The following is a 114,966-nucleotide window of genomic DNA, read 5'->3' as shown; positions in this document are numbered from 1 at the left end:
CCGTCGTCGTCCACGGCGGCGGCCCGCAGATCTCGAAGATGCTCGACCGGCTCTCGATCGAGAGTGAGTTCAAGGGCGGCTACCGGGTCACCAGCACCGAGGCGATCGACGTCGTCCGGATGGTGCTGACCGGGCAGATCAACCCGCAGCTCGTCGCCCGCATCAACGCGTACGGCCCGTTCGCCACCGGCCTGTCGGGCGAGGATGCCGGTCTGTTCGGCGGTCGCCGGCGCGGCGTCGTGATCGACGGCACCGAGCACGACCTCGGGCACGTCGGCGATGTCGTGGAGGTCGACCCGCAGCCGGTGCACGATCAGCTCGACGCCGGACGCATCCCGGTGATCTCCTCGATCGCACCCGATCTCGACAACCCCGGTCATTCGCTCAACGTGAATGCGGATGCCGCAGCCGCGGCACTCGCGACGGCCCTCGGCGCCACGAAGCTCGTCGTCCTCACCGACGTGCCCGGCCTCTACGCCGACTGGCCCAACCGCGACTCGCTCGTCTCGCATCTGACGTCGACCGACCTGCGCGCGATGCTGCCGAAGCTCGAGTCGGGGATGATCCCGAAGATGCAGGCATGCCTCGACGCGGTCGACGGGGGAGTGGACACGGCGGCCATCATCGACGGACGCCAGCCCCACTCGGTGCTGGTCGAAGTCTTCACAGCACAGGGAATCGGTACGGAGGTGGTGGCGGGATGACGAACCCGACGATCCAGCAGACAGCGCCCACATGGGCGGATGACGTCGATCGCGACCTCGTCCGCAGCGCCGGCGCACGCCTGGCGCTGCTCGAGCGCGGCGAGGGCGCGTACGTCTGGGATGTCGACGGCAAGCGCTACCTCGACTTCCTGGCCGGCATCGCCGTCAACTCGCTCGGACATGCTCACCCCGTGTTCGTCGAGGCGGTCTCGCGTCAGGCAGCCACGTTGTCGCACGTCTCGAACTACTTCGCCACGCCGCCGCAGCTCGAGCTCGCGGCGAAGCTCAAGCGGCTCGCGGGCACCGGCGACGCCGGTCGCGTCTACTTCGGCAACTCCGGCGCCGAGGCGAACGAGGCGGCGTTCAAGCTCGCGCGTCTGCACGGCGGAGCCGAGCGCCCCCGCATCCTCGCGCTGAAGGATGCGTTCCACGGTCGCACGATGGGCACCCTCGCCCTCACCGGCAAGCCGCAGATGCAGCAGCCGTTCGAGCCGATGGTTCCCGGCGTCGAGAGCATCGACTCCACGATCGAGGCTCTCGAGGCCGCGATCGACGACCGCGTCGCGGCGCTGTTCGTCGAGCCCATCAAGGGCGAGGCCGGGGTCATTCCGCTGCCCGAGGGCTACCTCGCGGCGGCGCGTGAGATCACGAAGCGCCACGGCGCGCTGCTGATCATCGACGAGATCCAGACCGGTGCCGGGCGCACCGGCGCGTGGTTCGCCTTCCAGCACGCCGGTATCGAGCCAGACGCGATCACGGTCGCCAAGGGCATCGGCGGCGGCTTCCCGATCGGCGCACTGATCACCTTCGCGAGCGCGAGCGACCTCTTCTACCCGGGCACGCACGGCTCGACGTTCGGCGGCAACCCGCTGGGCACCGCGGTGGCGTCGGCGGTGCTCGGCGAGATCGAGAATGGCGGGCTCGTCGAGGCCGCCGCAGCTCACGGCGCCCGCCTGCGGCAGGTGCTCGAGACGATCGATTCGGCACTGGTCGAGGGCGTGCGCGGACAGGGTCTGCTGCTGGGCGTCGGGCTGCGGCATCCGGTCGCCGGCGCCGTCGTCGCGGCGGCGCAGGAGCACGGCCTGATCGTCAACGCCGCCAACGACCGCACCGTGCGGATCGCTCCGCCGCTCACCATCGGCGACGTCGAGATCGACGAGTTCGCCGAGCTTTTCACCGCCGCGCTGCGCACCGTCGAGTCGGCCCTGCTTCTCGAGAACACGACCACGGAGGAATCCGCATGACCCGCCACCTGCTCCGCGACGACGACCTGAGCCCGGCCGAGCAGGCCGAGGTCCTCGACCTCGCGCTCTCGCTGAAGAAGGACCGCTGGAAGCTGAAGCCCCTCGAGGGTCCGCAGACCGTCGCGGTCATCTTCGACAAGTCGTCGACCCGCACGCGCGTCTCGTTCGCGGTCGGCATCGCCGACCTCGGTGGCTCGCCGCTGATCATCTCGACGGCCAACAGCCAGCTCGGCGGCAAGGAGACCCCGTCTGACACCGCGCGCGTGCTCGAGCGCCAGGTCGCCGCGATCGTGTGGCGCACGTACGCGCAGGCAGGCCTCGAGGAGATGGCGCGCGGTACCCGGGTGCCGGTCGTCAACGCGCTGAGCGACGACTTCCACCCCTGCCAGCTGCTCGCCGACCTGCTGACCATCCGGGAGCACAAGGGCGACCTCGCCGGGCTCACGCTGTCGTTCTTCGGCGACGGGCAGTCGAACATGGGTCACTCGTACGTGCTCGCGGGCGTGACCGCGGGCATGCACGTTCGAGTCGCATCTCCCGAGGGGTACGGCCCGCGTGAGGATGTCGTCGCCGACGCGCAGCGCATCGCGGCACAGACGGGCGGATCGGTCACGATCCTCGTCGACCCGCTCGAAGCGGCATCCGGCGCCGACGTCATCGTGACCGACACGTGGGTGTCGATGGGCAAGGAGGAGGAGAAGATCGCACGCATCCGCGATCTGGGTGCGTACAAGGTGACGCAGCAGACGATGGATGCCGCCGCCGACGGGGCGATCTTCATGCACTGCCTGCCCGCCGACCGGGGCTACGAGGTCGACGCCGACGTCATCGACGGCTCGCACAGCGTCGTCTGGGACGAGGCCGAGAACCGTCTGCACGCGCAGAAGGCGCTGCTGGTCTGGCTGCTGCGTCAGCAGTGACCGCGGAGCGGTGAGGAGCGGCCGGTGCCGGGGATGAGCGAGATGCTGCGGCGCCGCCCGCTGTTCGCGCCCGCGCGCATCGACGGCATCGACCTCGCTCGCGGCCTCGCCGTGATCGGGATGCTCGCGGCGCACCTGCTCGCGATCCCCGACTTCGATTGGACGATCCCCTCCTCGTACGAGGGGATCGTCCACGGGCGCTCGTCGATCCTGTTCGCAACGCTCGCGGGTGTCTCGATCGGGCTCATCAGCGGCGGACCGGTTCCGCTGCGCGGGCCACGACTCGAGACGGCCCGTCTGCGCCTGCTCGTGCGGGCCGGAGCGATCTGGGTGATCGGCGTGCTGCTTCTCTTCCTCGCGGTGCCGGTGTACGTCATCCTTCCCGCCTACGCGCTGCTGTTCGTGATCGCCGCGGCGGTGCTGCCGCTGCGAGCACGCACGCTGCTCATCGCGGCCGCGGTCGTCGGGCTCGTGGCGCCGTTCCCGCAGGCGGCGATCGACGGCCTGTCGTTCTGGTCGACACCCGAGGGGGTCGACGTCTCGAACGCTGTCGGATGGCACTACCCGTTCCTGACCTGGATGGCGTTCGTCCTCGCGGGCATGGGGGCGGCGCGCCTCGACCTGCGCTCGCGCGCGACGCCGTGGCTCCTCGCGCTCGCGGGGCTCGCCCTGACCGCTGTCGGCGCCGCGCTCGACATCGTGTGGGGACGCTCCGAGGTCTTCGGTGAGACACCGTGGACCGGGGAGGCGCATTCGTCCGGACTGTTCGAGGTGATCGGATCCGGCGGGTTCGCCCTCCTCGTCATCGGCGTGTGCGTGCTCGTGTGCCGGACGCCCCTCACGTGGGTCGCGCTGCCGCTGCGCGCCGTGGGCTCGATGCCGCTGACCGCGTACTCGGCGCAGATCGTCGTATGGGCACTCACCCGGCCCGCCGCCGAGCCGGGCGTCTTCGAGCTCGACTCCTACCGAGCCCTCGATCCGTTCTGGCCGATGACCCTCGGCATCATCGTCGGATGCACGGCCTGGGCGCTCGCCGTCGGGCGCGGTCCCCTCGAAGCCGGCATCGACGCACTCGCCCGACTGACGGTGCGCGGGCGCGTGGAGGCGCCGGGCACAGCGATGCCGCCCCGATAGGCTGGAGCGATGAGCGCAGACACGTCAGGCGGCACGAACTCCGGGGCTCTCTGGGGAGCCCGCTTCGCCTCGGGCCCCGCGCCCGAGCTGGCCCGCCTGAGCCGATCGACGCACTTCGACTGGGCGCTCGCCGGATACGACATCGCCGGATCTCACGCTCACGCGAAGGCGCTCGCCGCCGCCGGGTACCTCACGCCCGACGAGGAGAGCCGCATGCACGCGGGGCTCGACTCGGTGCTCGCCGCCGTCCGCGACGGATCGCTGCAGCCCGCCCCCGGCGACGAAGACGTGCACGGCGCGCTCGAGGCCGCCCTCATCGCGACCGTCGGGCCGGAGCTCGGCGGCAAGCTGCGCGCCGGACGCAGCCGCAACGACCAGATCGCCACGCTCGTGCGCCTGTACCTGCTCGATCACGCCGAGGTCATCGCCCGTGACATCCTGCGGGTCATCGACGCCATCGTCGGTCAGGCCGAGAACCACTCCCGCGCGATCATGCCCGGCCGCACCCACCTGCAGCACGCGCAGCCGGTGCTGCTCGCCCACCACCTGCAGGCCCACGCCTGGCCGCTGCTGCGCGACCTGGAGCGCCTGCGCGACTGGTCGGCGCGCGCGCGGGTCTCGCCCTACGGTGGGGGAGCGCTCGCCGGTGCGACCCTCGGTCTCGACCCGCAGCTCGTGGCCACGGAGCTCGGCCTCGAGCGTCCAGCCGACAACTCGATCGACGGCACCTCCTCGCGGGATGTCGTGGCCGAGTTCGCTTTCATCGCCGCGATGATCGGCGTCGACATCTCGCGGTTCGCCGAAGACATCATCATCTGGAACACCCGCGAGTTCGGCTTCGTCACGCTCGATGACGGCTACTCGACCGGGTCGAGCATCATGCCGCAGAAGAAGAACCCCGACATCGCCGAGCTCGCTCGCGGCAAGGCCGGTCGTGTGATCGGCAACCTCTCGGGCCTGCTCGCGACCCTCAAGGCGCTGCCGCTCGCGTACAACCGCGACCTGCAGGAAGACAAGGAGCCGGTCTTCGACTCGATCGAGACGCTCGAGGTGGTCTTGCCCGCGTTCGCCGGCATGGTCGCGACGCTCCGCTTCGACGTCGACCGGATGGCCGAGCTCGCGCCGCAGGGGTTCTCGCTCGCGACCGATGTCGCCGAGTGGCTCGTCAAGCGCGGTGTGCCGTTCCGCGAGGCGCACGAGATCTCGGGCTCGCTCGTGCGGCTCTGCGAGGAGCGGGGCATCGAGCTGCATGAGGCATCCGATGACGACCTCGTCTCGGTCTCGGAGCACCTGGCTCCCGAGGTCCGCGAGGTTCTGTCGCCCGAGGGATCGGTCGCCAGCCGCGACGGCATCGGCGGAACCGCGCCGGTGCGGGTCGACGAGCAACGTGCGGCACTGATCGCTCAGGCTCAGCAGGCCGTGCGGGTGTGGCAGCTCTGACATAAGCGATCGGCTGATACCTGGCGTTCATCAGCTGATGACTGATATCCGCGGGATATAAGTGCTAGCCTGATCTGCATGACCGTTGCTGTCATCGCCGACATCGTCGGCTCTCGCCTGCTCGACGATCGCAGCCGCACCCAGGCGCAGATCGAAGCAGCGATGGCCGAGGTCGATCGCGCCTTTCCCGTCGCCGTGACCCCGATGCGTGCCACGTTCGCCGACGAGTTCCAGGCGGTCTTCGACGAGCTGGATGACGCGCTGGCCTGGCTTCTGCTCCTGCAGCTGTCGCTGCCCGACGAGGCGTCGCTGCGCTTCGGGGTCGGTGTCGGCGACGTCGGCTCGGTCGTTTCCGAGAGCTCGGACATCTCCGACGGCCCGGGGTGGTGGCGGGCGCGCGAGGCGATCGAGCAGGTGCACGCGATGCAGGACCGCGCGGTCCCGCGCGCCCGCATCCGCATTGTCGGAGGGGACGACGAGGATGTCGCCATGGCCGATCGCATCCGCTTCGCCAACGCCTATGCGCTCGCCCGCGACGAACTCGTCGGGGCGATGTCGTCGCGTGCGCGGCGCCTGACCTACGGCCGCTGCCTCGGTCGCACCCAGGGCGCTCTCGCGAAGGAGGAGGGCATCACCCAGTCGGCCGTCTCGCAGCTGCTGGCGTCATCCGGAGCTCCCGCGATCGTCGCCGGGTACGCGGCCCTAACGGAGCGCTCGTCGTGATCGGCGCGGGACTCATCCTTCTCGCCGTCGGAGGGCTCGATCTCGCCCGCAAGCGGCTGTCGGGCGCGAAGCTCGGGATCGTGCTGGTGGTCCTCGGCGCGGCGCTGCTGCCGCTCGCAGCCTGGGCGGGCGCCGCGGCCTGGTGGTTCGCGGCGATCGCCGTCGCGGCCGGGTGGGCGGCGGTCACCTCGACGCGCGAGCCCACTCGATGGGGACTGTGGCCCGCGGCGATCCTGGCGGTCGTCGTGGCCGTGGCGGTCGCCCTCATCGGGGTGCGCGACGGCCAGGGGCCGCTGGAACGGATCTGGCCGATCGACTCACCCCTCGGCGTCGTGAGCCTCGACCTCGCCATCGCGCTCGCGGGTGGGCTGGTGTTCCTCGTCGAGTCCGGCAACGTCATCGTGCGCGCGTCGCTGCGGGGCGGTGTCGTGGCAGCCGAGGCGACGAACGCGCTGAAAGGCGGGCGCATCATCGGCCCCCTCGAGCGCGTGCTGGTCTTCGCGCTCACCCTCACCGGAGCGTTCACGCTGCTGGCCGCCGTGCTCGCGGCGAAGGGCATCGTCCGCTTCCCGGAGATCTCGCGCGACCACGACGGCGGAGACCGCGCCGAGTACTTCCTCGTCGGAAGCCTCGTCAGCTGGGTCGTCGCCCTCGGCGCGGCCTTTCTCATCTGGTGGGGCACCGCCTGAGCGTCATCGAGGCGGGTCGGCGGGTGCGCCGCTGATAACCTGAAGCGCGTGTCTGATGAAGCCCTGACGACCGCCCCCGTGGCGCTCGATCCCGCGTTCGAGAACGTGTGGGACGAGCTGGTGTGGCGCGGTCTCGTGCATGTGTCCACCGACCAGGAAGCGCTGCGAGAGGCGCTCGGCGGAGACCCCATCACGTGTTACTGCGGCTTCGACCCGACGGCGGCATCCCTGCACCTCGGTCACCTCGTGCAGCTGCTGACGCTTCGCCGTCTGCAGCTCGCCGGACACAAGCCCCTCGGGCTCGTCGGCGGCTCGACCGGCCTGATCGGCGACCCCCGCCCGACCGCCGAGCGCACGCTCAACTCGCGCGAAACGGTCGCCGAGTGGGTCGACCGCCTGCGCGGCCAGATCGAGAAGTACCTCAGCTTCGAGGGCGAGAACGCCGCCCGCATGGTGAACAACCTCGACTGGACGGCGCCGCTGTCGGCGATCGACTTCCTGCGCGAGATCGGCAAGCACTACCGCGTCGGCACGATGCTGAAGAAGGATGCCGTCGCCGCGCGCCTGAACTCGGATGCCGGCATCAGCTACACCGAGTTCAGCTACCAGATTCTGCAGGGACTCGACTTCCTCGAGCTCTACCGTCAGTACGGCTGCACGCTGCAGACCGGTGGATCGGACCAGTGGGGCAACCTCACCAGTGGCACCGACCTCATCCACCGTGTCGAGGGCACCTCGGTGCACGCGTTCGGCACGCCGCTGATCACCAACAGCGACGGCACGAAGTTCGGCAAGAGCGAGGGCAACGCCATCTGGATCGACGCCGAGCTCACGAGTCCGTACGCGTTCTACCAGTTCTGGCTCTCGACCGCGGATGCCGATGTCGTCGAGCGCCTGAAGGTGTTCACCTTCCTCAGCAGCGCAGAGATCGCCGACTACGAGCGCCTCGTCGCCGACGAGCCGTTCCGCCGCGCCGCGCAGAAGCGTCTGGCGTTCGAGGTCACCGCGACGGTGCACGGTGTGGATGCGACGGCGAAGGTCATCGCGGCATCCGACGCTCTGTTCGGCCAGGGCGACCTGACCGCGCTCGACGCCGCCACGCTGCGCTCGGCTCTGCAGGAACTTCCGCACGCCACGGCGTCGGCCGGCGCCTCGGTCGTGCAGCTTCTCGTCGACACCGGGCTCGTGGGCAGCCTGTCGGAGGCCCGTCGGGCCATCGCGCAGGGCGGCGTCTCGGTCAACGGTGCGAAGGTCGACGACGAGTCGGCCGTCGTCGTCGGCGATCTGCCGGGTGGCGTGGCCGTGCTGCGGCGGGGCAAGAAGACGCTCGCGGGCGTTTTCATCGAGGACTGACCCGACCGGATGCCGTTCACTCCGAGCCACGCCGTCGTCGCGCTGGCGGTTGTTCGCACACCGCTCGTGCCGGCGGCGGTGGCTGTCGGGGCGATGGCTCCGGACCTGCCGTTGTTCGCCCGGGGAATCGGCATCAGCTATGCGCAGACCCACGCGTACCCGTGGCTGACGGTCGCGATCGCGGGAGTGCTGCTGCTCGCGTGGTGGCTGCTGCTGCGCCCCGCGGTGCGTGAGCTCGCGCCGGACTGGCTGGCGGCAAGGCTGCCGCCGGCGTGGGATGCCGCGGCAGGCGACGCGCTGCGAACCGTACGTCCCGGATCGGGGCGGAGCCGGTCGGTGGCGCTCACGGTGTTGTTGGTCGTGGTGTCGCTGGCGCTGGGCGTGCTGAGTCACATCGCCTGGGATGCCTTCACCCACGAGGGGCGCTGGGGCGTCGAGCTCATCCCCGCGCTGGCCGAACGCTGGGGTCCGTTCCACGGGTACCGCTGGTTCCAGTACGCCTCGAGCGCGCTGGGTCTGCTCGGGCTCGCGGTGGCGGGGGCGTTCTGGCTGCGGAAGCGGCCGCTGTCATCCGTGCGGCGGGTGCTGCCCGGTGCGGTGCGGGTCGTCTGGTGGGCATCGCTGCCGGTGGCGCTCGTCGCGGCGTGGCTGATCGGCCTCGCAGCCTACGGCCCGCTCACGGCGGAGTGGACCGCTCAGCACCTTGCGTACCGCGTGCTGCCGCCGGCATGCGCCATCTGGGGAATGGTGACGCTCGTGCTGTGCGTCGTCGTACGGGTGGCGCGTCGCCGCGTCGTGCGCTGAGTATCGGGGCTTCTGGTCTTCAGCGGCCCGTGGTCGTGTGGCCGAGGTGATGGATCAATCGACTCCGCGCAGTCGGTCGATCTCGCGACGTTCGCGTTTCGTCGGTCGGCCGGCGCCACGGTCACGGACGGCGAGCATCGCCATCGGCTCGCGCGGGGGAGTGCGGTCTTCCAGGGCGGTCGCTGCGACGGGCGCGCCGACGCGCTTGGTGAGCGTCTGCCGGACGACGAGGATGCGGTCGAAGCCCGCGATCCGCACGCGCAGCTCGTCGCCGGGCTTCACTGACTGCGACGCTTTGACCTTTTCGCCGTTGACCCGGACGTGACCGGCGCGGCAGGCCGTGGTCGCCGCTGAGCGGGTCTTGTAGATGCGGACCGCCCACAGCCACGAGTCCACACGGACGGGGGCATCGGATGCGGTCATGCGTTCCATTCTCGTCGAAGCGTCAGGGGTGCTCGCCGGTGCTGGTCTCGTTCGCGCCGGCCAGGTCGAGCGAGACGACGGCGACGTGCGGCTTCGGGCGGGCGACCTCGCGGAAGCCGGCGCTGAGGAACGTGGACAGGGCCCCGTGGTACAGCTCGTTCGAGGTGACCTTGCGCCCCGCATCCGGGTCGACCGGGTACGCCTCGACCACGCGAGCGCCGTTCTCGCGGGCGAAGGTGACGGCAGCATCGAGGAGGGCCGCGTTGAGGCCCGAGCCGCGATGCTCCTTGCGGACGGCGAAACAGCTGACGGCCCAGACATCCGCGTCATCCCAGGGCTCTTCGGTCGCGCCCGCATAGGCGCGGGTTTTGCTCAGTCGGATCTGGCGAGTACGCGGACCGACGCGGACCCAGCCGGCGGCATCGCCATCGACGTAGGCGACGAGGCCGGGGGAGGGCGCGGCATCCACTTCGCTGCGGAAGGCCGCGGCACGGCCTTCGACGTCGGTGCGCTGGAAGTCGGCGTTGGTCATCGTCCACCATTGACACTGACACTCATGTCCGTCGCCGCCGCCGCTCATCGCGTGCTGGGCATCGCTGAAGCTGCCGGGCGTCACCGGCACGATCGTCGTCTCGCTCATGGCCAGACCGTAGCGCCAGCCTCGGACACCGGGCAACGATCGGGGCCAGCGAGGCCGCGCAACGCGCCCGGGTGCGCCGGTTCGCGAGCGCGCTCAGGACCGGTTAGGATAGGGGAGTTGTCCGCGTGCGGACAGCGGACCGGGATGTGGCGCAGCTTGGTAGCGCACTTGACTGGGGGTCAAGGGGTCGCAGGTTCAAATCCTGTCATCCCGACGGTTGAAAGGCCCGGAATCTCGCAAGAGATTCCGGGCCTTTGCATGTCCCGGAATCGGCACCCACTCGTTGTGCCTGGAACGGCTTCAGGGCGCCTTCGCAGCGCGCGCACGTTGAACGTGCTCCGCTGCCAAGGCCGTGAGGGCCCCCTCGTTCAAACGATCTCGATCTTGTCCTGCATCATGTCCCAGACGCGCTCGCGTTCGGCTGTGATGTCGACCGCGCGCCCCGCGGTGGTCTCGGCGACGAGGTTGAGTGGCCAGTCGATCAACGAGCCGTAGCGCGCCGAGTAGATGGCGAGGCGTTGAATGCCGTAGACGTCGGAGTTGTCCAGGAGGGCGTAACCGAGCAGCTGATGGATGTGTTCGGGCTTCAGCACGTCGGGACGGGCGCCGGCCTTGGTCTTGGGCGCGAGGTTTGACTTGACATCGATAAGCATGCCGCCGGAGATCATGTCAGCCTCGGCGGCGATGCGCTGCCCTTCGCCCGGCCGAGACAGGTCGAAGCGCGGTCCGAAGACGGTGGGCGGCTCCAGGCGCGGCATCAGGCGAGACTCGAGCAACTCCCGAAGGGCGCTCAACTCGGCGACCGCCTCGGGCGGTGCCTCCGTCATCATCCGCGACGCTGCGAACTCGTGCGCCTGCACAAGCTCCGGAATCCGTGGAGCAATGCCTGCGCCCGCGCGGAATGCCGACACGCACAGGGCGAGGCCCCACACTGCCCGAGCTTGCGTTTCACGGTCGGGGTTGTTCGCGAGCGCGACCAGACTTCCCAACTCCTCGTGATAATCGCTGTTGAATGGGAAGAGCTGCGCGGCCGAGTCGGGCAACTCCTCCGGCTCCGCGATGAGCCGTGGGACCAGGTCGATCGCCGTGCCGATCATCGTCGGGCTGGCGCCCTGACTATCCACGGTGAGCGCATCGGCGCGCGCTTTGTAATCCGCCTGAATGGGTTTCAAATTCGGGAACGTCAGTCGCAGGTGTGCCCCGAGCGTCGTGTTGGCGTCCTTGAGGTCCTGGCTAAACGTGCCACGCGTCCTATACATGCCTCAGAGGGTATCGGAAATGAAAGCATCGAGCCCTGCCAACGATCGCCGTACCCTGGAAAGCACACCGAGCCGTCGACTTCCCGTACGGACTGCTCATGATCAGCCGTCCACTCCTCGCCGGGCCGAGACGGAGATGGTCCGAGCTAAGGTTTGTCCGCTGCTTTCCATGAGGAGGGCTAACCCATGAGTGAAGCTCACGGTGTCCGCGCGGCGAACTGTCCGCACACAGCTTCGCGGTCCGGGTCGTAGCAGATACTGAGCCAGAGAGGCCGCCAAAGATGAACGCGGCCACGCCGTCAGCCACGCCGACGCGAGCCGCGGTTTCGCGCCGCGACCACCGCCATCGCGATGCAGCCGACGGTGAGCACCGCCGGCGCCACGGTAAAGGCGAGGGACCCGCTCATGATGCCCCACATGACGAGCGCCATGCCAACAACGCTCAGCACGACCCACATGATTGCCGCTGGTCGTTCCATATCCTGGCCCTTCGTCACCATGCACAGTCCCCGACAGGCCCCTAAGCCTATATGGATGCCGTTCGCGCAGCCTCATGCAAGGATGCGTCCGGCCTAATAGATGTGATGTGCATAAGCGTGGCTCAAAAGCGCGCACCCTCGCCGTTTCGACACACCTGGACGTTCTCAAGAGGCGCTGCTACGTTCAAGGAGACGACGGAGTCACGCTCTTTGACCCGAACGCCGAGCCGCCCCGAGCGTCGTTCAAGAATCCGTGAATACTTGCGCCTTCCGGGCTCAAGTAGGAACAGAGAGGTGAGGGACGATGAGAAAGTCCACCAAGATTGCCACTATTGGCGTATTAGCAGCCGCACTCATGCTTCCGGCAGCGAATGCAGTTGCAGGGACGTCATACGCGGGGTTCAGCACAACGCTGCCAGCGCTGCAGCAGGGCGTCCTCGCGGTGAACCAGATCAAGTCGAATGCCTCCGCCGCTGGTGACATCCGGAGCATCAGCGTCGGCTCCGACTACAACCTGAATGCGCGACAGTGCCGCCTGGATCGCGCGGCAGGTCCCGGGTCGACGCCCGCCCAGGTGACGTGCGGCACAGAGCGGTTCAACCTCGGTGATGGAGCCTCGGCTACGCTCCCGAGCGGATCGCACGTCGCGGCCGGCAACCGTGCGTACCTGCAGCTCCACAACTCGACGTGGGCGGTCGTGCGCGTATCGGCGAGCGGAAGCTGGCGATCCAACTGAGCAACCCGAAGAAGGGCATGCTTGCAGCCGTTGATGTCTCTGGGGGTCTCGGTCGCGCCGGGACCCCCAGGGGCCGCGGCGACCTCATCGTCCCGATCGTCGCCGTTCTGGTGGTGCTGGTCCCGATCGTTGTCGGTGTGAACGCGGCATCCGGCGGCTCGTTCCGCGACAGGTCAGACGTCTTCGCCATCATGATGTTGGCACCCGTAAGCCTCATTCTGCCGCTGGTCGTCACCCTGCTGACCTGCCTGCGGCTATACGCGCAACTTACGGAGCGATTCGTCGCGAACACTCGCAGCCGCATGAGTGCTCGCGAGTTCGTTCTTCGTCACATGGCGCGGGCCGCGGGGGGATCGGCGCTCATCTTCTTCCTGTACGTCTTCGCCGCATTTGTGGTCGCCTTCTACGTGTGGCCGCTGGCCGGCGATCCGGGCATTGACCCAGCGGGATACAACATGACCGTGGAACAGGCCGCGGCGCAAAGCCTCGAGCGGTCGAGTTACAGCTTCCTGCTCGAATACGGAGAACTCGCGTTCGGTTTCGGGTATGCCGCGTGGGTCTCGCTGAGCTCAGCCGCATTCGCCGTTCTGTGCTGCTGCTTCCTGGTCACGCTGCCGAATCGCATTCTCGCGCTCGGCCTGCCGTTCCTGATCTATCTGGGCTCGACGGTCGGCGCAGCGCTCATCGGGTTGCCCCGTTTCGGCCTGTTGTACTCGCTCTTCCCCTTCGGACTCGAAGCCTCGGCGCCGCTCATCGCTGCGGCCCCGATGCTCGTCCTCGCAGCAGTCACGCTCGTCTTCGCCGCTCTCGTGCTGTATCGCGCGCCGACGAACGGTCAGCTTGCGTGAATCGCTGGGGGATCGCCCTGTGGGCAGCTGTCGCCGCTGCCGCGTTCGGGTACTGCGTTCTCGAGCGGCCAGCGAGCTCGGCGGGGCTTCACGAAGAACTGGCACTCGGGGTCCTGAGCACGCTGACGAGCCCCACCTTCCTCGCCTTCGTCGTGACCCCGCTGTGGCTGGCCTACGGCGTCCTCGACTCACGGCGCACAGCCACACTCCTTCGCCTCATCCGTGCCGGCAGCTATTCGAGCCACCTGCGGCGCATCTGTTGGCGGGCGCTCCGAGCGATACTGCCGCCCCTCCTGGCCGTCATCACCGGAGCGGCGGCTGCGGTCGTCGTCGACTTGGGCGGACAGCTCGACCGGGATTCCACCCTCATCGCACGCGTCGACGACGTCGGGATGCCGCTCGCGGCGGCGATCGGCGCGCAGGTCGCGCTGCTCGGGGTGTTCCTCATGTTGACGAGGATGGTCCTCGAGATGCTGGCGCTGTTGAGCCTGCACGCCGTGGCTGTCGCCCTCAGCATCGCCGCGTGGTTGTGGGCGGCAGCATCCGCGACCGGGGTCCTGCTGCTGGGCGGTCTTGCGGACTTCCGCGCATACACGCTCGTCCCGGCCCTGGCCGCGCAGCCGAGGATGATGGGCGACGTCGTGCTCGCTTACTCGGTCGCCATCATTGGTCTCACTGTCGCGGCGGCTTTCCTCGACCGGAGCGCGCGCCAGAACGGTATCAGCCCTCCCGACTGGCTCCTGCCGAGCGCGGCCGGAGCCCTCGTGGCGCTCTTGGCCGCGGGGGCCTTCGGCGCGCGCGACACCGACCTTGTGGGGTTTCTCACCGGCCTGTACTTCGGTGCCACCGGAACCATGCTGCAGATGCTCGTCGCGGTGATTCTCGTCGTGGGCTATGCCTTCGCCGCGCAGTTCCGGATGGCCCAGCTCGCGGGGCCCTGGGGGCTGGTGACGGGCTTGCGGTACGGCAGTCGACGTCGTCAGCTCGTCACGATCATCTCGCGAGAGTTCGGCCACGCACTGACGTACTCGGCAGTGGTCCTCGTCGCGGCCGTTGCGGCATACTTCGTCGCCGGCGGGCGGACGATCGTGGGCGAGCCGGGCCTGATGCTGCTGCTCTTCCAGACCACGGTGATGCAGGCGATCCAGATCACGTTCTACATCGCGTGTGTGGCGTGCGCCGTGCTCATCTCGAACAAGCAGGTCAGCGGTCTCGTCGTCATCGGCGTTGTGACCGCACTCGCAGCCGTGCCGATTCCCGCCTCGGTGGTGTGGGTGACGCAACGCGCGAGCACAGCGGTCCTCTTCGACGGCGGGTGGGCGGCGACCATCGCGAACGCCCTGCTCCTCACCGCGGCGACGTGCGCCGTCGTCCTCGTTGCCACTCGTCGCGGACCGAAGACGGTTCCGCTTCTGTCCTCGTCGCCCAGGAAGGTTCTCAGCCGATGAACAACGTCGTAGAGGTGCGCGATGTCAGCGTGACCCTCGGAGGTATCGACCTCTACCGGGGTGCGACCCTCAACCTGCGTCGCGGAGCCACGGTGGCGCTCACCGGGCCCAATGGGTCGGGCAAGTCGGTGCTGCTCAAGGTGATCTGCGGATTCGTCACGCCAGATTCCGGCAGCGTCTGGATCGATCCGTCACTGCTCTCTTCGCGCCGCACATTCCCGGAGCGATTCGGCATCGCGATCGACGGCCCCGCCTACATCCCGGGTCGCACGGGCCTGCAGAATCTCCTCGAACTCGCTCGTATCCGCCGTCAGATCACCGTGGAGGACGTCAGAGCCGCGATGATGCGTGTCGGACTCGATCCCGATGCGAAGCAGAAGGTGCGCAACTACTCGCTCGGGATGAAGCAGAAGCTGTCACTCGCTCAGGCCCTGATGGAGAAACCGGAGGTTCTTCTGTTGGATGAGCCTTTCAACGCGCTGGACAAGAGCAGCGTCGAGCGTGTCACCGAGATCCTCCGCGCGGAGCGGGAGCGCGGGACGACGATCCTGTTCACGAGCCACAGCGAACGCGACGTTCACACCCTGGCCGACGAGGTCTTCCGTGTGGAGGAGCAGCGCCTGGTCGCGCACTAGCCCAGGGGAAGCCCGCGATCCGACGGGCCTAACGAATGCTCTGCATCGCGCTCGCGAGGTACGGCGCCGTCCGGCTCTCCGCCACCTGAGCCACATCCTCGGGCGTCCCGGCCGCGACCACGCGGCCACCCGCGTTGCCGCCGGCCGGACCGAGGTCGATGACCCAGTCGGCGGAGGCTACGACAGCCATGTCGTGCTCGACGACGACCACCGTGTTGCCGGCGTCGACCAGCGCGTGCAGCTGCGTGAGCAGCAGGCGCACGTCGGCGGGATGCAGTCCGGTGGTGGGCTCGTCGAGCAGGTAGAGGGTGTGGCCGCGGCGAGCCCGCTGCAGCTCGGTCGCGAGCTTGATGCGCTGCGCCTCGCCGCCCGACAGCTCGGTAGCCGGCTGCCCGAGCCGCAGGTAGCCCAGGCCGACGTCGCGTAGCGTGCGCAGGCTGCGGGATGCCGCGGGCACCGGCTCGAGGAACCCGACGGCCTCGTCGACGGTGAGGCTGAGCACCTCAGCGATGTTCTTGCCGCGGTAGGCGACCTCGAGCGTCTCGGCGTTGTACCGCGCGCCGTGACACGTCGGACACTTCCCGTAGCTGCCCGGCAGGAACAGCAGCTCGACCGAGACGTAACCTTCGCCGAGGCACGTCTCGCAGCGGCCTCCCGCGACGTTAAATGAGAAGCGTCCGGCGGTGTACCCGCGCTCGCGGGCGAGGTCGGTGCCGGCGAACACGGCGCGCACCGCATCGAACAGGCCCGTGTACGTCGCCAGGTTCGAGCGCGGCGTACGTCCGATCGGCTTCTGGTCGACGCGCACGAGCCGGTCGATGTGCTCGAGGCCGTCGACGGTCCGCACCGTCGGGATATCGGCTCGCCCGTCGGGGAGTGTCGCCTCCGTCAAGCCGGTCTCGGCCGGCGCCGCGGCATCCGTTGTCTCGTCGTCTGGCTGGTCGGCTGCGTCATCCCCGCGCAGGTAGCCGCGCACCACGTCGCGGAGCACGCCTCCCACGAGCGACGACTTGCCCGACCCCGATACGCCCGTGACGGCCACGAACGTCCCGAGCGGGAACGACGCGTCGACGTCCACGAGGTTGTGCAGTGAGGCGCCCTCCAGCGTCAGCCAGCCGGTGGGGGTGCGCAGGTCGCGAGGCTTCACCGCAGCCCCGTCGGCGTCGGGGAACAGGAAGGGCCGCGTCACCGATTCGGCCACCTGGGCAAGTCCGTCGACGGCTCCGCTGTAGAGCACGTCGCCGCCGCCCTCGCCCGCTCCGGGGCCGACGTCGACGATCCAGTCCGCACCCCGGACGACATCCATGTTGTGCTCGACGACGAACACCGAGTTCCCCGCGGCGGTGAGCTGCTCCAAGACGTCGAGCAGCGGCTCGGCGTCGGCGGGATGCAGGCCTGCTGACGGCTCGTCGAGCACGTACACCACGCCGAACAGGCCCGAGCGCAGCTGCGTGGCCAGACGCAGACGCTGCATCTCGCCGGGGGAGAGGGTCGTGGTCACCCGGCCGAGGCCGAGGTAGCCCAGCCCGAGGTCGATCAGCACCTCGATGCGGGCGACGAGGTCGGTGGTGATCGCGACAGCGACATCCGTCCGCTCGCCGGACGATGACGTCGGCAGCGCGGGCGCGGCATCCGTCAGCATCGTGGTCGGACGCAGGATGTCGGCGAGCTCGCTCATCGGCAGGGCGTTCAGCTCGGCGATCGTGCGGCCGGCGAAGGTGACAGCCAGCGCCTCGCGCCGGAGGCCCGAGCCGCCGCACAGCGGGCAGACGCCGGTGCGCACGAACTGGAGCACCCGCTCGCGCATCTTCGCGCTGTTCGAGTCGGCGAGGGTGTGGAAGACGTACTTCTTCGCGCTCCAGAACATGCCTTTGTACGGCTTCGCGACTCGGTCGCGCTGCGGAGTGATCTCCATCACGGGCTGTTCGTCGGTGAAGAGCAGCCATTCCCGGTCGGCGGGGTCGAGCTCGCGCCAGGGGCGGTCGACGTCGTAGCCGAGGGCGATCGTGATGTCGCGGAGGTTCTTCGCTTGCCACGCGCCCGGCCACGCGGCGATCGCGCCGTCGCGGATGCTGAGGGAGGGGTCGGGGACGAGCGTCTCTTCGGTGACCGTGTGCGCGACGCCGATGCCGTGGCACTCCGGGCACGCGCCGGCGGCGGTGTTGGGGGAGAAGGCGTCGGAGTCGAGCCGGTCGGTGAACCCGTCAGGGAAGGTGCCGGCGCGCGAGAACAGCATCCGCAGCGAGTTCGACAGCGTCGTCACGGTGCCGACGCTCGAGCGAGAGCTGGGCGCACCGCGACGCTGCTGCAGAGCGACGGCCGGCGGGAGCCCCGTGATCGACTCGACGTGCGGATTGTGGCCCTGCTGGATCAGGCGCCGGGCGTAGGGGGCCACGGACTCGAGGTACCGGCGCTGCGCCTCGGTGAAGATCGTCCCGAACGCGAGCGACGACTTACCCGAGCCCGACACCCCGGTGAACGCGACGATCGCGTCGCGCGGAACATCGACGTCGACATTCCGGAGATTGTTCTCGCGCGCTCCGCGCACGCGCACGAAGGCATCGGGGCTGACACGCGAGTTTCCGGACATCGGGCAAGCCTACGTGTCGGAGGTGCGCCCTAGGCTCATGCGGTGGGTATCGCAGAGTGGGTCGCGCCGCAGCGTCTGGGTCGTGACTTCCGGTGGCTGTTCGCTTCGTCGCTGACGAGCAACATCGGCGACGGCATCGCCCTCGCAGCCGCACCGCTCCTGATCGCCTCGATGACCGATTCGCCGATCCTGGTGGCTTCCGGAGCGGTCCTGCAGTTCCTGCCGTGGCTGCTGTTCGGGCTTCACGCCGGCGCCATCGCCGACCGGGTCGACCGACGGGTCCTGATCGTGGTGGCCAACGGCATCCGGGCTCTCGTGCTGGTCGGTCTGTGCGTCTTCCTCGTCACCGGTCTCGCCAGCATCTGGATGGTGCTGATCGTGGCGTTCCTCTACGGCACCGCCGAGGTGTTCGTCGACACGACGAGCAGCACTCTGCTGCCGATGATGGTGCGCAAAAGCGACCTCGGCACCGGCAATGCGCGCCTTCAGGCCGGGTTCCTCGTGGCGAACCAGCTCGGCGGTCCGCCGCTGGGTGCCTTCCTGTTCGCCGTGGGATCGTTCTGGCCGTTCGCCGTCCAGGGGCTGTGCGTCGCGCTCGCTATCGTCCTCATCTCGCGGATCACCGCGACGAAGCGCGTCGAACCGGCGGGCGGACCGCGTGAGCGTACTCCGGTGCACACCGATATCCTCAGCGGCATCCGCTGGCTGTGGCGCAACCCGCCGGTGCGGACGCTCGTGATCATCATCCTCACCTTCAACGTGACCTGGGCCGCGCCCTGGGGTGTGCTCGTCCTCTACGCGACCGACTACCTGCGGATGGGGCCGGTCGGGTACGGCGCGCTGACGACGGCTTCCGCGATCGGCGGACTGGCGGCGACTCTGCTGTTCGGAAGGCTGGAACGACGCTTCTCGTTCGCCGCGCTCATGCGCGTGTGTCTCACCGCCGAGGTGCTCATGCACCTCGCGTTCGCCCTGACGACCTCGGGGGCAGTCGCCTTCGTGATCATGATCGCGTTCGGTGCCTACGCCTTCGTCTGGGCCACGATCTCGACCACCGTCCGCCAGCGCCTCGTTCCTCACGAGCTGCAGGGCCGCATCGCCTCGGTCAACATGGTCGGGGTCTTCGGCGGACTCGTGATCGGGCAGGCGCTCGGCGGGGTCATCGCCCAGGTCTGGGGACCGACCGGCCCCTGGTGGTTCGCCTTCGTCGGCGCGGCGGTGACCCTGCTGCTGGTCTGGCGTCCGATCACGCACATCGCGGCGGCTCCGCCAGCCGTCGACGACGACGAGACGGAGGCTGTCGCGGCCGGGTGACCGGCCTACCGCTCGTCGAGCTGCGCCATCGCATCGGCCAGTACGCGCGCGACGGGCCAGGCTCCGTCTGCCGTGTTGCTCATCACAGTCGCGGTGGTCGCGGTCGGCGGGTGATGAACGGACCGGAACGACGAGCCGACGTCGCACCCTTCGAGGACGACACCTGGTCCGGTCTCGTCGAGCCAGAACCCGAGACCGTACCGCATCTCCTCGTCTTCGACGAGGGAACGCGGGGCGGTCATCAGCGCCACGGTGTCGGGTGAGACGATGCGTCCGGCGAAGAACGAGCGCCAGAACCGGTGAACGTCGGCGGCCGTCGTAGAAGCGCCGCCGTCGCCATTGGCGCGGACGGGCAGGTGCAGCGTGTTGACGCGCAGTCCGTCGTCGAAGACGTAACCGCGGGCATGATTCCCGTCGAGCTCGTCGGTGCGGGGGAAGCCGGTGTCGATCAGGCCGGCCGGGACGAGGACGAGATCGTGCACCACCTCGTGGAAGACGCGGCCCGTGACCCGTTCGAGGACGATCGCGAGCACGACGTAGCCGCTGTTGCAGTAGGCGAACGTCTCGCCGGGAGCGGCCTTCGGCGGGATGCCGTCGAGCAGGGGCAGGAACGCCTCCGCGGTCGTGAGCGTGTGCACGGGCACTCCGAGGAAGAACTCCGATACATCGAGGTCGTCGTCCTCGTCGATGTAGTCGCCGATTCCCGAGGTGTGGCCGAGGAGGTGCTCGACGGTCACCGCGTCGTCGATGAGCGGCAGATCGTCACCGAGCACCCCTCGAACGGCGGTGTCGAGCGCGAGCCGGCCGTCTTGGACGAGTCGCATGATGGCGAGTGCCGTGAAAGCCTTGCTCCCTGACGCGATCGCGAAGCGCGTGCTCTCGGAGACGGGCCTCTCGCTCGCCCGGTCGGCCATCCCGTGCGCACTGCGCCACACGGACAGATCGCCCGAGTCGACGCGGACGATCCCCGAGAACGGTTCCTCATCGAACGCGGCCTGAAGCGCTCGCTCGTCGATGATGATGCTCTCCGTCGTGCTCATACCCCTACTGTGCCAGTGGCGCGGAGGTCGGCGCGATTCCCCCTCCACCTTTCGATGGAGGTGGCGGATTGCCGCCGTTCGAACGTCGAGCCGAACGCGGCCTCCTTCCTACAGTCGACGACGACCCCGTTCCTCGGGGTCCGACGACGACCGGAAGGAAACCCTCATGGCCACCATTCACGTCGGCTCCACCTCCGAGAGGAGCGTCACCGGCATCATCCGCCGACGGCCCCTCGTATCGTTCTTCGTGCTCGCGCTGGGTCTCAGCTGGGTGGCCTGGACCCCGTGGATTCTCTCGAACGACGGTCTCGGCGTCTGGGATTACGCGTTCCCGCAGATCTTCGGCACCTCGCAGTTCACCGGGATGCTCTTCGGTGCATACCTCGGGCCACTCGGTGCGGCGTTCGTCGTGACCGCGGTGACGGGCGGACGCGCGGGACTGCGTGTCTGGGTCGGGCGGCTGCTGCGGTGGCGAGTCGCGCCGCGGTGGTACGCCGTCGCGCTGCTCGCGGTGCCGCTGGCCGTGCTGTCGTTCGGATTCCTCGCATCCGGCGGGCAGGCGCAGGCGCCCAGCCTCATCGCGATCGCGCTGTACGTGCCCGCGCTCCTCCTGCAGATGCTGACGACGGGGCTCGCCGAAGAGCCGGGCTGGCGCGACTTCGCCCTACCGCCGCTGCAGGAGCGCTTCGGCTCGCTCGGCGCCGCGGCGATCCTCGGGCCGCTGTGGGGCATCTGGCACCTGCCGCTGTTCCTCACCGAGTGGGGATCATGGCCGGACGTGACATGGCTGAATGTCGTGGAGTTCGTCGCCTTCAGCGCGCTGTTCAACGTCGTGATCATGTGGCTGTTCAACCGTTCGGGACAGAGCCTGCCGATCGTGATGCTCTTCCATGAGAGCCTGAACAACACCGTCACGGTGTTCTGGGCGGAGATGTTCCCGACCGTGGGCGGTGATCAGTTGCAGCACGTGCTCCTGATCGGTGCCGCAGCGGCCGCGGTCGTCACGATCGCGCTCACCCGCGGACGTCTCGGGCTTCCGGCTGGTTCGCCCGTGATGGGGCATCGCGCGCCGGAAGCCGCGAAGATAGCGGCATGAGTCGGATGCGGCGTGCGCCGAGCGTCACGGATGTCGTCGTGGCGCTCGGCACCGGCGCGGTGACGCTGCTCGCGCTGGTGGCTGCGCCCGAGCTGTTCGCAGATCACGCGACGCCGAGCCTCGGGTCCGCTTCGTGGTGGGTGTTCGCGATCGTCCTCATCGTGCAGGCGGCCGCGCTGTGCTTCGCGCGCTCGATCCCCGTGGCGGTGCTGCTCGGCACGTCGGCCGGAGCGCTGCTCATCGGGATCACCACACCGACGGGACTCGGCAGCCTCGCCGATGCCGCCGTGCTGGTCGCCGTTCTGCGCGCCACGCCGGTCGTGACGGTGCCGGCCCTTCGTGTCGTGCTGCCGGTGGCCGGCCTCCTCGTCGCGGGCGGACAGGCCGCCGACATCCTCGGGTCGAGCGCGGTGACCGTGCCGGCCGCGGTGGGTGCGGCCCTGCTGCAAGCCGTCGCCATCGTCGCTCTGCCGGCCGCGGGGGTGCTCGCGGTGACGGCTCGTCGCGACGCCCGTCGGGCTGAGCAGGGCGAGAGCGAGGCGGTTCGCCGTGAACGGGCCGCGGTCGTGGACGCCGCGGTCGCCCGCGAACGCACCGCGATGGCGCGCGAACTGCATGACATCGCCGCCCATCACGTATCGAGCATCGCGCTGATGTCGGGGGTCATCGAGCGCCAGATAGCGACCGACCCGGATGCTGCTCGGGTGGCCGTCCGGCAGGTGCGCGAACAGAGCCGCGTGCTGCTCGACGATCTCCGCCAGCTCGTCGGGCTGCTTCGGCGAGACGGCGACGGGCGCGACACGGTCGAGACGATCGAGACCGTCGCCGCTCTGGTCGACGCTGCCCGGGCCACGGGGCGCGCGGTCGAGTTCTCGATGGATCGAGGCACTGCACAGGTCGGCCCGCTCGGTCAGCTCGTGGTGTACCGGATGGTGCAGGAAGCGCTCGCCAACGCCGCTCGGCATGCTCCCGGGGCGCCGTGCGAGGTCCGCCTCGACGGCACTCGGCCCGGCGTCTTCGTCGCGACCGTGCGTGACGCGGGTGTCCCACCTGCCCTCGCGGCGCCGTCCGCCAGCACGGCTCGCGAGGGATTCGGACTGCTCGGGATGCGCGAACGGGCCGGCCTGGTGGGCGGCACGCTGGACGCGGGACCGGAGGCCGGCGGTGGTTGGCGTGTCCGGCTCACGGTGCCGGCCGAGGCGCTCGGCGCCCCGGGAGCGAGCTCGTGATCCGCGTGCTCGTCGCCGACGATCAGCCTCTGGTGCGGGCGGGGGTCGCCGCGCTACTGGCGGCTGAAGATGACATCGAGGTGGTCGCGACGGCATCCGACGGCTTGCAAGCGCTCGAATCGGCGACGTCGCTGCAGCCCGATGTCGCCTGCCTCGACGTCCGGATGCCGGGCCTCAGCGGTATCGAGGTGGCGCGGGCGCTTGCCGGTCGGGGAGAAGACGAACCCGCCGTCCCGGTGCTGATCCTCACGACCTTCGACATCGACGAGTACGTGTTCGAGGCGCTGGAGGCCGGGGCGTCGGGATTCCTTCTGAAAGACGCCGAGCCCGAAGAGATCGTCCGAGCGGTGCGAAACGTCGCTGCGGGCAACGGCACCCTCGATCAGGCCGTCACGCGGCGAGTGCTGCGGGAGTTCTCACGCCGACGTGCATTGCAGCGGGTGTCGACGGCCACCGAGGCCGCTGACCACCTCACGCCGCGAGAGCGCGAGATTCTCGAGCTGCTGGCGCAGGGAATGTCGAACGACGAGATCGCCGAGGCGTTGACGGTCGAGGTCAGCACCGTCAAGTCGCACCTGGTGCGCATCCTGACGAAGCTCGGCGTGCGTTCGCGCCTGCAGGCGGTCGTCTGGGCGTATCAGAACAAGGTCGTCACGCCGCTGGACTGAGCCGGGGGACCGGGTCACCGCCGATTCCTCCCCAGGGGAGAGGGGCGTCGGAGCAGCGATCCTGCCACTACCGTCATGGACTCAGATGGACCGCGCCAGTTGACTGGGACCGGTCACAGTCACGGCAACGAGGGAGTTCGCATGACCATCCGGAACACAGCAGCCATTACCCGCGCAACGGTGGGTTCAGCGATCATCCTCGCCGTCGCGGTCAGCGCGGGATGCTCGAGCGCGCCCTCGGCCGAGCAGACGTCGCTGACCTGGGATGCCGAGGCGGGCGCGTATGAGATCGAGCCGGAGATCGCCAGCGGAGAGGTGCCGCTGAAGGTCTGGGTCGAATACCCCGAGTACGGCGAGGCGCTGGCCGAGGCCTTCGCCGCCGCGCATCCCGGCATCCGCGTCGAGGTGACGACGGTGTCGAAGGTGGATGCTGTCTCGAAGATGGCGCTCGACGGTGAGGCGGGCACCGGCGCCGACGTCTACTTCACGAACTTCACCGACCTCGCGAACGCGATCGAGTCCGGGGTGGCTGCGCCCCTGGGCGAGTACGCGGATGAGATCGCCTCGCGGGTCGGTGACGCGTTCGCGGGGGTCGTCAGCCGCGACGGCGAGTTGTACGGCGTGCCGGTGTCGACCGAGTCGATCGCGCTGTTCTACAACAAGACCCTCCTGCAGCAGCTCACGGGTTCGACCGAACCGGCGACGACCTGGGAGCAGATCCGCGAGCTCGCCGCGACGTACAACGACCCCCGGGAGAACCGGTGGACCATTCGTTGGCTGAGCGGGCAGCTCTACTACGCGTACCCGGTGCTCAGCTCGCTCGGGTGGCATCTCGGCACCGATGAGGGCGATCCCGGTCTCGATGCGCCGGCTCTCGCTGCCGGCCTCGAATACTACGGCGCGCTGCGCGACCTCTGGCCGGTCAACTCGGCGGACGCCACCTGGGATTCCATCGAGATGGAGTTCGCGAAGGGCCAGACGCCCTATGCGATCACGGGGCCCTGGTCGATCGGCGACTTCACCGCGGCGGCGGCGGAGAACGGCTTCGAATACGGCGTGACGACCCTCCCGTCGGCCCACGGGGGAGGCGACGCAGCGACGCTCGCGGGTCTGGGAGTGGGGGTCGTCTCGGGCTACTCCGAGTATCCCGGCGCCGCGCGTGTGTTCGCGGCCTTCCTCGCGTCGGACGAGGCGGCCGCTGCGCTCTATCGAACGACGGGCGGCATCCCGGCGCTGACGAGGCTCAACGCCCAAGCCATCCCCGGACTCGCCGACGATCCGCACGCGAACGGGGTGCTCGCTCAGGCCGAGCGCTCCGACCTCGTCGCGGACGTGAGCGACGCGCTCTGGACGGTCGGCAACAACCTCGTCGCGGGCGTGTGGGACGGAGTCCTCGATCCGGCGACAGCGCAGCAGCAGGCGGTCGCCGGCTACGCCGACCTGACCGGGCTGGGGGAGTGAACCCGCACCGACGCGGAGCGGACCCCGTGGCGCCCTGGACGCTCGGGGTCGCCTCCGCGCTGGTGCCCGGTCTCGGGCAGTTCCTCAACCGGGAATGGGGCAAGGGTCTGGCGCTCGCCGCTGTCGGCGCCGGTGCGGTGATCGCTGAGCTGCTCACCGGCCACTACGCCGACCTCTCGGGTTACACGCCGCGCACCCACGGCGGGTTCTTCGTCCGCGGTCTGTGGGGTCTCGTCACCCTCGGCACGCAACCGCGCACGATGACGGTCGCAGGGTTGTCGCCGGGCGACCATTCGATCGTCCTCATGATCAACGGCATCATCGCGGTCCTCGTCCTCGGGCTCATGGCGGCGACCACCGTCTGGGCCGTGCGCGACGCAGCACGGACGCGGCGCCGACTCATCACGAGCGGAGAGCGGCTGACCGCCGGGGAGTGGGTGCGCGCCGCTCGGCAGACGGCGTTCCCCTACCTCGTGCTCGCACCCACCCTGATCCTGCTGTTGTTCGTCACCGCCCTGCCGGTGGTCTTCGGCATCCTCATCGCATTCACCGACTACAGCAGCGACAACCTGCCGCCGATGCAGCTGGTCGACTGGGTCGGCCTCGCCAACTTCCGGCAGCTGCTGGGAGCCGGCGCCTGGGGTGCGACGTTCTTCGGCGTGCTCGGATGGACGGTGCTGTGGGCGGCGCTGGCGACAACCACGACGTACGCGCTCGGCTTTCTGCAGGCCGTCTTCGTCTCCAGCAGGCGCGTGCGCCTGCCGCGCCTGTGGCGGAGCATCTTCTTCCTGCCGTGGGCGGTGCCCGCCATGATCTCGGCTCTCGTCTTCCGCTCGATGTTCAACGGTCAATTCGGACCCATCAGTCAGGCGCTCGTCGACCTCGGCATCACGCCCGAGCGGGTGATGTGGCTGACCGATCCGGCGAACCCCTGGCTCGCGCGGCTCATCGCGCTTCTGGTGAACCTGTGGCTGGGCTTCCCCTACTTCATGGCCCTCATCAGCGGGGCCCTGACGAACATCTCGCCGAGCTACTACGAGGCCGCGCGCATCGACGGCGCGTCGGCGGTGCAACAGGTGCGCTACCTCACGCTGCCCATCGTCCTGCGAGCCACGGCACCGTTGATCGTCCTGTCGTTCGTGGCGAACTTCAACAACTTCGGGGTCATCTACTTCCTCACCCAAGGTGGCCCTGCGAATCCCGACTACCGGTACGCCGGTGGTACCGACATCCTCATCACCTGGCTCTACAAGCTCACCCTCGACAACGGTCTGTACGACATCGCCTCGGTGATGTCGATCCTGATCTTCGTCATCGTCGGCAGCTTCTCGATCTGGAGCCTGCGTCGTTCGAAGGCGTTCACCGATGCATAGAACTCGGAATCGATTCCTTACGGTCCTGATCCACGTCGAGTTGCTGATCGTGGCGGTGATCGTCCTCTACCCGCTGGCCTGGATCGTCGGTTCTTCCTTCGGCTCGGGGCGCTCACTCGCGCAGGCGTCGGCCATCCCGGCCGATCCGACTCTCGCCAACTACATCAAGCTGTTCGCTGAGACGCCGTTCGCCACCTGGTACGGCAACTCGCTCTTCGTCGCGGTGTCGAACATGGTGATCAGCGTGCTGCTGTCGGCGATCGCCGCCTATGTGTTCGCTCGGCTGCGCTTCGCGGGGCGGCGCCTGGGACTGCTCGTGATGCTGGTGATTCAGATCTTCCCGACATTCATGACCGCGATCGCGATCTACATCCTCTATCTGAACTTCGGCCTGCTCGACAGTCTCACCGGTCTCGTGATCGCGAGCGTGGCGGCGGCGGTGCCGTACAACATCTGGTTGCTCAAGGGATACCTCGACGGCATCTCCACCAGCCTCGACGAGGCGGCCGTGATCGACGGGGCCTCGCATCTGCAGATCTTCACGCGCATTCTCCTGCCGTTGATGACGCCGATGCTGACCTTCGTCGCGGTCACCCAATTCGCGGTGCCGTGGATGGACTTCATCCTCCCGCGTCTTCTGATCAGCAGCCCGCAGAACTACACCGTCGCGATCGGGTTGTTCCAGCTGATCTCCGACCAGACGCGGAACGACTTCACGACGTTCGCGGCGGGGGCCATCCTCGTCGCGGTGCCGATCACAGTGCTCTACATGGTGCTCCAGCGATACCTGGTCGCGGGGCTAGCGCAAGGAGGAGAGAAGGAATGACGACGACATCACTACCGATTCGCGGGGCCGACGTGTCGATGACCGCGGAGGTCGAGGCGCTGGGCGGCAGCTTCTCGGATGCCGCGGGCACGAGGGACCTCTTTCGCATCCTGGCCGACCACGGCGTGAACCTCGCGCGCCTGAGGGTCTGGGTCGACCCGACCGACGGTGCAGGACGGCCGTACCAAGGCGGCACGAACGACCTCGCGACGACGCTGCGCTTGGCCGAGCGCGCGCGGGCAGCCGGACTCGACCTGATGATCGACCTGCACTACAGCGATTTCTGGGCCGATCCGAAGAAGCAGTCGCTGCCGAGATCCTGGGAGGGCCTCGACCTCGACGGTGTCTGCGATGCCGTCGCCGCGCACACGGCGGAGGTCATCACCGCCGTGCAGTCGAGCGCGGGCAGCCCGGAATGGGTGCAGGTCGGCAACGAGACGACGAACGGGATGCTGTGGCCGCACGGCCGCACGCCGCGGTACGACCTCGAGAGCCGTGCTTTCGAGGAGGTGTCGCCGGATGAGGCGTCCGAGCAGTACGACCGTCTCGCCCGACTGCTGCAGGCGGGGTCGAGTGCGGTGCGCGCAGCCGATTCCGGTTCGCGCATCATCTTTCATCTCGACGCCGGAGGTGCTGCCGATCTCTACCGCCGGTGGTTCGACGAGATCACCATGAGAGGCATCGACTTCGATGCCGTCGGACTGTCGTACTACCCGCTGTGGCACGGGTCGCTGGACGACCTGCGCGACAACCTCCACCAGCTCATCGAGCGTTACGAAAAGGACGTCATCGTCGTCGAGACGGCGTACGCGTACCGGCTCGACAACCCCGGCGGGACCTCGATGTTCGATGCGAGCTCGCCTGCGGCGATCTACCCGGCCTCCGTCGACGGTCAGGCTCGGTACCTCGACGACCTCGCCGGGGTCATGCGTGGAGTGCCCGCCGGCCGGGGACTCGGGATCGTGTACTGGGAGCCCGCCTGGTTGCCTGTGCCCGGAACCTCCTGGGCGTCGGTGGCGGGGATGGACTACGGAAACGACGTGGCGGAGCCCGGCAACGGCTGGGCGAACCAGACGCTGTTCGATGAGCGGGGGCGCGTTCTCGCCTCACTGAGCGCACTCGGGGCGACCTCCGGTCGGCCCGCAATCATGAGAGAGGAATACAGATGACGAACCGAGCACGGCGGCGAGCGACGGCGCTTGCCACCGCGGCCGCAGCCGTCCTGGTCGCGGCGTTCCTTCCGGCGACCACCGCGAGCGCGGCGTTCGATCCGGACGACTTCGTGATGGGCGGTGACCTCGGGATGATCCACGAGGTCGAAACGCGTGGCGGGACGTTCTCCCGGGGCGGAGTCGTGGGCGATCCGATCGACATCATGGGCGATGCCGGCATGAACCTCGCCCGGCTCCGTCTGTGGGTCGACCCCTACACGGCTGCCGGCGAACCATACGGCGGTGGCACCAACGACCTCGCGACGACCATCGCGACGGCGCAGCGCGCGAAGGCCGCGGGGATGGACGTCCTGCTCGACTTCCACCTCAGCGACTGGTGGGCCGACCCGGGAACGCAGACCGTGCCGAAGGCGTGGCAAGGGCTGTCCTACCCGCAGCTGGTGTCGACCGTTCGCGCGTACACCGAGGACGTCATCGACGCCATGCGGGCGGCCGGGGTGCTGCCCGACATGGTGCAGATGGGCAACGAGATCCCTGCCGGCATCCTGTGGGATCACGGTCGCGTCGGCAACGGCGTCTCGGACTTCACTCAGCTCGCGGGCTTGCTGAAAGCGGGGATCGCGGGGGTCGACGCGGCGCTTCGAGCGGGGGAGGACATCGAGGTCGTCCTGCACCTGGACCACGGCGGCGACAACGCCCTCTACCGCTGGTGGTTCGACGCGATCACAGCGCAGGGTGTTCCGTTCGACATCATCGGGCTGTCGTACTACCCGTTCTGGCACGGCACCATGGGGCAGCTCGCCGTCAACCTCAACGACATCAGCGCTCGCTACGGAAAGGACGTCCTCATCGTCGAGACCGCGTACGGCTGGACCCTCGGTGACGCCGACGGCCTCGGCAACTCGTTCTACACCGCCGAGGCGGCGACCGGTGGGTATCCGCCGACCGTCGCGGGCCAGACGGCCTTCCTGCGAGACCTCCGCGACATCGTCCGTGCTGTGCCCGACGGGCGCGGGCGCGGACTCATCTGGTGGGAGCCGGGCTGGCTTCCCGTCCCGGGCGCGAACTGGGGGACCGAGGCGGGAAAGATCGACAACGATGACCCGGGCGTCCTCTCCAACCCGTGGGACAACCAGACGCTGTTCGACTGGAGCGGCGCGGCCCTGACGACACTCGACGTGTTCGGGGAGGCGTCGCCGCCGAACCTCGTCGTCAACGGCGGCTTCGAGCAGGACGGTTACACGAACGATCCGACCGGGTGGGGTGTCTGGTCGCCGGGAGGCGCGCACGCGAACGCGGTGTTCACTCAGGACCCGGCGGTCGTGGGCGCGCTCAAGCTCACGTTCTGGAAGTCGACGCCCTATACCGCGTCGGTCTACCAGACGCTCAGCGGGCTGCCGTCGGGGCTCTACCGGGTCTCCGCGTGGACGCTCAACAGCGGCGGCCAGACCTCCGCCTATCTGTACGCGAAGAACTCCGGCGTGCCCGAGCGCCAGGCAGCGCTGCCGGTGAGTCCGAACGACTGGAAGCGGGTGTCGCTGGACGTGCCGGTCACGAACGGAACTCTCGAGCTCGGGTTCTACACCCAGGCTGCCGGCGGCACCTGGCTCAATATCGACGACGTCCGCGTCGAGCGGATCGGCTGATGCGATACCGTCGAGCGTCGCCCGATCCCGACGAAAGGCCCGCCGCCCGTGGATGCTCTGTTCTCCGTGGTCGGCGTCGCCGTCGCTGTCGTCATGCTGGCGATCGCGGGCGCGAGCGCCGTACTGGCGCGATCGTCCGACGTCGCCGCAGCGTGGCGTGACGAACGCGCCTCGGTGCTCTTCGTCGTAACGACCCAGCGCTGGCGGCGGGTCATGGTGCGCGTCGGCGGCTGCATGATGGCGATCATCGGCGTCATCAATCTCGTGGGTCCGATCACACGTCCGGAGGACTCGCCCGCGAGGCGGATCGTGGGGCTCGGAGCTCTGCTCATCGGCGCGGCGCTCCTGTGGCTCGCGCACGGGATGAGTCGGATGCGGCTCGAGGTCGCCCCGCAGGCGGTCTTCGTCTCGCGGGGCTTCCTGCCGCCGACCCGGGTGGAGGTCGCGGACATCACCCGGCTGCGCCCCCACGTGGCTCATCGGTACAGCGGGGTTCTCGCGAAGCGCGGCCGGCGGACGGCCTTCACGGCGACCTCGGCCATGACCGGCTACGGACAGCTCCTGGAACATCTGAAGGCCGAACGTCCCGACCTCTTCGCGCCGGGCGGCTTCCGCTGACGAGACGGCGCCCCGCTTGCCCTGCCGCTGCGCTGGGGCGCTGAGCCGCTACCGGGAGGGTGCGACCCCGACCGACCCGCCCGCCCGGATCGGCATCGGCACACGTTCGAGGCGCGGCGAATCGCCGGGGGCCGCGAGCATCGCCGCCGCTCGCCGCCCGAGTTCGATGTGCGGGAGCGCGATCGACGTGAGCTCGGGCTCGACCGCGCGGGCGTAGGGGCTGCCGTCGAACCCGATCACCGACACGTCGGTGGGGACGCTGCGCCCGGCATGATGGAGCGCCTGATAGGCGCCGACGGCGAGCGCGTCGTTTGCGCACACGAGCGCGGTCGGCCTGACCCGGGGCTCCGCGAGCATCTGCGACACCGCCCGACGCCCGTTCGCGACGTCCCAGTCGTCGTCGATCGCGGTGACGCCGGCGAGGCTCGTTCCCGCCGCGGCGAGCACCGCATCGATGCCCGCGCGACGCTCGGCCAGAGCGATGGGGTCCCACTCCGGCCAGGCGGCCCCGCCTCTCGAGCCTGCCGGCAGCGCTCCGACGAACCAGATGTCGTCACGGTGACCGTGATCGAGCAGCATCCGCGCGGCGTCACGCCCCGCTGCGAGCTCGTCGGGCACGACCGCGTCGATCGACCCGTCTGCCGTCACGCAATTCAACAGGACCGTCGGGACGCCTTCGAGTGCCCGCGGAAGCGCGATGGTCCGCGTGAACATCGACGCGTAGATCACACCGTCGATGTCGCGGCCCAGGAGGCTCTGGAGCAGCTGCTCCTCGAGTTCCGCGTCGCCCTGCGTGTCGACGGTGAACAGGAGGGTGTCGCGCTCGCGTAGCTCCTGCATCGCACCGCGGACCATCGAGTTGGCGAACGAGGTGCTGCTGACGAAGTCGGAGACCAGTGCGACCGTGCCCGAGCGGCCGGTGCGCAGCGTCTGCGCGGTGATGTTGGGGCGGTAGCCGAGCTCGTCCGCGGCGCGACGGACGCGTTCGAACACGTCGTCGGACAGGCGCTGGTCGGTGCGACCGTTCATCACGAACGAGACGGCCGAGCGCGAGACGCCCGCACGCTCCGCGACCTCCCGCAGCGTCACCCGGGGTGCCCTTCGGGTGGGGGGAGTGTCGGTCATATCTCGTTCCGGCTGTCGGTCGCGGTTCTCGAAAGCTAACACGGACGACGGGGGCCGCTCGGGAGCGTGTCCCGAGCGGCCCGCCCGAACTCAGCCGAGCCGTCGCCGACGCAGCAGCGCGACGCCGGCCGCCATCAGCGCCGCGCCCGCGCCGCCCAGCATCCACAGTGGTAGCGGGTCCATGCCCGAGCGAGCGAGGACGCCGCGCGCCGCGCCCGCGGGGGCCGCGCCCGCCGAGCCCGACTCGTCGGGCTGTTCACCGGCTCGTGCCGTCACCGTGGCCGTGATGGTCGCGGTCACCTCGGTGCCACGCGCATCCGCCACCCGGTACCTCACCGGGGCCGCCGTTCCCTCGAACCCGGCATCCGCGATGAACGACACGACGTCCCCGCTCAGCTCGTATCGACCCTGTCCATCGGTGACGACGGAGGTGGTCGGCACGCCCGCCGCGTCGAGGAGGGCGAGCGACGCCGCATCGAGCGGGATGTCGGCATCGCCGGCGACGTCGTTGGCGAGCGGGTGCACAGCGATGCTGCCACCGGCGGGCCCCGACGCCACATCATCGACGGCGCGCGGAGAGACGGCGACGAAACCGTCGCCGAGGTCCGCCACGAAGGACGAGACCCAGGCGAGGGCCGAGTTCCAGTTGACGGTGATCTCGTTGACCGACCAGGCCCCGATGTTGTCGACGTAGCACGCCTGCGGCGCGCAGCCCTGCAGCCAGGCTCCTGCCACCGGGTCCTGGATCGACGAGTTGGGTCCGCCGGCGACCGTGCCCACCGGAGGGTTCGGGAGCGCCGGGTCGAGGGCGTTGGCTCACCAGCGGCTGTGCTGATTGCGCGCGTCATTCGCGCCGTACCCGGTGATGTACGACTGACCGAGCACGTTGCGCCCGAGCAGGTAGTCGAAGCCCTCGACGACCGCGTCGGCGTACCGCGGGCGCTGGGTCAGGTCGAACGCGGTCCCCAGGACGACCTGATTGTTCAGCACCGACGAGTTCGAGCCCCAGTCGTACAGTCCTTCTTCCGGTGCGTACGGCTGGCCGAACGGCTGCGCCCGCTGATCGGCGATCAGACGCTCGGCGGCATCGATCACCGACGTTCGGATGCGGTCGATGTCGGGAAGGTCCGTTGCGAAGCGAGCGAGTTGCATGCGTCCGAGGGCCGCCACCTCGCCCCAGTAGAACCCGCCGGGCTCGAACACATCGGCCTGATGCAGGGGGTTCCCTTCCACCTCTGCGCGATCGCGGTCGCTCCCGGTGGTGATGTACAGCTCTGCCGCCGCCCAGTAGAACTCGTCGGCCACCTCGTCATCGGCGTAGGTGCCGCCACCCGTGCCGTCCTCTTCCGGCGCGAGCAGGTCGGGGTGTGCGAGGGCGGCGTCGTACGCACGCTCGGCCGATCCGAGCAGCCGCTGCGAGAACGACGCGTCGAACGGCGCGAACAAGCGGGATGCCTGCGCCGCAGTGGCCGCCAGGTTCAGCGTCGCCGCGGTCGACGGCCGGTGCAGCAGCCGTTCCTGCGGGTCGTCATGCGGCAAGAGGGGGAGTCCGGTCCACGCGCGGTCGTGCACCTTGTGCCAAGCCATTCCGGCGAGCGGGTCACCGGAGGGCACCTGCATCCGCAGCAGGAACTCCATCTGCCATCGCGCTTCGTCGAGGATGTCCGGGATGCCGTTGCCCCGCTCGGGCACGGCAAGGGTCGAATCTCTCAGCGCGTCCGCCGTGCCGGCTGCAACGGCCCGTTCGTAGGCGGACATCACCTGGGCCACGGCGATCCCGCCGTTCACGACGTACTTGCCGTGGTCGCCGGCGTCGTACCAGCCGCCCCGCACATCATGCCGATCGGTGCAGGTCCACCCGTCCGACCACGGCTGCGGCTCGAGACATCCCACGTTCTCGTCGCCCTGGTTGGGTGAGGCGCCGGTGTGACCGGCGGGACGGGCGTACTCCGCGCCCGCGATGTCGCCGTCGATCTCGATGCCGGAGCGGTTCGTGTAGAAGAAGCGCATCGAGTCGGCACGCAGCGATTGGAAGACATCGGCGGAGATCGTGAAGGGATGGCTGATGTCCGTGCCGACCCGGAGCCGCACATCAACGGCTTCCTCGGTGACGTCGCTGAAGTCGATCGTGTGAACGGAAGCCCCTGCGGAGGCGTCGAAGCCTGCCGGCTGAGACTCGCCCGTGGCGAGGGCAGTACCGTCCGGCGCTTCGAGGGTCCACGGCAGCGGTGTGCTGGCATCAGACACAACGGTCGCGCGCTTGGGGCCCCGGGGCAGATACCCGACCTGGTTGACCTTGACGGCCGGTCCGGGGTCGGCGGTGTAGGAGTAGGCGGTTCCCTGGAGGGAGATCTCGTCGAAACAGACCACCGTGTCGGCTGCGACCGCGCCGAGGCGGAACTGCACCTGCCCGAGGTGATAGTCGCCGGCCGGCGACGTGGTGAACGGCAGGTCGTACGACTGGGCTTCGGTGCCGAGTTCGACAGATCGCTCGATCCAGTCCTCAGGCGATGCTCCGGTGTACGTGCCGACCTTGGCCGAGACGGTCGCGGCAGTCGAGGCGGATGCCGTGAAGCTCAGACGAAAGCCCGTCTCGCCCGGCAGGAAGATGTCGTTGTGGCCGAGGAGCACGTCCCACAGGTTCGGCGTCTGCTCGGTCACCGTCGCACACATCCGCTGGGCGGGGTTCGACAGCGCCACGGGGCCGCTCGTCCACCACGGGTTCGTGCTCTCGTCCAGTGTCGGGTTCGGGAGCAGCTCGTCGTCGCCGATCGGGGTGACCGGGGGAGTCGCGGCGTCGCGGGCGACGAGGCTCACGTCATCGACGCAGAATCGCGTGGCGCCGTTCGCGCCGAGGCGGAACTGCAGCTCGTACACGGTGCCCTGGCCCAGGTCGCGTGCCGTGAACTCCGCGCTGATCTGCTGCCAGGTGTCGGCGAGTGGCGTGCTCTCGGCGAGGTACGTCGTGTAGGCGGCATCCGGGACCTTCGGCGCCACCTGAGTGATGAGCGTGCCGGGCGCATCGGCGCGAACTCTCGCCGTCAGCGTGTAGGTGGCCCCATCGGCCAGCGCGAGGTCGCTCTGGCCGATGAGCACATCCCAGGGGTTCTCGGTGTCGGGCACCCCGGCGCAGAAGGCGCCGGTTGCGGTGTCGAAGCCGTCGACACCGACCGACCACCAGAGTTCGTGACCCGTCGAGAAGTCTCCGTTCCGGATCAGTTCTGCCGGGGCCGCTGCAGCGACCAGCGGGGCGGCGGCCATCGCGGCTCCCACGAGCATCCCCGTCGTGATCACGGCCGTGACGCGTCTCCTGCGACGCTGTCTCATCGCATCCATTCAAGCTCCTTCGCTCGTCTGAGAGCGCTCCCATGGAGCGCTCTCACGCACGCTAGCAGAACGGCCGCGGCCGTGATCTGCCGGTTCCGGCCGTGCCGCGCGCGCTCGTCATCGTCGCGGCGGCTAGCCTCGGCATGTGAATCGCCCGCCGTCCGCCGCCGTCGACCTGCGGATCGAGGGCGCGTGCGTCCGCGACATCCCGTCGCTCTACGCGGAGATGAACCGTGTCTTCATGCCCGACGAGGAGTGGACTCTCGGGGAGAGCCTGGACGCCCTCGACGATCTGCTCTACGGCGGGTTCGGCGTCCTCGCGCACGCTTCGTCCGCTCGCGTCGTGTGGGCGGATTCGGCGATCTCGCGACACGCGCTGGGCATCCCGCTCACCCGGGCCTACCTCGCCGCAAAGCTCGAGCGCCCCGACATCTACGCGGCACGGCCTGCGCGCGCGGCACTCGACGAACTGGACCGGGGCGCGGGGAAGACCTACTTCGACCTGGTGCTGGACGTGTTCGCGGGCCACCCCGAGGTCGAGCTCGTGCTCGCCTGAGATTCCTCTCGGGTTTTCTTAACGGGCGCATATTCTCACGCGGGACCATGAAGCCATGTCGCTCTCGTCGTCCCCGCTGTCCGATCCCGCGATCCGCGTGCTCGTCGTCGATGACGAGCCGAACCTTCGCCATCTGCTCGGGGCGGTGCTGTCACGGCAGGGCTGGCAGGTGGAGGTCGCCGCGACCGGCGCGAGCGCCATCGAGACGGCGCGACGGATGCGGCCGCATCTCATGGTCCTCGATGTCGTGCTCCCCGACATCGACGGTGTCGAGGTGCTGCGCACGCTCCGCAGCGAGCTGAGCGAGACCATGGTCCTCTTCCTCACCGCCAACGGCACGGTGGCCAATCGCATCACCGGTATCGCCGCCGGTGGCGATGACTACGTGGCCAAGCCGTTCAGCGTCGAAGAGGTGGTGGTGCGTCTGCGCGGGCTGCTGCGACGCAGCCCCATGCTCATGCAGGGTGCGCCGACCCCGATGCTCGAGGTCGGCGACCTGCGACTGAACGAAGACAACCACGAGGTCACGCGCGCGGGGGAGCAGATCCGGCTCACCGCGACGGAGTTCTCGCTGCTGCGTTTCCTGATGCTCAACGCCGATCGCGTCCTCAGCAAGGAGCAGATCCTCGATCGTGTCTGGGAGTATGACTTCGGACGGGAGTCGAACATCGTGGAGATCTACATCTCGTATCTGCGCAAGAAGATCGATCACGGGCGTGAGCCGATGATCCACACGCTGCGGCGGGTCGGCTATATCCTGCGTGCAGCTCCGACCGCTTCGGCTCCATCGTGACGTCGGCGCGGCCGGGAGGCCTGCGCACCCTGCGTGGCCGCTCCGTCGCAATGATGTCGGGGCTGCTTCTCGCGGCGGTGACCGTGTTCGGCATCGTCTCGGTCGCGATCCTCCGTCAGAATCTCGTCACCCAGGCTGAGTCGACGCTGTACCTGGCGAACGACACCGCCATCGGGCAGACTCTCTCGGCCGTGGATGCGACCGGAAGCGTTCCGACCTTCGACGACGTGTCACTGGCGGTTCCCTCCGACGGGTTCTTCTTCGTCGTCGAGGGCGACCGCGTCGCGGTCTCGGCCTTCTTCACCCGTGACTACACCTACCGCCCGATGACCGAGCGCGAGCTCACGCACGTTCGGGACGGGATGGCGGAGAGCGGGTACACCACGACGATCGACGTGGCCGACGACGGCGGGTACCTCGTGACGGCCTCCGAGGTCGCGGCGGCAGACGGGCAGGAGCTCACCGTCGTCAGCGGTGTGGGGCTCACCGAAACCGAAAGGGTCGTCGGGACCTACGCGCTCTGGCTCGCGGTCGTCGGAATCGCGATCGCGGCTTTCGCTGCGGTGTTCGGCTGGCGGTGGACCCGGCAGCAGCTCGACCCCCTCGAACGGGTCGCCGAGATCGCCGATGAAGTGACGGCCACGCCGCTCTCGTCCGGCGAGATCGCCCCGCAACGCCGGGTTCCCCGTGACGTGCGGCATCTGGGGTCGGAGACCGACCGCGTCGCGGACGCGCTCAACCGCCTGCTCGACCACGTCGAGCTCTCGCTCAACGCACGTCACCGCGCCGAGGAGTCGATGCGTCGCTTCATCGCCGAGGCGAGCCACGAGCTGCGCAACCCCCTCGCCTCGATCCGCGGCTACGCCGACTTCTACGCTCAGCCCGATGCCGGCGCCGACCCCCGCGAGACGCAGGGCGCGCTTCAGCGCATCGGGTCGGAGGCGTCGCGGATGAGCACGCTGATCGATGACCTGCTGTTGCTCGCGCGTCTCGACGCCGACCCGGTGGTCGCGCACGATGACGTCGAGCTGTCGATGATCGTCGCGGAGACCGCATCCGACGCGCGGTTCGCATATCCCGGGCACATCTGGCGCATCGCCTTGCCGGACGAGGATGTCTCCGTGGTCGGGGACGAGGGGGCGATCCGTCAGATGCTGCTGAACCTCGTCGCAAATGCGGGGCATCACACTCCGGACGGAACCAGTGTGACCGTCTCTCTCGAGACGACGGCGACCTCCGTCGAACTGGTCGTCCAGGACGACGGGCCGGGAATCGATCCCGAGGCACTGCCGACCATCTTCGATCGCTTCACCCAGGCAGGCAGCCGGACGCAGACGCGCGAGCGGACGACGGTCGGACTCGGTCTCGCGATCGTGCAGGCGCTGGCGACAGCCTCGGGCTACGACGTGTCGGTCGCCAGCTCCAGTACGGGTACGCGGTTCGGGATCCGCATCCCATCGAACGCCGCCTGACCGGCGGATGCCACCCGCGCGCTTAATCCGCGCACAGGGCAGAGACCTACCGTCGACCGGGTGCGCGGCACGTGCCGCACGCGCCCGTGTCGTCGTCCGGCCCATCGCCGAGGAGAGCCTGTCGTGTCCCTGCCGTCCACTCCGATCGTTCGATCCGCCGAGCCCGTCCGCCGTTCCGTCGGCACCCGGTGGCGCTACTTCGGCCGCCCGCCCCGGCTCATGGGCATCGACGTCGCCCGGGGCCTCGCGATCTTCGGCATGATCGGCGCGCACGTCGGGATCTCGTGGATGGTCGCGGGGCCCGACGGGCCCGACCTCGCCGCGATCGTCCAGGGGCGGTCGTCCATCCTCTTCGCCGTTGTCGCGGGCATTTCCGTCGCGCTTGCGACCGGACGTGAGCAGCTCCCCCGGGGAGAGGCACTGCGGTCCGCACGTCTGCGTATGGCCGGCCGTGCCCTCGTCGTTCTCGCCCTCGGGCTGGCGCTGGAGATGCTCGGGAGCGGGATCGCCGTCATTCTGCCCATCTACGGCATCCTCTTCCTGATCCTCATCCCGTTCCTGGGACTCCGTCGCCGTACCCTCGCGCTCACCGCGGCCGCGATCGCCGTCGCGGGGCCGACCGTCGTAGCGCTTCTGCGTGCGGTGACGATCTCGGGCGCCGGCATCCCGCAGGGCATCGGCGGCACCGCGGTCGACTTCCTCATCAGCGGCTCGTATCCGCTGACCGTGTGGCTGCCCCTGGTTCTCGCCGGGATGGCGCTCGGGCGGATGCGACTCGACCGGCCGCGGACGGCGGCGGTGCTGTTCGGGTCCGGAGTCGGGCTCGCCGCCTTCGGCTACGGCCTGGGCGACGCGTTCAACGGAACGGTCCGCGGCTGGCTCTCGGGGTGGGGGAGCGTCTCGTCGTCGGCATCCGCGCTGTCATCATCGGGAGCGTTCTCGCTGGTGCCGGGATCGTCCTCGTCAATGGGTCCCGACGGGCGCGGATATCTGGAGCGCTTGAGCGAGGTCGATCTGCGAGCCGCGTTGTCTCAGGCGTGGGGCGTGGCGCCGCACTCGGGAGGGACGTGGGAGATCATCGGGTCCGGCGGCTTCGCGCTCGCCGTCGTCGGCGCCTGTCTGCTCCTCGCGCGTCCGCTCCGCGCGCTGCTCGTGCCTGTCGCGGCAGTCGGCTCGATGCCGCTGACGGCCTACACGGCCCACGTCGTCTCGTTCGCGGTCCTGATCTCCCCGCTCGGGCTCGCCCCCGATCTCTCGTCGTGGGATGGCGATCCCGCCGTCAGCGGATGGTTCTGGATCGGATGCGTCGTGGTGCTTCTCGTCGGATGCACGATGTGGGCGCTCAGCCGTGGCCGGGGACCACTCGAGTCCGTGACCGCGAACGTCGCGCGCCGCGTCGATCTGCCCGCGGGAAGCGACGCCCGCTAGGCACGCGGAAGGGGCCGGCCCTTTCGGACCGGCCCCTTCACTGCGTCGAACGCTCAGAGAGCGCGGATGTTCGTCGCCTGCAGGCCCTTCTGGCCCTGCTCCACGTCGAACTCAACCTTCTGGTTCTCGAACAGGTTGCGGTGTCCAGTGCCGGCGATGGCGCTGAAGTGCGCGAACACGTCCGCGGTGCCGTCGTCCGGAGCGATGAAGCCGAACCCCTTCTCCGAGTTGAACCATTTGACGGTGCCAGTGGCCATGTCGTCATTTTCCTTCTGTGTTCTGGGACCACCGCTGTGATGATCCGGATACCGCTGCGGCGGGGCCGCCGCGGAGTGTGTGGGGGCGAGCAGACACTCGCCGGTGTGGGCGACCTGTCCAGATAGGTGCGGTCGCGGGGCCGAGAGCACGGCCCGGGTGCATGAGATCGACGGCGGAATGAAACGAAGTGCACGTCGGAGTGAACCGACGGAGAGGCGCGCCGTGACGCACCGACTCTCGAATGCTACGCGATTTCGGACGCTTGTGGGGCGACGCGTCGTGCAACGTCACCGAAAGACGCAATACGACTCATCGATCGTGCGCCTCGGGAGCGTTCCCGAAGCGCGCATCGAAAGCCGTCAAGATGCGAGCGCACTCCGCGACATCCTCCGGGGTGCCAGCCAGCTCGAACTCGAACACCACCGGACGTCCCGACACCCGAGCGAGCTCGCGTGCCGCCGCCTGGTAGTGGTCGCCGAAGTTGCGGTTGCCGGAGCCGATGATCCCGACGAGGCGCCGGCGGTTCGCGGGGGAGCGCAGGAAGGCGCGAACCGCCGCCGGCAGGGTCGCGTGAGCGTCGTTCCCCGCCTTGTACGAAGGCGTCAGCAGGATCCAGGGTCCCGGTGCCTCGCTCGAACGAATGGTCCGCTCGGAGAGGTCGCGCACAGGACGGCCGTCGGTGGCGTGGAGGTTGCTCACGAAGCGCCGGATGAGGTTCGAGGTCGAAGAGAAGAAGTACACCGGGAGTTGCGCCACGGGATCAGTCTGCTCCGCGGTGTCCGTGACGGACCGGTGTCGGATCGGGAAAAGTCGCGGTTCTGATTTGTTCCGGCCCGCGTCGCCACTGTGGTCAGACCACATGACGCAGACTGTGATCACGGGGTCGAGGTTCCTCCATCCCGGATTCGGACACAGACGCGGCGACCGTCCGCGCCGGGAAGGCTCACGATGTCCATCGCCGTCGACGCCCTCGTCACCCGGGCACAGCGTGCCCTCGACGAGTACGCGCACTTCACCCAGGAACAGATCGACCACATCGTCCGCAAGGCATCGGTCGCGGCGCTGCACCATCACGGCGAGCTGGCCGTCATGGCCGTCGAAGAGACCGGCCGCGGCCTGTTCGAAGACAAGGCCGTGAAGAACATGTTTGCGTGCGAGCACGTGACGCACTCGATCATCGACCAGAAGACCGTCGGCGTCATCGCGCACGACGAGCTGACGGGGATCACCGAGATCGCAGACCCCGTCGGGGTGATCTGTGCGTTGACCCCGGTCACCAACCCGACCTCGACCGCCATCTTCAAGTCGCTCATCGCGCTCAAGACCCGCAACCCGATCATCTTCGGATTCCACCCGTCCGCACAGCGCTGCTCGTCGGAAGCTGCCCGCATCGTGCGCGAGGCCGCGGTGGCGGCCGGCGCGCCCGCAGACTGCATCCAGTGGATCGAAGAGCCGTCGATGGAGGCATCCGGCGAGCTGATGAACCACCCGGGCGTCGCCCTCATCCTCGCCACCGGCGGCAACGCCATGGTCCGCGCCGCCTACTCGTGCGGCAAGCCCGCCCTCGGCGTCGGCGCCGGCAACGTGCCCGCTTTCATCGAACGCACCGCCGACGTCGGTCGCGCCGTCAACGACATCGTGCTGTCGAAGTCGTTCGACATGGGCATGGTCTGCGCGAGCGAGCAGGCGGTCATCCTCGACGAGCCCGTCGCCGAGGAGGCGCTGGACGAGTTCGCCCGGCTGCACGCCTACCGGGTGACGACGGGGGAGAAGGCGATGCTCGAGGCGTTCATCTTCGGGGTGACAGCCGACAGCGTGAACTGCGCCGACGCGAAGCTCAACGCGCGCGTCGTCGGCCAGTCGCCGGTGTGGATCGCCGAGCAGGCGGGCTTCACCGTGCCTGCCGACACCTCGATCCTCCTCGCCGAGGTCTCGGGCGTCGGCCCGCACGAGCCGCTCACGCGCGAGAAGCTCGCCCCGGTCCTCGCCGTTCTCCGTGCCTCGACTCCGGATGAGGGCATCGAGCTCTCGCGGCAGATGGTGGCGTTCGACGGGCTCGGTCACTCCGGCGCCATCCACTCCAACGATGCGGACGTGATCGCCCGCTTCGCGGAGGTCGTCAAGGCGGTCCGCATCATCGAGAACTCGCCGTCGGCCCTCGGCGGCATCGGCGACATCTACAACGCCTTCCTGCCCTCGCTGACCCTCGGCTGCGGCTCGTACGGTCACAACTCCGTCTCCAACAACGTCTCGGCGGTGAACCTCGTGAACGTCAAGCGCGTCGGACGGCGCAACAACAACCTGCAGTGGTTCAAGATCCCGGCGAAGACGTACTTCGAGCCGCACGCGATCCGCTACCTCGCCGATATGCGGGGCGTCGAACGCGTCAGCATCATCACCGACGAGACCATGACCTCGCTCGGCTACGTCGACCGCATCACCGATGTCCTGAACCGTCGCGAGAACCGGGTCCAGGTGCAGCTGCTGAATCAGGTGCGCCCGGAGCCGAAAGTGTCGGAGGTCGTGGCCGGGGCGGAACAGCTCCGCCAGTTCCAGCCCGACACGATCATCGCGCTCGGCGGCGGATCGCCCATGGACGCAGCGAAGGTCATGTGGCTGCTGTACGAGAACCCCGAGATCGAGTTCTCCGACATGCGCGAGAAGTTCTTCGATGTCCGCAAGCGTGCGTTCACGTTCCCCGAGATGGGCAAGAAAGCCAAGCTCGTCTGCGTTCCCACCACGTCGGGGACGGGCTCGGAGATGACTCCTTTCGCCGTCATCACCGACGACGCCACCGGGATGAAGTACCCCCTGGCCGACTACGCGCTCACGCCGTCCGTCGCCATCATCGATCCCGAGCTGACACGGGTGCTCCCCGGGTTCCTCGTGGCGGATGCCGGCTTCGACGCGCTGACGCACGCGACCGAGGCGTACGTGTCGGTGTACGCCAACGACTACACCGACGGGCTCTGCCTGCACGCGATCAAGCTCATCTTCGAGAACATCGAGCGCAGCACGAAGGCTCAGCCGGGCTCGACTGACAGCGCCGACCGCAAGGCTCGCGAGAAGATGCACAACGCGGCATCCATCGCGGGGATGGCTTTCGGCAACGCCTTCCTCGGGATCGTGCACGCGATGGCTCACGTCACCGGCGCGACGTACAAGCTCGTGCACGGGCGGACCAACGCGGTCTACCTGCCGCACGTGATCCGGTACAACGGCACGGTGCCGACGAAGCTCACGAGCTGGCCCAAGTACGAGCGGTACATCGCTCCCGAGCGCTTCCAGCAGATCGCGCAGCACCTCGGGCTTCCGGCCGCGACGCCGGAGGAAGGTGTCGAGAGCTACGCCCGCGCGGTGGAGGAGCTGCGCGACCGCGTCGGCATCGAGCGCTCGTTCCAGGCGCAGGGCGTCGACGAAGCCCGCTTCCTCGACAACCTGCACAGTCTCGCGATGGCTGCGTACGAGGATCAATGCGCACCGGCGAACCCGCGGATGCCGATGATCGACGACATGAAGACGCTCATGGAGGCCGCGTACTACGGCACGTCGTTCGGCGCGGTGCGCACCACCCGCGCCGCGGCCGTCGCGGCTGCGGATGCCGCCCTCCCGGCTGCGCCGGTCGACGCGGAGACCTCGGACGCCCCCACGAAGAAGAACGGCGGGAAGACGAAGGCGACGCACGGCGCCTGACGACGATCCGCGGAGCGCAGGGCCGGACCGAGGTGTCCGGCCCTGCGCCTACGCTGTAGCCATGCAGCAGCGCAGCCTCGCTTCGACCTCCCGTTCCGTCTCGGCCATCGGCCTCGGCACCTGGCAGCTCGGCGCCGACTGGGGCGAGGTCGACGACGACCAGGCTCTGGCCGTCCTCGCGGCCTCCGCCGATGCCGGTGTCACGCTCTTCGACACCGCCGACGTCTACGGCGATGGCCGCAGTGAGACGACCATCGGCCGATTCCTCGCCGGCCGTGCGGGGCACGGCATCACCGTCGCGACCAAGATGGGGCGCCGCGAAGCGCAGGTTCCCGAGAACTACACGCGCGAGAACTTCCGCGCCTGGACCGACCGATCGCGGCGCAACCTGGGTGCCGAGACGCTCGACCTCGTGCAGCTGCATTGCCCGCCGTCGGCGGTCATCGAGTCGGACGCGACCTACGACGCCCTCGACGAACTGGTCGCAGACGGAGCGATCGCGGCCTACGGCGTCTCGGTCGAGACCACGGCGCAGGCGCTCGCGGCGATCGCGCGGCCGAACGTCACGAACATCCAGATCATCCTCAATCCCTTCCGGTTGAAGCCGCTCGACGAGGTGCTTCCCGCGGCCCAGGCCGCCGACGTCGCGATCTTCGCGCGCGTCCCCCTGGCGTCGGGTCTGCTGAGCGGCCGCTACACCGAGCAGACCGAGTTCGCGGCCGACGATCACCGTTCGTACAACCGGCACGGCGAGGCCTTCGACCGCGGCGAGACGTTCTCGGGGGTGGACTTCGAGACCGGCCTGACGGCTGCGCGCCGGCTCGCGGCCGCTCTTCCCGGAGGCATCACCCTGCCGGCGGCGACGCTGGCGTGGATCGCCTCGCGTCCGGGCGTCACGAGCGTCATTCCGGGAGCCCGGACGACAGAGCAGGCGCGCGCCAACGCGGCCGCGGCGGATCTGCTCGACGATGGCACCGATCTGACGGCGTTCGCCGATGCCGTCGTCGACGTCTACGACGAGCTCCTGCGAGCAGATATCCACCCGCACTGGTGACCCGCGGCGTGCTCTTGCGTCATCGCCGTGTGCGACCGAGCATGGGCGTATGACTCGGCGACCGCATCCCGCAGCCCTCGTGGCCGTCGTCGCGGTCGGAGTCCTGGCCGTCTCGGGGTACTGGGCGCTTGCCCCGCTTCGCGACCTCGCGGCCGCCACAGCCGAGCCGCTGGCCGCCGCCGCCCTCAGTGACGCTCCGACATCCACGCCCGTGGCGCAGGCGACGGATGCTGGGCCGGCACCCTACGCCCGCAACGACACCCTCTACGACATCACCGCTCTCCCGTTGATCGACGTGCGCTCGGTCAACCCCGCGGTGCCCGTCGACGACGATCCGATGGGACCGGTGACCTCATCGCTCGCGCGGCCGCTGGCTGCGGGCGCGCCCGTGTTCGCCGACCCCACCGGGCAACCGGTCGGGCACCTTCCTCGCGACCACCACTACGGCGGCACGACCGTGCCCGTCGTCGACGCCCAGGCCGACTGGGTCAAGGTGCTCCTGCCGGGCCGGCAGGGGGTGCCGCCCGAGGGCAACGGCGGGCAGACCGTCGGGTGGCTGCGCGTCGCCGACGTGGAGCTGACCATGACCCCGCAGTACGTCGAGGTCCATCTCGCGGCGAACACGATCGACATCGTCAGCGCCGCCGGACGCGAACGCGTGTCGAACCAGTTCGCGTGGGGGAAGCCGTCGACACCGACACCGACCGGACGGACCTTCGTCATGTGGACGACGGTGGTGCCGGAGTTCCGGTACACCCAGGGGCATCCCATGGTCTACCTCGGGGTCCAATCGCCCGTGATGGCGGGCTTCGACGGGGGAGACGTCGCTGTGACGGCCTTCCACTACTACCGGGCGCGCGAGGGCGATACATCCTTCGGCTGCATCTACCTCGACGGGCCCGCGGTCGACCGGCTGGCTCAGCTGCCGGCCGGGACGCCGGTCCTGATTCAGCCCTAGCCGAGCACCTGTGGAGACCCCCGGCGCTCGGGTCGAGGTACGGCCTACGCTGATCGCGTGAGAATGGAGTTCGATGCGGAGGTCTTCCGTTGGGAGGCTCGCACCCAGGATTGGTACTTCGCGGCCGTCCCGGCAGAGCCCAGCGCCGACATCCGAGAGATCCCGCGGATGCCGCGGGGGTTCGGCGCGGTACGGGTCCGGGCGACGATCGGCGGATCGACGTGGCAGACCTCGATCTTCCCGGACGCGAGTCGCGGCGGTTACGTCCTGCCGCTGAAGCAGGCCATCCGTCGAGCTGAATCGATCGGATCGGACGGTGTCGTCCGGGTGAGTCTCGAGGTCCTCGTCGCGTGACGGCGGTCTCGATGGCGACGCTCGTGGTCGTGGCTGCCTGTGCCGTGCTGAGTGTCGCGCTGGCGGCGGTCGACATCGCGACGCACCGGCTTCCGAACCGCCTCGTCCTCGGATTGGCGGGCGCGGCGGTGAGCCTCGCGGTGCTCTTCGCCATCGAACAGGCCTCGATGCGACCGATCGTCGGAGCGGCGGGCGGCGGGATCGTGCTGTTCGTCGTCTACTACCTCCTGCACCGGGGCGGTCGGGCGCTGGGCGGGGGAGACGTCAAGCTCGCGGCGGCGATCGGGCTCCTCACGGGCACGCATGACTGGGTGGCGCCGCTCGTCGCGACCGCGCTCGCGTTCTTCTCCGGCGGTTTCGTCGCCGTCGTCGTCATCGCCGCCCGCCGCGGCGACCGGCATACCCGAATACCGTTCGGCCCCTTCATGCTGCTCGGCGCATGGGCAGTCGTCGGGGGCGTCTGGGTCGCGGGCTGATGCCTGTCAAGTGCGCGAGGGAGGAGGTGGACGTCGCGCTATCGTGGCCGCATGGCCGAGTCCACGTTCATCTCCCGCTCGATCGCGTGGGCCTTGCAGCGCAAGCCGGTACGCGCATTCCTGCTCTACAGCGAACATCGCGGACCGGTGCTCGCCGACAGCGTCACGTATCGCACCCTGTTCAGCGTGTTCGCCGGCGTGCTGTTGGGGTTCTCCGTCGCGGCGCTCTGGCTCGCCGGCGATCCGGTTGCGTGGCAGGCGCTCATCGACGCGGTGAACCGTGTCATCCCGGGACTCGTCGGAACGAACGGCCTCATCAAGCTCGACGACATCACCGCCCCCGCGGGACTCACGATCGCGGGAGTCATCGCCACCGTCGGTCTGCTCGGCGCGGCGATCGGTGCGATCGGATCGCTCCGTACCGCGATGCGCGCGATCGCGGACCAGCTCACCGACGACGTGCTGTTCGTCTGGGTGCTGCTGCGCAACCTCGCACTCGCGATCGGTATCGGCGGGGCCCTCGTGGCCGCTGCGGGAGTGACCTTCCTCGGGACGGCCGGGGTGGGACTGCTCGCCGACCTCCTCGGTTTCTCCGACGACAACCCGCTCGTGCAGTTCGGCGGCTGGGCCGTGTCGCTGGTGGTGGTGTTCGCCCTCGACGCCGTCGCTGTGGCCGTGCTCTTCCGGGTTCTGTCCGGGGTGCAGGTGCGAAAGCGTGCGCTCTGGAGCGGCGCACTCCTCGGTGCCGCAGGGCTGACGGTGCTGCAGCAGCTGTCCGGGCTGTTCGTCGGTGGCGCGACCTCGAACCCGTTGCTGGCGTCGTTCGCCTCGCTCATCGCGCTGCTGCTGTGGCTCAACCTGTCATCGCAGGTCATCCTCATCGCCACGGCGTACATCATCACGGGCGTGCGCGAAGAGGAAGACCGCGTTCGGGCTAGGTTCGGCGCCGCGACATTCCTGCAGCGGCGCGTGCAGCGTGCCGAGGATGCCGTCTCCGCCGCCGCCCGGGAGCTCGAGAAGGCCCGCGAGCTCGAGGCCGAGGAGCGCGCGAAAGCGAACGCCTGACCTACCGCGCGTAGCGCTCGACGAACGCACGCAGGATCGACCCCGTGTGGGTGACCGGGCTGCGCCGCACGGCGCTCAGGGTGAGGTCGAGCTCGTCGGGTGCGAAGTAGCCGTAGCCGGCGTAGGCGTGGATACGGGTGGTGATGCCCTCGAGGTCGAGCTCGGGGTGGAACTGCGTCGCGTAGACGTTCTCGCCGACCCGGAACATCTGTACCGGGCATCCGGCTGATGACGCCAGCAGCACGGCGCGCGGCGGGAGCTCTGAGATCGCTTCCTTGTGCCCGACGAAGGCCGAGAACGTCTGCGGCATCCCGGCCAGGATCGGGTCGCGCCTGCCGGCATCCATCAACTCGACGTCGACGACGCTGATGGGCTCGCCGAATCGGCGGTCGATCGTGGCGCCGAGGAAGGCGCCCACCGTACCGATGCCGTAGCAGGCCCCGAGGAACGGGGCGTCTTGCGTGACGACCCGCGCCAGAAGAGCCGAGAACTCGGCCTCGACCCGGCGCTGCACGGCAGACTTCTGCTCCCACGGATCGGATGCGTTGAACGGGCCGCCGCCCACGAAGATGCCCGACACGTCGTCGAGGTCGATGTCGGGCATCGGCCCGGCCTCGAGCCGCACGCGCCGGAGGGAAGCAGGCTCGAGGCCCGTATGGCGGAGGAAGAGCTCGTACTCCTCCTCTGCGGGTACGTCCTCAGCGCGGGTGGCGAGCAGCACGAACGGCTTCACGCCGAGGGGAGCTTTCGTAGTCGCCGAGCACGCATGGCGCAAGCGTATCGGCCGGTCCGGGCGGCGCGGGTATCGTCGGACCCAGGAGGTCAGAACATGGCTATTGCACGACTGCACGGTGGTCCCCTCGATGGGCAGACCCTTCCGCTGGACGACGACGCGTCAGACCGGCTCATCCTTCCCTACAGCGAGACCCAGGTGGTCTACGAGCGCGCCGGCGAGCCGGAGCACACCGGCGAGGGTGACGGGCCGACGTCGTCCGAGTTCCACTTCGTCGAGGCGGAGGGCGACATCGACCCCTCGACCGACGAGCGCGACGACCGCGTCACCAGTGACGACTGAGCCGCGCAGCTCGCTCGAGATCGAGCGCAAGTACGACGTCGAGGCCGGCACGGCGGTGCCCGACTGGTCGACTCTCCCCGGAGTCGCGTCCGTCGGTGAGCCCGAGCCCCGCGAACTCGACGCGCGTTACCTCGACACCGCCGACGGGCGACTCGCCGAGGCGCTGACCGCGCTGCGGCGACGTACAGGCGGTCCCGACGCGGGCTGGCACGTCAAGCGTTCGACGCCGGAAGGCAAGCTCGAGACGCACTGGCCCCTCGACGACGCGGATGAGTCGGCCCCGGTCGAGGTGCCCGAGGCGATCATCGCGGAGCTCGCCGAGGTGGCGCAGCCGCCGTTCGAGGTCATCGCCCGCATCCGGAACTCGCGCACCGCCTTCGCTCTGCTCGATGCCGCGGGCGGCATGGTCGCGGAGTTCGTCGACGATCGGGTCACGGCGACCGACGAGCGCTCGGGGCGCACGAGTTCGTGGCGGGAGTGGGAGCTCGAGCTGGGCCCTGCGGCCCCGAGCACTGCGGAGGGTGTCGCCGAGCTCTTCGCGGCGGCTGATGAGCTCGTGGCATCCGTCGGGGGAGCGCCGGCGGCATCCGAATCCAAGCTCGGACGCGCCCTCGGGCGCTGAGTATCCGCAGCTCGCTCAGACGAAAAGACGAACGCACCGCCGGCCGTAGCCGCGCGGTGCGTTCGTCTTGAAGACGCGAGCGTCAGAGGTTGATCATGTGGCCCGCGAGACCGTGGAAGGCCTCCTGCAGGCCCTCCGACAGCGTCGGGTGCGTGTGGACGTTGCGCGCGGCCTCGAGCGCGGTCAGGTCCCACTTCTGAGCAAGGGTCAACTCGGGCAGCAGCTCCGACACGTCGGGGCCGATCAGGTGTCCGCCCAGGAGCTCCAGGTGCTCAGCGTCGGCGATCAGCTTGACGAAGCCGACGGGCTCGCCCAGGCCGTTCGCCTTGCCGTTCGCCGAGAAGGGGAACTTGGCGACCTTGACGTCGTGACCGGCGTCGCGCGCCTGCTGCTCGGTCAGACCGAACGATGCGACCTGCGGCGAGCAGAACGTCGCACGCGGCATGTTGCGGTAATCGCCGAGAGTCTGCGTCTCGGCTCCGCCGATCGTCTCGGCCGCGACGACGCCCTGCGCCTCGGCGACGTGTGCGAGCTGCAGCTTGGCAGTGACGTCACCGATCGCGTAGATGCCCTCGACATTGGTCCGCATGTGGTCGTCGATGTCGATCGCGCCGCGCTCGGTGAGCTTCACACCGGTGTTCTCCAGACCGAAGCCCTCGACGCGGGGCGCGAAGCCGATCGACATGAGGACCTTGTCGGCCTCGATCTGCCCCTTCGCGCCGTCGGCGTTGGCCGAGTACGAGACGGTGACCTTATCGCCGGAGTCGACGATCTGCTCGACCTTGGTCGAGGTGAGGATGTCGATGCCGTACTTCTTGTACTGCTTCTGGATCTCCTTCGAGACCTCGACGTCCTCGTTGGGGAGGGCGCGGTCGAGGAACTCGATGATCGTGACCTTGACGCCGTAGTTCGACATCACGAAGGCGAACTCCATGCCGATCGCGCCGGCACCGACGATGACGATCGAGTTCGGCAGGTCGCGAGTGAGGATCTGCTCCTCGTAGGTCACGACGTTGTCGCTGAGCTGAACGCCGGGGAGCAGGCGCACCGTCGAGCCGGTGGCGATGATGACGTTGTCGAACGTGACGGTCTCCTGCGAGCCATCGGTCTTGGTCACCTGGATCGACTTGGCGTCGAGGAACGAACCGCGACCCTCGTACTCGGTGACCTTGTTCTTCTTCATCAGGAAGTGGATGCCCTTGACGTGCGTCTCGGCCACCTTGCGGCTGCGGTCGAACGCGGTACCGAAGTCGAAGTTCACATCTCCGCTGATGCCGAAGAGATCGGCCTTGTGCTTGAAGGTGTGGGCGAGGTCGGCGTTCTTCAGCAGCGCCTTGGAAGGGATGCAGCCGACGTTGAGGCAGACGCCTCCCCAGTACTTCTCTTCGATGATCGCGACGGACTGTCCGAGCTGCGCAGCGCGGACAGCTGCGACATACCCGCCGGGGCCCGCGCCGAGGATGACGACGTTGTAGTGAGGCATGCTCCCAGCCTAGTCCTCGGTGCGTCGCCGAGACGCCGCGACGAGGGCGATGACGAGCGCGATCACGCCGGCGACGACGACGATCGACACGACGATCCAGAACACGGCGGGAAGACCTTCCTCCGTGGTGGTCTCGGCTTCTCCGTCGACGGAGGATGTCGGCGCGGCCGCGGGGTCGCCGGCGGTGAACGAGAACTCGCCTGAGACCGGGTGGCCGTCGCTCGAGACCACACGCCACCGCACGGTGATCGGGCCCTGGCTGTCGCCGCTGAGCGCCTGGGTAGCGGTGGTCCCATCGAGCGCCGGCGCGCCCTCGGCGAGCTCGGTTCCGGCTGCGTCGGTCACCGAGATCGCGTTGACCCCGTCCTCGTTGATCAGGACGCCACTGAAGGTGAGGGTCAGCTCGTCGGGCAGTGCGGTCACCGTCGAATCGGCGGCCGGATCCGAAGCGAGCAGCTCGTCGTGTGCGAGGGCCGGGGACGCTGGTGCGGCGACGGCGAGACCGAGTGCGAGGCCGAGGGCGGCGAGGAGGCGCGTGCGAAGAGCGGGGGTGCGTTGAGACATCGCCCCGAGCCTAATCCGCGAGGCATATGAAGGTCGTGAGAGCCCTCGGGAATCGCGTTCGCGACTCGTCGTCGATCCGTTAGGCTGGCCCGGAAGAGGAGGACACTGTGGACGAAAAGGATCGAGACGTCGACGACATCCGACGCGGCCCCGACCGCGCGCCGCACAGCGGGTCCTCGGACACGACGCAGACGTTCGGGCACGACCTGGACCTGTCATTCGTGCCGTTCGGGGCTGACCTCACCGCTGTCGAGCGCGATGCCATCCAGGCTCTGCCGGAGCGGGCAGCCCTGCTTCTGGTGCGTTCGGGCCCGACGGCGGGAGCCCGGTATCTGCTCGACACCGACGTGACGACCGTCGGTCGCCACCCCGAGGCCGACATCTTCTTCGACGACGTCACGGTCTCGCGCCGGCACGCGGAGATCACTCGCACCGGCTCGGCATTCGAGATCGTCGACCAGCGCTCGCTGAACGGCACGTACGTGAACGGTGAGCGCGTCGACCGAGCTGTGCTCTCGGACGGCGCCGAACTGCGCGTCGGCAAGTTCCGCCTGAACTTCTTCGTCTCACCGCTCGATCGCGGACCGGCGACCGGCGCGTGAGCGCGGCCCCCGCCGCCCGCAGTCGGTCCACGACGGCGGGTCATCTGAGCATCGGTCAGGTGCTCGCCCGGCTCAGCCCGGAGTTTCCGGCTCTGAGCTCGAGCAAGCTCCGTTACCTCGAGGACCAGGGGATCGTCACACCGACGCGCACCGGGTCGGGATACCGGAAGTTCTCGCCCGCGGACGTGGAGCGCCTGCGCACGGCGTTGACGCTCCAGCGCGACCACTACATGCCCCTGGCACGCATCCGTGAGTACCTCGACACACCGGGCGCCGAGGGGCTTCCGCCTGCGCTGCCGGCGTCGATCGTCCAGCATCGGCGCTATCGGCGCGACGAGCTGATCGATCAGGCCGAGGCCACCGCGGCGCTGCTCGGCGACGCGGTGTCAGCGGGCCTGCTGCCCGCCGCCGACACCTACGACGAACGCGCGCTGGTGCTGCTGCGTACCCTCGTCGCCCTCGATCGTCACGGCATCGGTCCTCGCCATCTCCGCACGGTGCGCCAGGCGGCCGAGCGTGACGTCGCGCTCGTCGAGACGGCGCTCGCGCCGTTACTCCGCCGAACCGACTCCTCGTCTCGTGGACGCGCACACGAGCTCGCTCCCGAACTGGTGCGCCGGCTCGACGACGTCCGTTCGGCGTTCGTCCAGGCGGCTATCGACCGACTCGTCAGATGAGCCGCGCGCGACACGCCGCGGGCTCGGAACGGATGTCGTTGCCGCGGCGGCATCCCTCATCTAGCGTGGAAGTAACCCCGACCGTCCGGCAGGAGGACCAGATGACCGCGCATGATTCGCTCGGCGAGATGCGGTTCACGACCGACCTGCTCTTCACCGACGGTCTCCCCGAGATGGATGACGAAGCCGGGTACCGGGGAGCGCAGGCCGCTCGCGCCGCCGGGATCACCTACCGTCAGCTCGACTACTGGGCTCGCACCGAACTCGTCGTCCCGACCGTTCGCGGTGCCAGTGGCTCCGGGTCGCAGCGGCTCTACGGCTTCCGCGACATCCTCGTCCTCAAGCTCGTGAAGCGACTGCTCGACACCGGCATCTCGCTGCAGCAGATCCGCGTCGCCGTGGATCAGCTCCGCGCCGCCGGCATTCGTGATCTCGCCGGGACCACCCTGATGAGCGACGGCGCTTCGGTCTACCTCTGCACGTCGAACGACGAGGTCATCGACCTCGTCAGCCGCGGTCAGGGCGTGTTCGGCATCGCGGTCGGGAAGGTCCTCCGCGAGGTCGAGTCGACGCTCGTGGAGTTCGACCCCCAGGCGCCGGACCCCGTCGACGAGCTCGCCGCGCGACGCTCGGCGCGCAGCGCCTGAGTCGCTCCCGATACACAGAACCCCGGCGCACCTGCGGTGCGGCCGGGGTTTCGTTCGTGTGGGGACGAGCTAATCAGCTCGGGGCGGCCGTGGGAGTCTCGCCCGCGACCGGGATGCGGCCGGTGCGCAGCACGCGGTCGAGCAGCGCGTCGAAGTCGGACGCGAGCTCCTGCGCGGAGTCTCCGGGCCAGATGTGGAGCGGCTTCGCGGCGCCCTGCGCCTGCTGGAGCGACGTGCGCTCGGGAAGCTGGGGCGAGAGCACCAGCGGACCGAACATGTCGCGGAGTTCCTTGATGCGGAACTGGTGTTCGATCGACTGCGGGCGCACGCGGTTGACCACGATCCCGAGGGGCTGCAAGCGAGGCGAAAGGCCGCGTCGGATCTCCTCGATGGCGCGGAGGGCGCGATCGGCGGCAGCGACGGAGAACAGGCCGGGCTCGGTCACGACGATCACGCGGTCGCTGGCCGCCCACGCCGTGCGGGTCAGGGCATTGAGTGAGGGAGCGCAGTCGATGAGCACGAGGTCGTAGTCGGCTTCGATGGTCGCGAGAGCCTCTTCGAGCTTCCAGACGTCGCGCACGCTCGGGTGCGGTCCGTCGAAGTTGATGGCGGACGGGCTGCCGATCAGAACGTCGATGGTGCCGGGATGCACCTTCGCCCAGCCGCTCGAGGTGATGGCCTGACGGACCACCTTCTCCTTCGGATTGGCGAGGACATCGGCGACGTTGAGACGGCCAGCGACCTGGATGTCCATCCCCGTCGACACGTCGGACTGCGGATCGAGGTCGACAACCAACGTCCGGACACCGCGGGCGAACGCGGCGGATGCGAGCCCCAGGGTGACCGTCGTCTTGCCGACCCCGCCCTTGAGCGAGCTGACGGAAAGTACGTGCACGAGGCTCTACGTTACCTTCCCCTAGGCTGTGAGGGTATTCGAGCCCCCGCGCGGCGCCGTTGCCGCGCGACTCACTCCAGCGAGGTGAGCATGTTCCGGAAGATCCTTGTCGCGAATCGTGGTGAGATCGCCATCCGCGCTTTCCGTGCGGCGTTCGAGCTGGGGGCCCGCACCGTGGCGGTCTATCCCTATGAGGACAGATACTCGCTCCACCGGCTGAAGGCCGACGAGGCCTACGAGATCGGCGTCAAGGGGCACCCGGTGCGTGCATACCTCGACGTCGACGAGATCATCCGCGTCGCGCGTGAGAGCGGGGCAGACGCCATCTATCCGGGCTACGGCTTCCTGTCGGAGAATCCGGAACTCGCCGCGCGCGCCGCCGAGGCGGGCATCGCGTTCATCGGTCCCTCCGCACGCGTGCTCGAGATGGCGGGGAACAAGGTCACGGCCAAGAGTCACGCGGTCGCCGCAGGCGTGCCGGTGTTGCGATCGACCGACGCCTCTGACGACATCGACGCTCTCGTGGCCCAGGCAGGCGACATCGGCTTCCCCGTCTTCGTCAAAGCCGTCGCCGGCGGTGGGGGACGCGGGATGCGGCGCGTCGCCAGCCCCGACGAGCTCGCGCCGGCCCTCTCCGAGGCCATGCGCGAGGCCCGGAGTGCCTTCGGCGACGCGCGCGTCTTCCTGGAACAGGCCGTGCAGCGACCCCGCCATGTCGAGGTCCAGGTGCTCGCCGACGCCACGGGGGAGACGGTTCACCTCTTCGAGCGGGACTGCTCGGTGCAGCGGCGCCATCAGAAGGTCATCGAGATCGCGCCGGCTCCCAATCTCGACGACGAGACGCGGGCCGACCTGCACCGGCACGCGATCGCCTTCGCGACCTCCATCGGCTACGTGAACGCCGGCACCGTCGAGTTCCTGCTCGAGACCGCCGGCCCCCGGGCAGGCGAGATCGTCTTCATCGAGATGAACCCCCGCATCCAGGTCGAGCACACGGTGACCGAGGAGGTCACCGACGTCGACCTGGTCCAGTCCCAGATGCGGATCGCGGCGGGGGAGAGCCTCGCGGAGCTCGACCTCACCCAGGACCGCATCCAGCTGCGCGGCGCGGCTCTGCAGTGCCGCATCACGACCGAGGACCCGGCTCAGGGGTTCCGCCCCGATACGGGGAAGATCACCACCTACCGGTCGCCCGGCGGGGCCGGCATCCGTCTCGACGGCGGCACGACCGCCGCCGGATCTCAGGTGAGCCCGCACTTCGACTCGATGCTCGCCAAGCTCACCTGCCGGGGCCGCGACTTCGGCGCCGCGGTCGTGCGCTCGCGCCGCGCCCTCGCCGAGTTCCGCATCCGTGGCGTCTCGACCAACATCCCGTTCCTGCAGCAGGTTCTCGACGACCCGTCTTTCGCTCGCGGTGACCTCAGCACCTCGTTCATCGACGAGCGCCCCGAGCTGCTCGAGGGACGCGCGTCCAAGGACCGCGGATCGAAGATCCTGGGTTGGCTCGCCGACACCACCGTCAACCGCCCGCACGGTTCTGCTCCGACGAGCGTCGACCCCCGGAGCAAGCTTCCGCGGATCGACCTCGCTGCGTCGCCACCGGCGGGCTCGCGTCAGCGCCTCCTCGAACTCGGGCCAGTGGGGTTCGCCGAAGCCCTGCGCCGCCAGACCTCGCTCGCCGTGACGGAGACGACCTTCCGCGACGCGCACCAGTCGCTTCTCGCGACCCGCGTGCGGACCAAGGACCTCGTTGCGGTCGCCCCCGCTGTTGCGCGGCTCACTCCTCAGCTTCTCTCCGTCGAGGCGTGGGGCGGAGCGACCTACGACGTGGCGCTCCGCTTCCTCGGCGAAGACCCCTGGGAACGGCTCGACAAGCTCCGTGACGCGCTTCCCAACGTGGCGCTGCAGATGCTGCTGCGCGGCCGCAACACCGTCGGATACACCCCCTATCCGACAGCCGTCACGCAAGCCTTCGTCCGGGAAGCGGCGGATGCGGGTGTCGACATCTTCCGGATCTTCGACGCACTGAACGACGTCACGCAGATGCGGCCCGCCATCGACGCCGTCCTCGAGACCGGAACGACGATCGCCGAGGTCGCGCTCTGCTACACGGGAGATCTGCTCGACCCGAGCGAGGACCTCTACACCCTCGACTACTACCTCCGTCTCGCCGAGGAGATCGTCGAAGCGGGAGCGCACGTCCTCGCCATCAAGGACATGGCCGGGTTGCTGCGGCCGGCCGCAGCGTCACGCCTGGTCTCGGCGCTGCGCGAACGGTTCGATGTCCCCGTCCACGTCCACACGCACGACACTGCCGGCGGGCAGCTCGCGACCCTGCTGGCCGCGAGCGCTGCGGGGGCGGATGCGGTCGACGCGGCGTCCGCGCCCATGGCGGGCACGACCAGCCAGCCGTCGCTCTCCGCCCTCGTGGCCGCCCTCGCGCACACCGACCGCGACACGGGGCTCGACCTCGATGCGGTGTCGGACCTCGAGCCCTACTGGGAGGCTGTGCGGCACATGTACCGGCCGTTCGAGTCCGGTCTGCCCGGCCCCACCGGCCGGGTCTACCGCCACGAGATCCCCGGCGGCCAGCTCTCCAACCTGCGGCAGCAGGCCATCGCCCTCGGGCTCGCCGACGATTTCGAGCTCATCGAGGACATGTACGCCGCGGCGAACCGGATCCTCGGCCGGGTTCCGAAGGTCACGCCGTCGTCGAAGGTCGTGGGCGACCTCGCCCTGCATCTGGCGGCCGTCAAAGCCGATCCCGAAGCCTTCGCCGCCGACCCGGGTGCGTACGACATCCCGGAATCGGTCGTCGGCTTCATGGCGGGCGAGCTCGGCGACCTGCCGGGCGGATGGCCCGAACCGTTCCGGTCGAAGGTGCTCGCCGGGCGCACCGTGCGCCCCGCTGCCACCGACCTGTCGGCAGCGCAGGCGGCGGACCTCGACGCGGATTCCGCAACGCGACGGCGCACGCTGAACGCGCTGCTCTTCCCCGCGCCGACCCAGGAGTTCGACCGGGTACGCGAGACGTACGCTGACCTCAGCGTGCTCGACACCGCGGACTATCTGTACGGGCTCGTTCCCGGCGCCGAGCACGTCGTCGAGATCGAGAAGGGCGTCCAGCTCTACGTCGGGCTCGAGGCCATCGGCGAGGCCGATGACAAGGGCATGCGCACGGTCATGGCGACGCTGAACGGGCAGCTGCGGCCGGTCTTCGTCCGCGACCGCGGGATCAGCGTCGAGGCCCGCCAAGCAGAGAAGGCCGATACCGCGATTCCCGGTCAGGTCGCGGCTCCGTTCTCGGGCGTCGTCACGCTCAAGGTGGCCGTCGGCGATGCCGTCGAGGCCGGGGCGCCCGTCGCGTCGATCGAGGCGATGAAGATGGAAGCGGGCATCACGGCGCCCGTGGCGGGCGTCGTCGAGCGGCTCGTCGTCGATCCGACCGCAGCGGTCGAAGCCGGTGACCTTTTGGTCGTCGTCCGGCCCGGCGGGTAGCCTAAGGGGTCGGGCGCGAGCTCGAGACCTGGGAGTGGACGCAGCAAAACATGCCTGAGCGCAACGAGAATCAGCCCGAAGAGACCGATCCCGCGGTCCTCGCCGACAGCGAGAGCATTCACACGACGGCGATCGGGATCATCGGCGGCACCGCGCAGGTCGACGTCGCGCTTCCCGTCGCGGAAGACGACCTCGATGACGACGACGTCATCGACGGCGAGGTCGGCGACGAGCAGCTGACGACCGGCGACATCCCCCTCGGGGCGGGACCGGGCGAGCCGTACGGCGATGTCGACGCGTCGGAGGATGACACATCGCGTGCTTCCGACGACGAGGCGGGCGTCGGCGAGCACGCGACTCCAGACCACGACGACGACCTCGCGGCGCCGGATCGGTCGAGCGACGGCGAGATGGGCGACGAGGTGACGGAGGCCGAAGCAGCCGACCTCGTCGTCGACGACGACGACATCGACGTCGCGACCGATGAGGACGTCGCGACCGACGAGGACGTCGCGACCGATGACGACGCAGCCGAGCCGGCCGACGAGGTCGTCACCGCCACGATCGACGACGAGGACGCGGAGACCGACGGTCAGGACGACTCGGAACCGATGACCGCGGGTGCAGCCGGCGAGGCTCTGGACGTGCGTGACGAGTCCGGCGACGCGACGGACGCCGCCGTCGAGCACGACGCCCCGAAGCCCGACGTCGGAGAAACGCTCGAGGGCGGTGCCGTCGTCGCGACGGTCGTGCCGACCTCCACCCCGATCACCGGGACCGTGCCGACGACGCGCCGGCAAGCGCACCAGGCCGCCGAGCAGGTGCGTCACGCCAGCGAGCGCGTGTCCGTGGCGCGTACGACCGAGCCCGTCCTCCAATCGCGACGTATCGGCGACCTCGAGCCCGGGCGCGAGTCCGCCGACCTTCTCACGGCCGAACGTCTGCTCGACCCCTCGCAGGTCGTGCGAGCCGAGCCGGAAGGCCGTTGGCAGCGGCTGCTGTACAGCGTCTCCGGCCATCGCATCAACCTCGGCGACGGAAAGCGCGCGCGGGCACGGAAGGAGCTCGACCGTCGTATCGCCGCGCCGCTGGCCGGTGGCGCGAAGTTCGTCCCCGTGCTCTCGCGCAAGGGCGGCGTCGGCAAGACGACGGTGACGACCCTCCTCGGCATGGCTCTCGCAGATGCCCGCGATGACCGCGTGATCGCCATCGACGCCAATCCCGATCGTGGCACGCTGGCCGATCGCATCGGCCGCACGAGCGGGAAGACCGTGCGCGATCTGGCGCGTGCACGCGGTGAGGTAGTCGGCTTCAACGACCTCTCCGCCATCGTCGCGCGCGACGAAACCCGGCTCGACGTGCTGGCCTCCGACACCGATCCGCACGTATCCGAAGCATTCAGCGATCACGATTACGAGGATGTGGCCGCGATCGCGGCGCACTATTACTCCATCGTCCTCACCGATACGGGCACCGGGATCGTGCATTCGGTGATGGGCGCGACTCTCGGACTGTCCGACCAGATCGTCGTCGTCGCCGGTCTCTCGGTCGACGAGGCCCGGCTGGCCTCCGAGACGTTGACGTGGCTCGAATCCAACGGTTTCGCTGACGCCGTGAAGAACGCCGTCGTGGTGCTCAACACATCCCGTCCGGGAACGCCGATGGTTCGCGCGGAAGAGTTGGAGACGCACTTCGCCACGCGCGTGCGCTCCGTCCTGCGCGTTCCGTACGACCCGCACCTGGCGGCGGGGAGCGCGGTCTCGTTCCGCGACCTCGAGCCGGCGACCCGCGAAGCGGCGCGCAAACTCGCGGCGAGCGTGGTCGAAGGTCTGCGTCTCGGAGGGGCGGCCTGACATGACGGTTCGCGCGATCCGCTTCTTCGGCGACCCGGTCCTGAAGTCGGCGGCGGCTCCGATCGAGACGATCGACGACGGTGTGCGCTCGCTCGTCCAGGACCTCCTCGACACTGTCGAGCTGCCCGGTCGTGCGGGCGTGGCCGCTCCGCAGATCGGCGTGGGCCTGCGCGCGTTCAGCTACAACGTGGACGGCGTCATCGGCTACATCCTCAATCCGCGTCTCGTCGAGGTCTCCGGTGAACCGTCTCTGATCGGCGAGGGATGCCTCTCGGTACCCAACCTGTGGCATGACACGCTCCGGCACCCGTACGCGCGCGCCGTGGGGATCGATCTCGATGGCGAAGAGATCGTCCTCGAGGGCGAAGGGCTGATGGCGCAGGCCCTGCAGCACGAGTGCGATCATCTCGATGGCATCCTGTACCTCGACCGGCTCTCGCCCGCCGAGCGTCGGATCGCCATGCGCGAGGTGCGCGAGTCGTCCTGGTTCTGATCCGTCACGCAGAAGCGGGGCCTGGCGGGTGATCACCAGCCGGGCCCCGCTTCTGCGTCATCCGATCATCCGAGCGGGACGTTGCTCGTCTTCACCGGCTCGTCGTAGATGTCGGAGATGGCGTCCGAGAAGTCGGTGAGGATGACGTTGCGCTTGATGCTCATCTTGGGCGTCAGGTGGCCGCTCGCCTCGGTCCACTCCGTGTCGAGGATCGTGAACTTGCGGATCGACTCTGCGCGCGAGACGTTGCGGTTCGCCTCGTCGATCGCGCGCTGGACCTCGGCGCGGACCTCGGCGTTCTTCGCCGCGTCGGCGAGGGACATGTCTCCGGAGAGGCCGTTGTTCGTCAGCCAGGTCGGCAGCATCTCCGGGTCGAGCGTGACGAGCGCGGAGATGAAGGGCTTCTGATCGCCCACGACGACGACCTGGCCCACGATCGGGTTGGCGCGGATGGGATCCTCGAGCACGGCGGGGGCGACGTTCTTGCCGCCGGCGGTGACGATGATCTCCTTCTTGCGTCCGGTGATCGTCAGGAAGCCCTCGTCGTCGAACGATCCGATGTCGCCGGTCTTGAACCAGCCGTCGTTGAACGCCGCCTCGGTGGCCTCGGGGTTGCGCCAGTACTCCGCGAACACGTTGATGCCGCGCACCTCGACTTCGCCGTCCTCACCGAGGCGGACCCCGACGCCGGGCAGGACCGGCCCGACCGTGCCGATCTTGGACTTCGTCGCGAGGTTGACCGTCGCGGGAGCCGTCGTCTCGGTGAGTCCGTAGCCCTCGAGGATCGTGACGCCGAGGCTGTGGAAGAAGTGGCCGAGGCGCGGGCCCAGGGGAGCGGATCCCGAGACGGCGTAGGTGACGCGGCCGCCCATGGCGGCGCGAAGCTTGCCGTAGACCAGCTTGTCGAAGACACGGAACTTGAGCTTGGTCAGCAGCGGGATGCTCTTGCCCTCCTGCTTCAGCCGCGAGTGATCGATCGCGACCTGCGCGGCGGCGCGGAAGATCTTGCCCTTGCCGCCGGCTTCGGCCTTCTGCTCCGCCGAGTTGTAGACCTTCTCGAACACGCGCGGGACCGCGAGCAGGAAGGTCGGCTGGAAGGTGCCGAGAGCGGGCAGCAGCTGCTTGGTGTCGGGCTGATGCCCGGTCTTGACCCCGGCATGGACGTTGAGGATCGAGATGAAGCGGGCGAAGACGTGCGCCGTGGTGATGAACAGCAGCGTCGATGCGCCGCCGGGGTGGTTGACGACCTCCTTGAGTGCCTCGCCGGAGTTGCGGGCGAGCTCGACGAAATTGCTGTGGGTCAGCACACAGCCCTTCGGGCGCCCGGTCGATCCCGAGGTGTAGATGAGGGTCGCGATGTCCGAGCCGACGGCGAGGTTCCGTCGCCGCTCGATCTCCTCGTCGGACACGTCGCCCCCGCTCGAGCGCAGCTTGTCGAGATGTCCCGAAGCCATGACCCACACCTCGCGGACGAGGGGCACGGTCGACCGGATCTCGTCGATGCGACCCGCGTGGTCGGCCGACTCCGCGATCGCGAACGTCGCGCCCGAGTCGCTGAGGATCCAGGCGATCTGGGACGCCGAGCTCGTCTCGTAGACGGGGACCATGACCGCGCCGGCGAAGAAGATCGCGAAATCGACGAGCGTCCAGTCGTACGTGGTGCGGGCGATGAACGCCACCTTGTCGCCGGGCTCGACACCGGCGGCGACGAGACCCTTCGCCAGCGCGATGACCTCGCGTTGGAACTCGGCCGCGGAGATGTCTCGCCAACCACCGTCGTGCGGCACGGCGAAGAGCGCTCGCGACGGGGTCGCGGCGACCCGGTCGACGAGGAGATCGGTGATGTTCGCGTCAGGGTCGGCTGGAACCACAGCGGGGACTTCGAACTGGACGGCGCTCATGGGCGGCAACTCCTTCGGTACCGGAAGCGTCTGGCAGGGTACAGACACTCTATCGGCCGCCCGGCCGCCGAGCCCGCGCGCGAACGCGGTGCCCCATTAGACTTTGCGGGTCGCCGCCGGACGGCCGACGGAAAGGACCACGCGTGCTCAACATCGGCATCGACATCGGCGGAACCAAGATCGCCGGAGGTGTCGTCTCCGCCGACGGGACGATCGTCGACCGCATCCGCGTCGACACCCCCGCCGACACCGACGCGCTCGCCGACGCCGTCGCCGACATGGTGCGGCACTTCCGCGCATCGCACGACGTCACCGCTGTCGGCGTCGCTGCTGCGGGATTCCTCGATCGCACCCGGTCGATCATGCGCCACGCCCCGAACATCGACTGGGTGGAGCACCCGCTGCGAGCCGAGCTCGAGGCGCGCGTCGGCGTCGCCGTCGTGCTCGAGAACGATGCCAACGCCGCGGGGTGGGCCGAGTACCGCTTCGGCGCCGGCCGCGGCAGCTCCAACATGGTGATGCTGACCCTCGGCACCGGCGTCGGGGGAGCGGTCATCATCGACGGGCAGCTCCTCATCGGCGGTCGAGGAGCGGCGGGCGAGCTCGGCCACGTGCGGTTCGAGCGCGGCGGGCGGCCGTGCGGGTGCGGCCTGAAGGGATGCCTCGAGCAGTACGCCTCGGGACGCGCGCTGCAGCGCGAGGCGGTGGCCATCGCCGACGACCCCGAGCTCGGTGCCGGGCTCGCGCAGGTGCGCGACGAGCACGGTTCGATCCCGGGCGACGCGATCTCGCGCCTGATCCTCGCCGACGATCCCGGAGCGCTCGAGGCGCTCCACCGGGTCGCGACGGCGCTGGGCGAGACCGCGGGCGGGTTCCAGGCGACGCTCGACCCCGAGATCTTCGTCATCGGCGGCGGCGTCGCTCAGCTCGGCGAGACGCTCCTCGCGCCGGTCCGGGCGGCCTACCGTGACGCGCTCCCGGGCGGCGAGAACGCGGCTCCCGCCGACTTCGCGATCGCGACGCTCGGCAACGACGCGGGCCTGATCGGCGTCGCCGATCTGGCCGGGGGACGGTGACCGGTGTTCTACTGGCTGATGAAGTACATCTTCATCGGACCCGTCGTGAAGGCGATCTTCCGGCCCTGGATCGTGGGGCGCCGTAACGTCCCGGCATCCGGTGCGGCGATCTTCGCCAGTAACCACCTCTCGGTGAGCGACTCGATCTTCCTGCCGCTCATGATCGACCGGCCCATGTCGTTCCTCGCCAAGAGCGACTACTTCACCGGAACGGGCCTCAAGGGCTGGGCCACTCGGGTGTTCATGAAGGCGACGGGTCAGATCGCCATCGACCGGACGGGGGGCAAGGCGTCCGAAGCCTCGCTCAACACGGGACTCCAGGTGCTGGGCCGGGGCGATCTGCTCGGGATCTACCCCGAGGGCACGCGGAGCCCCGATGGCAAGCTCTACCGCGGACGTACCGGATTGGCGCGCATGGCGCTCGAGGCCCGCGTGCCCGTGATCCCCGTCGTCATGGTCGACACCGACGCGGTCATGCCCATCGGGCGCAGCATCCCCCGGGTCGGACGGGTGGGAATGGTCATCGGCGAGCCGCTGGACTTCTCTCGTTTCCAGGGGATGGAGAGCGACCGGTACGTGCTGCGCTCGGTGACCGACGAGATCATGGTCGCGCTGCAGCGGCTGGGCGAGCAGGAGTACGAAGACGTGTACGCATCGTCGGTCAAGGAGCGCGCAGCGCAGCAGCAGGCCTGATCGTCACACGGCCGGCGGGGTGTCGGCCGAGCACTAGACTTGGCCCGTGCCTACGCTGGATTCACTCGACTCGTGGCGCGATCTTCCCATCAAGCAGCAGCCGGCGTGGAACGACCCCGACGCCGTGGCTGCGGTGTCGGCCGAGATCGCGACGCTCCCGCCCCTCGTCTTCGCCGGTGAGGTGGACATCCTCCGCGAGCGCCTCGCGCGCGCGGCATCCGGAGAAGCCTTCCTCCTGCAGGGCGGTGACTGCGCCGAGACGTTCGCCGGCGCGACCGCCGAGAAGATCCGCAACCGCATCAAGACGGTGCTGCAGATGGCGGTCGTGCTGACCTATGGCGCCTCGATGCCCGTCGTCAAGATGGGTCGCATGGCCGGGCAGTTCGCCAAGCCCCGCTCGAGCGACACCGAGACGCGCGGCGACGTCACGCTGCCGGCGTACCGCGGCGACATCGTCAACGGCTACGACTTCACCGCCGCCTCGCGTCAGCCCGACCCCGCCCGGCTGCTCAAGGGCTACCACACGGCCGCGTCGACGCTGAACCTCATCCGCGCGTTCACGCAGGGTGGGTTCGCCGACCTGCGCGAGGTTCACTCGTGGAACAAGGGCTTCGCGTCGAACCCGGCGAATGCCCGTTACGAGGGCCTCGCGGGAGAGATCGACCGGGCCATCAAGTTCATGGAGGCGGCCGGGGCCAACTTCGACGAGCTGCGCGGCGTCGAGTTCTACACGGGCCACGAGGGCCTGCTGATGGACTACGAGCGCCCGATGACGCGCATCGATTCGCGGACGAACACGCCGTACAACACGTCGTCGCACTTCCTCTGGATCGGCGAGCGCACGCGCGAGCTCGACGGCGCCCACGTCGACTACTTCTCGAAGATCCGCAACCCCATCGGGGTGAAGCTCGGCCCCACGACGTCGACCGACACCGCGCTGGCGCTGATCGACAAGCTCGACCCCGAGCGCGAGCCGGGTCGCCTCACCTTCATCACTCGTATGGGGGCGGGCAAGATCCGCGATGCGCTGCCGCCGCTGCTCGAGGCCGTGAAGGACTCGGGCGCGACGCCGCTGTGGGTCACCGACCCGATGCACGGCAACGGCATCACGACGCCCACCGGCTACAAGACGCGTCGCTTCGACGACGTCGTCGACGAGGTGCGCGGCTTCTTCGAGGCGCACCGCGCGGTGGGCACCTTCCCGGGCGGCATCCACGTCGAGCTCACGGGTGACGACGTCACGGAGTGCCTCGGCGGTTCCGAGATGATCGACGAGGCGACGCTCGCCACGCGGTACGAGAGCCTGTGCGACCCGCGTCTGAACCACATGCAGAGCCTCGAACTGGCCTTCCTGGTCGCCGAGGAACTCGAGAAGCGCTGAGCTTCGGCTCGCCGAGGCCCGCGAGAGCGCACGTCTGCACGGTTACGGGGTCTCCCCACCGTGCAGATGTGCGCTCTCGCCGTTTCGGGCTGTGGAGAGCGCGGCGTCAGCGAGGCTGGCGGGGGATCGTGGGCGGGTGAACCGCCGAGCCCCGCTGCCACGACCCATTGCCCGACGAGCGTTCGCCACGGCCGCGGCGGCGACCCGGCGTGATCGGATCTCGGACGGGACTCGTCCTCGAACGCCGATTCGTTGACGGTGTGGCTGTCTTGTCGCCGACCGAGGCGTGGTGCCGGCGCGCGGAGCCCGGTTGCTGCGAGGTGCGCTCGACCGTGCCCGCGCGCCCGTCGACTCGCCCCGCGAGTCGCTGCTGCGCGTCGCGCTCGTCGACGCGGGGATCCCCGAACCGCAGGTGCAGGTCGCGATTCGTACGGCTGCCGGCGTGCGGCATGCCGACCTGGGCTGGCCCGAGCATCGGCTGCTCCTCGAGTACCAGGGGGACGAGCATCGCACCTCGCGGCGACGGTGGCTCGACGATCTCACGCGCGTGCAGCTGCTCGAGGATGCCGGGTACCGGGTCATCCTCGTCGGGGCCGCCGACCTCGAAGACGACGCCCGGAGCCTGGCCGCTCGGATCCGCCGTGCTCTCGCCTGACCGGTCACACCTCCGCGAGGACGCGAATCCGCAGGGTGCAGGGGGCTACAGACCGTGCACTCCTGCCCTCTCGGCGCCCAGCGGCGGAGAGGGTCAGCCGGTCGCGGTGATCTGCAGCGTGATCGTGGTGCCGCGCACGTGCTTGCTGCCACCGGCGGGGTCCTGAGCGGTGACCTTCGTCAGTCCGTCCGGCCAGATGTTCCACAGCGCCGAGAAGCTGACCTCGAAGCCGGCGTCGCGGAGCGTCTGCGCGGCCGCATCGCGGGTCTGTCCGACGACGCTCGGCACCTCGAACAGCGGGGGACCGCTCGAGACGATGAGCGTGACGACGTCGCCCGGCCGCCAGTTGCCTTCCTCACCGCGGTCGGCGATGCCGATCACATCGCCCTTCGCGATGCGCTCGCTCGCCTCGGTGCGGGTCTCGCCCGACACCTCGAGTCCGGCGTCCGTCAGAATTCCGGTCGCACGGTTGACGCTCTGGCCCGCGACGTCGGGCACGGCACCCCGAGAGACCAGGAGTCCGGCTGAATCGCCCTGGCGCAGGGTGCAACCACCGGAGCAGTCGACCGGTTCGCCACCCCCCGCAGGCGTGCCGGAAGCGCGGATGACGGTGCCCTCGGCGACATCCGGGTCGAACTCCGCGTCGGCATCGTCCGAGACGGCGATGACGTTCTGGCGGAGGATCTCGCGCGCTGCGTCTTCGGTCTGACCCGACAACGCGGGTATGGAGACTTCCGCCGGGCCCCGCGAGATCACGACCGTCACGACCGCCTCTCGATCGAGCCGGGAGCCGGGGTCGGGGTCGGTGCGGATGGCGAGCCCCTCTGCGACGTCGAGGCTGTTCTCGCCGGTCTCCTGGGCCTGGAGTCCCTGTGCCATGATGGCGGCTTGCGCATCGGCGAAGCTCGTTCCGCGCACATCGGGAACAGCGACCAGCGAGCCCGGCCCCGAGCCGAACCACCATCCCGTGCCGCCGGCGAGAGCTGCCAGCAGAAGCACGATCGACACCAGCCAGGCGCCCTTCGCCCGGTTGCGCCGTGCGTGCCGGCGCAGCCGGGTCGCGTTGTCGACGTCCGTCGTGACGGGGGGCGCCGTGAACGTCCCGGGCATCACCTTCGTGAGCTCGCCGGAACCTTCGCCGTCGTCGTCGATGACCACCACCGGCGCGCCGGACGGCGCCGTGCGCACGACCTGGGGGAACACCCCGAGTTCACGCTCGATCTCGCGCAGGCGATCGAGCATGACCTTGGCGTCGAGGGGACGCTCGTCGGGCTCGCGTTCGGTCGCCCACAGCACCAGCTCGTCGAGCTGCTCGGGCACCCCCGGGTTCTTCGCGCTCGGGCGCGGGACCGAGTCGGTCGCGTGCTGGTAGGCGATCTGCATCGGCTGCTCGCCCTTGTAGGGCTGCTCGCCGGCGAGCATCTCGTAGAGCATGATGCCCAGGGCGTAGATGTCGCTGCGGGCGTCGGCCGTGCCCCGGGTGACGAGTTCAGGTGCCAGGTAGGCGATCGTGCCGAGCAGCATCTGCCCGGTCGCGGTGTTCGCCGTCGTGGCCCGAGCGAGGCCGAAGTCGCCGATCTTGATCCGGCCGTCCTCGGCCAGCAGGACGTTCTCCGGTTTGACGTCGCGATGCACGATCCCCGCGCGGTGGGCGGCGGCGAGACCGGACAGGATCGCATCCATGATGGTGATCGTCTGGGGGATCGTCAGACGCTTCTGCTCGCGCAGCAGCTCACGCAGAGTGATGCCCGGGAGGTACTCCATCACCAGGTAGGCCATCTCGCCGTCCTGGCCCTGGTCGAAGACGTTGACCACGTGCGGATCGGCAAGGCGCGCCGCAGAGCGGGCCTCCTGGATGAAGCGGCTCTGGAAGACCGAGTCGTCCGACAGATGCCCGTGCATGACCTTGAGTGCCACGCGTCGCTCGAGTCTGAGGTCGGTCGCGACGTAGACCGTGGCCATGCCGCCACGGGCGATGCGAGCGCGGACGCGATACCGCTGGTCGACCAGTCGGCCGATCAGCGGGTCGGTCTGCTGGCTCATGCTCACGGAGCGATTCTACGGAGCGGATGCTGCGAGCCCGGGCAACGGCTCACCCTCGTGCGTCGGCGACATGGCTTCCGAGCGTTCTCGGGGTCAGCCGAGTGCGGCGAGCCAGCGATAGGCCTGCTGCTCCCACTCGCCGTACCGCTCGGGGTAGGCGGAGATCTGCACGGCCTGCGCGGCGTCGGTGAAGGCGAGGCTCTCCCACCCCGGGATATCGAGCAGTCCGCGCGTCGCGGTGCCGTTGGGATCGGCCGCGCCGCCGTAGAACGTGGCGATGGAGCGAGCGGGATCGCGCACCTGATCGGGGGTGCCCCACCCGGTGCTCGGACGCTGCTGGAAGAGGCCGAGCGAGTCGCGGTCGCCCCAGTCGAGGTTGCGGATCCACGACTCGACCATCGCGGTCGCCAGGGCGATCGCGATCCCGCGGTCGGGCACACCGCGTTCCCGACCGACCTGGATGATCAACCGCGCGTTGGCGATCTGCTCCGCGTCGAGGCCGAGGTCGGGGAGAGCGGCGGTCTGGACGGCGGGTGCTGCGGCGGCTCCCGGGATCACGAGCTGCTGGCCGGGATAGATGATCGAGGAGCGGTCGAGCCCGTTCGCCGCGAGTACGGCGTCGAGGCCGAGACCGTGAGCGGCGGCGATCGCCGCCACCGTGTCGCCGGCCGACACGGTGTGCGCCGCGGCGGCGATCGGCACGGACTGCGAGGTGTCCGCGGCTGCGGGCGCCGGGGTCGGGGCGGCCGAGGGCGACCCCGGGACCGCGAGCGTCTGACCGGGGAAGACCACGGCACCGTCCGCGAGCCCGTTCGCTGCCAGGAGCGCGGCGACGTCGACGCCGTGAGCCTGAGCGACCGACCACGGGGTGTCGCCGCTCGCGACGGTATGGGTGAGTCCCGTCGAGGTGGTCTGGGCTACGGGGACCGCAGCCGGCGTCGCCGAGGCGCCCGGCTCCGCGCTCAACCGGATGCGGTCGCCGGGGCGGATGACCGACGACCAATCCAAACCGTTCCAGGCCAGGAGATCGACCGTGCGGAGTCCGTAAGCGGACGCGATGCGGCTGACGGTGTCGCCGAGCACGACGATGTGCTCTGCGGGACGCGACGAGAGCGGGCGCACCGGGCCCGCGGTGCCGACCGTGGCGGCTCGAAACGACGCGCCGGGGACCGCGTCGCGCTGGGCGGTCTCGGTCATCGGCGCTGCCGTCGCGGGCTGCGCGGTCAGGCTGAGCGCGATGGAACCGACGACGGCGGGTGCGACGGCGCCACGCAGGCGTGGTCGCGGGCGGTGCGGGGGAGAGTTCGAGTCGCGGCGCACGGAGGGTCCCTTCTCGGAGGTCTCGGAAACGCTGACATGTTGCTGTGAGAGGTGTCAACCGAAGTGACTGCTGTGACTCGTGTGAAAGCCGACCCGACGGCGGGCCAGGACGCCGATCGGAAGTGACATAGTGAAGGGGTGAGCACTCCCGATTACCCCGCCGTTCCCCTGTCCTGGCTGACACTGCCCGAGGTCGTCGAGCTGACGGGCGAGACGCTCAGCCGCGTCCGGCGACTGCTGGATGAGAATCACCTCATCGGCTCGCGTCGGGACGGAACGCTTCGCGTGCCGGAGGCCTTCTTCCTCGACGGCGCGCCGCTGTCGTCGCTCCGGGGCACTGTCACCGTGCTGCACGACGCCGGGTTCTCGGACGACGAGGCGATCGACTGGCTGTTCGCCACCGAGGACTCCATCGGCGCCGCTCCCATCGCCGCCCTGCGCGCTGGACGGAAGACCGAGGTCCGCAGGGTCGCGCAGACGCTCGCCTGACCGGAGCAGAGGCTCCGGACGCTCAGGCGGTCCGCTGGATCGCGGCCTGTCCGATCTCTCGGAGCGTTGCGATCTCGGCACCACCGATCGGCGCGTCATCGAGCGCCGCATCGGCTGCGGCGGCGAGCTGCGCGATCTCCTGTTCGAGGCGCTGGACGGCGCCGCTCTCGTCGATGACCCGCTGCAGGCGTCGGATGGTCGCCGCGTCGAGTGCCCGGTCGCCGAGCGCAGCATCGAGGCCGGCGCGGCCGTCGGCGTCCATCGCTTCGCGCGCGTAAGCGATGAGGACGGTCCGCTTGCCCTCGCGGAGATCGTCGCCGGACGGCTTGCCCGTCACCGCGGGGTCGCCGAAGACGCCCAATACGTCATCGCGCAGCTGGAAGGCGAGACCGACGGAATGGCCGAACTCAGCGAGGGCCTCGCGCTGGGCCGCGGTGGCGCCGCCGAGTGCCGCGCCGATCAGGAGGGGCTGCTGCACGCTGTATCGAGCGGACTTGTAGGACGCGACCCGCAGTGCTCGGGCGGCGTGCTCGTGGTCGGGTGCCGTGGCCCACGCGGCCTCTTCGGCCACGTCCAGATACTGCCCGACCGTGACGTCGCGCCGCATCGTCGCGTACTGGCGGCGGACGTCCGACGCGAAGCGGTGTCCGTCGACGGCCTCTTCGAGGAGGTCGTCGCTCCAGGCGATGAGCAGGTCGCCGAGCAGAATCGCGGCGGCCCGTCCGAACGCGTCGGCGTCACCGAGCCAGCCGGATCGGCGATGCGCCTCCTCGAGGGCGCGATGGGCGGCGGGGCGTCCTCGTCGCGTGTCCGAGTTGTCGACCAGATCGTCGTGCACGAGCGCGGCCGCATGGAAGATCTCCAGGGAAGCGGCGACACCTGCGATGTCGGCGTCGTCGGAAGAGACCCCGGCCACCGCGTGCCCAGCCGTCAGGAACCGCGCGCGGAGCCGTTTACCGCCGGCGACGGCGGCGAAGGCGCGGTCGACGAAATCGACCGCTTCGGCCCCGAGATCGGCGGCCTCGGCCCGCCGTTCCGCCGCGAAGCTTTCCAGTCGCTGGGAAACGGTCGAGATCGGGTCGGCGGAGCTCGTCACAGGCCTAGCCTAGTTCTCATCAGCGCGCGTAGAATCGGGCGCATCGGTACCCGAACAGAGGGGGATGCATGCCACTGTCAGAACAGGAGCAGCGGCTGCTTGACGAGATGGAACGCCATCTCATGCGCAATGAAGCAGACGTCGTCAGTGCTCCGCGCGAAGGTCAGTCCCTCAGCTACCGCAACATCGTCTACGGTGCGGTGCTCGTCCTTCTCGGTCTCGGCGGTCTCATCGCCGGCGTCTCGAGCAGCATCATCGCGATCGGCGTCGTGGCCTTTCTCGTCATGGTGGGCGGGGTCGTGCTGGCGCTGACGCCCTCTCGCAACGGAACAGCGAGCCGACCGACGGCGACCACCGGCACGCGAAAGCCCGCCGTCCGGTCCTCGAATTTCATGGACCGGATGAACGACCGCTGGGACCGCCGCAACGGCGAACGCTGACGCATCCCGCTTCTCCTCAGAGCACCGACCTTCGGGTCGGTGCTCTTTTTTGTGCCCTGGGGGAGGAATGGGTGCTGTGGCCATAGTGAAGTGGAGGAAAGTGGAGTAAAGTGGTGGCCACCGACGGGCCGGGAGGGGGTGGTGGAGCACCATGCTTCTCGGCACGCACACCCCCAAGCTCGACGAGAAGGGCCGCGTCATCCTCCCCGCCAAATTCCGCGACGACCTCGGCCCCGGTGTCGTCGTCACGCGCGGACAGGAGCGGTGCCTCTACGTGTTCAGCACGGTGGAGTTCGAGCGTGTCTACGAGCGCATCCGCGAAGCGCCTCTCACGAACAAGCAGGCGCGTGACTTCCAGCGGATGTTCCTCTCCGGCGCGAGCGCGGAGAAGCCCGATAGCCAGAACCGCATCACCGTGCCGCCGCACCTGCGCACCTACGCCGGGCTGGGGCGCGAACTGGTCATGACCGGTGTCGGCGCGCACGCCGAGATCTGGGACGCAGATGCCTGGAACGCCTACGCCGCAGGCAACGAAGACGCCTACTCCGACATGGAGCAGGAGGTGATCCCGGGACTCTTCTGACCCGTGGCCGTGATCCTCAGCCGCTGGCCCTGACGCACTTCCCCGGTGTCAGGTCGCAGCGGAGGGGGATCAGGGCTCCGGGATCCGTCCCGCCACGACCATGACGAACGACGACATCCACACCCCCGTCCTGCTCGACCGCTGCGTCGAGCTGCTCTCGCCCGCGCTCGACCGCGAGGGCGCCGTCGTCGTCGACGCGACCGAAGGCATGGGCGGTCACTCCGAAGCGCTTCTCGAGAGGTTCCCCGGCGTTCGGCTCGTCGGGCTCGACCGTGACACCGACGCCCTGCGCATCGCGGGAGAGCGCCTCGCCCGGTTCGGAGACCGCGTCGACCTCGTCCACACCGTCTACGACGGCATCCGAGAGGCCCTTGATTCGCTCGGCATCCGGCGCGTGGACGGCATCCTGTTCGATCTGGGTGTCTCGTCCCTCCAGCTCGATGAGGCAGAGCGAGGGTTCGCCTACGCCCAGGATGCTCCTCTAGACATGCGTATGGATCAGACTGCGGGCACGACCGCGGCAGAGATCCTCGCGACCTACAGCGAGGGCAACCTGCGGCGCATCTTCGAGCGCTACGGCGAGGAGAAGCTGGCAGGGCGGTATGCGCGGGCCATCATCGAGGCGCGGGGCCGGGCGCCGCTGACACGATCAGGTCAGCTCGTCGACGTCCTCATCGCCGCGACCCCGGTCGCCGTGCAGCGCGACCGTTCCGGGCACCCCGCGAAGCGCGTGTTCCAGGCCCTGCGCATCGAGGTCAATGCCGAGCTCGCCGTGCTCGAGCGCGCGCTGCCGGCGGCGCTCGACGCGCTGGCCGTCGGTGGACGCATCGTCGTGATGTCGTACCAGTCACTCGAAGACCGCGCGGTCAAGCGCGTGCTCGCCGAGGCGTCGTCATCGACTGCCCCCAGCGGCCTGCCCGTCGAGCTCCCCGAGCATGCGCCGCGGTTCCGGCTGCTGGTCCGCGGCGCGGAACTGGCGTCCGAGGAAGAACGTGAACGCAATCCCCGCGCGACGCCGGTCCGGCTGCGTGCGGCGGAACGGATGAGGGAGGCCTCGTGACTGCCGACAACACCGCCCGCATCCCATCGCCGCTCGGCGACGACTTCTTCGCGAGCGTTCCCGGTCGCCTGCCGCGCGAGGGGGAGCGGGAGCGTCAGCGCGATCTGCGCCTGGTCGCCGGCGCTTCCCGTCGCCGTCGCCCGCGCATGCTCTACGGCGTCATCGCCGTGTCGGGCGCGGTGCTCATCGGAGCGGTGCAGATGGGTTTGTCGATCCTCACGACCCAGACCTCTTATGAGATCTCCGCGCTCTCGCAGCAGCAGCGGCAGCTCACCTGGCAGAAGCAGATCATCGAGGATGATCTCGCGGGACTTGCCTCACCTCAGTACCTCGCGGCCAATGCGACCGCCCTGGGCATGGTGATCGCCGAGTCTCCGAACTATCTGCGACTCAGCGACGGCGCCGTGCTCGGCTCCGCCAGCGCCGCGGGCGCGCACTCGAACGTCGACGCCCTCGGCCGCGCCGCCGTCGCCAATTCGCTCGTCGCCGGCGTCCCGCTGGTCACCGATCCCGCTGCCAGCCTCGAGACCGGCACGAGCACCGACGAGCTGGTCGTTGCCGATCGCGCGACACCCCCGCCCATCGCCGACGGATTGCCCGCCCCGAGCACACACTGAGACACATGACGACACGAGCCACCCGCAGTCCGCGCCGCCGTACGGTCGTCGCACTCCTCGTCGTCCTCACCGTCCTCGTCGCGTTCATCGTCCGGCTCGTCGACATCCAGGTCGTCAACGCCGACGAGCACGAGGCCGACGCCCGCAACCTCGCGATGGAGGCCGGGACCGACCTGTTCGGGACGCGCGGCGACATCACCGACACCAACGGCGCGACCCTCGCCACGACGACCTCCGTCTACGACGCGAAGATCGACCCGAAGCTGGCGATCGAGGGGATCAAGCGCAAGAACGACGACGGTCAGACGGTCACGGTCACCTGGCCCGAGCTGGCCGCCGAGATCGCCGCCGTGACCGGGCAGGATGCCGCCGAGGTCGAGGGCATCGTCACGACGGCCGTCGCCGCCGACCCGGAGTCGCGATTCGCGTACCTCGAGCGGGGGATCTCGACGGCCCAGTACCGCGCTCTCGCCGACCTGAAGCTCCCGTTCGTCGGGTTCGACCCCCACCCCCACCGGACCTACCCCGACGGGGCGGTGGCGGGCAACGTCATCGGTTTCGTCGGCTCGGACGAAGCGCCGCTCGAGGGCATGGAAGCCCTGCAGAACTCGTGCCTGCAGAGCAGCGACGGCAAGGTCCGCTACATGCGCAGCCTCGACGGCGTCGTCATCCCCGGGACGGAGATCGAAGACCCCGCCCCGGTGAACGGCGGGACGCTCCGTCTCACGATCGACCGCGACCTGCAGTGGTACATGCAGCAGCTCATCGCGGAGCAGACGCAGAACCTCGGCGCCGAGAGCGGCTCGATCCTCGTGGTCGAGGTCGCCACGGGGAAGATCCGCGCCGCTGCCGAGTACCCCAGCGTCGACCTCAATGACATCGCGGCATCCGATCCCGCGGACCGGGGCAGCCGCCTCTTCCGCGACTCGTACGAGCCGGGATCGACCTTCAAGCCGGTGACGGCCGCGACCGCCATCGAAGCGGCGGGGCTGACCCCGCTCTCAACCGCATGGTCACCCGATCGGATGGAATTCCCCAACGGAGCCGTCGTCAACGACTCGGAGCACCACGAGGCCCAGAACCTGACGCTCACGGGAGGGCTCGTCACGTCGTCCAACGTCGCCCTGTCGCAGTTCGGTTCGCAGGTCGACCCCGAGACCCGGCTGGAGTACCTCAAGAAGTTCGGTGTCGGAGAGGGCACCGCGCTCAACTGGTCGGGTGAACCCAAGGGCACGTACATCCCGACTAACCAGTGGGACAGCCAGACCTACTACACGACGACGTTCGGCCAGGCCTTCACCGTGACGGCGCCGCAGGTGGCATCGGTGTATCAGACGATCGCCAACGGCGGTGTGCGCGAGCCGCTGAGCCTCGTCGAGTCCTGCACGGCGTCGGACGGAACAGTGACCGAGCCGGATCTTCCCGAGCCGGTGCGCGTGATCAAGGAGAGCACCGCCAGCCAGGTGAGCGCGATGCTCGAGAACGTCTTCGCTCAGGGGACCCTCGCGGACGACATCGCGATCCCCGGGTACCGTATGGCGGGCAAGACGGGAACCGCTCAGAAGGTCGATCCGAACACCGGCGCGTATAAGGACAACCTGTACTACACGTCGCTGGTCGGCTACGCACCCGCCGACGATCCGAAGTATGTTGTCCTGACGGCATTCGACGAGCCGAAGACCCTGCGCCTTTCGGCAGCGAACCGGCCGGCGTTCCAGAAGGCGATGACCCAGGTGCTCAAGCACTACCGGATCATGCCGTCCGACTCGCAGACGCCACTGCTCCCCGTAACCCAGTGATGCGCATCAGCGCGTCCGAGGATTGAACATGATCTCCCTTCCGTTGTCCGACATCGCTCGAGTGCTCTCCGGCACCCTCCACCTCGGCGGGAGCGACGCTCCCGACACCCGGGTCGAAGGGACGGTCGACACGGACTCGCGGAACATCGGTCCGGGCGACGTCTTCGTGGCCAAGCCGGGCGAGGCGACCGACGGTCACCTCTTCGTGCCGGCGGCCGCCGAGGCTGGAGCCGCGCTGGCGGTCGTCGAGCACCTCGTCGACGCCGAGATCACGCAGATCGTCGTCGCCGACGCCGTGACGGCGCTGGCTGACCTCGCTCGCGAGGTCGTCGGACGCGTGCGCGCGACCGGTGATCTCCGCGTCGTGGGGATCACCGGCTCCAACGGCAAGACCACGACGAAGAACCTCCTCGCGCGCATCCTCGAGGGGGAGGGGCCGACGGTCGCGCCGCGGGCGTCGTTCAACAACTCCGTCGGTGCGCCGCTGACCATGCTTCGTGTCGCCGACGACACGCGTTTCCTCGTCAGCGAGTTCGGTGCGGACGGCTCGGGGCAGATCGCACGTCTGGCCGGTCTCGTGACCCCCGACGTCGGAGTGGTCCTCATGGTCGGCATGGCGCACGCGGGCGGGTTCGGCGGCGTCGAGGCGACGCTGAAGGCCAAGACCGAGCTGGTCGAGGCGGTCCGTCCCGGCGGCGTGGCCGTCCTCAACGCCGACGACGCGCGCGTCGCGACGATGGCTGCGGTCGCGGAGGCTCGCGACGTCCGCGTCCGCTGGTTCGGGCGGGGCGCCGCGGCAGAGGTGCGTGCGGACGACGTCGAGGTGGATGCATCGGGGACCTCGTGCGTCGTCGTGGTCGGCGACCAGCGGATGCCGTTGCGGTTGCGGGTCCTCGGCGAGCATCACGTCATGAACGCGTTGGCCGCGATCACCGCGGCTCTCGAGCTCGGGGTCGCGCTCGAAGACGCCATCGCGCGGCTCGAGACGGTCGAGCTCGCAGAGCGCTGGCGGATGCAGCCGCTCGGGTCGGAGTCCGTGCGCATCATCAACGACGCCTACAACGCGAGCCCCGACTCGATGGCCGCAGCTCTGCGCACCCTCGCGCAGATCACGCAGCCCGGCGAGCGCAAGGTGGCCGTGCTCGGTGCGATGAGCGAGCTCGGAGAGTTCGCCGGTGACGAGCATGATCGCGTCGGCCTCCAGGCCGTCCGCCTCCGCATCGAGCGGATCGTGGTCGTCGGCGCCGAGGCGCGACGCCTGTACCTCGCTGCGATCGGCGAGGGGTCGTGGGACGGTGAGGCGGTGTTCTTCGCCGACGCCGATGCCGCGTACGACTACCTCGTCGAGGAGCTGCGGGCGGGCGATCGCGTGCTGGTGAAGTCGTCGAACTCCGCCGGGCTGCGGCACCTCGGCGATCGTCTGGGAGAATTCTTCTCGTGAGATCTCTGCTGACGGCCGCGACGATCTCGCTCGCGTTCACACTCTTCCTGACGCCCCTGTTCATCCGGATCTTCGAGAAGCTCGGCTGGGGCCAGGTCATCCGCACGCCGGACGACGCGACGAACCCGAGCCACCACGCCAAGCGTGGAACGCCCACGATGGGCGGAATCATCTTCATCGTCGGCACGATCGTCGGCTACCTCGTGGGCACGCTCACCGGCGGGGCGCCGCCATCGATGTCGGGTCTCCTGGTCATCTGGATGATGGTCGGGCTGGGGATCGTCGGGTTCATCGACGACTACATGAAGGTGCGCTCGCAGCGCAGCCTCGGGCTGTCCGGATGGCGCAAGGTCGCCGGCCAGGTGATCGTGGCAGTCTCCTTCGGCATCCTCGCCCTGCTCGTGCCCAACGACGGCGGCGAGCCGGTCGGTCGCCCCTTCATCTCGCTGTTCCGCGACATCGACTGGTTGTCGTTCATGGCGCTCGGCGGTGTCGCCGGCTGGCTTCTCTACCTCGCGTGGATCTCGTTCCAGGCGGTGGCCTGGTCGAACGCGACGAACCTGACCGATGGACTCGACGGGCTCGCGACCGGCGCGGGCATCTTCACCGTGTCGGCCTACAGCCTCGTCACCTTCTGGCAGTTCCAGCAGCGCTGCGCGAGCGGTGCTCTCGTGCCGGCGTACGAGTCCGCCTGCTACACGACCAACGATCCGATGGATCTCACCATCATCTCGGCATCCTTCGTCGGCGCGCTCGTCGGGTTCCTCTGGTGGAACGCGCCCAAGGCCAAGATCTTCATGGGTGACGTCGGATCGATGGCGATCGGCGGGGTCATCGTCGCTATGGCCGTGCTCTCGCGCACCGAGCTGCTCGCGGTCATCATCGCCGGCGTGTTCATCATCGCGCCCGGCTCGGTGATCCTCCAGCGCTACTACTTCAAGGCCACCGGCGGTAAGCGCCTGTTCCTCATGAGCCCGTTCCACCACCACCTCGAGATGCGGGGGTGGCCCGAGGTGACGATCGTCGTCCGGATGTGGATCATCGCCGGAATGCTGGCGGTCGGCGGCGTCGGTCTCTTCTACGTCGCATGGCTGGCAGCGGTATGACCACCCGTCTGGACAGCCTCACGAGCTGGCACGCTGACTGGCGCGGACTCCGCGTCGTCGTCCTCGGGCTGTCGGTCACCGGCTTCTCCGTCGCTGACACCCTCGCCGAGCTCGGCGCCGATGTGCTCGTTGCCACTGAGGGCGCGGATGCCGAGTACGCGCGGCTTCTGCCCGTCATCGGCGTCTCGCTCCATGACGGCTCCTTGCAGAGCGTCCCGGAGAGGGTCGTCGCGCACGCGCCGGAGGTCGTGATCGCATCCCCCGGGTTCCCCCCGCACCACCCGGTGATCCGCTGGGCCCGCGAGAACGGGATCACCGTCTGGGGCGACATCGAGCTCGGGTGGCGCGTGCGCGACAAGGTCGTCCGTCCTGACGGCAGCCCGGCTGACTGGGTGCTCATCACGGGCACGAACGGCAAGACGACCACGACGCAGCTCACCGCGGCCATGCTCGCCGCCGGCGGCCTGCGGGCCGCCCCGTGCGGCAACATCGGCGTCCCGGTGCTCGACGCCGTCCGCGATCCGGGTGGTTTCGACGTCCTCGTCGTCGAGGTGTCGAGCCATCAGCTCTGGTACCTCGGCCTGGCCGAGGGCCCCGACCGGCTTTCGCCTCACGCGAGCGTGTGCTTGAACCTCGCGGACGATCACCTCGAGTGGCATGGTTCATTCGAGGCGTACCGCGACGCGAAGGCCGTCGTGTACGAGAACACCCGCGTCGCGTGCGTCTACAACAAGTCGGATGCAGCCACCCGCGAAATGGTCGAGGAGGCCGAGGTCGTCGAGGGCTGCCGCGCCATCGGGTTCGACCTGGGGGTTCCGGGCCCGAGCGATCTCGGGGTCGTCGACGGCATCCTCGTCGATCGAGCCTTCCATGAGGACCGGCGTTCGTCGGCTCTCGAACTGACGACGGTCGTCGAGCTCGCGGCGCGCGGCCTCGCGGCTCCTCACATCGTCGCGAACATTCTCGCCGCGGCGGCCCTCGCTCGCTCGCTCGATGTCGAGCCCGCCGCCATCCGCGAGGCGGTGCTGGCGTTCCGCCTCGACCCGCACCGGATCGAAGTGGTCGCTCGCGTGTCGGGCGTGACCTGGGTGGATGACTCGAAGGCGACCAACCCGCACGCGGCGGCCTCGTCGCTCGCCGCCTTCCCGGGCGCGATCTGGGTCGTAGGCGGGCTCCTCAAGGGCGTCGACATCTCCGAACTCGTCGCGGGACGAGGTGCGGCGACCAAAGCGGCCATCGTCATCGGCGAGGACCGCACCGCCGTGCTCGCCGCGTTCGCGCGACACGCCCCCGCGGTTCCGGTGATCGAGGTCGAGGCGACTCAGACTGAGGATGTCATGGCACGGGTCGTCGAACTGGCGGCCGGCGTCGCCGGTGACGGGGATGTCGTGCTCCTCGCACCCGCTGCGGCGTCGTTCGATCAGTTCGCCTCCTACGCAGACCGCGGTCGTCGCTTCGCGGAGGCCGTGCGGGAACGGATCGGAAGGGGAGACGGTGACCACGACGCCGAGCCGCCCGACGCCCCCGCCGACGAAGCTCGCTGACGACGGTCAGACGCGGAGCGGCTTCGCGGCGCGTGTGTCGCTGGGGCGCGTGTTCGCGCCGGTGCCCAGCGAATTCCTGCTGCTCGCCTCGACCGCCCTCATCCTGACCGGCTTCGGCCTCGTGATGGTGCTGTCGGCGACGATGGCGACGGCCAACGCGAGCCCCTTCGAGACGGTGCTGAAGCAGGCGGTGTTCGCGCTGCTCGGCATCCCGCTGATGTTCATCGCGAGCCGGATGCCGCTGCGTTTCTGGAAACGCATCGCGTGGCCGGCCCTCGTCGCCGGCATCCTTCTGCAGCTGCTCGTCTTCGTGCCCGGCCTCGGCGTCCGCAACGATGGAAACACCAACTGGATCTCGGTCTTCGGGTTCCAGGCGCAGCCGTCGGAGTTCCTCAAACTCGCCCTCGCCGTGTGGTTGGGCTTCGTGCTCTACCGGAAGCAGACGCTCCTGTCGAAGTGGCAGCACGTGTTCATCCCGGTCGTTCCCGTCGGCGCTCTGGTGATCGGCACCGTCATGGGCGGTCACGATCTGGGCACGGCGATGATCCTCATGGCGATCCTCCTCGGCTGCCTCTTCTTCTCCGGCGTCAAGCTTCGGCTCTTCGTGATCCCGTTGATCCTGGTCGTGGCTGCTGCTGCGGTGTTCGCGGTCACGAGCCCGAACCGCATGGCGCGCATCATGAGCTTCCTCAACGTCGACTCGACCGACTGCTACTTCGCCGATGCGGGTTCGTGCTACCAGCCCCTCCACGGGATCTGGGCGCTCGCGAGCGGCGGCATCTTCGGTCTGGGGCTCGGCAACTCGCGCGAGAAGTACCAGTGGCTGCCCGCCGCCGCGAATGACTACATCTTCGCGATCGTGGGGGAGGAGCTCGGCCTCATCGGCTGCGCCGTCGTCCTCGCTCTCTTCGCTCTCTACGCCGTCGGGGCTTTCCACATCGTGCGCAAGACCCACGATCCGTTCGTGCGGATCGTCTCGGGCGGCATCACGATCTGGATCGTGGGTCAGGCGCTCGTGAACATCGGCGTCGTCCTGCGCATCTTCCCGGTCCTGGGCGTGCCGCTGCCCTTCATGTCGCAGGGCGGGACCTCTCTCGTGTCGGGTCTGCTGGCGACCGGGGTTCTGCTCTCGTTCGCGCGGACGCTGCCCGTTCGCGCTCCGGCGCTCGAGGTCGCCTCGGGGGCGCGACCGGTGCGTCCCGCGGGCGCCGAGGCACGCTCGGCCCGCCGGTAGGCTCGGTGCAGTGACGACCTACCTTCTGGCAGGCGGCGGCACGGCGGGCCATGTCAATCCGCTTCTCGCCGTGGCCGATGCCCTGCGCGACCGACGACCCGACGACACGGTTCTGGTACTCGGAACCCGCGAGGGGCTCGAGTCCCGGCTGGTCCCCGAACGGGGCTACGAACTGCTGATCGTCGACAAGGTGCCCTTCCCCCGGCGTCCGAACGGTGCCGCGATCCGTTTCCCGGCCCGTTGGCTGCGTGCGGTCGCGCACGTGCGCACATATATCCGCGAGCGAGGAGTCGACGTCGTCGCCGGTTTCGGCGGCTACGCCGCCGCTCCGGCCTACGTCGCGGCGCGCCGCGAGGGCGTGCCCTACGTCGTCCACGAGGCGAACGCCCGTCCCGGGCTCGCGAACGTGCTCGGCGCCCGACGCGCGGCCGCGACGGGCATCGTGTTCGACTGCACCCCGCTGCGCGGTGCGCAGGTGGTCGGAATGCCGCTTCGTCGCGAGATCGTCGACCTCGACCGGGCGGCGCGTCGTGCCGAGGCTGCGGCGGCCTTCGGTCTCGACCCCGCGCGCCCCGTCGTGCTGGTCTTCGGAGGCTCGCTGGGCGCTCGTCGGCTGAACGAGGCGCTCGCGGGCTCGTGGCGAGACATCGTCGATGCCGGCTGGCAGGTGCTGCACGCGTCGGGCGAGCGCAACGAGGTCTCCGAGGCCGCGTCGCCGGACTACCGGGTCGTGCCCTATCTCGATCGAATGGACCTGGCATTCGCCCTCGCCGACGTCGTCGTCTCGCGCTCAGGGGCGGCGACGGTGAGCGAGGTCAGCGCGCTCGGCATCCCCGCCGTCTACGTGCCCTACGCGGTGGGAAACGGCGAGCAGGCGCTGAACGCCGCGGGAGCCGTCCGCGCCGGAGCCGCGCGCATCATCGACGACGCCGACTTCACGCCCGAGCGCGTTCGCTCCGAGGTCGTGCCCCTGCTGAGCGATGGCGACGAACTGGAGCGGATGCGGCGCGCAGCCGGCGCCGTCGGCACACGCGAGGGGGCGGCGAACGTGGTGGCCCTCCTGGATGCCGCGCAGCGACGCTGAGGGCGTGGCGGGCGGTGCTGTCAGCCGGGCGACCTAGACTTGACGGGTCATGATCAGACCCGACTTGAGCCTCCCGATCCCCGCCGACATCACCGCCGCGCACTTCATCGGCATCGGTGGATCGGGCATGTCCGGCCTCGCCGGGATGTTCCTCGACCGCGGCATCCGCGTCTCGGGATCCGACCGGGCCGACAGCCCTGCGATGCGCGCGCTGGCCGCCCGCGGTGCCGACGTCCGCATCGGACACGACGCGGCGCATCTTCCCGATGACGCCGACACGGTCGTCCACACCGGGGCGATCTGGCCCGAGAACCCCGAGTTCCTCCTCGCCAAGGAGCGCGGCCTGCACGTCATCCACCGCTCGCAGGCCCTGCACTGGCTCGTCGGCGGCCGCCGACTCGTGTCGGTGGCGGGTGCGCACGGCAAGACGACCTCCACGGGCATGATCGTCACGGCGCTCCGTGGTCTCGGGACGCGGCCGACCTTCGTCAACGGCGGTGTCATCGCCGACCTGGGTGTCTCGAGCGCGACCGGAGACGACGATGTCTTCGTCATCGAAGCCGACGAGTCCGACGGCACCTTCCTTCTCTACGACACCTCGATCGCCCTCATCACGAACGTCGATCCGGATCACCTCGATCACTGGCAGACCCGAGAGGCGTTCTACGACGGCTTCGTCCGCTTCGCGGATGGCGCGCGCGAGGCCGTCGTCATCTCCGCCGACGACCCGGGTGCAGCACGCGTCGCGGCCGCCCTCAGCCACCGCCGCGTCGTCACCTTCGGTGAGGCCGCCGACGCCGACGTCCGCGTCTCCGACATCGTGACGGACGGGCCTGTGTCGTTCTCGCTCACCGCCGGCGGAGAGACGGCCCACGGCCGGCTCTCGGTGCCGGGCGCCCACAACGCGATCAACGCGGCGGGCGCCGTCGCCGTGCTCGTCGCCCTCGGATACGAGCTCGAGCGCGCCCTCCGAGCGGTGGAAGGATTCGGCGGCACGGCCCGACGGTTCGAGCTCCACGGCGTCACCCGGGGCGTCAGCGTCTACGACGACTATGCGCACCACCCGACCGAGGTGGCTGCGGCGCTCTCCGCAGCGCGGACCGTCGTGGGCGGCGGGCGGATCATCGCCCTGCATCAGCCGCACACGTACTCGCGCACGCAGGAGATGTTCCGCGAGTTCGCCGACGTGCTCGAGACCCATGCCGACCACACGGTCGTCCTGGATGTGTACGGAGCGCGCGAAGATCCGGTGCCGGGAGTGACGGGCGAGTTGGTCAGCGGCGCGTTCGCCGACCCCGGGCACGTGCACTTCGTCGCCGATTGGCAGGAGGCCGCCGACTACGCGGCGGGCGTCGCGCGCGAGGGCGACTTCATCGTCACCCTCGGTTGCGGCAACGTCAACCTGATCATCCCGCAGGTGCTCGAGTCGCTCGCCCGGGCGGAGGGGTAGCCGGTGCGTCGCCCGAGTCCGCTGCCACCGTCCCCGCGGCCGCGCGGCGGGCAGGACGGCGCCAGTGCGCCGGCCGACCGTCCCACGTCGGCTCCGCGGCGGGTGGACCCATCGCGGCGCGACGCCGATGAGCGGGGTGCGGGCGTGACGGAAAGCGTCTCGCCGGACGCCACCGAGACCCAGCCCGTCGAGGAGTTGTGGCACCAGCGCGGCCGCGACTACGGGATAGCGCCGATCATCCCGTTCGATCCGCCCGCCCGCGGAGAGTCGGCGGCCCCGCCCGCATCCGACGTCTCGGATGTCGACGAGCCCGACCGGCCGCTCACGGCGCGCGATCTGTGGGGCGCGGCGCGTGCGAGGCGGCGGGCGCTGCGTCGCGAGGTGCGGCGCTTCACGGCGCGTCAGCGTCGGCGCAGACGTATCTGGCTGATCTCCGCCGGCGTTCTGGCGGCTCTCGTGCTCGGGTCTATCGGCGCCGCCTACAGCCCCTTGTTCGCGGTCGAACGCGTCACGATCGTGGGAACCTCGCAACTCGACGCCGGCGCGGTCGAGACAGCGCTCGAGGGTCAGATCGGGACGCCGATGCCCCTCGTCGACGAGAGCGCTGTGAAGGCAGCACTCGTCTCCTTCCCGCTGGTCGAGTCGTACAGCCTCGAAGCACGTCCTCCGCACGAGCTCGTGGTTCGCATCGTCGAGCGGACACCCGTCGGCGCCGTGCAGGGCGAGGCCGGTTACACGCTGGTCGATGCCGCGGGCGTCGCGCTGTCGACCACCCCGGAACCGCCGTCCGGCCAGCCGCTCCTCGAGGTCGAGGGAGGCCTGTCGTCGAGCACCTTCGCCGCCGCGGGGCAGGTCTTCCGCTCGCTGCCGGCGTCCCTGCGGACCCAGGTCACGGTGCTGTCCGCGACGACGCCGAACGACGTGACGCTCACGCTCACCGACGGCCGCTCGGTGGTCTGGGGCGGGGCGAGCGACTCGGCCAAGAAGATCCAGGCGCTCGAAGCGCTCATGGCGGCTCGACCGGATGCCTCCGGCTACGACGTGTCGTCGCCGCAGGCGGCAGTCGTCCGCTGACGCGTCGATCCTGCCCCTTTTCCGCTGCTCCGAGAAACGCGCAACACGGGATGTCGCGACACGCCGCGCACGTCCGGCGGGTGAGTCCCCGAGTGCGTAGCTTCAACTCAGGAATTGCATACCCGGCAATTCTTTAAACCTCTACGTGAGGTTGAAGGTTTACGAGCAGGGTTCGGGACGAGATGGAGGCCGGCATGAGCCAGAACCAGAACTACCTCGCGGTGATCAAGGTCGTCGGTGTGGGCGGTGGCGGCGTCAATGCCGTCAACCGGATGATCGAGCTGGGGCTGCGGGGTGTCGAGTTCATCGCGGTGAACACCGACGCGCAGGCGCTCCTCATGAGCGACGCGGACGTCAAGCTCGACGTCGGCCGCGAACTGACGCGAGGCCTCGGTGCCGGCGCCGACCCCGAGGTGGGTCGCCGCGCCGCGGAGGATCACGCTGAGGAGATCGAGGAGGCGCTCGCAGGTGCCGACATGGTCTTCGTCACCGCCGGTGAGGGCGGCGGAACCGGTACCGGCGGTGCTCCTGTCGTGGCGCGGATCGCCAAGTCGATCGGGGCGCTCACGATCGGTGTCGTCACCAAGCCCTTCTCGTTCGAGGGCCGTCGTCGCCAGAGCCAGGCCGAGGCCGGTGTGTCGAAGCTGAAGGAAGAGGTCGACACCCTCATCGTCGTCCCGAACGACCGCCTGCTCGAGATCAGCGATCGCGGCATCTCGATGGTCGAGGCTTTCGCGACCGCCGACCAGGTGCTCCTCGCCGGTGTCCAGGGCATCACCGACCTCATCACGACGCCCGGCCTCATCAACCTCGACTTCGCCGACGTGAAGTCGGTCATGCAGGGCGCCGGTTCGGCCCTCATGGGCATCGGCTCCGCTCGTGGCGCCGACCGCGCCATCAAGGCGGCCGAGCTGGCTGTCGAGTCGCCGCTGCTCGAAGCCTCGATCGAAGGCGCCCACGGGGTCCTGCTGTCGATCCAGGGTGGATCGAACCTCGGCATCTTCGAGATCAACGACGCGGCGCAGCTCGTCAAGGAGGCGGCGCACCCCGAGGCCAATATCATCTTCGGTACGGTCATCGACGACACCCTCGGCGACGAGGTTCGCGTGACCGTCATCGCCGCGGGCTTCGACGGCGGCGAGCCCCAGGCTCGCATCGAGCCGATCGCCGCCGCCCGGCCGTCGGCGCCGCCGGTGGTCCCCGAGATCCCGGCTGAGCAGGCCGCGGCATCCGAGCCGGTCGAGCGTCGTGAGGCCAAGGAGACGGTGCCGGTCTCGGCGAAGAGCGAGTCGTACGACTCGGTCTTCGGTGACGATGACCTCGACATCCCCGACTTCCTGAAGTAGACCGAACGCTCCATGCCGGACCTTGCCGCACGGCTCGCCGACGTCGACGCCCGCATCGCCGCTGCGATGCGGGCGTCGGGTCGCGCCCCGGATGAGGTGACGCGGATCGTGGTAACCAAGTTCCACCCTCCGGGGCTCATCACTGAGCTGCACGCCCTCGGCGTGCGCGACGTGGGGGAGAACCGGCAGCAGGAGCTCACCGCCAAGCACGATGAGCTCGCCGACCTCGAGGGCATGCGCTGGCATTTCATCGGGCAGGCGCAGACGAACAAGGCCCGTGCCGTGCGAGCCGCAGCGGATGTCGTCCACTCGGTGGATCGCGCGCGTATTGCCGACGCGCTCCATGTGGCGGCTCCCGAGGGGGTGCCGCTCGATGTGCTGGTGCAGGTCAATCTGACCGACGACCCGGGCCGCGGTGGCGTCGCGCCGAGCGGTGTCGAGGCCCTCGCCGCCCACGTGGCGGAGCACTGCACGAGTCTCCGGATGCGGGGAGTGATGGCTGTGGCTCCCCTCGGCGAAGAGCCGGCCGCGGCCTTCGCCCGTCTCGCGCAGGCGTCCGTCGCGCTGCGCTCCGTCGCGTCCGACGCGACCTGGATCTCCGCCGGGATGACCGGCGATTTCGTCGAAGCGATCTCCGCCGGTGCGACACACCTGCGGATCGGATCGGCAATCACGGGACCGCGCCCGGACCGCGGATAGCCTCGGAACAGACGAGCAAACGGAGGATGCGATGTCGAACCCGCTGAAGAAGACCATGGTTTACCTGGGCCTCGCAGATGAGGAAGAAATGTACGAAGAGCCGCAGGCCGAGCAGCAGCAGGCCCGCCGTGACAAGCCCGTCGAGAAGCCGGCCGCGCCGGTGACTCCGCTGCACCGTCCGGCGGTCGTGCGTCAGCCCACCACGGGAACCGTCAGCGAGATTCTGACCGTCCACCCCAAGCAGTATCGCGATGCGCAGGTCATCGCCGAGAACTTCCGCGAGGGTGTGCCGGTCATCATCAACCTCTCGCAGATGAGCGACGCCGACGCGCGGCGCCTCATCGATTTCGCGAGCGGACTCTCCCTCGGTCTGTACGGCCGCATCGAGCGCGTGACGAGCAAGGTGTTCCTGCTCTCACCCGAGAACATCGCCGTCTCCGGCGACGGCGCTGTGGCTCAGGCTGAGCCTGAGGCGGCGCCGTTCGCGCAGTGACCTGACGTGGATGTCGTTCGGCTGATCGCCGCGCTCGTCTACTTCGCTCTGCTGCTGTACATCCTCGTTCTGTTCGTCCGACTGATCCTGGAGTACATCCCCCTGTTCAACCGGGAGTGGCGCCCGCGGGGCTTCACCCTCGTGCTCGCCGAGGTCGTCTATACGATCACGGACCCCCCGATCAAGACACTGCGCCGGGTCATCCCTCCGATCCGACTCGGCGTCATCGCAATCGATCTGGCATTCCCGCTCACCATGCTGGCGTGCTTCATCCTGCTGTCGATCACCCGCGTGATCGCCTTCTCCTGAGGCGGTCGCGGCGGGATCGTCGCGGCCGCGAAGGCGTCGGACTATGCTGGGTGGGTACGGCCCGCTGCGGCGGGTGCCGGCTGACCGGCCCGCGTCGTGAGCCCTGAAAGAGGACAACACCATGGCTTTGACCCCTGAAGACGTCGTCACCAAGCAGTTCCAGCACGTGCGTTTCAAGGAAGGATTCGACCCCGATGAGGTCGACGACTTCCTCGACGAGATCGTCGTGGAATGGCGCAAGACGATCGCCGAGAACGACGAGCTCAAGGCGAAGCTCGCTGCCTACGAGTCGGGTGAGACCCCCGCTGCAGCTCCCGCCGACGACGCCGTCGTCGAGGACGTGCCCGCGCCGGTTCCCGCCGTCGAGCAGCCCGCCCCGGCCGCCGACATGGCTCCCGCCGCCGCATCCGCCGGCATCATCGAGCTGGCCCAGCGCCTGCACGATGAGCACGTGGCCGAGGGCAAGGCGCAGCGCGACAAGCTCATCGCCGACGCGCAGGCTCAGGCCGCGTCGATCATCTCCGAGGCGGAGGCTCGCGGCCGCGACGAGGTGGCGCGTCTCGAGGCCGAGCGCGTGTCGCTCGAAGGTCGTATCTCCGAGCTGCAGCAGTTCGAGAAGGACTACCGCGGCCAGCTCCGCGGCTTCATCGAGAGCAAGCTCCGCGACCTCGACACGACCGGCGTCTCGGCCGGCGCGTAATCCTTGGCGTCGCGCAAGCGTCTGAACGGTCCGGCGGCCGGTGCCTTCGTCGCGATTCTCGCGGCAGTGGTACTGGCCGCCGACCAGTTCACGAAGTATCTCGCGCTCGAGAACCTGCCGTACCAGCGAGAGGTTCCGGTCCTCGGCGAGTTCTTCCAGCTGTATCTGACGAAGAACCCCGGCGCGGCGTTCTCGCTCGGCACCGGGGTCACTTGGCTCTTCACGCTCGCACTTGCGGCTGTGGCGGTCGTCGTGATCGTGCTCACGGTCCGCAGCGTGCGCACGAGGTCGTGGGCCATCGTCCTCGGATTGCTCCTCGGGGGCGTCCTCGGGAACCTCACCGATCGCCTGCTCCGTGAACCCGGCTTCCTCGTCGGGCACGTCGTCGACTTCATCCACACCCCGTGGATGTGGCTGTGGTTCCCGTCGGCGATCTACAACGTCGCCGACATGTTCATCGTCACGATGATGATCTCCGTCGCCGTGCTGGTGGTGATCGGCATCCGTTTCGACGGCTCACGCGAGCGCCGCAACGTGGACGAGGCCGCCGGGGCCGCCGCCACTGCGGATACGGAACGCTGATATGCCGCAACGCGCGCTCCCGGTTCCCGACGGGCTCGACGGCGTCCGTGTCGACGCCGCGCTGGCCAAGCTGCTCGGGTTCTCACGGACTTTCGCCGCGGAGGTGGCGGCTGCGGGTGGTGTGACGCTCGACGGTCGCACGCTCGGAAAGTCCGACAAGCTCACCGCCGGAGCGTGGCTCGACGTGTTCTGGGAGGAGCGAGCAGAGGCTCGGATCGTCCCAGTCGCGGTTCCCGACCTCGGCATCGTGCACGACGATGACGACATCGTGGTCGTCGACAAGCCGGCGGGTGTCGCCGCCCATCCCTCACTCGGCTGGGACGGCCCGACCGTGCTCGGCGCGCTGGCCGCTGCCGGCTACCGCATCGCCACCACCGGGGCGGCCGAGCGCCAGGGCGTGGTGCACCGCCTGGATGTCGGGACGAGCGGTCTCATGGTCGTCGCGAAGAGCGAACCCGCCTACGTCGCCCTCAAGCGCGCATTCAAGGAGCGTGAGGTCGAGAAGATCTATCACGCGGTGGTGCAGGGTCACCCCGACCCGCTCTCGGGGACGATCGACGCCCCGATCGGCCGTCACCCGTCGCACTCCTGGAAGTTCGCCGTCACGCCGACCGGGAAGGACTCGGTCACCCACTACGAGACGCTGGAGGCGTTCGTCGGCGCCTCCCTGCTCGAGATCCACCTGGAGACCGGTCGCACCCACCAGATCCGCGTGCACATGGCCGCCCACCGGCATCCGTGCGTCGGCGACCCGCTCTACGGTGCCGACCCGACACTGTCCGCCCGGCTCGGGTTGACGCGTCAATGGCTGCACGCTCATCGCCTCGCATTCGAACACCCCGTGACGGGGGAGTGGTCGGCGTTCACGTCGCCCTACGCCCCCGACCTCGCGCGCGCCCTCGAGATCCTCAGCGGCGACTGACGGGTCGGCCCGCGTTCGCCCCCTGCGTCGCGATCACGGCTCGCCGAGCCGATCGGCGAGAGCACGCGCCTCGCGACGCCCTGCGATGAGTCGATCAGACAGACCGTCGTGCGCAGAGTCGAGGGCACTGGCATCGCCGTGGGCGCGGAGCAGAGCGAGCCCGCCGCGGAGGTTCGTCGCCGCGCCGCCCAGGCCCGCGGCGACTGCGTCAGCGGCGACGGCGACGTCCGACATGAGGTGGCGGTTGCCGACGTCGGCGAGCAGGCGCACCTCGTCCCACACGCCGAGCGCGATCTCGCCGAGGGCCGCCGACGTCTCGATGGCGCGGGTCGCCGCATCGATGATGCGACGGTCGCGCTCGCCCGGGTCGTTGTCCGGCCTCAGCGCCGCACCGAGCGCGCCCGACGCCCGGCCGTCGTCGTCGGCCGCGGCGACGGCCGCGTCGCGGAGCCGTGCGAGACGGTCGTTGATCCCGTCCGCGGCCGGCTCCGCGGAGCTGTAGCGGCTTACCATCTGGGCGAGTGCCGCCGCGACGGCCGTCACGACTCCGCTGGCCGCTCCGCCGCCAGGGTCGCCGTTGTCCCGCGCGAGAGCGTCGAGCAGGTCGCCCAGGGCGACGCGCGAGCTCACCGGCCGCCCCGGAACGTGGCCGGGTCATCCTCGGCGACGGCGAGGGCGATCTTGCGGACGTGCTCGGGCGCGACGTCGATCATCTGTCCGAGGTCGTAGAACCCGACGTCGGTCAGCTCGCCGTCCGCAGGGTGCGGGTCGCCCGAGACCCAGGAGCACCGGAACACCAGGTCGAGGTAGTCGACCTGGTCGCCGTTGGCGTAGACGATGCGGGGGATCTGGTGCACGAGGGCGAGGCGCTCCGCACGGACGACGACGCCCGCCTCTTCGAGACACTCGCGGACCGCGGCATCTGCAGGCTCCTCACCGGGGTCGACGATGCCGGAGACCGGCTGCCAGCTCCCGTTGTCGGCGCGCTTGCCCAGGAGCACCTTCTCATCGCGGAACACCACGGCGGTGACTCCCACCAGGGGCAGCGGAGCGGTGCCGATTTTCTCGCGCAGATCGAGGACGAAGTCGGGAGTGGCCATGGGCCCAGCCTAGGACCGGTGTCCGAGCCCGAACGTAGACTCGTCTGGTGGCATCCGACTCCTTCGTTCATCTGCACGTGCACAGCGAGTACTCGATGCTCGACGGTGCAGCCAAGATCGCGGCCATGACTCAGGCGGCGGCTGATTACGGCATGCCCGCGATCGCGGTGACCGACCACGGCAACACGTTCGCCGCTTTCGAGTTCTACCGTGCCGCCAAGGCGGCCGGGGTCAAGCCGATCATCGGGCTCGAGGCCTACGTGACGCCGGGAACGCACCGCAGCGACAAGTCGCGCGTTGCGTGGGGATCGCCCGAGCAGAAGAGCGACGACGTGTCGGGTTCCGGCGCGTACACCCACATGACGATGTGGAGCCAGAGCACCGAGGGCATGCACAACCTCTTCCGGCTGAGCTCCCTGTCGAGCATGGAAGGCTACTACTTCAAACCGCGCATGGACCGCGAGCTGCTGCAGACCTACGGCAAGGGGCTCATCGCGACGACGGGCTGCCCCTCGGGGGAGGTGCAGACGCGGCTCCGCCTCGGTCAGTACGACGCCGCTCGCGCCGCGGCCGCCGAATTCCAGGACATCTTCGGCAAGGAGAACTACTTCGCCGAGATCATGGATCACGGCCTGTCGATCGAGCGCCGGGTGATGACCGACTTGCTGCGCCTGGCGAAAGACCTCGACATCCCGCTCGTCGCGACCAACGACTCGCACTACACGCATCAGCACGAGGCCGACGCGCACGCGGCGCTCCTCTGCGTGCAGTCAGGCTCGACGCTCGACGATCCGAACCGCTTCAAGTTCGACGGCGACGGCTACTACATCAAGACGGCCCAGGAGATGCGGCAGCTGTTCCGCGACCACCCCGAGGCGTGCGACAACACGCTGCTGATCGCCGAGCGCTGCGAGGTCGAGTTCAACACCTCGGCCAACTACATGCCGCGGTTCCCTGTACCCGATGGCGAGACCGAAGACAGCTGGCTCGTGAAGGAGGTCGAGGCGGGGCTCCATTACCGGTACCCCGGCGGCATCCCCGACAAGGTGCGCAAGCAGGCCGAGTACGAGACGGGCATCATCCTCCAGATGGGCTTCCCGGGCTACTTCCTCGTCGTCGCCGACTTCATCAACTGGGCGAAGGACAACGGCATCCGCGTCGGTCCCGGGCGTGGCTCGGGCGCCGGATCGATGGTGGCCTACGCGATGCGCATCACCGACCTCGACCCTCTCGAGCACGGTCTCATCTTCGAGCGGTTCCTCAACCCCGATCGTGTCAGCATGCCCGACTTCGATGTCGACTTCGACGACCGTCGCCGCGGCGAGGTCATCGAGTACGTGACCGAGAAGTACGGCTCCGAGCGCGTCGCGCAGATCGTCACCTACGGCACGATCAAGTCGAAGCAGGCACTGAAGGATGCCGGCCGCGTGCTGGGGTTCCCCTTCAGCATGGGCGAGAAGCTCACCAAGGCGATGCCGCCGGCGGTGATGGGCAAGGACATGCCGCTGGACGGCATGTACAACAAGGAGCACCCGCGGTTCAAGGAAGCCAGCGAGTTCCGCGCCTTGATCGACACCGATCCCGAGGCTAAGACCGTGTTCGACCGCGCCCTCGGGCTCGAAGGCCTGAAGCGGCAGTGGGGCGTGCACGCGGCCGGCGTCATCATGTCATCCGAGCCGCTGCTCGACATCATCCCCATCATGCGCCGCGAGCAGGACGGTCAGATCGTCACGCAGTTCGACTACCCGTCGTGCGAGACGCTCGGTCTCATCAAGATGGACTTCCTGGGGCTGCGCAACCTCACGATCATCTCGGATGCGCTCGATAACATCCGCATGAACCGGGGCGAGGAGCTCGACCTCGAGCATCTCGCGCTCGACGACCGCCCGGCCTACGACCTGCTCACCCGCGGCGACACGCTCGGGGTGTTCCAGCTCGACGGCGGACCGATGCGATCGCTGCTCCGCCTGATGAAGCCCGACAACTTCGAGGACATCTCGGCTGTCATCGCGCTGTACCGGCCGGGCCCCATGGGCGCGAACTCGCACACGAACTACGCACTGCGCAAGAACGGCCTGCAGCCGATCACGCCGATCCACCCCGAGCTCGAAGAGCCGCTGCGCGACATCCTCGACACGACCTACGGCCTGATCATCTATCAGGAGCAGGTCATGGCGATCGCGCAGAAGGTCGCCGGCTTCTCGCTCGGCCAGGCCGACATCCTCCGACGGGCGATGGGCAAGAAGAAGAAGTCCGAACTCGATAAGCAGTACGAGGGCTTCTCGGGCGGTATGAAGGAACGCGGCTTCGGCGAGGGCGCTATCAAAGCGCTCTGGGACATCCTGCTCCCGTTCTCCGACTACGCGTTCAACAAGGCGCACTCCGCTGCGTACGGCCTGGTCTCGTACTGGACGGCCTACCTCAAGGCGCACTACCCCGCCGAGTACATGGCCGCACTCCTCACGAGCGTCGGCGATTCGAAGGACAAGATGGCGGTGTACCTCAACGAGTGCCGCCGCATGGGCATCAGGGTGCTGCCCCCCGACGTCGGCGAGTCGATCCGATACTTCGCCGCCGTCGGCGAGGACATCCGATTCGGTCTGGGCGCGGTGCGGAACGTCGGTGCCAACGTCGTCGACGGCATCATCGCGTCGCGGGCCGACGACAACTACGTCAGCTTCCACGACTTCCTCACCAAGGTCCCGCTCCACGTCGCGAACAAGCGGACCGTCGAGTCCCTCATCAAGGCCGGCGCTTTCGACTCACTGGGCTCGACCCGCCGCGCCCTGATGGAGATCCACGAGGACGCGGTCGAAGCCGCGGTCGACGCGAAGCGCAAGGCCGCGACCGGTGCGATCGGATTCGATTTCGACAGCCTGTACGACGAGGCCGAGGAAGTCATGCCGGCGAAGGTGCCCGAGCGGCCCGAATGGACGAAGAAGGACAAGCTGGCCTTCGAGCGCGAGATGCTCGGACTCTACGTGTCCGACCATCCGCTCGCCGGGCTGGAGATCCCGCTGGCCAAGCACGCCTCCACCTCGATCCACGACCTGCTGGCGTCGGATGACGTCCAGGACGGCGATCAGGTCACCGTCGCCGGGCTCGTCACGAGCGTGCAGCACCGCGTCGCCAAGCAGAGCGGCAACCCCTACGGCATGATCACCGTCGAGGACTTCGATGGTGAAGTGACCGTGATGTTCATGGGGAAGACGTATACGGAGTTCCAGAGCATGCTCGTGGCCGACTCGATCCTCGTCGTCCGAGGGCGGGTGTCGCGACGCGACGACGGACTGAACCTGCACGGCCAATCCGCGTTCTCTCCCGACCTCGGTTCATTCGATGCCGCCGGGCCGCTCGTGCTGCTGCTTCCGGAGCAGCGTGCGACGGAGTCGACGATCGGCGAGCTGGCGGCCGTCCTGCGTCGTCACAGCGGTGAGACCGAGGTGTCGCTGAAGCTCCACAGGGCGGGTACGGCGAAGGTGTTCGAGGTGCCGCATCCGGTACGCGTCACGCCCGATCTCTACGGTGAGCTCAAGGGACTTCTGGGACCTCAGTGTCTGGGTTGAGCCGGGTAGGATTCCACCGCAGCGCAACCGCCGCGACGAAGGGAACATCGTGACCGACGAGAAGAACATCCACTCCGACGACGGCCGTCCCGAGGACGCAGCGCCCGGCATTGCCGAGTCGGCACACGAGACCACAGCCACCGACGGCTTCGACGGTGCGCAGACCGACGCGGCCTCGGACGCATTCGCGCCCGCGGCGGATGCAGCGGTCGTGATCGACGAGTCCGCGGTCGAGCCCGTCGTGATCGAGGAGCCCGCTGAGCACGCGTCCGCCGAGCACGCCCCGGTCGACGACGCGGCGGAGATGCCGGCGTCATCCGAAGACACCTCTGCCGCGTCCGCCGTGTCCGGGCAGACCTCGGTCCTTCCCGGCTCGGACGAGCGCGGCGCGCAGTCCGCCGTGGGCTCGTCGGGGGAGGTGCCGCCGCAGTACGGCGTGGGTCCGCTCTCGATCCGCGAGGTCGCACTCGCCGGCGTCTGGGCTGTCGCGTTCATCTGCTCGTTCTTCCCCGTGTACGGCCGCTTCGGTGCCGGGGTGTCGGTGTGGGGCGCGGGGATCGACTGGATCCTGACGATCGGCGTGCCCACGGTCGCGGTCTTCCTGGTGCTGCTGCGCCGCTTCTCGCCGCAGGGCATCCGCCGTGTCGGCTCCCTCGGCATCGATCAGTTCGCGTCGGTCGCCTTCTCGGTCTCCGCCACCGTGTGGCTCGGGATCATCTGGAGCTCGTTCGCGGGCCTCGCCCAGTCCGGCGTGTTCCTCGCGAGCTGGGTCGTGTGGGTCGAGGTGATCCTGGCTCTGGCGGGGGTCGTGCTCACCGTCGTCGCGCCCCACCTTCCCGTTCTCGGCGACGATTTCGCGCACCGGCCCGAATCGCCGGCGCACCGGGTGGCGCGGGCGACGCGTCCGGTCGTCGCCCGGCCGGCATCCGCCCGCCCGGCCCCGCACACCGGCCCGTCGCACACCGCATCGGCGCACAGCGCTCCGCACGCAGCAGGCGCCGGCACCCCCGCCTACACCGGCTACGCCGCTCCGGCCGGCTACGCCGTCCCCGCGGAGGCTCCGGCATCCTCTGGCGCGCCCGAGTCGGCACCGGCCGACGCTGCGGAGCCGTTCGACACCGGCGCGACGACGGTCATAGAGCCCGTTGCCGCGCCCCAGGCGTTCTGGGCGCTCGCCCCGGATGAGCGCGATGTCCTCGACGAGATGGGTGCGCCGCTCTTCCGGATCGGGCCGACGGCATGGGCCCTCGTCATCGAGGATCGCGGCGAGGTCTTCGTGGTCCGCCACGAGGACGGCCGCGTCGGATATCTCCACGAGACCAGCGATGTCACGCGCGGCTGAGTCCGCCGCGGGCGCGCGCTAGCCTGGAACGATGCGCACTATCGACCTTCGCGGCCGTCGTCTGACGCCCGCCGAGTTGCTCGCCGCCGTTCCGCGGGCCGAAGCCGCCCGCGGGCTTGCCCTGGCTACGGCAGCTGAGATCGTGCATGATGTCGCCGCTCGCGGAGAGGTTTCGCTCCGTGAGCAGGCGGCTCGCTTCGACGGGGTCGAAGATCACGCGGTACGAGTTCCCGCTGAACACCTCGATGAGGCACTGGAGGGTATCTCCCCGGCCGTGAGAACTGCGATCGAGGAATCCATCCGCCGCGTGCGGTTGGCGTCGGCCGCTCAGGTCCCGCCCGACCGGGTCACCGAGCTCGGCCCGGGTGCCCGCGTCGAGCAGCGCTGGCGACCCGTCCGGCGCGTCGGGGTCTACGTCCCCGGCGGTAAAGCGGTGTATCCCTCCAGTGTCGTGATGAACGTCGTGCCGGCGCAGGTCGCCGGTGTCGAGACGGTGGCGCTGGCTTCGCCTCCGCAGCGCGACCACGGCGGGCGTATTCACCCGGTGATCCTCGCGGCGGCACGTCTCCTCGGTATCTCGGAGGTCTACGCGATGGGCGGAGCCGGCGCGATCGGCGCGTTCGCGTACGGCGTCGACTCTCTCGCGCTCGATCCCGTCGATGTCATCTCCGGGCCGGGCAACAACTTCGTCGCCCTCGCGAAGCGCGTCGTCGCGGGCGTCGTCGGCACCGACTCCGAGGCCGGCGCCACCGAGATCCTGATCGTCGCCGACGCTGACGCCGACGCCGATCTCGTGGCTGCTGACCTTGTCAGCCAGGCCGAGCACGACGAGCAGGCAGCCGCCGTCCTCGTCACGGACTCCGCCGATCTCGCCGCCGCGGTGGCGGAGCGGGTCTCAGTCCGTGCGGCCGGTACACGTCACGCGGACCGCGTCGCGATCGCCCTGGACGGTCCCCAGTCCGCGATCGTCCTCGTCGACGACATCCCGGCTGCGGCCGCGTTCTCGAACGCCTACGCGCCCGAGCACCTCGAACTGCACCTGCGCGATCCGCGTCCTGACGAGTACGTGAACGCGGGGGCCGTCTTCGTCGGTTCGCACACCCCGGTGAGCCTCGGCGACTATCTCGCCGGCAGCAACCACGTGCTCCCGACCGGGGGACAGGCGCGCTACGCCGCCGGTCTCGGTGCCGCGACCTTCCTGCGATCGCAGCAGGTGATCACCTATGACCGTGAGGCGCTGCGCGCGGTGCACGACGGCATCCTGGCTCTATCCGACTCGGAACAGCTTCCCGCGCACGGCGAAGCGGTCTCGGCGCGGTTCGACGCGTAATCTGGGCTCGTCATGCATTGCCCTTTCTGCCGCAATCCCGATTCCCGCGTCATCGACTCCCGCACGAGCGATGACGGCCTCAGCATCCGTCGCAGGCGCCAGTGCCCGAAGTGCGGCGGCCGTTTCTCGACGATCGAGACGGCGAGCCTCAACGTCATCAAGCGCTCGGGAGTCATCGAGCCGTTCAGCCGCGAGAAGGTGATGTCGGGCGTCCGCAAGGCGTGTCAGGGCAGACCGGTCACCGAGGCCGACCTCGCCGTACTGGCGCAGGCGGTCGAAGAGGCCGTGCGCCAGACCGGTTCGTCGCAGATCGATACGAACGAGATCGGCCTCGCGATCCTCGGACCGCTGCGCAATCTCGACGAGATCGCCTATCTGCGATTCGCGAGTGTGTATCAGGCGTTCGACACGCTCGAAGATTTCGAAGCAGCGATCGAACAGCTGCGTGCCGATCACATCGCGGCACGGACATCGGAGGGGTCGGGCGCGCTCTAGGCTGGACGGCGATGTATCCGTTCATCTTCCGTACCGTCTTCTCGCGCATGGAGCCGGAGACGGCGCACCACCTGGTGGTCCCGGTCATCCGTCTGCTCGGCGTCCCGCCCTTTTCGACCACCGCCCGTGCGCTGACCCGTCCGGACGCGTCGCTTCGGACCGAGGCGCTGGGACTCGTCTTCGACTCGCCGTTCGGTGTGGCGGCAGGGTTCGACAAGAACGCGGTCATGGTGCGCGGGCTCGGCGCCCTCGGCTTCGGGCACGTCGAGATCGGTACCGTGACGGCTGTGCCGCAGGAAGGCAATCCCCGGCCTCGGCTGTTCCGGTTGATTCCGGATCGTGCGCTCATCAACCGCATGGGCTTCAACAACCGCGGCGCGGCGGCCGCGGCATCCCGCCTCCGGCGTCTGCGTCGCGGCCGGAACCATGCCATCGTCGGAGCGAACATCGGCAAGAGCCGCGTCGTCGACGTCGAGCAGGCTACCGCCGACTACGTCACGAGCACGCGTCTGGTCGCCCCCGAGGCCGACTATCTGGTCGTCAACGTCTCGTCGCCCAACACACCCGGGCTCCGCGGACTGCAGGCGGTCGAGACGCTCCGCCCGCTGCTCGAGGCCGTGCGGGATGCGGCCGGCGCGACGCCCCTGCTGGTGAAGATCGCGCCCGACCTCGCGGATGACGAGGTCACCGCCATCGCGCGGATGGCCGTCGACGCCGGCCTGGCCGGCCTCATCGCCACGAACACCACGATCTCTCGCGACGGCCTGCTGACGGACGAGGCGACTATCGAGCAGATCGGCGCCGGCGGACTCTCGGGCGCGCCGCTTCGCCGTCGCGCGCTCGAGGTGCTGCGCGTGGTGCGGTCGGCCGTCCCCGATGATTTCTGCGTCATCGCAGCCGGGGGAGTGGAGACCGCGGTGGACGTCCAGGAGCGGCTGGCCGCGGGCGCCGATCTGGTTCAGGGGTACACCGCGTTCGTCTACCGCGGCCCCCTGTGGGCACGGCAGATCAACCGTGGTCTGGTCGAACTCAGACGGGGCGCTGGCCGCGCTTGACCTGAGGCTTCGGCAGACGCATGAAGCGCATCTGGATCGAGCGCATCGCGCCGTACCAGCCGAGGCCCTTCTCCATGCGTTCTGCGCCGAACTTCGCTCGAACGGCCTTCTTCACGCGGATGCTGGTGATGACCATGTCGCCGATCACGAGCAGGATGAACGACCACAGGGCGATGAACGCGTAGAAGGTCACCGCGTTCGAGCCGAGGAACGTCACGATGATGACGAGCACCATCGCGCCCATGACGAGTTCGCCGAGGTGCCATCCGGCGTCGATGTAGTCGCGGACGAAACGACGCTGCGGTCCCTTGTCGCGCATCGGCAGATAGCGCTCGTCGCCGTTGGCCATACCGATACGCGCTTTGTCGCGGCGCTCGGCGAGCTCTGCGCGAGCGCGCGCCTTCGCTTCTTTGGTGTCCGGCACCAGAGGGCGCTTGCGGGCCGCCTCCTGGGCGGCGCGGCTGGGGGTGGGACGGTTCTTGCCGGAGCCCGTCGACGCCTGAGCGGCGTCGTCCGGAGCAGGGGCAGCGGGAGTTTTGGCCACGGGGATCCTCGGGTTCTGCGACGAACGTGCCTCTTAAGATTACCCGCATGACCTCCGAATCTCCTCGGTCCGTCGCTGTGCGCGACGCCGCCCTCTCCGCCGTCCCCGCTGCCCTCGCCGATCTCGGTGCGCTCGTGCGGATCCCTTCGGTCGCATTCCCCGGATTCGACCGGGCTGAAGTGGAGCGCAGCGCCGCGGCCGTCGCCGATCTGGCGCGCGGGCTCGGCATCTTCGATCGCGTCGAGGTGGCGACGGCGACCATTCCGGAGACGGGTGAGGAGGGGATGCCGGCGGTGTTGGCGACTCGCGCTGCGCGCAATGGCCGGCCGACGATCCTCCTGTACGCGCACCATGATGTGCAGCCGGTCGGCGACGAGGCACTGTGGGACTCCGCTCCCTTCGAGCCCACCGTCCGTGATGGTCGCCTGTACGGTCGCGGCGCAGCCGATGACAAGGCCGGGGTCATGGCACACATCGGCGCCCTGCGTGCTCTCGTCGAGGCGGCCGGCGAAGACTTCGACCTCGGCGTCAACCTCTTCATCGAGGGTGAGGAGGAAGCCGGGTCGGCGTCCTTCGCGGCATTCCTGTCCGACAACGCCGACGCCCTGCGTGCTGACGTGATCGTCGTGGCCGACTCCGGCAACTGGGATGCGACCACGCCTGCGCTCACCGTTTCGCTCCGGGGCAACGCGCGCTTCACGATGACGGTGCGCACACTCGAGCACGCGTCGCACTCGGGGATGTTCGGGGGAGCGGTCCCGGACGCGATGCTGGCGACGGTGAAGCTGCTCGCCACGCTCTGGGACGACGACGGCGGCGTCGCCGTGGAGGGACTGTCCGAGCGTGACGCGGAGACGCCGGAGTACTCGGAGGAGACGCTCCGTTCCGAGGCCGGTCTCCCGCCGGGTGTCTCGCCGATCGGATCGGGAACGATCCTCTCGCGCATCTGGAACAAGCCCTCCATCACGGTGACGGGCATCGACGCTCCCAGCGTGCGCAACGCATCGAACACGCTGAGTCCCGAGGTTTCCGTGGTGATCTCCGCCCGCGTGGCTCCGGGACAGTCCGCCGAAGAGGCGTACCAAGCGATCGAGACGCACCTGCGCGCCCATGCACCGTTCGGGGCCCAACTGAGCTTCCGCGACATCGAGACCGGGAATCCGTTCCTCGTCGACACCAGCGGAGACGCCGTCGCGCACGCTCGCGCGGCCCTCGCTGAGGGCTACGGGGTCGATCCCGTGGACATCGGTGTGGGCGGGTCCATCCCGTTCATCGCGGACCTCGTGCGGGAGTTCCCGGCGGCCCAGATCCTCGTCACCGGTGTCGAAGACCCGCACGCCCGCGCCCACAGCCCGAACGAGTCGCTCCACCTCGACACCTTCCGGCACGCCCTCGTGTCCGAGGCGCTGCTGCTCGAGCGGTTGGACGCCAGTTCGCGCTGACGGTCACGACGTCGTCTCGGACCGACCCGCGGCCGGTGCTCACGCGTAGAATCGTGGCACCGGCCGCGTGTCTCGCGGCCCGAGACCTCGGGAGAATCATGACCGACATCGCCACGTCCGACACCGTCCGTGCCCACGGCGTCTCGCTGACCGATGAGGCGGCGCTCAAGGTGAAGAGCCTCCTCTCGCAGGAGAACCGCGACGACCTGCGTCTTCGGGTCGCCGTCCAGCCCGGCGGCTGCAGCGGACTGATCTACCAGCTCTACTTCGACGAGCGGTTCCTCGACGGCGACAAGGCCGTCGACTTCGACGGCGTCGAGGTCATCGTCGACGACATGTCCGTGCCCTACCTCGACGGCGCGACGATCGACTTTAAGGACACGATCTCGGAGCAGGGCTTCACGATCGACAACCCCAACGCGGCGGGCTCGTGCGCCTGCGGCGACAGCTTCCACTGAGCCTCGCCCGCGACATCCCCCGTCTCCGACATCCTGAATGGATGGCCTGAATAGGGTGAAAGCTTGCCCTAGACTGAAGGTCGAACCATTCGTCCCGGAAAGGTGCACTGTGCGCTTCAAACGCCGCCTCCGCTGGGCCGTGATCCCACTCGGGATCGTCACGGCAGTCTCCCTCGCAGCTTGTACACCGACGGAGCTGAACGGCTACCTCCCGGGCTTCACCGACGACGGTACGCAGGCGACGAACCGCACCGAGATGGTGTCGGGCCTCTGGGTGAACTCCTGGATCGTGCTCCTGGCCGTCGGCGTGCTGACGTGGGGCCTCATGGCCTTCGCCGCGATCGCGTACCGCCGCCGTCGCGGTCAGACGGGTCTGCCGGTCCAGCTGCGCTACAACATGCCGATCGAGATCTTCTACACGATCGTGCCGCTCATCCTCGTGATCGGGTTCTTCGCCTTCACGGCGCGCGACCAGTCGATCCTCGAGACGCAGTACGACGATCCCGAGGTCTCGATCACGGCGATCGGCAAGCAGTGGGCGTGGGACTTCCAGTACAACGGCGACGAGTCCGACAACTCCGATGCGGTATGGACGATGGGCGTCCAGGCGCAGCCCGACGCCAACGGCGACATCGACCAGGCAGAGCTGCCGACGCTCGTTCTGCCGGTCAACAAGGAGGTCAAGATCAACCTCCAGTCGCGCGACGTCATCCACTCGTTCTGGGTCATCGACTTCCTCTACAAGAAAGACATGTACCCGCACCGCGACACCAACTCGTGGTCCTTCGTCCCCACCCGCGAGGGAACGTACGCCGGCAAGTGCGCCGAGCTGTGCGGCGAGTACCACTCGATGATGCTGTTCAACGTCAAGGTCGTGTCCGAGCAGGAGTACGAGGTGTACCTCGAGTCCCTGCGCGAGAGCGGCCAGACCGGCGACATCAACACGGCATATGACCGCCTCCAGAACGCTCCGGGAACGGGCGCGGTCACCGACGACTCCGGTGAGGGAAGCCACTGATGGCTACGACACTTCCGCTTCAGGGCGAACAGCCCGCAGGCCGCCCCACGACCCTGCCGCCGCGCCAGGCGGCCCTGCTCAGCGCATCGCGCGTCGAGCAGAAGGGCAACATCATCGTCAAGTGGATCACCTCCACCGACCACAAGACGATCGGGTACATGTACCTCATCGCCTCGGTGATGTTCTTCCTTCTCGGCGGGGTGATGGCACTCATCATCCGTGCTGAGCTCTTCGAGCCCGGCATGCAGATCGTGCCGACCAAGGAGCAGTACAACCAGCTCTTCACGATGCACGGCACGATCATGCTTCTGATGTTCGCGACGCCGCTGTTCGCGGGCTTCGCGAACGCGATCCTGCCGCTGCAGCTCGGCGCGCCCGACGTCGCCTTCCCGCGTCTGAACGCTTTCGCCTTCTGGCTGTTCCTCTTCGGCTCGATCATCGCGATCTCGGGCTTCCTGACCCCGCAGGGCGCCGCGTCGTTCGGCTGGTTCGCGTACCAGCCGCTCGCGAACGCGACGTTCTCGCCGGGAGCCGGAGGAAACCTCTGGATGCTCGGTCTGGGCATGAGCGGTTTCGGCACGATCCTCGGCGCGGTGAACTTCATCACCACGATCATCACGATGCGCGCGCCCGGCCTCACCATGTGGCGCATGTCGATCTTCTCGTGGAACACCCTCGTCACGAGCATCCTGATCCTGATGGCGTTCCCGGTTCTGGCGGCTGCGATCTTCGCGGCGGCATCCGACCGTGTCCTCGGCTCGCACATCTACGACACCGCCAATGGCGGAGTCCTACTGTGGCAGCACCTGTTCTGGTTCTTCGGCCACCCCGAGGTCTACATCATCGCGCTGCCGTTCTTCGGCATCGTCTCCGAGATCCTCCCGGTGTTCAGCCGCAAGCCGATCTTCGGATACAAGACGCTGATCTACGCCACCATTGCGATCGCCGCCCTGTCGGTGGCGGTGTGGGCGCACCACATGTACGTCACGGGTGCTGTGCTCCTGCCGTTCTTCGCGCTGATGACGATGCTCATCGCGGTTCCGACCGGTGTGAAGATCTTCAACTGGATCGGAACGATGTGGCGGGGCTCCGTCACGTTCGAGACGCCCATGGTCTTCACCCTCGGCTTCCTCGTCTCGTTCGTCTTCGGTGGTCTCACCGGCGTCATCCTCGCGTCGCCGCCGCTCGACTTCCACCTCTCCGACTCGTACTTCGTCGTGGCTCACTTCCACTACGTCGTGTTCGGCACCGTCGTGTTCGCGATGTTCGCGGGCTTCTACTTCTGGTGGCCGAAGTGGACCGGGCGCATGCTCAACGAGCGTCTCGGCATGGTGCACTTCTGGATGCTGTTCATCGGCTTCCACATGACGTTCCTCATCCAGCACTGGCTGGGTGTCGACGGAATGGTGCGTCGCTACGCGGATTACTCGGCGGCTGACGGCTGGACGTGGCAGAACCAGGTCTCGACCATCGGCGCGATCATCCTCGGCGCTTCGATGATCCCGTTCTTCCTGAACGTCTGGATCACCTCGCGCACCGCCCCCAAGGTCACGGTCAACGACCCGTGGGGCTACGGAGCGTCGCTCGAGTGGGCGACGAGCTGCCCGCCGCCGCGACACAACTTCACGTCGATCCCGCGTATCCGCAGCGAGCGGCCGGCGTTCGACTTGAACCACCCCGAGGCCGCCATCCCGGTCGGCGTGGGCCCCGCGAAGGACGCCCCCGATGCACCGGTTGTGGATGTCGCCGATGGAGAGGTGAAGTAAGCCGTGAAGACCAACATCAACCTGTGGTGGGTGCTCACCTGGTTCTTCTTCGCGGTGTTCATCACCTACACCGTGTGGAACCTCGTTGCCCACACCGACCAGGGTGTCTGGTGGCACCGCATCGAGTGGGTCGGTTCGACCGCCCTCCTGTTCACCGGCTTCATGGGCGCGATGATCGCGTTCTACGTCTCGCGCGTGCACAAGGCGCAGGGCGGCGAGCTCCCGGAGGACTCGCTCACCGCTGACATCGACGACGGCGACCCCGAGGTCGGCGAGTTCAGCCCGTGGTCCTGGTGGCCGCTCGTGCTGGCTTTCGCTGCCTCGGTGTTCATCATCGGACTCGCGGTCGGCCAGTTCCTCCTGCCGATCGGGTTCGCGATCTTCATCGTGGCGATCGTCGGATGGGTCTACGAGTACTACCGCGGTTACTTCGCGCGCTGATCCCACGCGCTGCACGACGGCCATCGCACTCCGGTGCGGTGGCCGTCGCCGTTTCCGACCTCTGCGCCGTCGGTAGGACCGTCGCCTCACGCGCCTCGCCCGCCTCACGCGCCTCGGCCGCGACGTGTGAAGGACCGCGCTGATCGCTGTCCCGGGACGCAAGGTCGTCGCCGCAACACGCCGCGTCGTAGCGCTGGGGCTCAGCGCGTCGCCGCTGCCCTCTTGCGTCCAGGCCCGGCCGACCTTCCCGGTGCGACATGACCTGGTGGCCGGCTAGCGAGTTCTGCGACGGCCGGCAGAGCCACCGTGCCGGCTGTCCGGATGCGGCGGCGTGCCGCGATGCAATGGAACAGCACCGACACCCCGCGTCGGGCACGGACGGAACGGGGTGTTGCGCCTGAACCATTGCATCGCGGCACACACGTCGGCAGGGGTGCCGCTGCAGGCGACCCGGCGGCACGGCGTCGCCTGCAGCAAGCCGGGTCGCCAGGTCAGCCTCCGCGACGTCAGGCGGCCGACGGGAGGCCGTGAACGCCTCAGGAGCGTACGAGGGCCACCAGGGGGTCGGAGAGCCGGGGGAGGGGACCGTGCGCGTTCGCCACCGGGTAGCCCTCGCGAGCCCAGTATTCGAAGCCACCGATCATTTCGCGCACCCGGTATCCGAGCTTGGCGAACTCGATCGCGGCGCGGGTGCCGCCGTTGCAGCCGGGGCTCCAGCAGTAGACGACGACGTCGAGTGAACGGTCGATCTCGTCCGCGGCGCGCACTGCGATCTCGCGGTGGGGGAGATGCACGGCTCCGACAGCGTGCCCCTGCGCCCATGCCTCGGCGCTGCGGACATCGACGAGCGTGAAGGGCTCGTCCGCGCGCTGCGCTTCGTAGACGTCGGAGGCATCCGTCTCATGCTCGAGCTTGGCGGTGAAGTAGGCGAGTGCATCAGTCATGGTGGACACGCTACGCAGACAGACGAACGGCGGGGTGCGACCAATCGGTCACACCCCGCCGTAATCCGGACAGGTCCGGGTCAGCTCTTCTTCGGCGCCTCGCCGTCGGCATCCTCATCGGGGACGATGATGTTCGACGGACGGTTCGCGGTCTCGACGCCCTTGCCATCATCGATGGGCTGATGCGGAGCGTTCGAGACACCGGCGCGCTCGTGGGCGCCCTGGATCTCGGCGTCCTCTTCTTCGCTGATGTGCTCGAGGTCGTGGTGGGCGTGTGCCCGCGCAGCCTCGATCTCTGCCTGAGTCAGGGGCGCGAGACGGTCTTCGAAGAACCAGCGCGAGAGTCCGGCACGAAGGTTCTCATGCCACGGGATCTGACCCTTGTCGTTCGGGCGGACCACCAGGGGAGCGTTCGTGGTGTAGTCGACCAGCTTGACGAGCTCGTACTCGTCCACGGGCTGGTGCACCTCGATGTACTCGCCGCCGGGCAGACGCACGATGCGACCCGACTCGTAGCCGTGCAGAGCGATCTCGCGGTCCTTCTTCTGCAGCGCGATGCAGATGCGCTTCGTGACGAAGTACGCGATCACCGGTCCGAGAATGAGCAGCGCCTGCAGCGTGTGGATCACGCCTTCCATCGTCAGGTGGAAGTGCGTCGCGATGATGTCCGACGATGCAGCTGCCCACAGGACGGCGTAGAAGGTCACACCGGCTGCACCGATCGCGGTGCGGGTCGCCGCGTTGCGCGGGCGCTCGGCGATGTGGTGCTCACGCTTGTCACCGGTGACCCACGCCTCGATGAAGGGGTAGAGCATGACGATGACGATGAAGAGACCGAGTCCGACGAGCGGGACCAGGATGTTGAACGACCAGGTTCGGTCGAACAGCACGAACTCCCAGTGCGGCGGCACGAGGCGCAGCGCGCCGTCGGCGAATCCGATGTACCAGTCGGGCTGCGTACCGGCCGACACGGGGGAGGGGTCGTACGGGCCGTAGTTCCAGATCGGGTTGATCGTGAACAGGGCCGCGATGAGCACCAGCACGCCGAAGGTGATGAAGAAGAAGCCGCCCATCTTCGACATGTAGACCGGCATCATCGGGTAGCCCACGACGTTATTGTTCGTCCGCGCGGGGCCGGCGAACTGCGTGTGCTTGTTCACGATCATCAGCATCAGGTGCAGCGCGAGCAGCGCGACCAGGATGGCCGGCAGCAGCAGGATGTGCAGCGCGTACAGGCGCCCCACGATCTCGGTGCCCGGGAACTCGCCGCCGAACAGGAGGAACGACGTCCAGGTTCCGATCAGCGGGATGCCCTTGATCATGCCGTCGATGATGCGCAGACCGTTGCCCGACAGAACGTCATCGGGCAGCGAGTATCCGGTGAAGCCCTCTGCCATCGCGAGGATGAAGAGGATGAACCCGATGACCCAGTTGAGCTCACGCGGCTTGCGGAACGCGCCGGTGAAGAAGACACGCAGCATGTGCACGCCGATACCGGCGACGAACACGAGCGCCGCCCAGTGGTGCAGCTGACGGACGAGGAGGCCGCCGCGGATGTCGAACGAGATCTCGAGGGTCGAGGCCATGGCCGCCGACATCTCGAGTCCGCGCATCGGTGCATAAGCGCCGTAGTAGTGCGTCTCCGCCATCGATGCCTCGAAGAAGAACGTCAGGAACGTTCCCGAGAGCAGGACGACGACGAATGACCACAGCGCGATCTCGCCGAGCATGAACGACCAGTGGTCGGGGAAGATCTTCCGGCCCAGCTCCTTGACGAGGCCCGAGATGCTCGTGCGCTCGTCGAGGTAGTTCGCGACGCCGCCGACGAACTTGCCGCCGAGCGGCTTGTCCGAGGGACGGGTCGGGCCGTCAGCGTGGACCGCGGGCGCGGTCGTGACGTTCTCCGTGGGGTGGGTGGAGGTGCTCAATGACGCTCCCAGAAGCTCGGGCCGACGGGTTCGGTGAAGTCGCTGCGTGCGATCAGGTAGCCCTCGTCGTCGACGGTGATCGGGAGCTGCGGCAGCGGACGTGCTGCGGGGCCGAAGATGACGGCCGCCGCGTTGGTCACGTCGAACTGCGACTGGTGGCACGGGCACAGCAGGTGGTGGGTCTGCTGCTCGTAGAGGGCGACCGGGCATCCGACGTGCGTGCACACCTTGGAGTACGCGACGATGCCGTCGTACGACCAGTCCTTGCGGTCATCCGCCTCGTTCAGCTGCTCGGGGAGCAGACGCATGAGGAGGACGATGGCCTTGGCTTTCTCCTCGAGGTAGCCGTCGTGGTGCGCGAGCGTCGCGAGGGACTCGGGGATGACGTGCACGGCCGAGCCGAGCGTCAGGTCGGCGGCGCGGATCGGCTTGCCGGTCGGGTCGTGCGCCAGGCGCATGCCCTCTTCCCACATCGTGTGCTTGAGCAGGTGAACCGGGTCGCCCGCGTGCGGGTGCTCGGGCGAGCTGTGCGGCGCGAGACCGCGGAACAGCGTGATCCCCGGGAGGACGGACGCCGCGAGCGCCACGAAGAGCGAGTTGCGCACCATCGTGCGGCGGCCGAAGCCCGACTCGTTGTTCGCGTCCGCGAAGACCTGAACCGCCGCGGCGCGGGTCTTCTCGCTGCCACGCGTCGAGTGGCGCTCCTCGATGAACTCGGTGTCGTTCATCACGGCCTTCGACCAGTGGATCGCGCCGATGCCGATGGCGAGGAGGGCGGTCGCGATGCCCAGACCGATGAACAGGTTGTTGCGACGGATGTCGCTGATCATCCCGCTCTCGATCGGGAAGATCAGGTACGCCGCGATGGCCCAGATGCTTGCCGCTGCGGACAGGTAGAACAGGGTGTACACCGTGCGGACCGCGCGCGTCATGGCGGCGGGGTCCTTGTCGGTCATGCGCTTGCGGTGGGGTGCGAGCCCGGGGTTGTGCACCGGGTCGGACACCGCTACGGCGAGCCCCGATGAGGGCACCGGGGAAGCAGGAACCTGCTCGGGCGCCTTCTCGTCAGCCATTTTGCTCCTTGTGCGTTGCTTCGATCGTCACGGTTCTCAGTTCGACTTCGCGGTGATCCACACCGAGATGGCGACGAGCGAGCCGATGCCGAAGATCCAGATGAACAGACCCTCCGAGACGGGGCCGAGCGAACCGAGCGAGAAGCCGCCGGGCGAGTTCTCGGTCGGGCGCATCATCAGGTAGCTGATGATGTCGCGCTTCTCTTCGGTGGTGAGGGTCATGTCGTTGAAGACGGGCATGTTCTGCGGGCCCGTGACCATGGCTGCGTACATGTGCAGCGGCGACGTGGTCGTCAGCGGCGGGGCGTACTTGCCTTCGGTGAGGGCACCACCGGCGCCGGCGACGTTGTGGCACATCGCGCAGTTGATGCGGAAGAGCTCGGCGCCGTGCGAGACGTCGCCTCCACCGTCGAGCGTTTCGGAAGCCGGGTAGGTCGGGCCGGGGGCCTCCGACTGAACCCAGGCCGCCATGGCCTCGATCTGCTCCTGCGTGAACTGAACGGGCTTCTGCGGAGCCTGCGGCCCCTGCATCTGCAGCGGCATGCGTCCTGTGGCCACCTGGAACTCGACAGACAGCTCGCCCACGCCGTAGAGCGAGGGGCCGTCGTTCGTGCCCTGCAGGTCGAGACCGTGACAGGTGGCGCAGTTGGCCTGGAACAGCTTCTTGCCGTCCTCGACCGTGAGCGTGGATGCCGTCTGCGTCGTGTCGCCCGCCGCCATCGCGGCGGTAGCGCCGGCGTAGCCTCCGCCGGTGACGAGCAGTCCGATGCCGATCAGCGCGGCGGCAGCCCACTTGCTGCGACGTCCGCCGTTGCGGCGCGGGTTCTTGGATGCCATGGGTGAATCAGCTCCGGTTTACTTCAGGAAGTAGATGACGGCGAACAGGACGAGCCACACCACGTCGACGAAGTGCCAGTAGTACGACACGACGATGGCGGACGTCATCTCTTTCCGGCCGAAGTTCTTGACGGCGAAGGCGCGCCCGATGACGAGGAGGAACGCCACGAGACCACCGGTGACGTGGAGGGCGTGGAAGCCGGTGGTGATGTAGAACGCGGAAGCGTACGAGTCGGCCTGGATGGGCATGCCCTCGGCGACGAGCGTCGCGTACTCCCAGACCTGGCCGGAGACGAAGATCGCTCCCATGATGAAGGTCAGGAAGAACCACTCCACCATTCCCCACTTGCGGAGGTTCCAGAAGGAGCCCGACCGGTAGGGGCGGAAGTGCTCGGCGTTGTGGACACCGATCTGCGCCGTCACCGACGACAACACGAGGATGAGCGTGTTGACCGCGGCGAACGGGATGTTCAGCAGTTCGGTGCGGTCGGCCCACAACTCGGGAGAGGTGTTGCGCAGGGTGAAGTAGATCGCGAAGAGCCCCGCGAAGAACATCACCTCGCTGCCGAGCCACACGATGGTGCCCACAGCGACCGGGTCCGGCCGCTTGACCGAGCGCAGGGCCTGGGAATACGTCGCTGGAGTGGTCGTCACGGCATCCATTATGGCCGATCTGGAGGGTGGTTTCTGCATCGCTGAAGGTCTGGTTGGATCGCGTCGCGGTTAGGGCGACCTAAGAATCAGCCGAAAGTCGCCCGACAACCGGCCGATAGGATCGTGTGTCATGGCTCAGTACGCGTGGCGCGACATCCTGACCGACCTTCTCGAGAAGCGCGATCTCAGCGTGTCGGCGGCGACCTGGGCGATGCGCGAGGTCATGGCCGGTCGCGCATCCGCCGCGCAGCTGGCCGGGTTCCTCGTGGCTCTTCGCGCCAAGGGGGAGACCGTCGACGAGATCGTCGGCTTCCGCGACGCGATCCTCGAGGCGGCGCTCCCTCTCGCCGTTCCGACCGACGCGCTCGACATCGTGGGGACCGGGGGCGACCGATTCGGCACGGTGAACGTGTCGACCATGGCGTCCATCGTCGCGGCTGCCACCGGCGTTCCCGTCGTCAAGCACGGCAACAAGGCGGCGAGCTCGAAGTCGGGCTCCTCGGACGTGCTCGCCGCGCTGGGCATCGACCTCTCGCTCGACCCCGATGATGTGGCACGGGTGCTGCAGGAAGCGGGGATCACCTTCGCGTTCGCCTCGGCCTTCCACCCCGGATTCCGGCATGCCGGCCCGGCTCGTGCTGAGCTCGGCATCCCCACTGTCTTCAACTTCCTGGGGCCGCTCTGCAACCCGGCGCGCGCTGAGGCGAACGCGGTGGGCGTCGCGCACCTCGACCGGGTGCCGCTCATCACGGGCGTGTTCCGCACTCGCGGTGCGACCGCCCTGGTCTTCCGCGGTGACGACGGGCTCGATGAACTGACGACGACCGGCCACAGCCGCATCTGGGAGGTCAGCCGCGGCGACATCCACGAGCACGATCTGGATCCGCGCGATCTCGGGATGCCGCTCGCGCGCATCGAGGATCTGCTGGGCGGGGACCCGCAGCACAACGCCGCGGTCGTTCACCGGGTTCTGTCCGGAGAGACCGGGCCGGTGCGTGACATCGTGGTGCTGAACGCGGCGGCGGGAATCGTGGCGTACCGCCTGTGGCGGGATGCTGCCCAGGTGCAGCGCCCGATCCTCGAGCGCCTCGCGGAGGCGGCCGACGATGCGTCGCAGGCCCTCGACTCCGGCGCCGCTGCCGGCACCCTGGAGCGCTGGATCTCCGCGTCGGCCGGTTGAGGTCAGACCACATCGGTTTTTCACGGCATCGCGCGCACGGCGCCGAGGGCCCGGATGCATAGCGTGAGGCGCAACGCACCCGAGGAGGACCCGATGTCACACACCACCCCCACCGCCGATACGGTCGAAGCGCCCGTCCGCCGAGCCGGCCTCGTGAAAATCCTGGGCGTGCTCGGGATGCTGGGCGGAGTCGTGCTGATCATCGGCGGGCTCGTCGTCTGGTCGATCGTGTCGGGTCAGCTCCGCGCGGAGAACATCACCGTCCCCGAAGACGCGGCCGCCTTCCAGGGCCAGACCGTGGCTGGGCCGTTCACCGCATACGTGCAGGCGGACATCATCCAGCACCACGCACTCGACGCGTCCGGCGGCAAGACGTATGCGGAGCTGGATAAGGACGACCCCGTCCGGGCCACCATGATGAACGCGTCGTTCCTGCGCGCGTCGCTGTTCACTTCCGTCGTGTCGTTCGGCGTCGCCGCCTTCGCCATGGGCGTGGGTATCCTGTCGATCATCTTCGGCTTCGCGATTCACCGCCTGGCCTCGGCCCCGGTGGTCGTCCGCCGGTCGGCGGTCACCTCCGGCTGAACATGGAGGAGCGAGGCCCGCGCCGCGGCGCGGGCCTCCGGCATGCATATGGAACCTGTCGACGCCCTGACCGAGATCGCCGAACTGCTCGAGCGCGAACGGTCGTCGAAGTACAAGTCGAAGGCGTTCCGCGCCGCTGCCGACGCGATTCGAGACCTGCCGGACGACGTTCTCGACGACGTCTCCGCGCTGCGCCGACGTCCGGGGATCGGCGATCGCACGCTGACCGTGATCGTGGAAGCCCGCGCCGGCGGGGTGCCCGCATACCTCGCGGATCTGCGGGAGCGGCGCGGTGTGGTCGTCGCCGGCGAGCTCCGACGTCGACTCCGCGGCGATCTGCACTGCCACTCCGACTGGTCGGACGGGACGACCTCGATCGCCGAGATGGTCGCCGCGGCCCGGAACCTCGGGCATGAGTACCTCGCGTTGACCGACCACTCGCCGCGACTCCGGGTGGCCCGCGGGCTGTCTCCCGAACGCTTGCGCGATCAGCTCGACGTCGTCGCCGGGATGAGCGGTGAGGGGTTCACGTTGCTCAGCGGCATCGAGGTGGACATCCTCGACGACGGGGCGCTCGATCAGGAGGACGAGCTGCTGCAGCGCCTCGACATCGTGGTCGCGTCGGCGCATTCGAAGCTGCGGATGGCCCGTGGGGCGATGACGCGACGCCTGGTGGCCGCCGCATCCGATCCCCGCGTCGACGTGCTCGGGCACGTGACCGGCCGACTGGTCGAAGGTTCCCGGGGGACGAGGCCGCCGTCCGAGTTCGATCCGGAGCCCGTCTTCGCGGCGTGCGCGGAACACGGGGTGGCGGTGGAGATCAACTCGCGGCCGGAGCGGCAGGACCCGCCAGACGACCTCATCGAACAGGCGATCGCGGCGGGGTGCCTGTTCTCGATCGACTCCGACGCTCACGCCCCAGGGCAGCTGTCGCTGATCGACTACGGGGCCGAGCGCGCGGAGCGGCTGGGGGTTCCCGCCGATCGCATCGTCACGACATGGCCTCTCGACCGGCTGCGGGAGTGGACTGGTCGCACCCGCTCCTGAGAACGCGGCGGTGGAGTCAGGTGCGGTCGCGGAGTGCGGATGCCGCGCGTGCGAGCGAACCGCCCAGCCCACGGCGATCGGCAACCTCTGCGACGGTGTCGGCATCGGTGCCGCGGATGCGTCCCTCGACAGTGCCGAGGTCCAGGTCGCGCACCACCCGGACGACCCGCGGAGCTACCGCGAGGTAATCCGCTGCCGCGGCGAGCTTCGCGCGAACCCCGGCGCTCATGCCCTCGCCCCTCTCGGCCGCCGCCAGGATGCCGTCGAGGTCGCCGTGAGCGGCGAGGAGGGTCGCCGCGGTCTTCTCGCCCACACCGGCCACTCCGGGGAGTCCGTCGGAAGCGTCACCGCGCATCGTCGCGAAGTCGGCGTACTGGTCGGGGCGCACGGCGTACTTCGCCACGACCGCCTCGCCCGTGAGCACATCGAGGTTGCTCATGCCCCGGCCGGTGTAGACGACGCGGATCTGCCGCGTGTCGTCCACGAGCTGGATGAGGTCGCGGTCGCCGGTGACGACGTCGACGGGCATGGTCGCACGCGTCGCGAGCGTGCCGATCACGTCGTCGGCCTCGTGGTCGGGTGCCCCGACGATCGGGATGCCGAGGACGTCGAGGCTCTCGCGGATGGTCGAGATCTGCGCCTCGAGCGGGTCGGGCACGACCTCGACATCGGGACCGGTCTCGACCGTCTCGGCGACACGGTGCGTCTTGTATGTCGGGATCAGGTCGACACGCCACTGCGGTCGCCAGTCGTCATCCCAGCAGGCGATCAGGTGAGTCGGCTCGTACGTCGTGACGAGCTTCGCGATCATGTCGAGGAAGCCGCGGGCCGCATTGACCGGCCGGCCCTCGGAGTCCTTGACGGTGTCGGGGACGCCGTAGAACGCGCGGAAGTACAGGGATGCGCTGTCGAGCAGCATGAGTCGGTCGCTCATCGCATCATCCTGGCACGGGAGGCGGCCCCCGCAGCATCGCGCTGATCCAGACTGCTCAGCATCCGGGCCCCGACGGCGGCTCGGTGCAGACCCGATCGACGAGCGTGCCCCGTGCCTCGAGCACCTCGACGGTGTACCCGGCGGTCGGGATCTCGAGGGCGCCCGGCACCGGTCGCCAGCCGCGGCCGAAATCGACCTCCGCGCGGTAGCGGATGGTGGCGGTCGCGACATAGCTGCCTCGCGACCGGTAGGTGTGGCTCGCCGGTGTCCGGGCGGTGGCTGCGACGGTGCGGGTGCTGCCGTCGCCGGGAGCGATGACGATCTCGTCCGGCGTGAAGCGCACGGTGACCGGGAGGTCGAACAGCGTCCCCGTGGCCGTGTGCTGCGACGCCGCGATCAGGAAGTCGAGCGGGAGCCCGGCGACACCGTAGCCGGCCGGCTGGCTGCTGAGGGCACCCGGCTGAGGAGCGAAGGACGCGACATCGGCGATCGTCGCCTGCGGCAGAAGCGAGACGGTGAAGTCGTCGCACCGGTTCAGCGCCCCGCAGTCTCTCGGTGGGGCTGGCTGGGTGTCGGTTTCGTCGCCCCGGCTCGTGCTCGGAGGCCGTGTCAATTGTCCACTCACATTGACAGAGTCGCCAGCCACAGAACCCGCGCAGTCGCTGATCCATCCTGGAGTGGCGCATCCAGTCGCTGCGCTCTGAAGGATCGCCGCTGTGATGAGGGCCATCAACATGCCGGACCGTTATCGCGTGGGGCGATTCGATGAATTAGGCCTCGACCAGAGTCCAGCGCGACGGTGATCGTCAGCGTCTGGACCGGGCTGCGTCCGTTAGATGTGACCGGTGACCCCGCTGAGTCCCTGACTAGGACCTCATGAACGTCGAGACAAACCGACAGTTCGACGGTTTCCGGCGTCGCTCCACTTAATGAGAGCGAACGGACCGTGCTTTCGCCTTCGACGCGCCAGCCTTGATCCCGCATCTCGGAAAAGGTTGCCGTCGTTTCGTCCCGCATCTCGCCGGTGGTCAGGGCATAGACGGGTTCGAACGTCGTCGGGTCGGAGAGGTCCACGGCATTGAGGGCGTCGACGTAGGCGCGGTAGGTCGCTTCGGCGGCGGCGAAAGCGGCGGTGTCGCTGTCGGTGGGGGAGGGCGCTGTCGCCGTTGGCTCGGGGGTGGGCGAGGACGCGGGGGAGCCGCATCCGGTTGTCAGCAGTGCGACGGCGAGGACGGCGGCGACAGCATGGCGGCGTCGGACGAACATGCCCCGAACGTAGCGAGCCCGATCCTCCGCCCGCGGGAACTTTCCACAGGGCTGTCTCGTAGCCTGGAGGGATGCGGAGTGGTGGTGCACATGTCGTTCGGTGAGGCGGCGCTCAGGCGGCGTCCGACGGACGCGGCGCCCTGCCCGTGCGGCGGCGGCGCGTTCGGCGCCTGCTGCGGTCCCATCCTCGACGGGCAGGCGGCGGGAACTGCGGAGCACCTCATGCGTTCGCGCTACACCGCGTTCGCCGTGCGAGACCGTACCCATCTCGCGCGAACCTGGCACCCTGCGACGCGTCCCGACGATCTGGAGGCGGACGGCCCGGAGGAGTGGACGGGGCTCACGGTCGTTCGGGCCGCCGGCGGCGCGGACGACGCCACGGGCATCGTCGAGTTCCGGGCCCGGTGGCGCTCCGGTTCCGATTCCGGAGAGCTCCACGAAGTCAGCCGATTCACTCGAGTACGCGGCCGATGGCTCTACGTCGGTGGTGTCGTCGACCCCTCCGCGTGACCGATCGGGACGGGCCGGGCACCCGGCGCCGCCGCGGCGAGCAGGAAGCGCTGGAGGACTGGAATCGAGCGGGTTCGCTCTGATACCCTGGATCGTCACTCGTGTGGCTTCGTCGCCATGCGCATCTGACGCATCATCCACAACCATCCGCCTCGATCGCGGCCGTCGTCCCCGAGACGACGAGCCCCGGATTCGCGGCCCGACACCCTGACCCAACAAGGACAACCCACTACATGACTAACGCAACGACCGCCCCGGCCACCAAGCAGGTCGCTATCAACGACATCGGATCTGCTGAGGACTTCCTGGCCGCGGTCGAGAAGACTCTGAAGTTCTTCAACGACGGCGACCTCATCGAAGGCACCGTGGTGAAGATCGACCGCGACGAGGTCCTCCTCGACGTCGGCTACAAGACCGAGGGTGTCATCCCCTCGCGCGAGCTTTCCATCAAGCACGACGTCGACCCCAACGAGGTCGTCAAGGTCGGCGACGAGGTCGAAGCCCTCGTTCTCCAGAAGGAGGACAAGGAAGGTCGCCTCATCCTCTCCAAGAAGCGCGCGCAGTACGAGCGCGCCTGGGGTGACGTCGAGAAGATCAAGGAGAACGACGGTGTCGTCACCGGCTCCGTGATCGAGGTCGTCAAGGGTGGTCTGATCGTCGACATCGGCCTGCGCGGCTTCCTGCCGGCATCGCTCATCGAGCTGCGTCGCGTCCGCGACCTCACGCCGTACCTCGGCCAGGAGATCGAGGCCAAGATCCTCGAGCTCGACAAGAACCGCAACAACGTCGTGCTCTCGCGCCGCGCCCTGCTCGAGCAGACGCAGTCCGAGTCGC

Annotated in this window: 108 protein-coding genes, 1 tRNA gene and 1 pseudogene (2 of these 110 cut by a window edge); 81 read left to right on the top strand and 29 right to left on the bottom strand. The window is 68.9% G+C overall.

Annotated elements, in window-relative coordinates; genetic code table 11:
• The 9 genes from argB to O1W71_RS04465 form a co-directional block, all read left to right on the top strand.
• Positions 1-704, top strand: partial view of an acetylglutamate kinase gene (argB, locus tag O1W71_RS04505; RefSeq protein ID WP_114587953.1) — the 3' portion only. The gene continues 202 nt to the left of window position 1, outside the view; the window shows 704 of its 906 coding nt (coding positions 203-906); its start codon lies beyond the left edge, outside the window; it ends in the stop codon at positions 702-704.
• Positions 701-1,948: an acetylornithine transaminase gene (locus tag O1W71_RS04500; protein ID WP_112613827.1), complete on the top strand. Its 1,248-nt coding sequence runs from the start codon at positions 701-703 to the stop codon at positions 1,946-1,948. The genes argB and O1W71_RS04500 overlap by 4 nt, the downstream gene beginning before the upstream one ends.
• Positions 1,945-2,868 (top strand): ornithine carbamoyltransferase, encoded by a 924-nt coding sequence (argF, locus tag O1W71_RS04495; RefSeq protein ID WP_064956902.1) that lies wholly within the window; start codon positions 1,945-1,947, stop codon positions 2,866-2,868. Before O1W71_RS04500 ends, argF begins: the two co-directional genes overlap by 4 nt.
• 33 nt (positions 2,869-2,901) lie before the next feature.
• The gene (locus O1W71_RS04490; RefSeq protein WP_269266791.1) at positions 2,902-4,002 is read left to right on the top strand and encodes a heparan-alpha-glucosaminide N-acetyltransferase domain-containing protein; all 1,101 of its coding nucleotides are present in this window, start codon (positions 2,902-2,904) and stop codon (positions 4,000-4,002) included.
• Positions 4,003-4,011: 9 nt separating this feature from the next.
• Positions 4,012-5,442 carry an argininosuccinate lyase gene (gene argH, locus O1W71_RS04485; RefSeq protein WP_112613831.1) on the top strand — a complete coding sequence of 477 codons (1,431 nt, stop codon included), beginning with the start codon at positions 4,012-4,014 and terminating at the stop codon, positions 5,440-5,442.
• 78 nt (positions 5,443-5,520) lie between these two features.
• A complete protein-coding gene (locus tag O1W71_RS04480; RefSeq protein WP_269266655.1) occupies positions 5,521-6,165 on the top strand; it encodes a SatD family protein in 645 nt (214 codons plus the stop codon).
• Positions 6,162-6,854, top strand: a complete 693-nt coding sequence (locus tag O1W71_RS04475; RefSeq protein WP_269266654.1) for a hypothetical protein — start codon at positions 6,162-6,164, stop codon at positions 6,852-6,854. The genes O1W71_RS04480 and O1W71_RS04475 overlap by 4 nt, the downstream gene beginning before the upstream one ends.
• 48 nt (positions 6,855-6,902) lie before the next feature.
• Positions 6,903-8,207, top strand: a complete 1,305-nt coding sequence (gene tyrS / locus O1W71_RS04470) for a tyrosine--tRNA ligase (protein WP_269266653.1) — start codon at positions 6,903-6,905, stop codon at positions 8,205-8,207.
• 9 nt (positions 8,208-8,216) lie between these two features.
• Positions 8,217-9,011: a DUF4184 family protein gene (locus O1W71_RS04465; protein ID WP_269266652.1), complete on the top strand. Its 795-nt coding sequence runs from the start codon at positions 8,217-8,219 to the stop codon at positions 9,009-9,011.
• Between the two features lie 54 nt (positions 9,012-9,065).
• Here O1W71_RS04465 and O1W71_RS04460 read toward each other — a convergent pair whose 3' ends face one another.
• Complete coding sequence (locus O1W71_RS04460; RefSeq protein ID WP_023951692.1) at positions 9,066-9,434, bottom strand: RNA-binding S4 domain-containing protein; 369 nt, start codon at positions 9,432-9,434, stop codon at positions 9,066-9,068.
• Between the two features lie 22 nt (positions 9,435-9,456).
• Positions 9,457-10,074, bottom strand: a complete 618-nt coding sequence (locus O1W71_RS04455; RefSeq protein WP_269266651.1) for a GNAT family N-acetyltransferase — start codon at positions 10,072-10,074, stop codon at positions 9,457-9,459.
• A 140-nt stretch (positions 10,075-10,214) separates the two neighbouring features.
• On the opposite strand from O1W71_RS04455, the gene O1W71_RS04450 reads away from it, so the two are divergent.
• A tRNA-Pro gene (locus O1W71_RS04450) sits at positions 10,215-10,288 on the top strand.
• 154 nt (positions 10,289-10,442) lie between these two features.
• Here O1W71_RS04450 and O1W71_RS04445 read toward each other — a convergent pair.
• Positions 10,443-11,333, bottom strand: coding sequence for a hypothetical protein (locus tag O1W71_RS04445; RefSeq protein ID WP_269266650.1), 891 nt, complete (start codon positions 11,331-11,333; stop codon positions 10,443-10,445).
• Between the two features lie 299 nt (positions 11,334-11,632).
• On the bottom strand, positions 11,633-11,833 hold the full coding sequence (locus tag O1W71_RS04440) for a hypothetical protein (protein WP_269266649.1): 201 nt from the start codon (positions 11,831-11,833) through the stop codon (positions 11,633-11,635).
• Between the two features lie 283 nt (positions 11,834-12,116).
• Here O1W71_RS04440 and O1W71_RS04435 point away from each other — a divergent pair, with 283 nt between their 5' ends.
• From O1W71_RS04435 to O1W71_RS04420, 4 genes are read left to right on the top strand one after another with little or no spacing between them, the layout of a single operon-like run.
• The gene (locus O1W71_RS04435; RefSeq protein ID WP_269266648.1) at positions 12,117-12,548 is read left to right on the top strand and encodes a hypothetical protein; all 432 of its coding nucleotides are present in this window, start codon (positions 12,117-12,119) and stop codon (positions 12,546-12,548) included.
• 17 nt (positions 12,549-12,565) lie between these two features.
• Positions 12,566-13,396 (top strand): hypothetical protein, encoded by an 831-nt coding sequence (locus O1W71_RS04430; RefSeq protein ID WP_269266647.1) that lies wholly within the window; start codon positions 12,566-12,568, stop codon positions 13,394-13,396.
• Positions 13,393-14,844 (top strand): hypothetical protein, encoded by a 1,452-nt coding sequence (locus O1W71_RS04425; RefSeq protein WP_269266646.1) that lies wholly within the window; start codon positions 13,393-13,395, stop codon positions 14,842-14,844. The genes O1W71_RS04430 and O1W71_RS04425 overlap by 4 nt, the downstream gene beginning before the upstream one ends.
• Positions 14,841-15,479, top strand: coding sequence for an ATP-binding cassette domain-containing protein (locus O1W71_RS04420; protein WP_269266645.1), 639 nt, complete (start codon positions 14,841-14,843; stop codon positions 15,477-15,479). Before O1W71_RS04425 ends, O1W71_RS04420 begins: the two co-directional genes overlap by 4 nt.
• A gap of 28 nt (positions 15,480-15,507) precedes the next feature.
• Here O1W71_RS04420 and O1W71_RS04415 read toward each other — a convergent pair whose 3' ends face one another.
• Positions 15,508-18,069 carry an excinuclease ABC subunit UvrA gene (locus O1W71_RS04415; protein ID WP_269266644.1) on the bottom strand — a complete coding sequence of 854 codons (2,562 nt, stop codon included), beginning with the start codon at positions 18,067-18,069 and terminating at the stop codon, positions 15,508-15,510.
• A gap of 42 nt (positions 18,070-18,111) precedes the next feature.
• Between O1W71_RS04415 and O1W71_RS04410 the strand changes: the two genes are divergently transcribed.
• Entirely contained in the window at positions 18,112-19,383 is a 1,272-nt protein-coding gene (locus tag O1W71_RS04410; RefSeq protein ID WP_269266643.1) for an MFS transporter, read from the top strand.
• 5 nt (positions 19,384-19,388) lie between these two features.
• Here O1W71_RS04410 and O1W71_RS04405 read toward each other — a convergent pair whose 3' ends face one another.
• Complete coding sequence (locus O1W71_RS04405; protein WP_269266642.1) at positions 19,389-20,423, bottom strand: serine hydrolase domain-containing protein; 1,035 nt, start codon at positions 20,421-20,423, stop codon at positions 19,389-19,391.
• Between the two features lie 166 nt (positions 20,424-20,589).
• Between O1W71_RS04405 and O1W71_RS04400 the strand changes: the two genes are divergently transcribed.
• The 9 genes from O1W71_RS04400 to O1W71_RS04360 all read left to right on the top strand — a co-directional run bounded on the left by O1W71_RS04400 (position 20,590) and on the right by O1W71_RS04360 (position 30,512).
• Positions 20,590-21,519, top strand: a complete 930-nt coding sequence (locus O1W71_RS04400) for a CPBP family intramembrane glutamic endopeptidase (RefSeq protein ID WP_269266641.1) — start codon at positions 20,590-20,592, stop codon at positions 21,517-21,519.
• Positions 21,516-22,748 (top strand): sensor histidine kinase, encoded by a 1,233-nt coding sequence (locus O1W71_RS04395; RefSeq protein ID WP_269266640.1) that lies wholly within the window; start codon positions 21,516-21,518, stop codon positions 22,746-22,748. Before O1W71_RS04400 ends, O1W71_RS04395 begins: the two co-directional genes overlap by 4 nt.
• A complete protein-coding gene (locus tag O1W71_RS04390) occupies positions 22,745-23,416 on the top strand; it encodes a response regulator (protein WP_269266639.1) in 672 nt (223 codons plus the stop codon). The genes O1W71_RS04395 and O1W71_RS04390 overlap by 4 nt, the downstream gene beginning before the upstream one ends.
• Positions 23,417-23,557: 141 nt before the next feature.
• A complete protein-coding gene (locus tag O1W71_RS04385) occupies positions 23,558-24,877 on the top strand; it encodes an extracellular solute-binding protein (protein WP_269266638.1) in 1,320 nt (439 codons plus the stop codon).
• A gap of 26 nt (positions 24,878-24,903) precedes the next feature.
• Positions 24,904-26,250, top strand: coding sequence for a carbohydrate ABC transporter permease (locus tag O1W71_RS04380; RefSeq protein ID WP_269266637.1), 1,347 nt, complete (start codon positions 24,904-24,906; stop codon positions 26,248-26,250).
• Positions 26,243-27,076 (top strand): sugar ABC transporter permease, encoded by an 834-nt coding sequence (locus O1W71_RS04375; RefSeq protein ID WP_269266636.1) that lies wholly within the window; start codon positions 26,243-26,245, stop codon positions 27,074-27,076. Before O1W71_RS04380 ends, O1W71_RS04375 begins: the two co-directional genes overlap by 8 nt.
• On the top strand, positions 27,073-28,245 hold the full coding sequence (locus O1W71_RS04370) for a glycoside hydrolase family 53 protein (protein ID WP_269266635.1): 1,173 nt from the start codon (positions 27,073-27,075) through the stop codon (positions 28,243-28,245). The genes O1W71_RS04375 and O1W71_RS04370 overlap by 4 nt, the downstream gene beginning before the upstream one ends.
• Positions 28,242-29,894, top strand: coding sequence for a glycoside hydrolase family 53 protein (locus tag O1W71_RS04365; protein WP_269266634.1), 1,653 nt, complete (start codon positions 28,242-28,244; stop codon positions 29,892-29,894). The genes O1W71_RS04370 and O1W71_RS04365 overlap by 4 nt, the downstream gene beginning before the upstream one ends.
• A gap of 48 nt (positions 29,895-29,942) precedes the next feature.
• Positions 29,943-30,512: a hypothetical protein gene (locus O1W71_RS04360; protein ID WP_269266633.1), complete on the top strand. Its 570-nt coding sequence runs from the start codon at positions 29,943-29,945 to the stop codon at positions 30,510-30,512.
• Positions 30,513-30,560: 48 nt separating this feature from the next.
• Here O1W71_RS04360 and O1W71_RS04355 read toward each other — a convergent pair whose 3' ends face one another.
• Complete coding sequence (locus O1W71_RS04355) at positions 30,561-31,637, bottom strand: LacI family DNA-binding transcriptional regulator (protein ID WP_269266632.1); 1,077 nt, start codon at positions 31,635-31,637, stop codon at positions 30,561-30,563.
• 90 nt (positions 31,638-31,727) lie between these two features.
• Positions 31,728-34,898: pseudogene (locus O1W71_RS04345) on the bottom strand (glycoside hydrolase family 9 protein).
• A 211-nt stretch (positions 34,899-35,109) separates the two neighbouring features.
• On the opposite strand from O1W71_RS04345, the gene O1W71_RS04340 reads away from it, so the two are divergent.
• The 4 genes from O1W71_RS04340 to O1W71_RS04325 all read left to right on the top strand — a co-directional run bounded on the left by O1W71_RS04340 (position 35,110) and on the right by O1W71_RS04325 (position 39,213).
• Positions 35,110-35,520: a ribonuclease inhibitor gene (locus tag O1W71_RS04340; RefSeq protein WP_269266631.1), complete on the top strand. Its 411-nt coding sequence runs from the start codon at positions 35,110-35,112 to the stop codon at positions 35,518-35,520.
• A 55-nt stretch (positions 35,521-35,575) separates the two neighbouring features.
• Positions 35,576-36,313, top strand: a complete 738-nt coding sequence (locus O1W71_RS04335; protein ID WP_269266630.1) for a response regulator transcription factor — start codon at positions 35,576-35,578, stop codon at positions 36,311-36,313.
• On the top strand, positions 36,310-37,785 hold the full coding sequence (locus O1W71_RS04330) for a sensor histidine kinase (RefSeq protein WP_269266629.1): 1,476 nt from the start codon (positions 36,310-36,312) through the stop codon (positions 37,783-37,785). Before O1W71_RS04335 ends, O1W71_RS04330 begins: the two co-directional genes overlap by 4 nt.
• A 123-nt stretch (positions 37,786-37,908) precedes the next feature.
• Positions 37,909-39,213 (top strand): heparan-alpha-glucosaminide N-acetyltransferase domain-containing protein, encoded by a 1,305-nt coding sequence (locus tag O1W71_RS04325; RefSeq protein WP_269266628.1) that lies wholly within the window; start codon positions 37,909-37,911, stop codon positions 39,211-39,213.
• A gap of 53 nt (positions 39,214-39,266) precedes the next feature.
• Here the strand turns inward: O1W71_RS04325 and O1W71_RS04320 are convergent, their stop codons facing one another.
• Both O1W71_RS04320 and nrdI read right to left on the bottom strand, forming a co-directional pair.
• Positions 39,267-39,470, bottom strand: coding sequence for a cold-shock protein (locus tag O1W71_RS04320; protein ID WP_023951622.1), 204 nt, complete (start codon positions 39,468-39,470; stop codon positions 39,267-39,269).
• A 310-nt stretch (positions 39,471-39,780) separates the two neighbouring features.
• Entirely contained in the window at positions 39,781-40,227 is a 447-nt protein-coding gene (gene nrdI / locus O1W71_RS04315) for a class Ib ribonucleoside-diphosphate reductase assembly flavoprotein NrdI (protein ID WP_269266627.1), read from the bottom strand.
• Positions 40,228-40,419: 192 nt separating this feature from the next.
• On the opposite strand from nrdI, the gene adhE reads away from it, so the two are divergent.
• The 6 genes from adhE (at position 40,420) to O1W71_RS04285 (ending at position 47,071) form a co-directional block, all read left to right on the top strand.
• On the top strand, positions 40,420-43,164 hold the full coding sequence (adhE, locus tag O1W71_RS04310; protein ID WP_269266626.1) for a bifunctional acetaldehyde-CoA/alcohol dehydrogenase: 2,745 nt from the start codon (positions 40,420-40,422) through the stop codon (positions 43,162-43,164).
• A gap of 61 nt (positions 43,165-43,225) precedes the next feature.
• Positions 43,226-44,218, top strand: a complete 993-nt coding sequence (locus tag O1W71_RS04305; RefSeq protein ID WP_269266625.1) for an aldo/keto reductase — start codon at positions 43,226-43,228, stop codon at positions 44,216-44,218.
• Positions 44,219-44,267: 49 nt separating this feature from the next.
• Positions 44,268-45,176: a L,D-transpeptidase gene (locus O1W71_RS04300; protein ID WP_269266624.1), complete on the top strand. Its 909-nt coding sequence runs from the start codon at positions 44,268-44,270 to the stop codon at positions 45,174-45,176.
• A gap of 63 nt (positions 45,177-45,239) precedes the next feature.
• Positions 45,240-45,530, top strand: a complete 291-nt coding sequence (locus O1W71_RS04295) for a DUF1905 domain-containing protein (protein ID WP_331282643.1) — start codon at positions 45,240-45,242, stop codon at positions 45,528-45,530.
• Complete coding sequence (locus O1W71_RS04290; protein ID WP_269266622.1) at positions 45,527-46,006, top strand: prepilin peptidase; 480 nt, start codon at positions 45,527-45,529, stop codon at positions 46,004-46,006. The genes O1W71_RS04295 and O1W71_RS04290 overlap by 4 nt, the downstream gene beginning before the upstream one ends.
• A 51-nt stretch (positions 46,007-46,057) precedes the next feature.
• Positions 46,058-47,071, top strand: a complete 1,014-nt coding sequence (locus O1W71_RS04285; RefSeq protein ID WP_269266621.1) for a YihY/virulence factor BrkB family protein — start codon at positions 46,058-46,060, stop codon at positions 47,069-47,071.
• 1 nt (position 47,072) lies between these two features.
• Here O1W71_RS04285 and O1W71_RS04280 read toward each other — a convergent pair whose 3' ends face one another.
• Positions 47,073-47,804, bottom strand: coding sequence for a glutamine amidotransferase (locus tag O1W71_RS04280; protein WP_269266620.1), 732 nt, complete (start codon positions 47,802-47,804; stop codon positions 47,073-47,075).
• A gap of 96 nt (positions 47,805-47,900) precedes the next feature.
• Here O1W71_RS04280 and O1W71_RS04275 point away from each other — a divergent pair, with 96 nt between their 5' ends.
• Positions 47,901-48,146, top strand: a complete 246-nt coding sequence (locus tag O1W71_RS04275; RefSeq protein ID WP_112613902.1) for a response regulator — start codon at positions 47,901-47,903, stop codon at positions 48,144-48,146.
• Positions 48,136-48,768: a CYTH domain-containing protein gene (locus O1W71_RS04270; RefSeq protein ID WP_269266619.1), complete on the top strand. Its 633-nt coding sequence runs from the start codon at positions 48,136-48,138 to the stop codon at positions 48,766-48,768. Before O1W71_RS04275 ends, O1W71_RS04270 begins: the two co-directional genes overlap by 11 nt.
• 82 nt (positions 48,769-48,850) lie before the next feature.
• Here the strand turns inward: O1W71_RS04270 and lpdA are convergent, their stop codons facing one another.
• Together lpdA and O1W71_RS04260 are read right to left on the bottom strand one after the other, a co-directional pair.
• Positions 48,851-50,251 carry a dihydrolipoyl dehydrogenase gene (gene lpdA / locus O1W71_RS04265; protein WP_114587916.1) on the bottom strand — a complete coding sequence of 467 codons (1,401 nt, stop codon included), beginning with the start codon at positions 50,249-50,251 and terminating at the stop codon, positions 48,851-48,853.
• A gap of 9 nt (positions 50,252-50,260) precedes the next feature.
• Positions 50,261-50,815: a copper resistance CopC family protein gene (locus tag O1W71_RS04260; RefSeq protein WP_269266618.1), complete on the bottom strand. Its 555-nt coding sequence runs from the start codon at positions 50,813-50,815 to the stop codon at positions 50,261-50,263.
• Between the two features lie 107 nt (positions 50,816-50,922).
• Between O1W71_RS04260 and O1W71_RS04255 the strand changes: the two genes are divergently transcribed.
• The 3 genes from O1W71_RS04255 (at position 50,923) to O1W71_RS04245 (ending at position 52,741) form a co-directional block, all read left to right on the top strand.
• Positions 50,923-51,417 (top strand): FHA domain-containing protein, encoded by a 495-nt coding sequence (locus O1W71_RS04255; protein WP_112613910.1) that lies wholly within the window; start codon positions 50,923-50,925, stop codon positions 51,415-51,417.
• Positions 51,414-52,094 carry a transcriptional regulator FtsR gene (gene ftsR, locus O1W71_RS04250; RefSeq protein WP_181574115.1) on the top strand — a complete coding sequence of 227 codons (681 nt, stop codon included), beginning with the start codon at positions 51,414-51,416 and terminating at the stop codon, positions 52,092-52,094. The genes O1W71_RS04255 and ftsR overlap by 4 nt, the downstream gene beginning before the upstream one ends.
• A 101-nt stretch (positions 52,095-52,195) precedes the next feature.
• The gene (locus O1W71_RS04245) at positions 52,196-52,741 is read left to right on the top strand and encodes a MerR family transcriptional regulator (protein ID WP_023951592.1); all 546 of its coding nucleotides are present in this window, start codon (positions 52,196-52,198) and stop codon (positions 52,739-52,741) included.
• A gap of 73 nt (positions 52,742-52,814) precedes the next feature.
• Here the strand turns inward: O1W71_RS04245 and O1W71_RS04240 are convergent, their stop codons facing one another.
• Positions 52,815-53,636, bottom strand: a complete 822-nt coding sequence (locus O1W71_RS04240) for a ParA family protein (RefSeq protein ID WP_269266617.1) — start codon at positions 53,634-53,636, stop codon at positions 52,815-52,817.
• A 90-nt stretch (positions 53,637-53,726) separates the two neighbouring features.
• Here O1W71_RS04240 and O1W71_RS04235 point away from each other — a divergent pair, with 90 nt between their 5' ends.
• From O1W71_RS04235 to def, 3 genes are read left to right on the top strand one after another with little or no spacing between them, the layout of a single operon-like run.
• Positions 53,727-57,134, top strand: a complete 3,408-nt coding sequence (locus O1W71_RS04235) for a pyruvate carboxylase (RefSeq protein ID WP_269266616.1) — start codon at positions 53,727-53,729, stop codon at positions 57,132-57,134.
• Between the two features lie 50 nt (positions 57,135-57,184).
• Positions 57,185-58,987 (top strand): MinD/ParA family ATP-binding protein, encoded by a 1,803-nt coding sequence (locus tag O1W71_RS04230; protein ID WP_269266615.1) that lies wholly within the window; start codon positions 57,185-57,187, stop codon positions 58,985-58,987.
• A gap of 1 nt (position 58,988) precedes the next feature.
• Positions 58,989-59,480 (top strand): peptide deformylase, encoded by a 492-nt coding sequence (gene def / locus O1W71_RS04225; protein WP_269266614.1) that lies wholly within the window; start codon positions 58,989-58,991, stop codon positions 59,478-59,480.
• Between the two features lie 65 nt (positions 59,481-59,545).
• Here the strand turns inward: def and O1W71_RS04220 are convergent, their stop codons facing one another.
• Positions 59,546-61,381: an AMP-dependent synthetase/ligase gene (locus O1W71_RS04220; RefSeq protein WP_269266613.1), complete on the bottom strand. Its 1,836-nt coding sequence runs from the start codon at positions 61,379-61,381 to the stop codon at positions 59,546-59,548.
• Positions 61,382-61,524: 143 nt separating this feature from the next.
• Between O1W71_RS04220 and O1W71_RS04215 the strand changes: the two genes are divergently transcribed.
• The 4 genes from O1W71_RS04215 to O1W71_RS04200 all read left to right on the top strand — a co-directional run bounded on the left by O1W71_RS04215 (position 61,525) and on the right by O1W71_RS04200 (position 65,186).
• On the top strand, positions 61,525-62,457 hold the full coding sequence (locus O1W71_RS04215) for an ROK family protein (protein ID WP_114587911.1): 933 nt from the start codon (positions 61,525-61,527) through the stop codon (positions 62,455-62,457).
• Between the two features lie 3 nt (positions 62,458-62,460).
• Positions 62,461-63,150: a lysophospholipid acyltransferase family protein gene (locus O1W71_RS04210; RefSeq protein WP_112613924.1), complete on the top strand. Its 690-nt coding sequence runs from the start codon at positions 62,461-62,463 to the stop codon at positions 63,148-63,150.
• Between the two features lie 46 nt (positions 63,151-63,196).
• On the top strand, positions 63,197-64,531 hold the full coding sequence (locus O1W71_RS04205; RefSeq protein WP_112613926.1) for a class II 3-deoxy-7-phosphoheptulonate synthase: 1,335 nt from the start codon (positions 63,197-63,199) through the stop codon (positions 64,529-64,531).
• 289 nt (positions 64,532-64,820) lie between these two features.
• Positions 64,821-65,186 (top strand): hypothetical protein, encoded by a 366-nt coding sequence (locus O1W71_RS04200; protein ID WP_269266612.1) that lies wholly within the window; start codon positions 64,821-64,823, stop codon positions 65,184-65,186.
• 93 nt (positions 65,187-65,279) lie between these two features.
• Here O1W71_RS04200 and pknB read toward each other — a convergent pair whose 3' ends face one another.
• Positions 65,280-67,235, bottom strand: coding sequence for a Stk1 family PASTA domain-containing Ser/Thr kinase (gene pknB / locus O1W71_RS04195; RefSeq protein ID WP_269266611.1), 1,956 nt, complete (start codon positions 67,233-67,235; stop codon positions 65,280-65,282).
• An 87-nt stretch (positions 67,236-67,322) separates the two neighbouring features.
• A complete protein-coding gene (locus O1W71_RS04190; RefSeq protein WP_442923824.1) occupies positions 67,323-68,426 on the bottom strand; it encodes a LysM peptidoglycan-binding domain-containing protein in 1,104 nt (367 codons plus the stop codon).
• A gap of 261 nt (positions 68,427-68,687) precedes the next feature.
• On the opposite strand from O1W71_RS04190, the gene O1W71_RS04185 reads away from it, so the two are divergent.
• Positions 68,688-69,038: an Rv2175c family DNA-binding protein gene (locus O1W71_RS04185; protein ID WP_269266609.1), complete on the top strand. Its 351-nt coding sequence runs from the start codon at positions 68,688-68,690 to the stop codon at positions 69,036-69,038.
• Positions 69,039-69,060: 22 nt separating this feature from the next.
• On the opposite strand, the gene O1W71_RS04180 is transcribed toward O1W71_RS04185, so the two are convergent.
• Entirely contained in the window at positions 69,061-70,134 is a 1,074-nt protein-coding gene (locus tag O1W71_RS04180; protein ID WP_269266608.1) for a polyprenyl synthetase family protein, read from the bottom strand.
• A 68-nt stretch (positions 70,135-70,202) separates the two neighbouring features.
• On the opposite strand from O1W71_RS04180, the gene O1W71_RS04175 reads away from it, so the two are divergent.
• The 19 genes from O1W71_RS04175 to O1W71_RS04085 all read left to right on the top strand — a co-directional run bounded on the left by O1W71_RS04175 (position 70,203) and on the right by O1W71_RS04085 (position 88,617).
• On the top strand, positions 70,203-70,574 hold the full coding sequence (locus O1W71_RS04175; RefSeq protein ID WP_269266607.1) for a DUF3040 domain-containing protein: 372 nt from the start codon (positions 70,203-70,205) through the stop codon (positions 70,572-70,574).
• A 151-nt stretch (positions 70,575-70,725) separates the two neighbouring features.
• On the top strand, positions 70,726-71,157 hold the full coding sequence (gene mraZ, locus O1W71_RS04170; protein WP_023951570.1) for a division/cell wall cluster transcriptional repressor MraZ: 432 nt from the start codon (positions 70,726-70,728) through the stop codon (positions 71,155-71,157).
• A 100-nt stretch (positions 71,158-71,257) separates the two neighbouring features.
• Positions 71,258-72,217, top strand: a complete 960-nt coding sequence (gene rsmH / locus O1W71_RS04165) for a 16S rRNA (cytosine(1402)-N(4))-methyltransferase RsmH (protein WP_269266606.1) — start codon at positions 71,258-71,260, stop codon at positions 72,215-72,217.
• Entirely contained in the window at positions 72,214-72,834 is a 621-nt protein-coding gene (locus tag O1W71_RS04160; RefSeq protein WP_269266605.1) for a hypothetical protein, read from the top strand. Before rsmH ends, O1W71_RS04160 begins: the two co-directional genes overlap by 4 nt.
• A 5-nt stretch (positions 72,835-72,839) precedes the next feature.
• Complete coding sequence (locus O1W71_RS04155; RefSeq protein ID WP_269266604.1) at positions 72,840-74,633, top strand: peptidoglycan D,D-transpeptidase FtsI family protein; 1,794 nt, start codon at positions 72,840-72,842, stop codon at positions 74,631-74,633.
• Between the two features lie 28 nt (positions 74,634-74,661).
• Positions 74,662-76,074, top strand: coding sequence for a UDP-N-acetylmuramoyl-tripeptide--D-alanyl-D-alanine ligase (locus O1W71_RS04150; protein WP_269266603.1), 1,413 nt, complete (start codon positions 74,662-74,664; stop codon positions 76,072-76,074).
• Positions 76,071-77,180, top strand: coding sequence for a phospho-N-acetylmuramoyl-pentapeptide-transferase (gene mraY, locus O1W71_RS04145; protein ID WP_112613946.1), 1,110 nt, complete (start codon positions 76,071-76,073; stop codon positions 77,178-77,180). The genes O1W71_RS04150 and mraY overlap by 4 nt, the downstream gene beginning before the upstream one ends.
• The gene (gene murD / locus O1W71_RS04140; RefSeq protein ID WP_269266602.1) at positions 77,177-78,724 is read left to right on the top strand and encodes a UDP-N-acetylmuramoyl-L-alanine--D-glutamate ligase; all 1,548 of its coding nucleotides are present in this window, start codon (positions 77,177-77,179) and stop codon (positions 78,722-78,724) included. Before mraY ends, murD begins: the two co-directional genes overlap by 4 nt.
• A complete protein-coding gene (gene ftsW / locus O1W71_RS04135) occupies positions 78,675-79,958 on the top strand; it encodes a putative lipid II flippase FtsW (RefSeq protein ID WP_269266601.1) in 1,284 nt (427 codons plus the stop codon). Before murD ends, ftsW begins: the two co-directional genes overlap by 50 nt.
• Positions 79,959-79,968: 10 nt before the next feature.
• Positions 79,969-81,042: a UDP-N-acetylglucosamine--N-acetylmuramyl-(pentapeptide) pyrophosphoryl-undecaprenol N-acetylglucosamine transferase gene (locus O1W71_RS04130; protein WP_269266600.1), complete on the top strand. Its 1,074-nt coding sequence runs from the start codon at positions 79,969-79,971 to the stop codon at positions 81,040-81,042.
• A 49-nt stretch (positions 81,043-81,091) separates the two neighbouring features.
• Positions 81,092-82,492 (top strand): UDP-N-acetylmuramate--L-alanine ligase, encoded by a 1,401-nt coding sequence (gene murC / locus O1W71_RS04125; protein ID WP_269266599.1) that lies wholly within the window; start codon positions 81,092-81,094, stop codon positions 82,490-82,492.
• A gap of 144 nt (positions 82,493-82,636) precedes the next feature.
• Positions 82,637-83,566 (top strand): FtsQ-type POTRA domain-containing protein, encoded by a 930-nt coding sequence (locus O1W71_RS04120; protein ID WP_331282641.1) that lies wholly within the window; start codon positions 82,637-82,639, stop codon positions 83,564-83,566.
• A gap of 194 nt (positions 83,567-83,760) precedes the next feature.
• Positions 83,761-84,912 carry a cell division protein FtsZ gene (ftsZ, locus tag O1W71_RS04115; RefSeq protein ID WP_112615065.1) on the top strand — a complete coding sequence of 384 codons (1,152 nt, stop codon included), beginning with the start codon at positions 83,761-83,763 and terminating at the stop codon, positions 84,910-84,912.
• 12 nt (positions 84,913-84,924) lie between these two features.
• Complete coding sequence (locus O1W71_RS04110; protein ID WP_269266597.1) at positions 84,925-85,611, top strand: YggS family pyridoxal phosphate-dependent enzyme; 687 nt, start codon at positions 84,925-84,927, stop codon at positions 85,609-85,611.
• 31 nt (positions 85,612-85,642) lie between these two features.
• Complete coding sequence (locus tag O1W71_RS04105) at positions 85,643-86,104, top strand: cell division protein SepF (protein ID WP_112613960.1); 462 nt, start codon at positions 85,643-85,645, stop codon at positions 86,102-86,104.
• Between the two features lie 6 nt (positions 86,105-86,110).
• Positions 86,111-86,413 carry a YggT family protein gene (locus O1W71_RS04100; RefSeq protein WP_112613962.1) on the top strand — a complete coding sequence of 101 codons (303 nt, stop codon included), beginning with the start codon at positions 86,111-86,113 and terminating at the stop codon, positions 86,411-86,413.
• Between the two features lie 121 nt (positions 86,414-86,534).
• Positions 86,535-87,113 carry a DivIVA domain-containing protein gene (locus O1W71_RS04095; RefSeq protein ID WP_112613964.1) on the top strand — a complete coding sequence of 193 codons (579 nt, stop codon included), beginning with the start codon at positions 86,535-86,537 and terminating at the stop codon, positions 87,111-87,113.
• 3 nt (positions 87,114-87,116) lie between these two features.
• Positions 87,117-87,695: a signal peptidase II gene (lspA, locus tag O1W71_RS04090; protein ID WP_442923750.1), complete on the top strand. Its 579-nt coding sequence runs from the start codon at positions 87,117-87,119 to the stop codon at positions 87,693-87,695.
• A gap of 1 nt (position 87,696) precedes the next feature.
• Positions 87,697-88,617: an RluA family pseudouridine synthase gene (locus tag O1W71_RS04085; RefSeq protein WP_269266596.1), complete on the top strand. Its 921-nt coding sequence runs from the start codon at positions 87,697-87,699 to the stop codon at positions 88,615-88,617.
• A 33-nt stretch (positions 88,618-88,650) separates the two neighbouring features.
• Here the strand turns inward: O1W71_RS04085 and O1W71_RS04080 are convergent, their stop codons facing one another.
• Together O1W71_RS04080 and O1W71_RS04075 are read right to left on the bottom strand one after the other, a co-directional pair.
• Positions 88,651-89,247, bottom strand: a complete 597-nt coding sequence (locus O1W71_RS04080; RefSeq protein ID WP_269266595.1) for a cyclodeaminase/cyclohydrolase family protein — start codon at positions 89,245-89,247, stop codon at positions 88,651-88,653.
• Positions 89,244-89,717 carry an NUDIX hydrolase gene (locus O1W71_RS04075; RefSeq protein WP_269266594.1) on the bottom strand — a complete coding sequence of 158 codons (474 nt, stop codon included), beginning with the start codon at positions 89,715-89,717 and terminating at the stop codon, positions 89,244-89,246. Before O1W71_RS04075 ends, O1W71_RS04080 begins: the two co-directional genes overlap by 4 nt.
• Before the next feature lie 47 nt (positions 89,718-89,764).
• Here O1W71_RS04075 and dnaE point away from each other — a divergent pair, with 47 nt between their 5' ends.
• From dnaE to O1W71_RS04050, 5 genes are read left to right on the top strand one after another with little or no spacing between them, the layout of a single operon-like run.
• Entirely contained in the window at positions 89,765-93,283 is a 3,519-nt protein-coding gene (gene dnaE, locus O1W71_RS04070) for a DNA polymerase III subunit alpha (protein ID WP_269266593.1), read from the top strand.
• A 49-nt stretch (positions 93,284-93,332) separates the two neighbouring features.
• Complete coding sequence (locus tag O1W71_RS04065; protein ID WP_269266592.1) at positions 93,333-94,625, top strand: hypothetical protein; 1,293 nt, start codon at positions 93,333-93,335, stop codon at positions 94,623-94,625.
• Positions 94,626-94,656: 31 nt separating this feature from the next.
• Entirely contained in the window at positions 94,657-95,955 is a 1,299-nt protein-coding gene (gene hisD, locus O1W71_RS04060) for a histidinol dehydrogenase (RefSeq protein WP_269266591.1), read from the top strand.
• A 12-nt stretch (positions 95,956-95,967) separates the two neighbouring features.
• Positions 95,968-96,450: a transcriptional regulator NrdR gene (gene nrdR, locus O1W71_RS04055; RefSeq protein ID WP_269266590.1), complete on the top strand. Its 483-nt coding sequence runs from the start codon at positions 95,968-95,970 to the stop codon at positions 96,448-96,450.
• A gap of 11 nt (positions 96,451-96,461) precedes the next feature.
• Complete coding sequence (locus O1W71_RS04050; RefSeq protein ID WP_269266589.1) at positions 96,462-97,505, top strand: quinone-dependent dihydroorotate dehydrogenase; 1,044 nt, start codon at positions 96,462-96,464, stop codon at positions 97,503-97,505.
• Here O1W71_RS04050 and O1W71_RS04045 read toward each other — a convergent pair.
• Positions 97,480-98,049 carry a DUF3043 domain-containing protein gene (locus O1W71_RS04045; protein WP_112613982.1) on the bottom strand — a complete coding sequence of 190 codons (570 nt, stop codon included), beginning with the start codon at positions 98,047-98,049 and terminating at the stop codon, positions 97,480-97,482. The two genes, O1W71_RS04050 and O1W71_RS04045, sit on opposite strands and share 26 nt — an antisense overlap.
• Positions 98,050-98,096: 47 nt before the next feature.
• On the opposite strand from O1W71_RS04045, the gene O1W71_RS04040 reads away from it, so the two are divergent.
• The 5 genes from O1W71_RS04040 (at position 98,097) to O1W71_RS04020 (ending at position 103,174) form a co-directional block, all read left to right on the top strand.
• Entirely contained in the window at positions 98,097-99,491 is a 1,395-nt protein-coding gene (locus O1W71_RS04040) for a dipeptidase (RefSeq protein ID WP_269266588.1), read from the top strand.
• 98 nt (positions 99,492-99,589) lie between these two features.
• Positions 99,590-99,949, top strand: a complete 360-nt coding sequence (gene erpA, locus O1W71_RS04035) for an iron-sulfur cluster insertion protein ErpA (RefSeq protein WP_023951519.1) — start codon at positions 99,590-99,592, stop codon at positions 99,947-99,949.
• A 109-nt stretch (positions 99,950-100,058) separates the two neighbouring features.
• Complete coding sequence (gene ctaC / locus O1W71_RS04030) at positions 100,059-100,967, top strand: aa3-type cytochrome oxidase subunit II (RefSeq protein ID WP_269266587.1); 909 nt, start codon at positions 100,059-100,061, stop codon at positions 100,965-100,967.
• Positions 100,967-102,733 carry an aa3-type cytochrome oxidase subunit I gene (gene ctaD, locus O1W71_RS04025; protein WP_112613988.1) on the top strand — a complete coding sequence of 589 codons (1,767 nt, stop codon included), beginning with the start codon at positions 100,967-100,969 and terminating at the stop codon, positions 102,731-102,733. The genes ctaC and ctaD overlap by 1 nt, the downstream gene beginning before the upstream one ends.
• A 3-nt stretch (positions 102,734-102,736) precedes the next feature.
• A complete protein-coding gene (locus O1W71_RS04020) occupies positions 102,737-103,174 on the top strand; it encodes a cytochrome c oxidase subunit 4 (RefSeq protein ID WP_112613990.1) in 438 nt (145 codons plus the stop codon).
• A 536-nt stretch (positions 103,175-103,710) separates the two neighbouring features.
• On the opposite strand, the gene O1W71_RS04015 is transcribed toward O1W71_RS04020, so the two are convergent.
• The 5 genes from O1W71_RS04015 to ctaE form a co-directional block, all read right to left on the bottom strand.
• Complete coding sequence (locus O1W71_RS04015) at positions 103,711-104,118, bottom strand: rhodanese-like domain-containing protein (RefSeq protein WP_269266586.1); 408 nt, start codon at positions 104,116-104,118, stop codon at positions 103,711-103,713.
• Between the two features lie 80 nt (positions 104,119-104,198).
• Positions 104,199-106,046: a cytochrome bc1 complex cytochrome b subunit gene (gene qcrB / locus O1W71_RS04010; RefSeq protein WP_269266585.1), complete on the bottom strand. Its 1,848-nt coding sequence runs from the start codon at positions 106,044-106,046 to the stop codon at positions 104,199-104,201.
• Positions 106,043-107,119 (bottom strand): cytochrome bc1 complex Rieske iron-sulfur subunit, encoded by a 1,077-nt coding sequence (gene qcrA / locus O1W71_RS04005; RefSeq protein WP_112613994.1) that lies wholly within the window; start codon positions 107,117-107,119, stop codon positions 106,043-106,045. Before qcrA ends, qcrB begins: the two co-directional genes overlap by 4 nt.
• 36 nt (positions 107,120-107,155) lie before the next feature.
• Positions 107,156-107,956: a cytochrome bc1 complex diheme cytochrome c subunit gene (gene qcrC / locus O1W71_RS04000; RefSeq protein WP_269266584.1), complete on the bottom strand. Its 801-nt coding sequence runs from the start codon at positions 107,954-107,956 to the stop codon at positions 107,156-107,158.
• Positions 107,957-107,974: 18 nt separating this feature from the next.
• On the bottom strand, positions 107,975-108,619 hold the full coding sequence (ctaE, locus tag O1W71_RS03995) for an aa3-type cytochrome oxidase subunit III (protein WP_112613998.1): 645 nt from the start codon (positions 108,617-108,619) through the stop codon (positions 107,975-107,977).
• Positions 108,620-108,740: 121 nt separating this feature from the next.
• On the opposite strand from ctaE, the gene trpD reads away from it, so the two are divergent.
• The 3 genes from trpD to O1W71_RS03980 all read left to right on the top strand — a co-directional run bounded on the left by trpD (position 108,741) and on the right by O1W71_RS03980 (position 111,422).
• On the top strand, positions 108,741-109,790 hold the full coding sequence (trpD, locus tag O1W71_RS03990) for an anthranilate phosphoribosyltransferase (protein ID WP_112614000.1): 1,050 nt from the start codon (positions 108,741-108,743) through the stop codon (positions 109,788-109,790).
• A gap of 93 nt (positions 109,791-109,883) precedes the next feature.
• Complete coding sequence (locus tag O1W71_RS03985) at positions 109,884-110,375, top strand: aromatic ring-opening dioxygenase LigA (RefSeq protein ID WP_269266583.1); 492 nt, start codon at positions 109,884-109,886, stop codon at positions 110,373-110,375.
• 48 nt (positions 110,376-110,423) lie between these two features.
• On the top strand, positions 110,424-111,422 hold the full coding sequence (locus tag O1W71_RS03980; RefSeq protein ID WP_269266788.1) for a PHP domain-containing protein: 999 nt from the start codon (positions 110,424-110,426) through the stop codon (positions 111,420-111,422).
• A gap of 16 nt (positions 111,423-111,438) precedes the next feature.
• Here the strand turns inward: O1W71_RS03980 and O1W71_RS03975 are convergent, their stop codons facing one another.
• The 3 genes from O1W71_RS03975 to O1W71_RS03965 all read right to left on the bottom strand — a co-directional run bounded on the left by O1W71_RS03975 (position 111,439) and on the right by O1W71_RS03965 (position 113,622).
• Positions 111,439-112,356 carry a 5'-3' exonuclease gene (locus tag O1W71_RS03975; RefSeq protein ID WP_269266582.1) on the bottom strand — a complete coding sequence of 306 codons (918 nt, stop codon included), beginning with the start codon at positions 112,354-112,356 and terminating at the stop codon, positions 111,439-111,441.
• A 55-nt stretch (positions 112,357-112,411) separates the two neighbouring features.
• On the bottom strand, positions 112,412-112,969 hold the full coding sequence (locus O1W71_RS03970; RefSeq protein WP_269266581.1) for a hypothetical protein: 558 nt from the start codon (positions 112,967-112,969) through the stop codon (positions 112,412-112,414).
• A 116-nt stretch (positions 112,970-113,085) separates the two neighbouring features.
• Positions 113,086-113,622: a hypothetical protein gene (locus tag O1W71_RS03965; RefSeq protein ID WP_269266580.1), complete on the bottom strand. Its 537-nt coding sequence runs from the start codon at positions 113,620-113,622 to the stop codon at positions 113,086-113,088.
• A gap of 78 nt (positions 113,623-113,700) precedes the next feature.
• Here O1W71_RS03965 and O1W71_RS03960 point away from each other — a divergent pair, with 78 nt between their 5' ends.
• Together O1W71_RS03960 and rpsA are read left to right on the top strand one after the other, a co-directional pair.
• Positions 113,701-114,132, top strand: coding sequence for a YchJ family protein (locus O1W71_RS03960; RefSeq protein WP_331282640.1), 432 nt, complete (start codon positions 113,701-113,703; stop codon positions 114,130-114,132).
• A 233-nt stretch (positions 114,133-114,365) separates the two neighbouring features.
• Positions 114,366-114,966 carry the beginning of a 30S ribosomal protein S1 gene (gene rpsA / locus O1W71_RS03955; protein ID WP_023951490.1) on the top strand. Its footprint extends 857 nt past the window's final position, so only the first 601 of its 1,458 coding nucleotides appear in the window; the start codon lies at positions 114,366-114,368; its stop codon lies beyond the right edge, outside the window.

It is taken from the genome of Microbacterium sp. H37-C3 (genome assembly GCF_027157935.1).
GTDB lineage: Bacteria > Actinomycetota > Actinomycetes > Actinomycetales > Microbacteriaceae > Microbacterium > Microbacterium plantarum.
The sequence above is the reverse complement of the archived record's forward strand: the minus strand, read 5'-3'. Positions and strand labels throughout refer to the sequence as shown.

Bases quoted from the DNA above. Each gene is read 5' to 3' on its own strand.
- O1W71_RS04500 (WP_112613827.1), top strand. From the start codon at position 701: ATGACGAACCCGACGATCCAGCAGACAGCGCCCACATGGGCGGATGAC.
- argF (WP_064956902.1), top strand. From the start codon at position 1,945: ATGACCCGCCACCTGCTCCGCGACGACGACCTGAGCCCGGCCGAGCAG.
- O1W71_RS04490 (WP_269266791.1), top strand. From the start codon at position 2,902: ATGAGCGAGATGCTGCGGCGCCGCCCGCTGTTCGCGCCCGCGCGCATC.
- argH (WP_112613831.1), top strand. From the start codon at position 4,012: ATGAGCGCAGACACGTCAGGCGGCACGAACTCCGGGGCTCTCTGGGGA.
- O1W71_RS04480 (WP_269266655.1), top strand. From the start codon at position 5,521: ATGACCGTTGCTGTCATCGCCGACATCGTCGGCTCTCGCCTGCTCGAC.
- O1W71_RS04465 (WP_269266652.1), top strand. From the start codon at position 8,217: ATGCCGTTCACTCCGAGCCACGCCGTCGTCGCGCTGGCGGTTGTTCGC.
- O1W71_RS04460 (WP_023951692.1), bottom strand. From the start codon at position 9,434: ATGACCGCATCCGATGCCCCCGTCCGTGTGGACTCGTGGCTGTGGGCG.
- O1W71_RS04455 (WP_269266651.1), bottom strand. From the start codon at position 10,074: ATGAGCGAGACGACGATCGTGCCGGTGACGCCCGGCAGCTTCAGCGAT.
- O1W71_RS04445 (WP_269266650.1), bottom strand. From the start codon at position 11,333: ATGTATAGGACGCGTGGCACGTTTAGCCAGGACCTCAAGGACGCCAAC.
- O1W71_RS04440 (WP_269266649.1), bottom strand. From the start codon at position 11,833: ATGGTGACGAAGGGCCAGGATATGGAACGACCAGCGGCAATCATGTGG.
- O1W71_RS04435 (WP_269266648.1), top strand. From the start codon at position 12,117: ATGAGAAAGTCCACCAAGATTGCCACTATTGGCGTATTAGCAGCCGCA.
- O1W71_RS04430 (WP_269266647.1), top strand. From the start codon at position 12,566: ATGCTTGCAGCCGTTGATGTCTCTGGGGGTCTCGGTCGCGCCGGGACC.
- O1W71_RS04420 (WP_269266645.1), top strand. From the start codon at position 14,841: ATGAACAACGTCGTAGAGGTGCGCGATGTCAGCGTGACCCTCGGAGGT.
- O1W71_RS04415 (WP_269266644.1), bottom strand. From the start codon at position 18,069: ATGTCCGGAAACTCGCGTGTCAGCCCCGATGCCTTCGTGCGCGTGCGC.
- O1W71_RS04405 (WP_269266642.1), bottom strand. From the start codon at position 20,423: ATGAGCACGACGGAGAGCATCATCATCGACGAGCGAGCGCTTCAGGCC.
- O1W71_RS04400 (WP_269266641.1), top strand. From the start codon at position 20,590: ATGGCCACCATTCACGTCGGCTCCACCTCCGAGAGGAGCGTCACCGGC.
- O1W71_RS04395 (WP_269266640.1), top strand. From the start codon at position 21,516: ATGAGTCGGATGCGGCGTGCGCCGAGCGTCACGGATGTCGTCGTGGCG.
- O1W71_RS04385 (WP_269266638.1), top strand. From the start codon at position 23,558: ATGACCATCCGGAACACAGCAGCCATTACCCGCGCAACGGTGGGTTCA.
- O1W71_RS04375 (WP_269266636.1), top strand. From the start codon at position 26,243: ATGCATAGAACTCGGAATCGATTCCTTACGGTCCTGATCCACGTCGAG.
- O1W71_RS04370 (WP_269266635.1), top strand. From the start codon at position 27,073: ATGACGACGACATCACTACCGATTCGCGGGGCCGACGTGTCGATGACC.
- O1W71_RS04365 (WP_269266634.1), top strand. From the start codon at position 28,242: ATGACGAACCGAGCACGGCGGCGAGCGACGGCGCTTGCCACCGCGGCC.
- O1W71_RS04355 (WP_269266632.1), bottom strand. From the start codon at position 31,637: ATGACCGACACTCCCCCCACCCGAAGGGCACCCCGGGTGACGCTGCGG.
- O1W71_RS04335 (WP_269266630.1), top strand. From the start codon at position 35,576: ATGTCGCTCTCGTCGTCCCCGCTGTCCGATCCCGCGATCCGCGTGCTC.
- O1W71_RS04320 (WP_023951622.1), bottom strand. From the start codon at position 39,470: ATGGCCACTGGCACCGTCAAATGGTTCAACTCGGAGAAGGGGTTCGGC.
- adhE (WP_269266626.1), top strand. From the start codon at position 40,420: ATGTCCATCGCCGTCGACGCCCTCGTCACCCGGGCACAGCGTGCCCTC.
- O1W71_RS04305 (WP_269266625.1), top strand. From the start codon at position 43,226: ATGCAGCAGCGCAGCCTCGCTTCGACCTCCCGTTCCGTCTCGGCCATC.
- O1W71_RS04300 (WP_269266624.1), top strand. From the start codon at position 44,268: ATGACTCGGCGACCGCATCCCGCAGCCCTCGTGGCCGTCGTCGCGGTC.
- O1W71_RS04295 (WP_331282643.1), top strand. From the start codon at position 45,240: ATGGAGTTCGATGCGGAGGTCTTCCGTTGGGAGGCTCGCACCCAGGAT.
- O1W71_RS04285 (WP_269266621.1), top strand. From the start codon at position 46,058: ATGGCCGAGTCCACGTTCATCTCCCGCTCGATCGCGTGGGCCTTGCAG.
- O1W71_RS04275 (WP_112613902.1), top strand. From the start codon at position 47,901: ATGGCTATTGCACGACTGCACGGTGGTCCCCTCGATGGGCAGACCCTT.
- lpdA (WP_114587916.1), bottom strand. From the start codon at position 50,251: ATGCCTCACTACAACGTCGTCATCCTCGGCGCGGGCCCCGGCGGGTAT.
- O1W71_RS04260 (WP_269266618.1), bottom strand. From the start codon at position 50,815: ATGTCTCAACGCACCCCCGCTCTTCGCACGCGCCTCCTCGCCGCCCTC.
- O1W71_RS04245 (WP_023951592.1), top strand. From the start codon at position 52,196: ATGACCGCGCATGATTCGCTCGGCGAGATGCGGTTCACGACCGACCTG.
- O1W71_RS04235 (WP_269266616.1), top strand. From the start codon at position 53,727: ATGTTCCGGAAGATCCTTGTCGCGAATCGTGGTGAGATCGCCATCCGC.
- O1W71_RS04230 (WP_269266615.1), top strand. From the start codon at position 57,185: ATGCCTGAGCGCAACGAGAATCAGCCCGAAGAGACCGATCCCGCGGTC.
- def (WP_269266614.1), top strand. From the start codon at position 58,989: ATGACGGTTCGCGCGATCCGCTTCTTCGGCGACCCGGTCCTGAAGTCG.
- O1W71_RS04220 (WP_269266613.1), bottom strand. From the start codon at position 61,381: ATGAGCGCCGTCCAGTTCGAAGTCCCCGCTGTGGTTCCAGCCGACCCT.
- O1W71_RS04190 (WP_442923824.1), bottom strand. From the start codon at position 68,426: ATGACCGAGACCGCCCAGCGCGACGCGGTCCCCGGCGCGTCGTTTCGA.
- O1W71_RS04175 (WP_269266607.1), top strand. From the start codon at position 70,203: ATGCCACTGTCAGAACAGGAGCAGCGGCTGCTTGACGAGATGGAACGC.
- mraZ (WP_023951570.1), top strand. From the start codon at position 70,726: ATGCTTCTCGGCACGCACACCCCCAAGCTCGACGAGAAGGGCCGCGTC.
- rsmH (WP_269266606.1), top strand. From the start codon at position 71,258: ATGACGAACGACGACATCCACACCCCCGTCCTGCTCGACCGCTGCGTC.
- O1W71_RS04155 (WP_269266604.1), top strand. From the start codon at position 72,840: ATGACGACACGAGCCACCCGCAGTCCGCGCCGCCGTACGGTCGTCGCA.
- O1W71_RS04150 (WP_269266603.1), top strand. From the start codon at position 74,662: ATGATCTCCCTTCCGTTGTCCGACATCGCTCGAGTGCTCTCCGGCACC.
- murD (WP_269266602.1), top strand. From the start codon at position 77,177: ATGACCACCCGTCTGGACAGCCTCACGAGCTGGCACGCTGACTGGCGC.
- murC (WP_269266599.1), top strand. From the start codon at position 81,092: ATGATCAGACCCGACTTGAGCCTCCCGATCCCCGCCGACATCACCGCC.
- ftsZ (WP_112615065.1), top strand. From the start codon at position 83,761: ATGAGCCAGAACCAGAACTACCTCGCGGTGATCAAGGTCGTCGGTGTG.
- O1W71_RS04110 (WP_269266597.1), top strand. From the start codon at position 84,925: ATGCCGGACCTTGCCGCACGGCTCGCCGACGTCGACGCCCGCATCGCC.
- O1W71_RS04105 (WP_112613960.1), top strand. From the start codon at position 85,643: ATGTCGAACCCGCTGAAGAAGACCATGGTTTACCTGGGCCTCGCAGAT.
- O1W71_RS04095 (WP_112613964.1), top strand. From the start codon at position 86,535: ATGGCTTTGACCCCTGAAGACGTCGTCACCAAGCAGTTCCAGCACGTG.
- O1W71_RS04085 (WP_269266596.1), top strand. From the start codon at position 87,697: ATGCCGCAACGCGCGCTCCCGGTTCCCGACGGGCTCGACGGCGTCCGT.
- O1W71_RS04075 (WP_269266594.1), bottom strand. From the start codon at position 89,717: ATGGCCACTCCCGACTTCGTCCTCGATCTGCGCGAGAAAATCGGCACC.
- hisD (WP_269266591.1), top strand. From the start codon at position 94,657: ATGCGCACTATCGACCTTCGCGGCCGTCGTCTGACGCCCGCCGAGTTG.
- nrdR (WP_269266590.1), top strand. From the start codon at position 95,968: ATGCATTGCCCTTTCTGCCGCAATCCCGATTCCCGCGTCATCGACTCC.
- O1W71_RS04050 (WP_269266589.1), top strand. From the start codon at position 96,462: ATGTATCCGTTCATCTTCCGTACCGTCTTCTCGCGCATGGAGCCGGAG.
- O1W71_RS04040 (WP_269266588.1), top strand. From the start codon at position 98,097: ATGACCTCCGAATCTCCTCGGTCCGTCGCTGTGCGCGACGCCGCCCTC.
- erpA (WP_023951519.1), top strand. From the start codon at position 99,590: ATGACCGACATCGCCACGTCCGACACCGTCCGTGCCCACGGCGTCTCG.
- ctaD (WP_112613988.1), top strand. From the start codon at position 100,967: ATGGCTACGACACTTCCGCTTCAGGGCGAACAGCCCGCAGGCCGCCCC.
- O1W71_RS04015 (WP_269266586.1), bottom strand. From the start codon at position 104,118: ATGACTGATGCACTCGCCTACTTCACCGCCAAGCTCGAGCATGAGACG.
- qcrA (WP_112613994.1), bottom strand. From the start codon at position 107,119: ATGGCTGACGAGAAGGCGCCCGAGCAGGTTCCTGCTTCCCCGGTGCCC.
- qcrC (WP_269266584.1), bottom strand. From the start codon at position 107,956: ATGGCATCCAAGAACCCGCGCCGCAACGGCGGACGTCGCAGCAAGTGG.
- ctaE (WP_112613998.1), bottom strand. From the start codon at position 108,619: ATGGATGCCGTGACGACCACTCCAGCGACGTATTCCCAGGCCCTGCGC.
- trpD (WP_112614000.1), top strand. From the start codon at position 108,741: ATGGCTCAGTACGCGTGGCGCGACATCCTGACCGACCTTCTCGAGAAG.
- O1W71_RS03985 (WP_269266583.1), top strand. From the start codon at position 109,884: ATGTCACACACCACCCCCACCGCCGATACGGTCGAAGCGCCCGTCCGC.
- O1W71_RS03980 (WP_269266788.1), top strand. From the start codon at position 110,424: ATGGAACCTGTCGACGCCCTGACCGAGATCGCCGAACTGCTCGAGCGC.
- O1W71_RS03975 (WP_269266582.1), bottom strand. From the start codon at position 112,356: ATGAGCGACCGACTCATGCTGCTCGACAGCGCATCCCTGTACTTCCGC.
- O1W71_RS03965 (WP_269266580.1), bottom strand. From the start codon at position 113,622: ATGTTCGTCCGACGCCGCCATGCTGTCGCCGCCGTCCTCGCCGTCGCA.